This is a genomic window from Paenibacillus baekrokdamisoli (assembly GCF_003945345.1).
Taxonomy (GTDB): domain Bacteria; phylum Bacillota; class Bacilli; order Paenibacillales; family Paenibacillaceae; genus Paenibacillus_Z; species Paenibacillus_Z baekrokdamisoli.
The window spans coordinates 5199292-5314634 of the sequence record NZ_AP019308.1; the positions used below are offsets into that span (position 1 = coordinate 5199292).

The 115343-nt window shown below is 46.5% G+C and carries 107 protein-coding genes, 4 tRNA genes, 3 rRNA genes, 2 pseudogenes and 1 riboswitch (2 of these 117 only partly in view); of the genes and pseudogenes, 15 read left to right on the forward strand and 101 right to left on the reverse strand.

Annotated elements, in window-relative coordinates; genetic code table 11:
* Positions 1-625, reverse strand: partial view of a hypothetical protein gene (locus EKN16_RS22815; protein ID WP_183530817.1) — the 5' portion only. 125 nt of this gene lie to the left of the window's left edge; the window shows 625 of its 750 coding nt (coding positions 1-625); it begins with the start codon at positions 623-625; its stop codon lies off the left edge, out of view.
* A 223-nt stretch (positions 626-848) separates the two neighbouring features.
* Between EKN16_RS22815 and EKN16_RS33815 the strand changes: the two genes are divergently transcribed.
* The 3 genes and pseudogenes from EKN16_RS33815 (at position 849) to EKN16_RS22830 (ending at position 4397) form a co-directional block, all read left to right on the forward strand.
* Positions 849-2348, forward strand: coding sequence for a transposase (locus EKN16_RS33815; protein ID WP_375782107.1), 1500 nt, complete (start codon positions 849-851; stop codon positions 2346-2348).
* Positions 2349-2465: 117 nt separating this feature from the next.
* Positions 2466-2623 (forward strand): annotated as a pseudogene (locus tag EKN16_RS33200) (MFS transporter); the annotation flags it as partial.
* Positions 2624-2933: 310 nt separating this feature from the next.
* Positions 2934-4397, forward strand: a complete 1464-nt coding sequence (locus EKN16_RS22830) for a copper amine oxidase N-terminal domain-containing protein (RefSeq protein WP_125662646.1) — start codon at positions 2934-2936, stop codon at positions 4395-4397.
* A gap of 234 nt (positions 4398-4631) precedes the next feature.
* Here EKN16_RS22830 and EKN16_RS33205 read toward each other — a convergent pair whose 3' ends face one another.
* Positions 4632-4895, reverse strand: coding sequence for a hypothetical protein (locus EKN16_RS33205; protein ID WP_232015951.1), 264 nt, complete (start codon positions 4893-4895; stop codon positions 4632-4634).
* Positions 4896-4921: 26 nt separating this feature from the next.
* Between EKN16_RS33205 and secA2 the strand changes: the two genes are divergently transcribed.
* Positions 4922-7204, forward strand: coding sequence for an accessory Sec system translocase SecA2 (gene secA2 / locus EKN16_RS22840; protein WP_125662652.1), 2283 nt, complete (start codon positions 4922-4924; stop codon positions 7202-7204).
* Positions 7205-7955: 751 nt separating this feature from the next.
* Here the strand turns inward: secA2 and EKN16_RS22845 are convergent.
* The 8 genes from EKN16_RS22845 to EKN16_RS22880 all read right to left on the reverse strand — a co-directional run bounded on the left by EKN16_RS22845 (position 7956) and on the right by EKN16_RS22880 (position 15811).
* The gene (locus EKN16_RS22845) at positions 7956-8531 is read right to left on the reverse strand and encodes a GNAT family N-acetyltransferase (RefSeq protein WP_232015948.1); all 576 of its coding nucleotides are present in this window, start codon (positions 8529-8531) and stop codon (positions 7956-7958) included.
* A 726-nt stretch (positions 8532-9257) separates the two neighbouring features.
* Positions 9258-10109: a sulfurtransferase gene (locus EKN16_RS22850; protein WP_125662655.1), complete on the reverse strand. Its 852-nt coding sequence runs from the start codon at positions 10107-10109 to the stop codon at positions 9258-9260.
* On the reverse strand, positions 10102-10950 hold the full coding sequence (locus EKN16_RS22855) for a MerR family transcriptional regulator (protein ID WP_125662658.1): 849 nt from the start codon (positions 10948-10950) through the stop codon (positions 10102-10104). The genes EKN16_RS22850 and EKN16_RS22855 overlap by 8 nt, the downstream gene beginning before the upstream one ends.
* A gap of 32 nt (positions 10951-10982) precedes the next feature.
* Positions 10983-11738 (reverse strand): ABC transporter ATP-binding protein, encoded by a 756-nt coding sequence (locus EKN16_RS22860; RefSeq protein WP_125662661.1) that lies wholly within the window; start codon positions 11736-11738, stop codon positions 10983-10985.
* A 12-nt stretch (positions 11739-11750) separates the two neighbouring features.
* Positions 11751-12503 carry an ABC transporter permease gene (locus tag EKN16_RS22865; RefSeq protein ID WP_125662664.1) on the reverse strand — a complete coding sequence of 251 codons (753 nt, stop codon included), beginning with the start codon at positions 12501-12503 and terminating at the stop codon, positions 11751-11753.
* Between the two features lie 161 nt (positions 12504-12664).
* Positions 12665-13840 (reverse strand): phosphotransferase enzyme family protein, encoded by a 1176-nt coding sequence (locus EKN16_RS22870; protein ID WP_125662667.1) that lies wholly within the window; start codon positions 13838-13840, stop codon positions 12665-12667.
* 3 nt (positions 13841-13843) lie between these two features.
* Positions 13844-14761, reverse strand: coding sequence for an ABC transporter substrate-binding protein (locus EKN16_RS22875; protein ID WP_125662670.1), 918 nt, complete (start codon positions 14759-14761; stop codon positions 13844-13846).
* A gap of 42 nt (positions 14762-14803) precedes the next feature.
* Positions 14804-15811 carry an ABC transporter substrate-binding protein gene (locus tag EKN16_RS22880; RefSeq protein ID WP_125662673.1) on the reverse strand — a complete coding sequence of 336 codons (1008 nt, stop codon included), beginning with the start codon at positions 15809-15811 and terminating at the stop codon, positions 14804-14806.
* A 200-nt stretch (positions 15812-16011) separates the two neighbouring features.
* Between EKN16_RS22880 and EKN16_RS22885 the strand changes: the two genes are divergently transcribed.
* Entirely contained in the window at positions 16012-16716 is a 705-nt protein-coding gene (locus tag EKN16_RS22885) for an HAD family hydrolase (RefSeq protein WP_125662676.1), read from the forward strand.
* A gap of 271 nt (positions 16717-16987) precedes the next feature.
* On the opposite strand, the gene EKN16_RS32440 is transcribed toward EKN16_RS22885, so the two are convergent.
* The 6 genes from EKN16_RS32440 to EKN16_RS22910 all read right to left on the reverse strand — a co-directional run bounded on the left by EKN16_RS32440 (position 16988) and on the right by EKN16_RS22910 (position 22373).
* Positions 16988-17137 (reverse strand): hypothetical protein, encoded by a 150-nt coding sequence (locus EKN16_RS32440; RefSeq protein ID WP_164522954.1) that lies wholly within the window; start codon positions 17135-17137, stop codon positions 16988-16990.
* A 690-nt stretch (positions 17138-17827) separates the two neighbouring features.
* The gene (locus EKN16_RS22890; RefSeq protein WP_125662679.1) at positions 17828-18559 is read right to left on the reverse strand and encodes a Stf0 family sulfotransferase; all 732 of its coding nucleotides are present in this window, start codon (positions 18557-18559) and stop codon (positions 17828-17830) included.
* A 16-nt stretch (positions 18560-18575) separates the two neighbouring features.
* Positions 18576-19151: an adenylyl-sulfate kinase gene (gene cysC / locus EKN16_RS22895; RefSeq protein ID WP_232015953.1), complete on the reverse strand. Its 576-nt coding sequence runs from the start codon at positions 19149-19151 to the stop codon at positions 18576-18578.
* 152 nt (positions 19152-19303) lie between these two features.
* Positions 19304-19573 (reverse strand): CD3324 family protein, encoded by a 270-nt coding sequence (locus EKN16_RS22900; protein ID WP_125662684.1) that lies wholly within the window; start codon positions 19571-19573, stop codon positions 19304-19306.
* Positions 19574-20514: 941 nt separating this feature from the next.
* Positions 20515-21201 carry a hypothetical protein gene (locus EKN16_RS22905; protein WP_125662687.1) on the reverse strand — a complete coding sequence of 229 codons (687 nt, stop codon included), beginning with the start codon at positions 21199-21201 and terminating at the stop codon, positions 20515-20517.
* A 311-nt stretch (positions 21202-21512) separates the two neighbouring features.
* Entirely contained in the window at positions 21513-22373 is an 861-nt protein-coding gene (locus EKN16_RS22910; protein WP_179955562.1) for a sulfurtransferase, read from the reverse strand.
* 382 nt (positions 22374-22755) lie between these two features.
* On the opposite strand from EKN16_RS22910, the gene EKN16_RS22915 reads away from it, so the two are divergent.
* Positions 22756-23292 carry a GNAT family N-acetyltransferase gene (locus tag EKN16_RS22915; RefSeq protein WP_125662690.1) on the forward strand — a complete coding sequence of 179 codons (537 nt, stop codon included), beginning with the start codon at positions 22756-22758 and terminating at the stop codon, positions 23290-23292.
* Positions 23293-23373: 81 nt separating this feature from the next.
* Here EKN16_RS22915 and EKN16_RS22920 read toward each other — a convergent pair whose 3' ends face one another.
* From EKN16_RS22920 to EKN16_RS22935, 4 genes are all read right to left on the reverse strand, one after another.
* Positions 23374-24231: an aminoglycoside 6-adenylyltransferase gene (locus tag EKN16_RS22920; RefSeq protein WP_125662693.1), complete on the reverse strand. Its 858-nt coding sequence runs from the start codon at positions 24229-24231 to the stop codon at positions 23374-23376.
* A gap of 233 nt (positions 24232-24464) precedes the next feature.
* Positions 24465-25712, reverse strand: a complete 1248-nt coding sequence (locus EKN16_RS22925) for an EAL domain-containing protein (RefSeq protein ID WP_125662696.1) — start codon at positions 25710-25712, stop codon at positions 24465-24467.
* A gap of 101 nt (positions 25713-25813) precedes the next feature.
* Positions 25814-26113, reverse strand: coding sequence for a 4a-hydroxytetrahydrobiopterin dehydratase (locus EKN16_RS22930; RefSeq protein ID WP_125666559.1), 300 nt, complete (start codon positions 26111-26113; stop codon positions 25814-25816).
* A 36-nt stretch (positions 26114-26149) separates the two neighbouring features.
* Complete coding sequence (locus tag EKN16_RS22935; RefSeq protein WP_125662699.1) at positions 26150-26443, reverse strand: hypothetical protein; 294 nt, start codon at positions 26441-26443, stop codon at positions 26150-26152.
* A gap of 271 nt (positions 26444-26714) precedes the next feature.
* Here EKN16_RS22935 and motA point away from each other — a divergent pair, with 271 nt between their 5' ends.
* The gene (motA, locus tag EKN16_RS22940; RefSeq protein WP_125662702.1) at positions 26715-27515 is read left to right on the forward strand and encodes a flagellar motor stator protein MotA; all 801 of its coding nucleotides are present in this window, start codon (positions 26715-26717) and stop codon (positions 27513-27515) included.
* Positions 27499-28311 (forward strand): flagellar motor protein MotB, encoded by an 813-nt coding sequence (gene motB, locus EKN16_RS22945; RefSeq protein ID WP_125662705.1) that lies wholly within the window; start codon positions 27499-27501, stop codon positions 28309-28311. The genes motA and motB overlap by 17 nt, the downstream gene beginning before the upstream one ends.
* Positions 28312-28481: 170 nt before the next feature.
* On the opposite strand, the gene rluF is transcribed toward motB, so the two are convergent.
* The 3 genes from rluF to EKN16_RS22960 are packed head-to-tail and all read right to left on the reverse strand — an operon-like array spanning position 28482 to position 32207.
* A complete protein-coding gene (gene rluF, locus EKN16_RS22950; RefSeq protein ID WP_125662708.1) occupies positions 28482-29177 on the reverse strand; it encodes a 23S rRNA pseudouridine(2604) synthase RluF in 696 nt (231 codons plus the stop codon).
* Between the two features lie 27 nt (positions 29178-29204).
* Positions 29205-29939: an NAD(P)H-binding protein gene (locus EKN16_RS22955; protein ID WP_125662711.1), complete on the reverse strand. Its 735-nt coding sequence runs from the start codon at positions 29937-29939 to the stop codon at positions 29205-29207.
* Positions 29940-29981: 42 nt separating this feature from the next.
* Positions 29982-32207 carry a PAS domain S-box protein gene (locus EKN16_RS22960; RefSeq protein ID WP_125662715.1) on the reverse strand — a complete coding sequence of 742 codons (2226 nt, stop codon included), beginning with the start codon at positions 32205-32207 and terminating at the stop codon, positions 29982-29984.
* A 370-nt stretch (positions 32208-32577) separates the two neighbouring features.
* Here EKN16_RS22960 and tadA point away from each other — a divergent pair, with 370 nt between their 5' ends.
* The gene (gene tadA, locus EKN16_RS22965; RefSeq protein ID WP_164522956.1) at positions 32578-33069 is read left to right on the forward strand and encodes a tRNA adenosine(34) deaminase TadA; all 492 of its coding nucleotides are present in this window, start codon (positions 32578-32580) and stop codon (positions 33067-33069) included.
* Positions 33070-33086: 17 nt separating this feature from the next.
* Here the strand turns inward: tadA and EKN16_RS22970 are convergent, their stop codons facing one another.
* The gene (locus tag EKN16_RS22970) at positions 33087-33260 is read right to left on the reverse strand and encodes an aspartyl-phosphate phosphatase Spo0E family protein (RefSeq protein WP_125662721.1); all 174 of its coding nucleotides are present in this window, start codon (positions 33258-33260) and stop codon (positions 33087-33089) included.
* Between the two features lie 289 nt (positions 33261-33549).
* On the opposite strand from EKN16_RS22970, the gene EKN16_RS22975 reads away from it, so the two are divergent.
* Positions 33550-33626 (forward strand) — tRNA-Arg (locus EKN16_RS22975).
* A gap of 424 nt (positions 33627-34050) precedes the next feature.
* On the opposite strand, the gene EKN16_RS22980 is transcribed toward EKN16_RS22975, so the two are convergent.
* The 38 genes from EKN16_RS22980 to EKN16_RS23160 all read right to left on the reverse strand — a co-directional run bounded on the left by EKN16_RS22980 (position 34051) and on the right by EKN16_RS23160 (position 72654).
* Complete coding sequence (locus EKN16_RS22980) at positions 34051-35115, reverse strand: hypothetical protein (RefSeq protein WP_125662724.1); 1065 nt, start codon at positions 35113-35115, stop codon at positions 34051-34053.
* Between the two features lie 106 nt (positions 35116-35221).
* On the reverse strand, positions 35222-35371 hold the full coding sequence (locus tag EKN16_RS22985) for a small acid-soluble spore protein P (protein WP_125662727.1): 150 nt from the start codon (positions 35369-35371) through the stop codon (positions 35222-35224).
* A 54-nt stretch (positions 35372-35425) separates the two neighbouring features.
* Positions 35426-35602 (reverse strand): hypothetical protein, encoded by a 177-nt coding sequence (locus tag EKN16_RS32450; protein WP_164522957.1) that lies wholly within the window; start codon positions 35600-35602, stop codon positions 35426-35428.
* A gap of 32 nt (positions 35603-35634) precedes the next feature.
* The gene (locus EKN16_RS22990) at positions 35635-35982 is read right to left on the reverse strand and encodes a hypothetical protein (protein WP_125662730.1); all 348 of its coding nucleotides are present in this window, start codon (positions 35980-35982) and stop codon (positions 35635-35637) included.
* A gap of 129 nt (positions 35983-36111) precedes the next feature.
* A tRNA-Ser gene (locus tag EKN16_RS22995) sits at positions 36112-36200 on the reverse strand.
* A gap of 111 nt (positions 36201-36311) precedes the next feature.
* A complete protein-coding gene (gene serS / locus EKN16_RS23000) occupies positions 36312-37589 on the reverse strand; it encodes a serine--tRNA ligase (RefSeq protein ID WP_125662733.1) in 1278 nt (425 codons plus the stop codon).
* A gap of 80 nt (positions 37590-37669) precedes the next feature.
* Positions 37670-38257, reverse strand: coding sequence for a pyridoxal 5'-phosphate synthase glutaminase subunit PdxT (gene pdxT, locus EKN16_RS23005; protein ID WP_125662735.1), 588 nt, complete (start codon positions 38255-38257; stop codon positions 37670-37672).
* 48 nt (positions 38258-38305) lie between these two features.
* Positions 38306-39190: a pyridoxal 5'-phosphate synthase lyase subunit PdxS gene (gene pdxS, locus EKN16_RS23010; protein ID WP_232016580.1), complete on the reverse strand. Its 885-nt coding sequence runs from the start codon at positions 39188-39190 to the stop codon at positions 38306-38308.
* Between the two features lie 216 nt (positions 39191-39406).
* Positions 39407-40711, reverse strand: a complete 1305-nt coding sequence (locus EKN16_RS23015; RefSeq protein WP_232015955.1) for a D-alanyl-D-alanine carboxypeptidase family protein — start codon at positions 40709-40711, stop codon at positions 39407-39409.
* A 289-nt stretch (positions 40712-41000) separates the two neighbouring features.
* A complete protein-coding gene (gene guaB / locus EKN16_RS23020; RefSeq protein ID WP_125662741.1) occupies positions 41001-42458 on the reverse strand; it encodes an IMP dehydrogenase in 1458 nt (485 codons plus the stop codon).
* A 246-nt stretch (positions 42459-42704) separates the two neighbouring features.
* Positions 42705-43961, reverse strand: coding sequence for a putative glycoside hydrolase (locus tag EKN16_RS23025; RefSeq protein ID WP_232015957.1), 1257 nt, complete (start codon positions 43959-43961; stop codon positions 42705-42707).
* A gap of 227 nt (positions 43962-44188) precedes the next feature.
* A 5S ribosomal RNA gene (gene rrf, locus EKN16_RS23030) occupies positions 44189-44305 on the reverse strand.
* Positions 44306-44448: 143 nt separating this feature from the next.
* A 23S ribosomal RNA gene (locus tag EKN16_RS23035) occupies positions 44449-47379 on the reverse strand.
* 303 nt (positions 47380-47682) lie between these two features.
* Positions 47683-47758: transfer RNA gene (locus tag EKN16_RS23040), tRNA-Ala, on the reverse strand.
* Positions 47759-47771: 13 nt separating this feature from the next.
* Positions 47772-47848 (reverse strand) — tRNA-Ile (locus EKN16_RS23045).
* Between the two features lie 145 nt (positions 47849-47993).
* Positions 47994-49548 (reverse strand): 16S ribosomal RNA (locus EKN16_RS23050).
* Together the 16S, 23S and 5S rRNA genes with 2 tRNA genes alongside form the textbook arrangement of a ribosomal RNA operon.
* 671 nt (positions 49549-50219) lie before the next feature.
* Positions 50220-51731 (reverse strand): lysine--tRNA ligase, encoded by a 1512-nt coding sequence (gene lysS, locus EKN16_RS23055; protein ID WP_375782103.1) that lies wholly within the window; start codon positions 51729-51731, stop codon positions 50220-50222.
* A 108-nt stretch (positions 51732-51839) separates the two neighbouring features.
* Positions 51840-52319 (reverse strand): transcription elongation factor GreA, encoded by a 480-nt coding sequence (greA, locus tag EKN16_RS23060; protein WP_125662749.1) that lies wholly within the window; start codon positions 52317-52319, stop codon positions 51840-51842.
* Positions 52320-52577: 258 nt separating this feature from the next.
* Positions 52578-53612: a tRNA dihydrouridine synthase DusB gene (gene dusB / locus EKN16_RS23065; RefSeq protein ID WP_125662752.1), complete on the reverse strand. Its 1035-nt coding sequence runs from the start codon at positions 53610-53612 to the stop codon at positions 52578-52580.
* Between the two features lie 56 nt (positions 53613-53668).
* Complete coding sequence (locus tag EKN16_RS23070; protein WP_125662755.1) at positions 53669-53878, reverse strand: helix-turn-helix domain-containing protein; 210 nt, start codon at positions 53876-53878, stop codon at positions 53669-53671.
* Positions 53830-54411 carry a 2-amino-4-hydroxy-6-hydroxymethyldihydropteridine diphosphokinase gene (gene folK / locus EKN16_RS23075; RefSeq protein WP_125662758.1) on the reverse strand — a complete coding sequence of 194 codons (582 nt, stop codon included), beginning with the start codon at positions 54409-54411 and terminating at the stop codon, positions 53830-53832. Before folK ends, EKN16_RS23070 begins: the two co-directional genes overlap by 49 nt.
* On the reverse strand, positions 54398-54775 hold the full coding sequence (folB, locus tag EKN16_RS23080) for a dihydroneopterin aldolase (protein ID WP_125662761.1): 378 nt from the start codon (positions 54773-54775) through the stop codon (positions 54398-54400). Before folB ends, folK begins: the two co-directional genes overlap by 14 nt.
* A gap of 19 nt (positions 54776-54794) precedes the next feature.
* Positions 54795-55664: a dihydropteroate synthase gene (folP, locus tag EKN16_RS23085; protein ID WP_125666565.1), complete on the reverse strand. Its 870-nt coding sequence runs from the start codon at positions 55662-55664 to the stop codon at positions 54795-54797.
* A 38-nt stretch (positions 55665-55702) separates the two neighbouring features.
* Entirely contained in the window at positions 55703-56587 is an 885-nt protein-coding gene (gene pabC, locus EKN16_RS23090; protein ID WP_125662764.1) for an aminodeoxychorismate lyase, read from the reverse strand.
* Positions 56584-57165 (reverse strand): aminodeoxychorismate/anthranilate synthase component II, encoded by a 582-nt coding sequence (gene pabA, locus EKN16_RS23095; RefSeq protein WP_125662767.1) that lies wholly within the window; start codon positions 57163-57165, stop codon positions 56584-56586. Before pabA ends, pabC begins: the two co-directional genes overlap by 4 nt.
* A 99-nt stretch (positions 57166-57264) precedes the next feature.
* Complete coding sequence (locus tag EKN16_RS23100) at positions 57265-58857, reverse strand: anthranilate synthase component I family protein (protein ID WP_125662770.1); 1593 nt, start codon at positions 58855-58857, stop codon at positions 57265-57267.
* A gap of 167 nt (positions 58858-59024) precedes the next feature.
* A complete protein-coding gene (gene cysK / locus EKN16_RS23105; RefSeq protein ID WP_125662773.1) occupies positions 59025-59963 on the reverse strand; it encodes a cysteine synthase A in 939 nt (312 codons plus the stop codon).
* 86 nt (positions 59964-60049) lie between these two features.
* A complete protein-coding gene (locus tag EKN16_RS23110; RefSeq protein WP_125662776.1) occupies positions 60050-61006 on the reverse strand; it encodes a peptidylprolyl isomerase in 957 nt (318 codons plus the stop codon).
* Between the two features lie 16 nt (positions 61007-61022).
* Complete coding sequence (hslO, locus tag EKN16_RS23115; protein ID WP_125662779.1) at positions 61023-61928, reverse strand: Hsp33 family molecular chaperone HslO; 906 nt, start codon at positions 61926-61928, stop codon at positions 61023-61025.
* 35 nt (positions 61929-61963) lie between these two features.
* A complete protein-coding gene (locus EKN16_RS23120) occupies positions 61964-62731 on the reverse strand; it encodes a type III pantothenate kinase (protein ID WP_125662782.1) in 768 nt (255 codons plus the stop codon).
* Positions 62728-63624: a carboxylating nicotinate-nucleotide diphosphorylase gene (nadC, locus tag EKN16_RS23125; RefSeq protein ID WP_125662785.1), complete on the reverse strand. Its 897-nt coding sequence runs from the start codon at positions 63622-63624 to the stop codon at positions 62728-62730. Before nadC ends, EKN16_RS23120 begins: the two co-directional genes overlap by 4 nt.
* On the reverse strand, positions 63617-65236 hold the full coding sequence (gene nadB, locus EKN16_RS23130) for an L-aspartate oxidase (RefSeq protein ID WP_125662788.1): 1620 nt from the start codon (positions 65234-65236) through the stop codon (positions 63617-63619). Before nadB ends, nadC begins: the two co-directional genes overlap by 8 nt.
* A gap of 37 nt (positions 65237-65273) precedes the next feature.
* On the reverse strand, positions 65274-66212 hold the full coding sequence (gene nadA, locus EKN16_RS23135; protein ID WP_125666567.1) for a quinolinate synthase NadA: 939 nt from the start codon (positions 66210-66212) through the stop codon (positions 65274-65276).
* Between the two features lie 411 nt (positions 66213-66623).
* The gene (gene ftsH / locus EKN16_RS23140; protein WP_125662791.1) at positions 66624-68633 is read right to left on the reverse strand and encodes an ATP-dependent zinc metalloprotease FtsH; all 2010 of its coding nucleotides are present in this window, start codon (positions 68631-68633) and stop codon (positions 66624-66626) included.
* 101 nt (positions 68634-68734) lie between these two features.
* Positions 68735-69274: a hypoxanthine phosphoribosyltransferase gene (gene hpt, locus EKN16_RS23145; RefSeq protein ID WP_125662794.1), complete on the reverse strand. Its 540-nt coding sequence runs from the start codon at positions 69272-69274 to the stop codon at positions 68735-68737.
* 97 nt (positions 69275-69371) lie between these two features.
* Positions 69372-70811, reverse strand: a complete 1440-nt coding sequence (gene tilS, locus EKN16_RS23150; RefSeq protein ID WP_125662797.1) for a tRNA lysidine(34) synthetase TilS — start codon at positions 70809-70811, stop codon at positions 69372-69374.
* Between the two features lie 204 nt (positions 70812-71015).
* On the reverse strand, positions 71016-71945 hold the full coding sequence (locus EKN16_RS23155) for a protein kinase domain-containing protein (RefSeq protein WP_125662798.1): 930 nt from the start codon (positions 71943-71945) through the stop codon (positions 71016-71018).
* On the reverse strand, positions 71929-72654 hold the full coding sequence (locus tag EKN16_RS23160) for a VWA domain-containing protein (RefSeq protein ID WP_125662800.1): 726 nt from the start codon (positions 72652-72654) through the stop codon (positions 71929-71931). Before EKN16_RS23160 ends, EKN16_RS23155 begins: the two co-directional genes overlap by 17 nt.
* Positions 72655-72916: 262 nt before the next feature.
* On the opposite strand from EKN16_RS23160, the gene EKN16_RS23165 reads away from it, so the two are divergent.
* Both EKN16_RS23165 and EKN16_RS23170 read left to right on the forward strand, forming a co-directional pair.
* Positions 72917-74326 (forward strand): MBOAT family O-acyltransferase, encoded by a 1410-nt coding sequence (locus EKN16_RS23165; protein ID WP_125662801.1) that lies wholly within the window; start codon positions 72917-72919, stop codon positions 74324-74326.
* A gap of 14 nt (positions 74327-74340) precedes the next feature.
* Positions 74341-75639, forward strand: coding sequence for a DHHW family protein (locus tag EKN16_RS23170; RefSeq protein ID WP_125662802.1), 1299 nt, complete (start codon positions 74341-74343; stop codon positions 75637-75639).
* Positions 75640-75757: 118 nt separating this feature from the next.
* On the opposite strand, the gene spoIIE is transcribed toward EKN16_RS23170, so the two are convergent.
* The 5 genes from spoIIE to yabP form a co-directional block, all read right to left on the reverse strand.
* Positions 75758-78256 (reverse strand): stage II sporulation protein E, encoded by a 2499-nt coding sequence (gene spoIIE, locus EKN16_RS23175; protein ID WP_125662803.1) that lies wholly within the window; start codon positions 78254-78256, stop codon positions 75758-75760.
* A gap of 498 nt (positions 78257-78754) precedes the next feature.
* On the reverse strand, positions 78755-79336 hold the full coding sequence (locus EKN16_RS23180; RefSeq protein ID WP_125662804.1) for a S1 domain-containing RNA-binding protein: 582 nt from the start codon (positions 79334-79336) through the stop codon (positions 78755-78757).
* A 167-nt stretch (positions 79337-79503) separates the two neighbouring features.
* Positions 79504-79815 (reverse strand): FtsB family cell division protein, encoded by a 312-nt coding sequence (locus EKN16_RS23185; protein WP_164522958.1) that lies wholly within the window; start codon positions 79813-79815, stop codon positions 79504-79506.
* Positions 79816-79843: 28 nt separating this feature from the next.
* Positions 79844-80482, reverse strand: a complete 639-nt coding sequence (gene yabQ, locus EKN16_RS23190) for a spore cortex biosynthesis protein YabQ (protein ID WP_232015962.1) — start codon at positions 80480-80482, stop codon at positions 79844-79846.
* On the reverse strand, positions 80479-80763 hold the full coding sequence (gene yabP / locus EKN16_RS23195; protein WP_125662806.1) for a sporulation protein YabP: 285 nt from the start codon (positions 80761-80763) through the stop codon (positions 80479-80481). Before yabP ends, yabQ begins: the two co-directional genes overlap by 4 nt.
* 157 nt (positions 80764-80920) lie before the next feature.
* On the opposite strand from yabP, the gene EKN16_RS32455 reads away from it, so the two are divergent.
* Positions 80921-81067, forward strand: coding sequence for a hypothetical protein (locus EKN16_RS32455; RefSeq protein ID WP_232015963.1), 147 nt, complete (start codon positions 80921-80923; stop codon positions 81065-81067).
* Between the two features lie 60 nt (positions 81068-81127).
* Here the strand turns inward: EKN16_RS32455 and EKN16_RS23200 are convergent, their stop codons facing one another.
* The 10 genes from EKN16_RS23200 to pth all read right to left on the reverse strand — a co-directional run bounded on the left by EKN16_RS23200 (position 81128) and on the right by pth (position 93290).
* Positions 81128-81412: an RNA-binding S4 domain-containing protein gene (locus EKN16_RS23200; RefSeq protein WP_125662808.1), complete on the reverse strand. Its 285-nt coding sequence runs from the start codon at positions 81410-81412 to the stop codon at positions 81128-81130.
* A 2-nt stretch (positions 81413-81414) separates the two neighbouring features.
* Positions 81415-81687 carry an HU family DNA-binding protein gene (locus tag EKN16_RS23205; RefSeq protein WP_125662809.1) on the reverse strand — a complete coding sequence of 91 codons (273 nt, stop codon included), beginning with the start codon at positions 81685-81687 and terminating at the stop codon, positions 81415-81417.
* Positions 81688-81876: 189 nt separating this feature from the next.
* Entirely contained in the window at positions 81877-83397 is a 1521-nt protein-coding gene (gene yabN / locus EKN16_RS23210) for a bifunctional methyltransferase/pyrophosphohydrolase YabN (protein WP_125666571.1), read from the reverse strand.
* Positions 83398-83568: 171 nt separating this feature from the next.
* Positions 83569-85419 carry a putative polysaccharide biosynthesis protein gene (locus EKN16_RS23215; RefSeq protein ID WP_125662811.1) on the reverse strand — a complete coding sequence of 617 codons (1851 nt, stop codon included), beginning with the start codon at positions 85417-85419 and terminating at the stop codon, positions 83569-83571.
* Positions 85420-85567: 148 nt separating this feature from the next.
* Positions 85568-86110 (reverse strand): stage V sporulation protein T, encoded by a 543-nt coding sequence (gene spoVT, locus EKN16_RS23220; protein ID WP_125662813.1) that lies wholly within the window; start codon positions 86108-86110, stop codon positions 85568-85570.
* A 486-nt stretch (positions 86111-86596) separates the two neighbouring features.
* Positions 86597-87646, reverse strand: a complete 1050-nt coding sequence (locus tag EKN16_RS23225; protein WP_164522962.1) for a lactonase family protein — start codon at positions 87644-87646, stop codon at positions 86597-86599.
* A 99-nt stretch (positions 87647-87745) separates the two neighbouring features.
* The gene (locus EKN16_RS23230; RefSeq protein ID WP_125662817.1) at positions 87746-88807 is read right to left on the reverse strand and encodes a peptidylprolyl isomerase; all 1062 of its coding nucleotides are present in this window, start codon (positions 88805-88807) and stop codon (positions 87746-87748) included.
* The gene (gene mfd, locus EKN16_RS23235) at positions 88794-92321 is read right to left on the reverse strand and encodes a transcription-repair coupling factor (protein ID WP_232015965.1); all 3528 of its coding nucleotides are present in this window, start codon (positions 92319-92321) and stop codon (positions 88794-88796) included. The genes EKN16_RS23230 and mfd overlap by 14 nt, the downstream gene beginning before the upstream one ends.
* A gap of 122 nt (positions 92322-92443) precedes the next feature.
* A complete protein-coding gene (locus EKN16_RS23240) occupies positions 92444-92674 on the reverse strand; it encodes an anti-sigma-F factor Fin (protein WP_125662821.1) in 231 nt (76 codons plus the stop codon).
* Between the two features lie 55 nt (positions 92675-92729).
* Positions 92730-93290, reverse strand: a complete 561-nt coding sequence (gene pth, locus EKN16_RS23245) for an aminoacyl-tRNA hydrolase (RefSeq protein WP_125662823.1) — start codon at positions 93288-93290, stop codon at positions 92730-92732.
* Between the two features lie 189 nt (positions 93291-93479).
* On the opposite strand from pth, the gene EKN16_RS23250 reads away from it, so the two are divergent.
* Positions 93480-93680 carry a hypothetical protein gene (locus tag EKN16_RS23250; RefSeq protein WP_125662825.1) on the forward strand — a complete coding sequence of 67 codons (201 nt, stop codon included), beginning with the start codon at positions 93480-93482 and terminating at the stop codon, positions 93678-93680.
* A gap of 62 nt (positions 93681-93742) precedes the next feature.
* Here the strand turns inward: EKN16_RS23250 and EKN16_RS23255 are convergent, their stop codons facing one another.
* The 14 genes and pseudogenes from EKN16_RS23255 to EKN16_RS23320 form a co-directional block, all read right to left on the reverse strand.
* Positions 93743-94393 carry a 50S ribosomal protein L25 gene (locus tag EKN16_RS23255; protein WP_125662827.1) on the reverse strand — a complete coding sequence of 217 codons (651 nt, stop codon included), beginning with the start codon at positions 94391-94393 and terminating at the stop codon, positions 93743-93745.
* Positions 94394-94511: 118 nt separating this feature from the next.
* A complete protein-coding gene (gene glmU, locus EKN16_RS23260) occupies positions 94512-95912 on the reverse strand; it encodes a bifunctional UDP-N-acetylglucosamine diphosphorylase/glucosamine-1-phosphate N-acetyltransferase GlmU (RefSeq protein WP_125662829.1) in 1401 nt (466 codons plus the stop codon).
* 172 nt (positions 95913-96084) lie between these two features.
* Positions 96085-96369 (reverse strand): septation regulator SpoVG, encoded by a 285-nt coding sequence (gene spoVG / locus EKN16_RS23265; protein WP_018759486.1) that lies wholly within the window; start codon positions 96367-96369, stop codon positions 96085-96087.
* Between the two features lie 138 nt (positions 96370-96507).
* Positions 96508-96891 (reverse strand): RidA family protein, encoded by a 384-nt coding sequence (locus EKN16_RS23270; RefSeq protein ID WP_125662831.1) that lies wholly within the window; start codon positions 96889-96891, stop codon positions 96508-96510.
* A gap of 53 nt (positions 96892-96944) precedes the next feature.
* On the reverse strand, positions 96945-97772 hold the full coding sequence (gene purR / locus EKN16_RS23275) for a pur operon repressor (protein ID WP_125662833.1): 828 nt from the start codon (positions 97770-97772) through the stop codon (positions 96945-96947).
* Positions 97773-97855: 83 nt separating this feature from the next.
* On the reverse strand, positions 97856-98710 hold the full coding sequence (gene ispE / locus EKN16_RS23280) for a 4-(cytidine 5'-diphospho)-2-C-methyl-D-erythritol kinase (RefSeq protein WP_125662835.1): 855 nt from the start codon (positions 98708-98710) through the stop codon (positions 97856-97858).
* 348 nt (positions 98711-99058) lie between these two features.
* Positions 99059-99232, reverse strand: a pseudogene (locus EKN16_RS23285) (small, acid-soluble spore protein, alpha/beta type); the annotation flags it as partial.
* Positions 99233-99403: 171 nt separating this feature from the next.
* Positions 99404-99676, reverse strand: a complete 273-nt coding sequence (veg, locus tag EKN16_RS23290) for a biofilm formation stimulator Veg (RefSeq protein ID WP_125662837.1) — start codon at positions 99674-99676, stop codon at positions 99404-99406.
* 151 nt (positions 99677-99827) lie between these two features.
* Positions 99828-100709, reverse strand: a complete 882-nt coding sequence (gene yabG, locus EKN16_RS23295; protein ID WP_125662839.1) for a sporulation peptidase YabG — start codon at positions 100707-100709, stop codon at positions 99828-99830.
* A gap of 229 nt (positions 100710-100938) precedes the next feature.
* The gene (rsmA, locus tag EKN16_RS23300) at positions 100939-101850 is read right to left on the reverse strand and encodes a 16S rRNA (adenine(1518)-N(6)/adenine(1519)-N(6))-dimethyltransferase RsmA (protein WP_125662841.1); all 912 of its coding nucleotides are present in this window, start codon (positions 101848-101850) and stop codon (positions 100939-100941) included.
* Between the two features lie 11 nt (positions 101851-101861).
* A complete protein-coding gene (gene rnmV / locus EKN16_RS23305) occupies positions 101862-102422 on the reverse strand; it encodes a ribonuclease M5 (protein WP_125666573.1) in 561 nt (186 codons plus the stop codon).
* A gap of 112 nt (positions 102423-102534) precedes the next feature.
* The gene (locus EKN16_RS23310; RefSeq protein WP_232015967.1) at positions 102535-103683 is read right to left on the reverse strand and encodes a resuscitation-promoting factor; all 1149 of its coding nucleotides are present in this window, start codon (positions 103681-103683) and stop codon (positions 102535-102537) included.
* Between the two features lie 232 nt (positions 103684-103915).
* Positions 103916-104123, reverse strand: a riboswitch (cyclic di-AMP (ydaO/yuaA leader).
* 185 nt (positions 104124-104308) lie between these two features.
* Entirely contained in the window at positions 104309-105076 is a 768-nt protein-coding gene (locus tag EKN16_RS23315; RefSeq protein WP_125666577.1) for a TatD family hydrolase, read from the reverse strand.
* Positions 105077-105097: 21 nt separating this feature from the next.
* Positions 105098-106411 (reverse strand): HD domain-containing protein, encoded by a 1314-nt coding sequence (locus EKN16_RS23320; RefSeq protein ID WP_408636315.1) that lies wholly within the window; start codon positions 106409-106411, stop codon positions 105098-105100.
* A gap of 269 nt (positions 106412-106680) precedes the next feature.
* Here EKN16_RS23320 and EKN16_RS23325 point away from each other — a divergent pair, with 269 nt between their 5' ends.
* The gene (locus tag EKN16_RS23325) at positions 106681-106935 is read left to right on the forward strand and encodes an AbrB/MazE/SpoVT family DNA-binding domain-containing protein (protein ID WP_125662843.1); all 255 of its coding nucleotides are present in this window, start codon (positions 106681-106683) and stop codon (positions 106933-106935) included.
* 109 nt (positions 106936-107044) lie between these two features.
* Here EKN16_RS23325 and rsmI read toward each other — a convergent pair whose 3' ends face one another.
* From rsmI to EKN16_RS23375, 10 genes are all read right to left on the reverse strand, one after another.
* The gene (gene rsmI / locus EKN16_RS23330) at positions 107045-107947 is read right to left on the reverse strand and encodes a 16S rRNA (cytidine(1402)-2'-O)-methyltransferase (RefSeq protein WP_125662845.1); all 903 of its coding nucleotides are present in this window, start codon (positions 107945-107947) and stop codon (positions 107045-107047) included.
* The gene (locus tag EKN16_RS23335) at positions 107944-108654 is read right to left on the reverse strand and encodes a tRNA1(Val) (adenine(37)-N6)-methyltransferase (protein WP_125666581.1); all 711 of its coding nucleotides are present in this window, start codon (positions 108652-108654) and stop codon (positions 107944-107946) included. Before EKN16_RS23335 ends, rsmI begins: the two co-directional genes overlap by 4 nt.
* Before the next feature lie 424 nt (positions 108655-109078).
* A protein-coding gene (locus EKN16_RS23340; RefSeq protein ID WP_125662847.1) for an IS1182 family transposase occupies positions 109079-110430 on the reverse strand; the annotation gives its coding sequence in 2 pieces (ribosomal slippage) (positions 109079-109863 and positions 109863-110430; 1353 coding nt in all).
* Between the two features lie 170 nt (positions 110431-110600).
* Entirely contained in the window at positions 110601-110999 is a 399-nt protein-coding gene (locus EKN16_RS23345) for an initiation-control protein YabA (protein ID WP_125662849.1), read from the reverse strand.
* Positions 111000-111041: 42 nt separating this feature from the next.
* Positions 111042-111842, reverse strand: a complete 801-nt coding sequence (locus tag EKN16_RS23350; protein ID WP_125662851.1) for a PSP1 domain-containing protein — start codon at positions 111840-111842, stop codon at positions 111042-111044.
* 5 nt (positions 111843-111847) lie between these two features.
* Positions 111848-112825 carry a DNA polymerase III subunit delta' gene (holB, locus tag EKN16_RS23355; protein WP_125662853.1) on the reverse strand — a complete coding sequence of 326 codons (978 nt, stop codon included), beginning with the start codon at positions 112823-112825 and terminating at the stop codon, positions 111848-111850.
* A gap of 39 nt (positions 112826-112864) precedes the next feature.
* Positions 112865-113308 carry a YaaR family protein gene (locus EKN16_RS23360; RefSeq protein WP_125662855.1) on the reverse strand — a complete coding sequence of 148 codons (444 nt, stop codon included), beginning with the start codon at positions 113306-113308 and terminating at the stop codon, positions 112865-112867.
* A gap of 17 nt (positions 113309-113325) precedes the next feature.
* Positions 113326-113655: a cyclic di-AMP receptor DarA gene (locus EKN16_RS23365; protein ID WP_125662857.1), complete on the reverse strand. Its 330-nt coding sequence runs from the start codon at positions 113653-113655 to the stop codon at positions 113326-113328.
* A 100-nt stretch (positions 113656-113755) separates the two neighbouring features.
* Entirely contained in the window at positions 113756-114415 is a 660-nt protein-coding gene (tmk, locus tag EKN16_RS23370; protein WP_125662859.1) for a dTMP kinase, read from the reverse strand.
* A gap of 63 nt (positions 114416-114478) precedes the next feature.
* Positions 114479-115343, reverse strand: the 3' portion of a protein-coding gene (locus EKN16_RS23375) for an aminotransferase class I/II-fold pyridoxal phosphate-dependent enzyme (protein ID WP_125662861.1). It continues 644 nt past the right edge of the window; the window shows 865 of its 1509 coding nt (coding positions 645-1509); the start codon falls outside the window, past its right edge — the gene reads right to left on this strand; it ends in the stop codon at positions 114479-114481.

Below are 115343 nucleotides of genomic sequence, written 5' to 3' on the forward strand. Positions count from 1 at the left end.
TAAATGTTTCTTGATCCTTAGGCACCAAGAAAATATCGGTCCGCTGGGCTTCTGCCGTCCGCAGCTTGTCGCGAATGGCTCCGACGGAACCGACCGACTTGTCCTCCTCGAGCGTTCCGGTACCCGCAATCGATATTTTCCCACCTCTAGAAAAGTCTTCTCCGCTTTCTTCCTCATACAAGCCGATGCCAAGCATTAACCCGATCGAATCTCCGTAATAGTCCGCGGTTTCTTCAATTAGCGTATTCTGCCTGGCTTCCAGTTGATGCACGGTGCCCCGCTGAACAGAGATCTCCGCCGCCAAATCTACTGCATGCCGGATGGTATCGTTTTTCATATCTTCTTCAATGTCCAGCATATTCTCAAAAGCGTCTTTGGCGGAGGCTTCCGCTCGTGTGAACTCTGCATCGGGGAAGGAGCGGCTAACTGAAAACTTCTCGTATCGATTGCGGGTGACTCCTTCACGCACGTACACGAAGTGAACGCTGCCATTCACGCCGATCTCTTGAACAGGCACGAGCTTGCCAAGGGCCGAGAAACTATAATACTGAGGCAGATAACAATAGAGAGCGGCCGATATAGGGAGTAGTAGAAGCACAATGGCAATGATCCATTGGCCCCCCAATTTAATTCTTCTTATAGAAGAATTAGCTTTTATGTGTTCCAGAATCATCATCCGTTCTTATATGCATGACTTATGCAGTTCATTCCAATCGTTGGAAAACGATCAATAGTCATAGAAATGTAAACTAAAACCCGGAAAATCCCTTGACTTTTTGGAATCACCCCGATAATCACGAAGAATACCTTTTCTACTGGGTATACCTTCGAGATAATAGGTGATTTTCGTGAAACAAACCCTTGAAAATCCACGATTTCGTAAGCTTTCACAAGGCGAATGCGCGGGAGCGCCGGTCTTGCGATCACTTTGGGAAAAGTTCGACTTTTCTTTGCTCTTGATGCAAGCTGGGATATTCAAACGAAGCGGAGCTCCTTCATGGATGCTTTGCTTTATGTACATCATCGGATTGATCTCTGGATGCTCATCGGTTGTACAAATGAGCGAACTGGCTGGGAAAGATGCTCTACTTGAACTCATGTTTAAACCCTACAAACTCGCACAATACACGCTCAGCCGGTTCTTCACAGTTCCCCATGCATGGCTGACGTTTGGGAAAAAACGGGTTGCCAGGCTTCAGGAAGAACGGGAAACCGCGCTTCAAGAAGGCGATATTATTAATCTCGACGATACACATAGCGCCCATCCCTATGCAAAGAAACTGCCATTCCTGTGCTGGCTCAGGGACTCTTCATCCAAATCCTATAGCTGGTGCATGAACCTCGTTGTCCTTCAGGCCGTGCTCCGAAACGGACTCGAATATCCGTTGTTCTACCGCGTTTGGCGCAAAATGTCTGACGAGGAAACCGGCTTGACCAAGTTTGATTTAGCCAGACAAATGCTGCTCATGCTTCGCGAGTCGGTCACTTGCCGCCTCTGGGTAGCGATGGACCGATGGTATTTATGCAAAGACTTTTTCGTTTTCTTGCAAGAGCATTCCTTTGACTGGGTAACTAAAGCTAAGCGCAATACTGCACTGCATCGAAAGATTACAGTCCCCGGACGTCGTGATCGGTATGTACCTGTTACGGCGCGACAGCTTATTCAGGATACATACAAGCGCTTATCTACATCCAGCAAGAAGGGAATCTTCGCCATTTCAGTATCTGATATTTATATGAAAATACCTTATCTTGCTGAAGGGCGGAAAGGGCAACTTGTAACGAAACAACGCTTCGTTCCCCTTGCTGCCGTTGTCGCTATGCGGCTTAAAGAAGACGAGGAAAGCGTTGATGTGAAGGAAGATTCACCAGATGAACCGGCAACCTACAAAGGAGCCTACTTGATCATTAGCAACCGACATGATGCGCCAGATAAGGCGCTTGAAGTGTACGGAAAGCGTTGGCGTATAGAGGTGTTTTTCCGCGCGGCCAAACAAGAACTTGGCTTTGAAAAGTGCCACTCTACATCCGAAGCACATCAGCACGCGCACATGGAGTTACTTTTTGCTGCGGAGACGCTACTTGCCTATGCGTTATGGCAAGTAAACAAAGAAAAAACGAGTGATGAGAGCCACACCCACGGCGAAATGGTTCGCGGTCTCTTCCACACTCGTTGCCAGGTTCGCACAAGAAACCACAAGGGTTTAAAGCGAATCTACATCGATTTTGACATAGAGGCACGCCGTTTTGCAAGCCTTATTTCCGCATATTGGCCCAAAAATCTCTCCATGACCATGTGGCCGGTGCATTCAAGCATAGATTCTCACAATTACCGATTAATCTCATGAACTGCATAAGTCATGTTATATGCTGAAATAAAACAGTTTTTGATAACATTCGATAGAAAAGGTTGAATTTCCTTAAATAGGTATAAATTAATATTATTTTAATATCCATAATTTGGAGTAGCAGGCTTGAACTCGGTTTATACGAGTCTTGGGAATATCGTCGGACCTATCATTGCGGGATTCCTATCGATATTGATATTAATTTCCCTTATATCGCGGCCGCCCTCATTCTATTGCTCTGTTATGGTTTATCTGTAAGGGCTCGAAGAGTTTAGAGAGTACCCGTTTCCTAATGCCTTCATCTTAAAGACGCTCTTTGACGAGCGTCTTTTTTCTGGTACCAGTAATCATGAGCATGATAGCAAAACAACTATACGAAACGGATACGCAATGTTCAGGCCAAAGTCGGGAATGCCTCCCCCTCCAAAGACGGTTTCCCGTTATATCCATTTAATGTAAATTATAAACTTGTCCAGAGCACCCAATAATTTTCTTACCCCTCACCCCTTAACTATCTTGAAAAAAATGGATATATTGTCCATAATATTAATTAGAATTATATCGCATTAACAGTGAGGGGAACTTATGAAAACAATGAAATGGCTTATGTCTATCTGTCTATTCTTTGCACTTACGACGCAAGTATCCGCAAAAGAGATTGTCAAAACCCCTCCACCACTTACTATGCAGATTGACGGCACTACATTAACCGTCACCCCAATTCTAAAGGACGGAACGGTCTTCATCCCCCTTCGAGGGGTTATGGAGCATATGGGTGCCAAGGTGAGTCTGTTCGGTAAAAAGATCCTTGTTGAACGCGCAGGAACTCATATTGTTATGCAGCCGGGCGAAACGAGTGTAAGTATTAATGATCAGCTAGTGTCGGTTACGACACCCCCCATTGTAATGAAGGGAAGCACCTATGTGCCGCTCCGATTTGTCGGTAACGCGCTTGGGTACGAGGTGTTGTATCTGCCTTCGACCAATCAAGTTGTGCTTCGCACTGCTGGGAACCAAGCCGTAATCTACGGTTATGTAGAGAACCTGGATGGTGAAGGTATTCAGCAGGGCGTTGTGCTGCTGGAGGATATTTCTGCTGGCATAACCTATGAAACTCCGGTGCGTAATGGATTTTATCGTATCAACGTAGCACCCAAGGCGTATCGGTTCTCAGGTTATCGCGACTTTTCATCTGATGGTGCTCAAAAGGTCAATCAACAAGAGTCTTTTGAGGTATCTGAAGGTCAAACTGTGTTTTATAAGCTCACTCCTTCTCAATCGGGATTGAAAGTCACACTGAATGATCCGACTGGCAAGCCACTTGCCAAAGCGACTGCGACCTTCTCCACCTCTCACGGGGCGGTCAATGTGAACATTCGCGGTGGCGTTGGTTACCTCGATTTCTATGAGCCAGGCTCTTATATCTTTAATTATCTGACCAATGAAAAGGGGACCGTTGCCGATTACGATATCTATCACCCCTTTACGATTAATGAGGCGGGAACTGCCACGTCTCTTGATATCATTGCGCATCTACCTAACATCAAGGGCCAGGCAGCAGGGGAATCCCCTTCCGTCTACGGTAATGTTGAGATTTGTTCAAAGGACGAGAGCAGGCCTTGCTTCGTACAAGGTGCCCCGGGTGGTGCATTCTCCTTTTATCTGCCGGATGGGGAGTATAAGTGGGACAATTACTATGATTCTTCAACCCGCCAGCACTTCGATGTCAAAATGGAAATCTCCGTAAAGAATGAACAAGTGCAATCGAACCTTCAATGGACGAAACCGATCATTAATATTCATGGTACTGCGAGTTCTAATGAGGGGGGACCTCTGTCTGGTGGTTATATAAACTTTTATGGTGCAGGCAAGGAATACTCCGCTTGGGTAGATAAGGGTAACTTTAATTGTTATGTTCCTGACGGCACCTATAGAGTCAGCTATGATCAATTCTTCGACGCTTACTTTAGCGTGACGCTGAGTCAGTTCGTTACGGTTGTTGATGGTAAGCTAAACATATCACCTGAGCTTCTATTTTTTCTATCTTAGGCTGGAAATCGAATGCACTATCTGTACTTTACCAGACCGGAAATTCCCTCGTTCCGAGAGCTCGTGAGGCAGTTAAAAGAGCCGAAAAATCAGGCGTGGCGTAACTTTATTGGCGTACCCAATATTTCGGTTCATAGTAGCCTGAGCACTTTCCGCACCAAGGTTAGCGTTGAATTGTTTTACGACATCCTTTTCGACCTCATTACCCAAGCTCTGAAACTCAAGGATTTTCTCTTACCAACGCTTACGGGCATCGATTCCAGACCGGTATGGGCCAGCGTCAACGAGTATAAGCACAAACGCTGCGATTGCCCGGATCAAAGCACTTGCACGTGCGAGAAAACCTATTCGGATCCAGATGCCACTTGCGACGTGCAAAGAACGAAAGCGAACCAGAACAAGTTTTTCATTGGTTACCGCAAACATTCCATTGTAGCCCAAGCCCCAAAGGACCCATAGTCTTGTTTTCGATACTTTAACCACTATAGAATCGCGCATTTTTACCGAGGAGGGATCAAATTCCGATGAATTTAGCCGTCAAATTGCTGCGAGAATTCAAAGACCGCGATACCCGGCATAAGCTGAAAGGCTATCGGGACAAGGTCGAGCTCATCAGGGAACGTAATTTGGAAGCATGGGACGATCAGCAGCTGCAAGCGGAATCCCTCCGGCTGAAAGAGGCAGCAAAATCGGGTACGCCTTTGGACGGGCTGCTTGTCGATGCCTATGCGCTAGTCTGCGAGGCAGCGAAGAGAACACTGGGATTGCAGCCCTACGATGTCCAGATCATGGCTGCCATCGCTCTGCACGAGGGATCTTTGATCGAGCAGCATACCGGCGAAGGAAAAACGCTCTCTGCTGTTATGCCTGCTTATCTACATGCGCTAACCGACGAAGGCGTTCATGTGCTGACTTTTAACGATTATTTGGCAAATCGGGATGCGGATTGGATGAGCCTGATCTATCGTTTCCTCGGGTTAACAGTAAGTGCGGTTCAAGTGGGCATGAGCTTGTCCGAGAAACGGGAAGCATACGCCGCCGATATAACCTATGTTACGGCCAAAGAGGCGGGATTCGATTATTTACGCGACACGATCGTTCTAGACGAAGTCGATACCGTGCATCGTCCTTTCCACTACGTCATTGTCGACGAAGCGGATTCACTGCTTCTCGACGAAGCGCGGGTGCCGCTAGTCATCGCCGGCGAGCCAGGCTCCTCCGGCAACGACGGCATTCGTTTCGCAGCAGTGGCCCAGCAGCTCGAGCAAGATGAGGATTACGACTTTGATGAGTTCAAGCGCAACGTTTATCTAAATGAAGCGGGCTCAGCGAAAGCGGAATCGCTACTGGGATGCGGCAATTTGTACGAAAGCCATAATAGTCATTTGTTAATAACGTTAAATTGCGCGCTGCATGCTGAATTGTTATTGAAAAAAGACGTCGATTACATCGTCCGGGACGGTAAAATCGAACTGATCGACGAATATACCGGCCGCGTGGCGGAGAACAGGTATTTGCCGGACGGGCTGCAAGCCGCGCTTTCGGCCAAAGAAGGGCTGCAGTCGAAAGCCGGCGGGAAAATTCTCGGTACGATCACCCTTCAACACTTTCTTAGCCTATATCCAAAGATTTGCGGAATGACGGCTACCGCGCACGCTTCTGCAATGGAATTCGAAGATATTTATACGTTGCAGGTCGTGCAAATTCCACCGAACCGGCCAAACATACGGATCGACCATCCGCACCGGATTTATACCCATAAAGAAGCCAAACGTAAGGCGCTTGTACAAGAAATCTTGTCCGTCCATTCAACGGGACGTCCGATTCTCATTGGTACGTCAAGCGTCGAGGAGTCTGACATGCTGGCGGAGGCGCTAGCGGTTGCCAGCGTACCTTGCCATGTTCTGAATGCGAAAAACGACGCAAAAGAAGCCGAGATCATCGCCAAAGCGGGAGAAATCGGCGCCGTGACGGTGTCAACGAATATGGCGGGACGCGGCGTCGACATTCGGCTCGGCGGCGGCAGCCCCACGCAAGCAGAAGCTGTCACCAAGCTGGGCGGGTTGTACGTGATTGGCACGCATATGCACCAAAGCGTGCGGATCGACAACCAGCTGCGCGGACGATCCGGCCGCCAAGGCGACCCGGGAGCTTCCGTATTTTTCGTAAGCTTGGAAGACGAGTTGATGCTTAGGTTCGGCATCGATAAAGCGATACGCGGTCTTAAGCAGGATGAGGCTCTCGGAGAGTCGGTGCTCCACAGCAAAATTGCGCATATTCAGCGCGTTATGATGGGCCAAAACTTCCATATCCGCCAGGAACTGAACTGTTATTCGGATATGGTGGAGGAACAGAGGCGTATGCTATACGAGGAAAGGCTCGGGATCTTGAAAGGCGAGACGCCGATGAGCCCTTCGGAGCAGCGGGTTCGGCTTTATTATATCGACAAGTTCTGGGCTGACCATCTGACATACGTTTCTTACATTCGCGAAGGCATCCATTTGACGAGCCTTGTTAACCGCAATCCGATCGACGAATTTCATGCGCAAATCATCCAAGCGTACGAGCAAATTCCGGCTAAAATAAATAGAGAGTCGGCGAATATGCTCGTAAAGCTCGGAGGCTCGAATGATCCGGCGATGTGGGAAAAGTTCGGACTGAAGAACCCTACTTCCACTTGGACTTATATCATCAACGATCAATACATGCAATACTTGCAGAATCCCGGTTCATGGACCCCAGGGACGATAATCGCTTATTGGATGCGCAAGATTTTGAGGCCGATATTCGGGTGGTCAAAATTTTGATGCAGCGTAGCTTTATCGAGGATGATCACGTTGTCGCCGATTTGCTGAACTAAATAACGTTTTATGTTGACAGCCACCTTCTTAATCTAAGTTTGTTGATTTTAATATTCATTAGGGCCGAACAACATCGTCACTGTGGTGATGCGTTCGGCCCTCACTCTGTCTGTACAGGGCAATGATGGATATGAACGAACATTCGGTTTGACCCGTTCTGTAAGTACTTTTTATGATCGGTTGTTGACTCCGTTTTGACTTCGACGATTCCGAGCTAAACTCAAAGAAGTACATCGCCACACGAGCGATGTACTCCAAGTCGCTCCAGCTTCTTACTCCCCCACGAATCTCTATGCTTCGAGGGTTCCGAGACAGACAGGTGGGGTTAGGAGCAACACTCCGGGAATGCCTCGGAGGATATGCCAGCGCCCATGTGCAACGACCTCCCTTGGCTACGCTTGGGAGGACTTAGGGAGCAAGAAGCCCGTGGAGGACGGGGCTGACAAAACAATATGGTTTGAGCCAAGGCTAGTCATACCCCTGTGGCTGGGTCAAGCTGAACGGATCGCCGACAAAAGGCCAAGTGAAGCAAGGTAGCACCCGGAGGGTGGATGGGCTGGGTTGTGGACGGAGCTTGTTTGCAAGTTGTTGAATGGTTGTTGGCAAGCCGCTTGCAAGCCGGTCCACATTGAACTATCGCACCCGTTAACAACTAAGGGGCTACCATGTGGCAACCCCGTAGTTTCCTGTTATTCAACTAGTTCTTTCTAAGTTTGTAATAATTGTATTTCCTATTTTCAATCTCAATTTCGTTTTGAAATTCAAAACCACATTTTTGTATCACTTTATTCGATGGAAGGTTACGTAGCTGAGCGATAGCAATGAGTTCCTCGACATTGGTATTATCAAACAAATACTTAATTAATCCTTTTGCGGCTTGAGTCGAGTAACCCTTGTTCCTGTGGTCGGTTGAGATGCCATAAAAAATCTCTCTATTTGGCGGTGATACTTTATCTAATATTCCTGTACCGCAAACACCGATAAACTCACCAGAATCTTTGGATATTATGCCCAATCGCAAACGTAGTTCTCCAATATCTCCATCTTTTAATACAGCATTTAAAAATCGTTTATTATCTGGTATTTCGTAGTTTTTGATCCAGTCTTCCCTTTGTTCTTTGGATACATTCCAATCCATTAAAAATTCATAAAAGTGAGGTTGCCAGGTAATGTTCTGTAGTTCGTCTAGATCCTCAACCTGATACTCCCTCAAAATTATATCTCTACACTCAATTGTAAAGATGTTTTTGCTCATATCTTGTGAATTGCTCATTGATATCCTCCTATTGTATAGAAGGAATACAAAGCAGTTAATGGGAAGGCATATCACAAAAATGCAGGAAACCACAAGGATTCACCACATCATGTGATTAAAGACACACTATGCTTTGTATCCTTGTAATAGTGAAAATTCATATACATATCAACCATTACAAAGTTACTGGCATAGTGTTAATCCCCCTTCCAAATATATCCTAACAAATTGTAGCAAAATCTAAGATTATATTCAATGAAAAACAAAGAATCGTTCAACTAATCTACCCGTTGGCGTAAAGGTGTTTCTTCAAATATGTTGAAAGTTCCTTGTCCGCTTGGATTTCCAGATTTTATAATTACGATATATGAAAGGTTCATTGCCGCCAACCTTTGGTGGCTTTTTTGCACTCAGTGTTTGAGAGGAGCAATTCATATGCCAATTGTAACAGCAACACATGAAAGGTTGACTTCTACCGCGCCTCACATCACCATTGTTGATTCCGTGTTGATTATACACATCAGGTTTCCGACTTGTTGATTAACTCAGTTAAGGCAAAAAATATCTACGTTTGTCACCCGTGTAGAAGATGCTCCTCGACCCTTTGTGTACGTACACAGGAATGTAAAGGCATGTAAGTATTTTCAGCGACCGAGTGTTGACTCCTTGTTGACTTTAAGCATAAAAAATACAGAGCATCGAAGGCCACACCTCCGATGCTCTGTATCATAAATTCACATACTACTATAGGTCTTGCTGTTCCTTCTCTTCCCCCACCGCCACCGGATTCCCCTCATACGAAATCCAATCGCTCCAGCTCCCAATATACAGCTTTACGTTCTTGAAACCCGCTTCCGTCAGCGCCAATATATTGGGGCAAGCAGTGACGCCTGCACCACAATAAACGATGATTTCTTGGTCCGCTGGGATGTCCCGGAAACGCTCCCGCTGATGGCTAGCACCAAGGAACACGCCGCTAGGAGAGCCTTCCTCCCAATAATGATTGATCGCACCGGGGATATGGCCAGCCTTGGCGTATTTGCTTGTATCCTTGCCCGTATAGCGCTCTGGCACCCGCGAGTCGATTAACACCCTGCCGGCTTGACCGATTCCGTTCTTTACCTCGCTCATTGCAGCCAGCAGGCTCTCATTAAATCGATTCACAAACCGTTTAGCAGCACGCTGTGGAAGCTCTGCGTCGACCGGATAACCTGCTGCCTCCCACTCCGAGAAGCCGCCCGATAGCAGCCTTACCCGTTCATGTCCGGCGTACTTCAGCATCCACCAAAGCCGTGAAGCGATGCTGCCTCCCTGATCGTCATAGACAATGACATTCGTGTGTTCATCAATGCCAGCTTGCCCCAGCTTATCAGCGAACAAGTCCGGATGAGGCAGCGGATGGCCTCCTCCATGGATCATCTTCGGACCAGATAAGTCCGTATTCAGATCAAAAAAGACAGCTCCCGGAATATGGCCTAGCAAATAAGCATTGTAGCCCGCCGCTGGCTCGCCTAGAACGAAGCGAACATCTGCAATGACGGTGTTAGGGTCCTTAAGCTGCTGGAACGCCTCGGATGCGGTAATCAAATTAGACATTGTCGTTCCCTCCGATAGGCAGAATAAGCTCGGTAATATAGTTGTCGCTAACTGTGGTACTCCATGGATCAATAATATACCTCTCGTATGAAGCCCCCTGCAGTCGGATTTCTTTACGCTCCGCCCACTCTTGAACCTCGCTGTATGTTTCCCCGATCGTCCGGTAATCCCCTCTGTGCACAACACTGATTGCCTGGAATCCCCCCACTTCGGTCGTAAGCGCGGCATTTGACTCATCTTCGATGACAGCCGTGTAGCAATCCACACCCGTAAATGTATGATCCACACGTTGGCTGAAGTCATCGAAGAACAGCATGAAAGGCCCATAGGCAAACACATTATGCCGGTGGCAGAGCGCGACGAAAATATTACTGTAGAGGACCTCAATGTCGGCCGCTTGATGATTCTGGATTTCGTAGCGGAACTTCATTGTTCGATAGAGGGGAAAGCTAGCAACCTCGATTTTCCTGTCCTCCTGGGACTCTGCGAGAAGCGTTTCGCCTTGTTTCAGGAGCCGCTTCCATTCCTGAATGGCAAAATGCTTCTTCTGAAGCTCTGCCATCTGCTTCTCGACGATCAGCAATTCCTTAGCCATGTAGTCTTCTAGTACATCAAAGTTCGGACGCTCAAGCATACGACTAATGTCTTCCAGCTTAAAGCCGAGCTGCTTATAATATTTAATGAGGGGGATTTTCCGCATGCCTTCTTTAGAATAATAACGATAGTTGGTTTCCGGTGATATCCGGTCCGGTACTAGCAAGGCGATATCATCATAATAACGCAGCGTTCGGATCGGTATATTACACAGCTTCGACACTTCCCCGATGGTATACCATTCCATACGCCGCCCATCCCTCTCCAGACCATCCTTTATTACAAGAGGCCCTTGATGGCCTCCTTCATTCGTAATAGCTCAGGATCGACTAACCTCTCCCGCTTATTCTCACTTCCGAAACCAACAGCTATCTCTTCCTTCACAACACCGGGCCTAGAGGACAGCACGTAAATCCGGTCTGACAGGAAGATTGCCTCTTCTATATCATGCGTGATAAAAAGAATCGTAACGTCAAGCGCCTCCTGAACCTCCAGCAGCCAGGCTTGCATACTGCCCTTGGTAATCGAATCCAGCGCGCCGAAAGGCTCATCCAGCAGCATGATTTCTCCAGATGACAGGAAGGTGCGCAAAAAGCTCGCACGCTGCTTCATACCCCCGGACAGCTGGCTTGGGTAGCAGTGCTCATATCCTCTTAACCCCACACGATCTATTAACGAATCGGCCTTCGCACGCGATGCTTTCTTATCAGAACCCTTCAAGTCCAAAGGCAGCACAATATTGTCGAGCACGGTCTTCCACGGCAGCAGCAAGTCCTTCTGCTGCATATAGCCGATCTCCCCATTTACTTGCAGCGTCCCTTTGTCGGCAGGAACCAGCCCAGTAATAATATTGAAAAGCGTGCTCTTCCCGGAACCGCTCGGCCCCAGTACGGACACGAATTCTCCCTTGCGTATTTCTAAGGAGACATCCTTTAATACCTCAGAGGGGCCGTAAGATTTACTAATATGATCCAGACGGATCAAGGTTTCATCCTCGAGAGTCCCTTGCGCAGCCTTTCCCAACAGTGTGTGCATGGTTAACCTCCGCTACTTCCAGTGGGTCGTTTTTTTGGCGATAAAGTTGATGAGAGAAATAAATACAACGCTAATAATAACGATGACGAGAATAGCTGCGAATACCTTATCGAGCGCATATGCATTTTTGGTACGCACCATATAAACACCGATGCCCTTCGTTCCACCCTGCCATTCACCGATAATCGCCGCCATAATCATATACGTAGCTGCAATCTTAAGGCCCGAGAAGAAATTTACCATCGCATAAGGGAGCTTCAAATGTACGAAGGTCTGCAGCTTCGATGCCTTGTACGAATGAAACAGATTGAGATAATCCTTATCCACCTTCTCGAACCCATCCACCAAGCTAATGCAGATTGGAAAAAAGCACACCATAACGATGATGAGGATTTTCGGCAAAAGACCGAAGCCAAACCAGACGATAAGCAGCGGAGTAATGGCGATGGTTGGAATCGTCTGAGAGACGATAAGAATCGGGTACAGCGACTTTTTGACAATCGTGAAGCTGTCCATGAGAATGCCGAGTATGAACGCTAGCGCGATGGACAGTGTAAAACCGAGCATCGATTCGTACATAGTAATTCCGACGTGGCCAGCTATTGCGCCGAAATCGCCGATAAAAGCATCCACGGTATCCAAAGGCGAAGGCAGAATGTACAAGGGTACATGGCCCAAAGTTACGATCAGCTGCCACAGGACCACAACGAAGAGAAGGGTGAGTATCGGATACAGCCGTTGGTCCATCTTTTTGATTCTGTCCATGGTAGTCACGCCTTTACGGTTGTCTGCTAGATGACCAAAGAGACCATACACACTGGGTATTGAGCAATATGGCCTCATTCGTTAAGCTTCTATTAAATACTTTAATTCCAATAGGTTTAGTTATAAATTAACAATAGCCTGCTATTCTGTCAATGTCAATCCTAGGGAGACACACTCTTGCGCAGATGTCTCTGCTCCAGATAGTCTAGTAAGTCCCGTCCCATTCGTCCTTCAAACCATTTTGCATGACCCACCAAGAAGCTGTCGTAGGCCAAATCAGCGTTGTTAACTGATCTCACAATGCCCGCAAAATAATCAATCTCAGACAGCGCGAATTCAGCATGCACCAGAGGAAGCATAGCCACGAGCGCCGCCGACTCGACATCGCTTAAGGGGCGAACCGATTCATAACCTACCAACAAGGCCTCCAGCTGTTCGTAGTGCACGAGGTCGTCCCGCCCATTGTCATCCATATCGAGCCATTCAATCGTATTGCGCTCGATCGCCGTAGCAAGATCGTAAACCGCATTGGTACGGTCAGCGAGACCAAAATCAAGAATGGATTCGACTCCTGATGCCCCATCCCGGTCGCTCCATAGCAAATTCGACGCATGCCAATCATTATGTGTCCACATTGGACGTAAATCGCCTAACATCGGGGCAAGGCGAGCATGCAAGGGCAGGAAGATCGTCTCAACGTCCCGCTCCCAGGAGCGGTTCTTGAGATAATCCGACAGCGCCCCACGCTTAGCGATATACACTGCAATCTCCTCAAGTGGATTCGCAGATGCAAAGATCGAAAAGCTGGATACCAGTGCTCGAACCGCTCGCGCCGGAGCATCAAAGCTTTTTGCTGCCAGATGAAGCCGCGCAAGAGCTTCACCAGCGGCATAGGCATGTGCTTCTTCAAGGAAGGGGCTCCATGAGATGGCATCCCGGTACAAGTCCGTTCCCTTTGATAGATGGTGAACTTCGTAAGTCCATTCATCCATCTCATAGGCTGTTAGACCGTCCAATCCCACGACGACTTCACTTGTCGGAATACCTTGGCTTCGCAGATGCCCAATGAAGCGATGCTCCTCGATTAGCCCCTCTGCATCCCTTACAGAATGATGATGTCTTTTGATAAACACCCGCTCGGCAGCCGTAATCGCAATTGTGGCACTGGAGAAAGGCCGGGGACTATGCCAAGCAAGTGCCGAAGCTTCACCTAATCCGGGATAGCGGCGTAGAAGCCGGTTGGTCTCTTCTAAGGTAATCGGCGCCCAATCCGGACGAACAAGCGTCGTTCCCATGCCGTGAGCTTGTATATCTGTCACATTTTTTTGTTCGGTCATTGCTCATCCCTCCTGCGACAGAAAGGAATTCGTGTAGGCTGTCTTCCAGCCATTCCGATCATGTACAATTCCGTGATTCGCCAGCCACTCCGCATACGGTTCGAGCAACTCGGTCCGCTGTACACCCCAGGCTCCGTCATGCAGCCATGTGCTAGCGATAAGGGGCAGCGAACGCTCAACAAGTGAAGTTGGAAAATAAGGAATAATTCGCTCATAGATGGGCACAGCCAAGAGCGGATCGACCGCTAACGCCCGGTACCCTTTTTCCGTAGCCGCCAGAAACGCTCGAACAGCTTCAGGATCACGACGAGTCGCCTCCTCCTGTGTCCCTAATAGATAGCTGTGGTAGGGCGGTGCCCCGATCTCATCTACAGGCCATACAATTCGCTCCTCCTCCGGAACCTCGGTGTCCATTAGAATCTCCCAGGCCCAATAGCTCCCGAAGGTGGCGTCCGCCTCGCCCGCAGCAATGGCATCCGGTGTCAGCTCACGTGATCCACTATCGACCACGATGATCGTGTCCGGATCTCCGCCATCGACGCTAACCAGCTGCCGGATCATCGCGAGTCCTCGTGGTGTAGGATTCATGGCCACCCGCTTCCCGCTCAGATCTGCTGGGCGTGTAATTCCAGTTGCACGCACGGTCTGTACGGTTTCCATTCCCCTATGGTTGATCGCGGCAACCCCCACAACGACCGGCTGCTTCTCTCTTTGCACGAGCAGCCTATTACTAGGAAATATACCGAAATCGGCTTCCCCTCTCGCAAGATAGGCAAGTGTGTCTCCCCGTTCGGGGTCGTACAACGTAAACTCCACATCGAGCCCGACCTCTTTGTACCAGCCCTTCTCTCTTGCGTAGTAGAAGCCCGCTGAATTCGTCCACGGATAAAAATATTCTAGCATTACCTTCAAGTGCTTCATCAGTTCAACATCCTTTTCGTTAAGGTCTGTAGGCAGCCGCTGTTATTGGGGAAGAAACTCGTTCGTAAAAGCTTTCTCTACATCTAATTTCTGCGAGATAAGCCCATTATTCTGCAAAAATTGCGCATAGGCGCTCCATACCTCTGGCTTCATCTGCCCCCAACTTGGTGCATCGGCAATATACTGAGCAGCCAGATACTTCTGACTCTCTACAGCCAGCGTTTTATCAATCTCCGGCGCGTACTTCAATAGAATTTGTGCGCTTTCCTCAGGATGAGCGATGGCGTATTGGTAGCCCTCCTCGGTCGCCTTCAGAAACTTGCGGATCTTATCAGGATGCTTCGTAATCGTCTTATTCCCCGTTATTAGAATAGGTGTGTAATAGTCCAGCGCAGGATCGAGCTCCCGTGCCGGGATATAGGTCAAATCGATGCCCCTGGTCTTAGCTTCAATTCCTGTCCAGCCTTCGAAAATCCATGTAAAATCCACGTTTTTCTGCGTAGCAGCAAAGAAGTCATCGCTCCCTAGATTGACGAGCTTAAGCTTGCTGTAGTCCGCTCCGTTCTCCTCCATGACGGCTTTGAGAATCGCTTCCTCTGAAGGAGAACCCCAGCCACCGTACACCTTGCCCTCAAAATCCTTCACGCTTTGAATGTTTTTGCTCTTTGGCGCGGCGAAGCCCGAGGTGTTGTGCTGGATAATGGTCGCGATCGCCTTAATTGGCAGTGGATCCTTACCCGTTAAGGCATACGTCACATCCTCCTGATAGCTGACGCCAAAGTCACCCTTGCCTGCTGCTATCAGAGTTGCGGTTGTTCCCTCAGAGGGCTGCAGGATTTCTACGTCCAAGCCTTCCGTCTTGTAATAGCCTTTTTCCAAGGCTACATATAGACCGGTGTGATTCGTATTGGGAGTCCAATCCAGAATGACGCTGGCTGATTCCAGCTTTGTTCCTTGTCCTTGCTCCTCCGTGCTGCTTCCACACCCGGCCAGCATAGCTACGGACATTGCGCCGAGAATAAGTAAAGTTGAAAGGCTTCTTCTCATCATCAATCGTTCCTTTCTCGTCAAATCTTGCTCCAGTAAATAAATTCTATTCCTATCGAATTACAATGATATAAAAAAATAATAACCCTCCATGTAACTGGAGGGTCAAGCGTTTTATTCTCTTTTATGCAAGTATAGTAGAAGGTTATTCAAGAAACTGATCATTTTCCTATCTGAATTCAGACTACACGGGAGGATTTAACATGCACTATGCTCTAATCGATTGGGATAATACGATACACCGTGGTTATACCATATATGGGCTAGCCGGCCATCTGCTCGCCAAAGGGCTTGTCTCTCCTGGCTTGCTCCATACCTTCAAGGAACTCGAGACTCTCTATCAGACAAAAGCAATCACGTACGCGGTCTATACGGAGCGAACTTGCGAATCGTTTGCGCAGGAGCTGGCCGGTCGCTCGGCTGCCGAATACAGGAGCGCTGTGCAAGCTTTCCTTCCAATCGACGAGCCTGCTATTTTTGAAAGCGCCTATCCCTTATTCGATCTGTTAAAAAAGTATGGTGTAGCTATCTATTTCGTAAGCGGCGCTCCCTTCGATGTGCTGGAGGCCTACGCGGAGCGGTTTGGCATTCGTGGTGTTTTCGCCTTTGAGCTGGAAATTGAGAACCACATCCTAACAGGCAAAGTAGTCTGCAATTACGGTGTAAACAAGGATCGCATCCTGCACCATCCGCTTTTCAAAACTCCCCATGCCACTCACCTTCTAAGTATGGGAGATGCAGTAGCGGACATTCCCTTGCTCAATAACAGTCTCCTATCTATTGTGGTCGGAGAACAGCACTTGGCATTACGAGATGGACTAGAGGTCATGAACTATACCGAAAAGCCCTGGAATCTACAATGGCTGGAAGAGAAAATCATGAGCTGGACGGCCGCCCACCCCCGATGATTACGAGGCCCACAAACAGTCCCATGAAATGGACAGCTACCTAAAGCCAAGTTGACTAAAATATGCGCAGCTTATACGGCGGCGAAAGTAATAAAAAAGCAACCTTGCCATATTCGAGGCCACTGAAGAACTTAAGCTTTTTGGGACAGCGAAAAGAATGAATTGAAAGATGCCCCGCTATTCCATTTTCCAGGAATAACAGGGCATCTTTTCAATGATATAAAGGCCTGTTTACACGCAGTTCTTTATGGCCTTACGCAACAGCGAGAAGTTAGTCAAATACCGTTGCTTCCGAGTAGTGGATGTTGGGATAGGCTTTCAGCAGATCTTCTACAGAATCCCCAACTTTAATTCCTGCAGCGGTTGAATACTTATTCGTTCTTATCTCAAGATCTTCAATCCACAAGTTGGATTTTGTCATTCCCAATAAGGATAGGGTAAGTCCACGTAATCAAGAGAAGTGCTATACATATCTTCAAAGGTATCCGCGCCTTCGCCCAACTGGCTTGCAGGCTTCATGCGCTTTGGTTTCCCTAATAGTTTAATAGCTCTTTTTTCGTTAATCACTTATCTTTTTAATAGGAAGATCATCTTTCTGAAATTTAGATAAATTATTTTTATAACCGCCATGAGGGTGTATAAACGGAGGATGAAATAAACGTAAAAAAAGACCGGCATACGGCTCGCAAACTACCAATTGAGAATTGTCCATTATCTATAGCTTACAGTGATGCTGGAGCCCCGCTTGTTGATTCGCTGTTGATTTAGCAACAACACAAAATACGTTGTTGACTTCTTGTCTGCATATATAGGAGAGATCCGAGCGTTGATTCCGTGTTGACTTCTAGGCATAAAAAATACAGAGCAACGGCGTCATTTCCGCCATGCTCTGTATCCAAAGTGTAAATACTGATATGGTTTTTTCGGTCTTTACTCGTCTCCGGTGGCTATCGGGTTGTCGGGGTACGAAATCCAATCACTCCAGCTGTCGGATTGGCTGCTTGAATGCTACTCAGGAAACATCGAGATATATCTACTACACCATCCCCCCCAAATAACTACCCTGTGCCTCGTTCCCTGGGTGTTATCCCCCATAAGCAACGACTCCGCATTACCATTTTCTTGTTTCCCATCCCTTTTGGCTGTCTTCCCGAAACCTTTGCACCCACAGCTCGGAAACATCGTCAGCAAGTTTATCATACGACGGTGGGGATATTTTAATGCTTTCTAATGGGATATTAAGAAACTCCAAAACTCGCATAACGGTTCCCTCGTAGTCTAGAATAAAGTCCTCGTAGACAATCGTCAGTGGTACGATACCAGACTCGGAGAAGAAATCTTCGATCGCAGCTTCACACATCGTACTCTCGATAATCAGGTGGTTTATAGCGTCATAGTTGTATTTATCCGCTATGTCATGCTCCTGGGGTTTTTCGCCGTAGTTGCGGTGCCATTCGCCGGAGACGATCGCGCGCCACCACGACACGGCCAATCTGACTTTATTTCGACGCGTCATATAGATATGTTTATTGCAATTTGGAAATGCAGTACTCCACACCTCGGCTCTCGAAGTATCTTGCGGGAGTTCGAACATCGCGCGGAATGCATCGATCCATCTTTGTTCGAAATTTATTTTCAACCCAAAAACACCGTTTGGCGTTGTCCCGAGCCGCCACAATTGTTCAAGATCTTCAAGTTTCAAAGTTGCCGGATCTTGATACTGAAAATGTAGCCATTCGCAGGGGTCACCCGCCACCCCTGTTGAAGCAAGTGCTTTATTAAGCAGGGTACTTCCCGTGCGTTGCGAAAACCAGATCGTATAACTTTGTTTAGGTTGATCCAATGCATATCCCTTCTCTCTACCCTGACTTTATAGCGAACTTTTTGATTATGAAATTAACAATTACCTGCATACATTTCTCTATGGATTCATTTTCCGTGTCTATAGTGAGTTCAGGTTGAATCGGTGTTTCATAGGTGGCATCGATTCCTGTGAAATCTCGCAATTCTCCTTGTCTGGCTTTTAGATAAAGTCCTTTAGGATCACGTTGTTCACAAGTTTCTACGGAGCATTTTACATAGACTTCCGCAAATTCCTTTGAATTAAAACGCAGTCTGGTCTTAGATCTAACTTCTCTTGAGGGCGAGATCATCGGGACAAGAACGATAAAACCGACATTTAAAAACATGACTGCGACTTCTGCAGCGCGTCGTAAATTTTCCCTACGATCATCTTCTGAAAATCCAAGGTCCTGGTTTAATCCTGCCCTAAGCTGATCCCCGTCGATGACAACGCATTGGACTCCACGATTGAACAGTTCTTTCTCGACATAATGACTAAGCGTTGTTTTTCCTGAACCAGGCAACCCGGTGAACCAGACGACTCCACCCTTATGTCCGTTCAGATGTTCTATGACCTTTTTTTGGATAAACACCGCCCCCCTTACTTGAATAATTATGTAAACAGTAGTAATGAAGGTAATTTTATAAAATTTAACAGCTTAATTCTATGCAATAAACAGTTTGGAATTATTCTATACATAAAAAAGTCACATCAGATACTGATCTAATGTGACTTCGTAATACTCTAATTCAACTTTGTATAAACAATTTTCTTAACACTATCGCAGGAAAGAAAAAACTGTTGCGAAAGTTGATCAATCGTTGTACCCTCTGAAAATTTCTGGCGAATATTATGGTTTCTTTGATTCATATATTTTCTGCTACCGGAATTTACGCCCCATCCCTTTCGTATTCCTTTAGGTTTAGGAACGTAAATCATGACACCATTAATATATTTCTGTACTTCCTTTAATAATTTCTCTGGTAAGATAATGTCAGCATTAACGTATTTCATGATAACTCTACTCCTTAAAATATTATTTATTTCAAGGTAGCAAAGTCTCAATATAAACCGATTTCACCAATTAAGGTTTTAGGCGGTCTTAACTTATCAGCTCTATACAAACAACCGCCGTTGTTTATAGTGTAGACTTTGCATAGAGCTTATTCTCAACTTCGATATCATACATAGCTTTTGGTTCACCTCCCTAGCAAGATGAAAAACTCAACATTGCTAATATAGCATAGGATTTCCCATTTCGCCTCCCCTTTAACTTAACATCTTTGAGATCTCCAATGAGTCTTAGTTGTAAGTAAATATGCGTAAAAAGTGATCCGAGAGGATGTTGTAAATAAATTCGTTCTCACTCGACTGTTGACTTTATGTTGGATGGTGGCAGCGTACACTTGAATTGTTGACTTCTTTACGGGCAAGAACCAGAGAAAAGCATTAAAGCCGGGATTGTCATTTCATAATAGGTGACTATCCCGGCCCTTCGTATGTTTGTACAGGCACATTCTGATGAATACGAGCGAACGTTTGATTCGACCCGCTTTGCAAGTATTTTCAAGGCCAGCTCGTTGACTCCGTGTTGACTCGGAATCTCTCGAAGACCTGTACAGGTCATCTTGCGCCACAATGCTCTATATTCCAACTTCACAGACTGTTATTTGTTATTCGGTTCTTCTTCTTCCCCCACCGCCACCGGATTCCCCGCATAGCTAATCCAATCGCTCCAGCTATAGAATTTATTTGTGATATGGTTCACCATATCACTCTGACGGCAAATACGTTCCGAGGTGCGAAGCCATTTCTCTCAAGTTAACTGACTCGATCGAGAAAGCTACGGTTCCATTGCCAACCATGGCACAAAGTAAAGACCCAAAGTTTGTCTGATATTATTACAACAGTAAATTTTACAATTATATAAGTTTTAGCTTTAGATTATAGTCATATCATTCTATTCTATTGATATCTAAATACATTTTAAAACTATCGCTATTTAAAAAATCCCCATAGTCCATATTCAATTTACTCATTTCCTTCTTATAGTCATCATAATACATTCCTTCATTGTTTAGCTCTACTAAGAAGTTCATATGGTCCGTTAGAATTTTATTTATATTCTGAGATATATCTTTGTTAAAAAGCAGTTTTGACTCTCTAAGTAGAGATAATATTTCAAAATTCAACTCAGAAAATTCTTCTATTTCTAGTTGTGGTTCTTTCTTTAGTATAGAAGTAGTTTTTTGTATATTTCCCAATTTTCTATAAAACTCAAATCTATACTGATATTGAGATAACTTATTTGCATTTGATGCTATATCAGCTTGCTTATTGTATGTAAGATACTGTGCGATACCCACGACAATCAACGCAATTGAAAATACACTTGTTACTATAATATTGATTATTTCTATAGACATACGTCTATTTCCATTTTTATTATCTTTAATAGTTGATTCCATCTCCGAATCATTTCGAGAAGCAATAGCTGGTGTTGTCATCGTTTCAAGTGCATTAACTTCAACTTCTTTGGTTTCTTTTTCTACTACATTGTGAATATTCATAAAACACCTCAATTCTTGACGTTGACTATCTTTGACTAAATCGAATTTATACCATTTTTTAGTTGAAGTCAAATTTCAACAAATAGACGTTCCTATTTCAAATTTCGCCTTATTAATGATATTTAAATGTTGACTTTTCGTTGATTTGCTCCAAATAATCTTCATTTGTTGATTCAATTATATATCATCGTTCGAGGAACATTGAATATGTTATAAAACAACAAAAGTATGAGAATACATTCAGTTCAGTCACGATGTAAACATTTTCTGAAGCCAATTGTTGACTCCGTGTTGACTTCGATTAATAAAAAATACAGAGCAACGGCATAACACTAGCCCTGCTCTGTATTCGTCTTCGCACACTATTACGCGCATTTCCGCATTTATTCTTCCCCCGTCGCTACCGGATTCCCCCCATATGAAATCCAATCGCTCCAACTCCCCGCATACAGCTTCACATTCTTGAAGCCTGCGGCTTCCAACGCAAACACGTTCGGGCAAGCCGTAACGCCCGATCCGCAGTAGACGATAATCTCATCGTCCTGCGATATCCCATCGAAGCGCGCCCGCTGCTCCTCACCCGACAACCAAGTACCATCCGGCGCCAAGCCGTCCTTCCAGAAGTGATTGATCGCGCCAGGAATATGACCCGCTACAGGGTCGATCGGCTCTACCTCTCCGCGGTAACGAGGCGCTTCCCGTGAATCAATCAAGACTACACCGTTTGTGCCAAGACGGCTGCGAACCTCATCAGCACTCACAACAAGCTCCTCATTCACATGAGGCACAAATTCACTAGATGCCACTTCCGTCTGCAAGTTGCTTACTGGGTAACCAGCAGTCTGCCATGCAGCAAAGCCGCCATCCAGAATCGAGGCACCTCCATCATGACCGAGCCAGCGCAGTAGCCAAACCAGACGCGCCGCCATTGCACCGCCTTGCTCATCATAGGCAACCACATGCGTGCCGTTACTTATCCCCGCATGCCCAAGAGCTGCAGCAAGTGCAGTCGGTTCAGGCAATGGATGCCTTCCTCCCTTGCGATCTTCACGCTTAGGCGCGGACAGCTCCCGCTCCAAGTCCAGATAAACGGCTCCTTCAATATGCCCATCCGCATAAGCTTTCTCACCAGCTAATGCATCACTTAGCAGAAACCGACAATCTACGATACGCACAGAATCGGCCCCATCATTCTGGTACTTAACCAGCCACTCCGGTGTCACATACAAATTATTTATACTCATCCACAATACCCCTCTCAGGCATAGGCTAACGATCTACTGATCATTTTACCATGCCTGCCCAGCCCGCTAAAAGCAAAGCTTCTTCCTTCTACTTCGCAATTATGCCCATCCGCATATTGAAGGATAGACTCAGCCGGACTCACTATGGAATCAGCGATGGCACTGGAAGGAATACTATACACATGAACCACGGTTAGCTGTGCAGCTGAACTGTGCTTACTACCTTGTTTTCACCCGATGACGGCACTGCCTCAAACACATCTTCCCAAATTGGAAAATAGATTGTCTAACTGTACCTATCCGGCAGGTTCTTCTGCTATAATAGGCGTTATCTCAACTTCCTTCCCAGCCTATGATTCCCCCACTAGGAGGCAACACCTGCATGACCATACCGCCCATTGCCAGCACAGAAATATTCACGGTAACTGCACTATCCCCAGAATTAGCTGCAATGCTTTGTACTTGGCGCTATGACCCACCATTTGATTTCTACAATTGGTCGTCTTGGGAAGTGATGCTGCAGCTTGGCATTGAATTTGGCGATGAGTATATTCGGGACAAGCAGTATGCCGCCGTTCTTGATCAAAAGGGTACATTTGTGGGATTTGCCCAGTTCTTCCCCCTGCTTGATGTTACTCGGATTGGGCTTGGCCTGCGACCAGATTTATGCGGCAACGGTCTTGGACTTCCTATGGTGAAGGCAATCGTATCCGAAGCACTCCGCCGTTCCCCAAGCGATGAAATCGACCTTGAGGTCCACGTGTGGAATCTTCGAGCGATCCGAACCTATGAACAAGCGGATTTTATAATCACAGATACCTATCCCAAAAGAACAGCAGATGGACTCGTAGATGTCCACTGCATGACCTATACACCCCAGCCCCCAGCTGAGCAATTAAATGAAAGCTTTAATCCCTAATTTAATGCGAAAAGCCCACCTCCACGCATAATCTGCGCAGAATGGGCTTTATTTGGTGGTATCTCTTCTTTAATGCTTCATTTAGTACGTATCCACATGTTGCTCCTCCAGCCAAGTACGGATATTGGAGATCAAGTTTCCTGGATATGTATAATGATATATGTTTGCTACTTCGGTAGATAACCGACTGAATAACTCAAAAGAAACGAGCAGTGCTTTCCAACTATTGTTCTGATCGTATCCCCCGAATGTGTGCTTCAAATCAGCTGCTATATCTTTGTCAGCCCATTTATTGATAAATTTCCCTGCATGCCAAGTATCGTAGGTATCCCCGTGCAAGGCTTTTGCATGCCACTCAATCATCTGCAGCATTAACTGCTTACAATCCTGATCCCTTTGGTTGACTACCCACATTTCACCGCGCAAAATTTGTTTACCCACATACATACAGGCAAATCCAAACATATTTACGATCTGCAAAAAAGCATCTTGGGTAATAGGATTACTCTGAGGGGCAATTGTCATTCTCGGTACTAATTGTTGTCCCCTCCCCGTCTTGTCGAGAAGAATCTTGGCACCTCGCTGAAAGCCCTGAGGAATCTGATCATGTTCGATTAGGTGTTCAAGATCAGCAATAGGACGGAATAAAAAGTCAACTTGCAATCCTTTTTCAAAAAGAACGAGTTTTTCTGGATCCCCTCCAGCAGTTCGAAACACAAAACTTGTCCAAACCTTTCCGATATCTAGTAACCACTCGTCATTTTGAAAATAGTAATCTGGATTAGTTGAGAAGATAACGACATCTAAATCGGAGAACTCGTCAAACGGCTTATCTTCTCTAGCTCTTGACCCAACGATGTAGATCGCAATGATCTCATTGTTACATAGGCCCCAGTTAGATATACGCTCTTCAAGCATCTTATACATATCTATCATCATTATCCTTCCTCCGCTTACATTGGATTCCGACCCCTAACAAGGTAATCGTATTATATAATATATACCCTTACTTCCGCCTAGGGATGTATTTTATCATCGGTATAGACTCACAACTTTTTGCTTTCTGCATGAATATTTATCGCAATCGAGCGACTAAATGAATGCAAAAAGCCCACCTTTCAACGCATGATCTGCGCAGGGCGGACTTTATTTAGGTATGTATAAGTAACCCTTCATGAATGCTCCCCCTCGGGGTCCGTCATATCTAGGAATAGAATCCCATCCTTGCCGATCGGCACCGAGATTGTTCGAATGCGATCCAATGAATCGAGATCCGTGTATGTCCGTGATACCGCAGCACGTCGTTTCCATTCGAGCTCGACCGAGAGCGGGATGAAATACGGACGCCAGCTCCAGTTATGTCCGCGGAAAGCATTTTCCCGATACCAAACGGCTCCTTCTTCACGGCGGTAATTAGCTGAACACTGAATGCCATCTTCACAGCACATATATACTCTTATATAAGAAGCTTCAAGCCCTGGCAGAATCTGCTCGATAAAATCATTGCCAGCCTCGGCTAGGTTACAGTTACTATAATTCTCCTGCCAAGCCGCATCCACCATGCACCGCAGCTTCTCCGCTTCAGCGCTCCAATACCGTTCTTCCTGAATCATCCGGGAACGTCGTTTGTTCAGGCCCGCTTCAATGAGACCTGCAAAGCAGGAGGATGGCCGGAACTCCGGTTCCGCCTTAGCGAACAAGAATCCCTGCACATATCTCGCACCAATCTCAATTGCACGCTGCAGCTCCAATTCCGTCTCGACCCCCTCCACTAGCAAGGAGGAGCCAATTTGCTCAGCTAAAGTCGAGAATGAGCGTAATACCCCGTAATAACCGCTATGTTGTTCACTCTTCTGGAGCATATGAATATCGATTTTGAGAATATGGGGCTGGATCTGAGCTATGCGGTCCATATTACTGAACCCACTTCCCACATCATCAATCGCAATTAAGCAGCCTTGCTGCCGGTACACATCCACAACGGAGCGAAGCTGCTCCATTGGCTCTAAGAAAGATTCTTCTGTTATTTCAATCACGACATTCCGCGGGTCAATAGCATATTTATCGAGCAGTCGCAGTGTGGGCAGTTCACCCGTCTCCGCGTAGGTTTGATAGATCCAGGAAGGCTTCAGATTAATAAAAAGCTTCCCTTGACCACCCGCAGCGTCTCCTCCAGCGAACTTAGCAAGCGCTTGCTCCCGAAGCAGCCTATCCACACGAATTTGCTCCGACATCGGTACTCGCTTATCTCCGAAAAAGGGCCCCAGACTTTGCACACCTTGGTTTGTCCGAATGCGTCCGAGCGCCTCATATCCCATGATTCGCCTAGTGTCTAACGCAAGAATCGGCTGGAAATAAGGAACAAGCTGACTATCCAGCCCCTCATCTACGGACCATACCATCCGATAGGCTTCTGTCATAGGTGTTCACCCCGCGTCATGGTAATGTGAGATTTAGTAACATTTACTACTATCACTCATTGTAGAATAGTGTCGAATCGTTGTAAAGATGTTATTAGACACTACTTTCCCATGAAAGAACGGTAAACATCATTATACTGATCGGCCGACTTCATATCGAGCTCCGTTAATCCTCCCGCACTCCAAGTGGTTAGTCTGAGCGTAACCTTCTTGAAGTCAATTCCGATGAAAGGATGATGATTGAGCGCCTCAGCAATATCCGCTACTTTACCTACAAAAGCAATCGCATCCGTGAATGCAGCGAATCGATAGCTTCCCTGCATCCATTTGTCATCGTCGCGTATCCAACCCTCGATAGCTGCAATTCGCTCATCAGCAGCTGCAAGCGACATTTTTTCCATTCGGCTCAAGCGTCATTCTCCTTCCTTGGAACAGGCTTAAATTAAGCGGATGATCCGGCTTTCCTTATGATCAACCGACACTTCAATGCAATGATGCTTAGGTCTATACGTAACCGTGCCTGTGCCAACCGCAATGACCGGATCTTCACCCAGCGCGTAGAAGACATCGTCAGCGAGAACCTCCATTAATTCTTTGTGCTGCCCCTCATCGAGTTCTTCCCAATCTGCTGTCTCCATCTCAAAAAATATATACCCATCACCGATGGAACCGATTGCATCCGCTAGCTCCCCAACAATCTCCGTATACTCTCTGCCATGCTTGACACCCATTATTATCTCCGCCTTTCTCGATATAGCTAACTCTTACTTCCATTCTACACCAATTAGTATGAATATTAAGCGTGCCCTCGCACAAAAGATTGAATTTGCTCTAATCTATAGCCTTTTTTTGACGATAATAAATATAGAGGTTTGTCGAAAATCTGTTTATTTTGTCAGTCAGACACATACGTCTGTCCTCGACATTTTACTATTTTGGAACAACTACGCGGACGAACCGCAAAGTTTCTCCAAACCAATCATTATAGACGAGGTGTGTGTCATGGAAAAATCTACTATTATTGGCATCGGACTTGGACTCATTGCCGTGCTGCTCGGTATGACGTTAAAAGGGGCTCCGATCAGCAATCTAGCCAACCCAGCTGCATTCACGATCATCATCGTTGGTACTGCTGCCTCACTCTTCATCGGGTTTCCGTTGTCGGAATTAAAGAAGTTCCCCAAGCTTATCAAAATGATTTTCGTTGCTCAAGTCTTACTGCCTCGTGAAGAACTTATTAAAATGTTTATGGAATGGGCAACCATTACACGTCGTGAAGGCTTACTTGCGCTTGAAGCGAATGTAGATGATATTGAAGACCTTTTCCTTCGCAACGGTATGCGGATGATCATTGATGGCAACGACCACGATCTAGTTCGCGACGTACTGCTTGAGGATATTTCCGCTACGGAAGAACGTCACCGTGGTGGTGCGCTTATTTTCTCACAAGCCGGAATGTACGCCCCAACGCTAGGGGTTCTAGGTGCCGTTATCGGTCTAATTGCAGCACTTGCTGATATGAGTGATATGGCGAAGCTCTCTCATGCGATCGGAGCTGCCTTCATTGCAACCCTCCTTGGTATTTTTACCGGATATGTATTGTGGCATCCCATCGCCAATAAGCTCAAGCGCTTATCCAAACGGGAGATTGAACTGCGTCTAATGATGGTTGAAGGTTTGCTATCCATTCAATCTGGTGTATCCACGATTGCGATTAATCAGAAACTATCCGTCTTCCTAACACCAACGGAGCGATTGAAAATGAACGAGAAGGGAGCGGAGGGCATTGAGCAAAAAGCATAAGAGTGAGCACCACGAAGAACATGCCGACGAATCGTGGCTTATCCCTTACGCCGATTTGCTGACCCTGCTGCTAGCCCTCTTTATCGTGTTGTTTGCGATGAGCACAACCGATTCTAAGAAGTTCGAAGAAATGAGTAAAGCGTTCAATATCGCCTTCAACAGTGGTTCAGGTGTTCTGGATAACACGACTATCGTGACGACTGGTGAGCAGATGAGCAAGGAAAGAGAGAATAACCGCCAGCCTTCTAAAGAAGATCTAACCAAGGAACAGCTTCAAGCGGCTATGAAGCAAGAACAAGAAGATCTAGAGAAGCTGAAGAAGCAGATCGATAATTATATCAAGACAGCCGGCCTGACCACACAGCTTGAAACGAAGCTGAATCAATCCCAGCTTATGATTACAATTAGCGATAACGCACTCTTCCCATCAGGCAGCGCTCAGATTAAACCAGAAGCACGCTCACTTGCCTTGACAATCGCAACGATGTTGAACAAGTATCCCGGCTACGAGATTGTTGTATCCGGCCATACCGACAATGAGCCGATTTCTACGGCTGAATTTGAATCCAACTGGGATTTGAGCTCGTCACGTGCGATTCGTTTCATGGATATTCTACTCTCCAGCAAGAAGCTTGATCCTAAGTTATTCAGTGCCATCGGTTATGGTGAATATCGTCCTGTTGATTCCAATGCAAACGCTCTGGGCCGTTCCAAGAACCGCCGTGTTGAGGTTTCGATCATTCGCAAATTTACCGATCCAGATAAATCGCAGAATATCCCAGCAACACCAAAATGAAATTACTTATTCCAATAAGAAGAAGCTTGCAGCACCGTTATTAGCGGCAGTACAAGCTTCCTCCCTCAAAAAAACCAACGCTGCCGCTGATTTGTCGGCTGCCGTTGGTTTTTTATTTCCTGGGAAACGTATCTCTTCTGACCTAAGGTGCGTTAAATAATACGTAATACTCAGTGGCTATCCAATAGATCGAATAGCTCCTTAAGCTCATTAGTTGTCAAATCACGCCATTTGCCGTTACCTAGACTTCCAAGATGGATATTCATGATCCGCACCCGACGAAGTCGTCTTACATTGTAGCCAAAAGTGGAGCACATTCGACGAATCTGTCTGTTCTTACCTTCGGTCAACGTAATTCGAAATACCCGGTCTCCTTCCTTGATAACCTTACAAGGGAGCGTCATACTGCCAAGAATACGGACTCCTTCACTAAGTGCCTTTAAGAACCGAGGTGTAACAGGGCGATCCACCGTCACGATATATTCCTTCTCATGCTTCCCTTCAGCACGCAAAATCCGGTTCACGATATCACCATCATTGGTGAGCAGAATGAGACCTTCGGAATCCTTATCCAACCGCCCGATCGGGAAGATCCGCTCCGGATGATTAATATAATCGACGATATTCCCTTCGACCTGAGCTTCCGTTGTACTCGTTATCCCGACAGGCTTATGAAGAGCAATATAGACATGCTCCTTCTGCTCACCAATCCGAATATGATCCACCCGCACGTCGTCCCCAAGCTCTGCCTGGCTTCCGAGCTCTGCGAGCTTCCCATTAATCGTAATACGCCCCGACTCCACAAGCTTATCTGCTTCTCGCCTTGAGCAATAGCCCGTTTCACTTATAAACTTGTTAATTCTCAATGCTCCATTCACCCCGCACTATTTCCCTTATGTTTGTACCGCAGCAGCAGCAGCAGCCGCTTCTGCAATCTCACTATTCTCGTAGATTCGCACAGGCCCATCCTTGCCCAGCAGCCTTTTGGTAAAAGCCGCAGCTCTCATACCACTTGCGACTTGCTTATCCTTTATCGGTCGATACACCCGCAAGGGACCTATCGTAACGACCCTCAACAATGGACTTAACCAGATTGCGATTTTCTCGCCCAGACGAAATTCCTTCCGTTTGCCAAGCAGTAAGGACGGACGAAGAATATGCAGCTCCTCAAGCGAGATGGAAGTAAGCTTTTCTTCCATTTCCCCCTTTACTCGACTGTAAAAGATCGATGAGGACGCTTTTGCACCCATAGCGGACACAATAATCATTTTAATGACACCATGCTCCTTAGCCCACTTAGCAAGCCGTACAGGATACTCGTAATCCACTTTGCGGAACGCTTCCTGCGACTTGGCTTTCTTAATCGTTGTACCCAGCGTACAGAATACCAGATCGACGTGAACGTCAGCAAGTGACTGCTCCATCTCATCCAAATCCGCAACGATCACATGCAACTTCTTAGCCCGGGACCCTGTTCCTGCTTGGAAGAGAGGCCTACGCACGAGTACGGTTAGCTCTGTGCAGCACTCATCCGCCAGCAGCTGCTGTGTAAGCGCTTGGCCTACTAATCCAGTGGCACCTACTAACAGAACGCGATATCCCGCTTCATTCACGCTATGCGTACGCATGATCAACCGCCCCTTTTGATCTATTGTACATGATTTGCCTAATTAGCGCTCGTCGTCCGCTCCGTCCCTATTCAGGGGGAGCGTTATGGTTACTATTGTGCCAACGTCAACAATACTTTTAATATCCATCGTCCCTTGATGACTTTGAATAATTCGCTGGCTTACCATAATTCCAAGTCCGGTGCCCGTATCCTTATCCGTGAAGAATGGATCACCGAGCTTTGGAATCATCTCTTCGGGAATGCCGATTCCTTCATCCGTGATGCAGACACAAACGTCCTTCATGCCATACCGAGAAACCTCAACTCGAATTTGTCCACCCTGTGGCATCGCTTCTATAGCATTCTTGAGTACATTAATGAACACTTGCTTCAGTTGATTCTCTTCACATGAAATCCGGCATTCCTCATGACCAAACAGCGGCTCAAATACAATATTGCACAGATGAGCCTGACTATCGAGTAATGAAATGACATCCCCCAAGATGAACCGAATATCCTTCTCCTCGAACCGGGTTGCTTGCGGCTTCGCCAAAATAAGAAACTCACCCACAATTAAATTAATCCGATCCAACTCTGTGAGCATGATATCCACATGTCGTGTATTCAATTTGGTTGTTTCTAATTGCAGCTGAAGGAAGCCTCGCAATGTAGTAAGCGGATTGCGAATTTCATGCGCCACGCCTGCGGCCAATTGGCCGACGGTCGTCAGCTTCTCGGATCGGCGCAGCAGCTCCTCCATCTTGTTGCGGCTCGTCATATCACGTGTAATACTTGCGATTGCTCGTATCGCCCCATTTTTATCTCGTATTGGAGATGTCGTCACACTGACCGATATCAACTCTCCCCGCATTGTCACGCGCTCTGTCTCACGTGCCTTCAGCGGCTTCCCAGATTTTAATTGTTCCATCGTCTGCTGCTCTTCCATATGTAGATGATCTGGCACAAGCGGCAGGACTTGACCGATTGCCTCCTCCGAACTATAGCCGAATAATTGTTCGAACGCATGGTTCACCTGCGTAATCCGACCTTCAAGATCAACAACATGTATCGCATCTGTAGTATGATTAATGAACGACTCCAGGTACTCTTTCATCGAACGATTTTCTTCAAAAGCCAGCTTAAGCTTCGTCATATAGATACCGAGATTTTTGGACATCGCATTTACTCGCTGCGCCAGCTGTCCCAGTTCATCCTTGCGTTTCACTTCAATAGAATTATCGAACCGTCCGAATGAAACCTCGTTTACCTTCCAAAGAATAAACCGCACAGGACGCAGCAAAATATCCGATAGCCAATAGCTGCAGAATACAACGATAATAAGCAGAATAGCGGATATAAAGATCTGATTATTCCGCTGCTTATCGATCAGTGTTATTAGAGGCTGTTTATCACTCACAAGCCCAATTACGTAAGGAACCTTCCCATGAATCGGGACGAAGCTTTTAATAATCGGTCTATTATTTATAGACATGTAGCGGAATATAGCTTTGCCTTCAGCAGCTTCTCTGACGCTTTTGACATCCAGGTTCGGTACACGATAGTTGTAGCTGCCAAAGGGAACAGGATAATCGAGCAGCTGATCAGTTGAAGCTATCTTAGGAATAAAGGTAATCGTCTTCTTACCGAAGGTCTGGGGATTAAATCCGCTTATTTCGAGAAGATTCGGATTATCCATAAGCTTCTGCGATAAGAATGAGGTTACATCAAAATTTGTCCGATCCTTCAAAATTTGTTCATTCTCTAGAAAGCAGCTGATAATGTAGTTTGGATCCAGCCCTTTATAGAAGCTCCATTGTTCATCGATTAGACGATCCGTCAGTTCGTACTGTGCTGGCCCCATCCAGAAGCTTTCCCCTTGGTTATTAACTGGTGTTATTCTCCCCACCTCGGTTGGTTTAGATGAGGAAACTGTGGTATAGTCACTGCCACTTGGTGTTAATAAGGAGATATGAGTAACTCCAATCTCTTTGGCGATTTCCGCCAGTTTCGCCGAAGTCACGGTGTCCGAGCGACCCCCGTTGAGCTTCAAAGAAGCAAGCACGGAAGCTGCCTTGAGTCTCTCACTAATCGCAACTTGAGTAAGCTCTTCTTCTGTGGAATATTGAATAACAGAATTTGCGATCTGCTGACTAATATGAACCATTTCGGCTTCCATATTTACTTTGAGGTTGACCCGTGTCGAATATTCGTTCAAAATCATATTAAGCACAAGTAGAACAAAAACGATGAAAGAAATCATAAAGGATAACTTGGTCTTGACCGACAATATGCGACACACCCTTCACGCAACTTGTGGACATCTTATTGGATCATATCATAATTATATGGAAATGATAGCTTTTCCAACGGCCCTCGCTGCTTCTGTATTTAATAATTTTTATTTCTAGTAGATAACCTCTGTTTATTGTGGATTTCAATTAAAAACAGAATATTATCCACAGTTTTTCCCCATATCCACAACACAAATGTCTAATAAGTGTATAAAGTTGTGAATAAATAGCCACTTATCCACATAGTTGTACACAAGCTGTTAACAACGAATATTTGTTCGTGGCACAATTCGAGCCAAACCGACAGTCGATTCTTGTCGACCGAAGCTTTAATTATATGAGTATAGAATGGAGCCAGTCCCTATTATGAGTGTGGATTTTTTTCAAGAAACAGACTATCGATGGATGCGTGAAGCCATACTAGAAGCGAAGAAAGCCGAACAATTAGGTGAGGTTCCTATAGGCGCAGTCGTAGTGAGAAACGGCGAGGTTATTGGAAGAGGTCATAATCTGAGGGAGACATTACTTGATCCAACAGCGCATGCGGAAATGGTCGCTATTCGAGAGGCAAGCCAATATTTAGGTGCGTGGCGTCTGCTTGACTGCACCCTATATGTCACTCTCGAGCCTTGTCCGATGTGCGCAGGAGCACTTGTCCAGGGCCGCATACAGAAGGTTGTCTTCGGCACAACCGACCCTAAAGCCGGCTGTGCCGGTACGTTGATGAATTTATTACAAGAGCCCCGCTTCAATCATGAAACTGAACTAGTAAGCGGCTTATTACAAGAGGAGTGCGCAGCTTTGCTCACGCAGTTTTTCCGTCGTTTGAGAGGACGTTCTTCAAACAAGGAACTGTAGATTATTCGACAAGTCCATTAACTTAATAATTCCTTCTTTTGGATATGTTGTAGCGTCACAATAAGTTCATCAGCCGCTTCACTAATGGCAAGAACCTCGGGGTCGGTTAAACTCCCTCGCGCTTCAGCTACTTCTAAGAGCTTTAAACGAAGCGCATGTAATTCATCGAGCAGCCTAATTTTGTCCTTCATGACGCTTGGTTATCGCTCCTATCGCATCCTAGGTTACAGTTAGTAACAATTTTATTATACGCTTAACTACTAACGGATTTTGTAAAAACTTGTCGAAGGTTCACCTCCTTTTTGAGGGTAATTTTCGACAAGTTTCTACATTATGGCGATTTTATTAGGACTATGCTCATGAAACCAAATAGGCCCCGGATGTAGGTCCAAGAAATTTATCAAATAAACCCACTCTAACTCTCCAGTACCCTATCTCTTGCACCACTAGCTGCCTTCATGCTATTATTATTCTTGCCGCGCGCCCGTAGCTCAGCAGGATAGAGCGACAGTTTCCTAAACTGCAGGTCGTACGTTCGAATCGTATCGGGCGCGCCATTAATAGACTTCCACAACCGCGTTGAGTTGAAACGCGGTTCTTTTTGCTTTTTGCGGGTTGATGGGCGAGTCAGCGAGGCTTCTATAAGAATGAAGGACCAAAAGAAAGAAGGATGAATGCGGGCACTCCCACATTCATCCTTCTTTCTTTTGACTTTAATAACTATAACTATATGAGTCCATTAGGCTCTAAACCATAATCAGTGCTTGCCAATACGAAGTACCTAGCGAAGCGGACGGAATCGTTCTGAAGAAGCGATAGCGTTCGCCTTTGTCTCCTTATTTCTACCCCTTAGGGATAGAATCAAGAAATAGGGAGACAACAGCGATCGTAAGAATGATCCGTCTGCGCAGCGGGCTTCTACGCACCATGCTTCGAATTATTATAGTGTTGAGCCCCAATCAAGTTACCTCTTCTCAAAAATTAAGAACCACTAACTAAACCCAAAATATCTTGTACTTGTTGAACAGGAACCGCATCCTTAGGTAGCTCGTATTGAAATTTCACATCTTTGTTCAAATCGGCATAAGAGATTTTGAATTGAACAGCGAGTTTTTGAGGGTTTTGAGCATCCTTAGAATCAAGATTCAGCTGTAACTCTTGATAGGTCAGATAGCCATCTTGAATACCACCGGTGAAGGTCAAATCATCGAGACTCTTCTTCAGCTCTTCCACAGCTGGTTGGATCTTCCCGTCTTTCTTATCAGCGAGCTCTTTCTTCGCCGCTTCCAGTTCTTCTTTCTTAAGCTGTAATGCCTTCATATAGGCATCATTCTTTAACAGTAGATCAATAATTGCTGGGGCAGCCTTATCAATAATTGTAGTTACAGCTTGATCCGAATTTTGTTTATTCATGTTAAAGCGGATAAATTGATCGCCTTTGTAGCCTTCTGGCAAACCCTTCACATCTACAGCTTTAGGCTCAGAAAAATAAGTTTTTTCATCAAAAGGATCAGAGAGAGTTTTCAATAAATCTTGTCCTAGCTTTTTTGTCGCAGCTCCATCAAGGATCACTGAATTTTTCTGCTCTGCAGCTATTTTGTTCAAATCGATCTCTACAAATTTACCAACAAGCGTATCCGGCAATTTCGCACCAGGAATCTGCGGCACCTTCAGCCATACCTTGTCTTTTGTAATGATAACGGGTACGGTCAAATGAATGGTCATATCTGCGGTTCCAAATGCAAGATCCATAACGACCTCAGCGCGCATTGGTTCCGTTTGCATAGCCCCGTGAAAATCAACAATAGCGCCCTTCAGCATCTTCATAAAGATATCCGTCATTGCTGCATTTGTGCCCGAGCCTGTTGGGGGAATTACAATATCATCGAGGGAGAAAGTACCTTTAAAAGACATCGATTTCGCCGTTTGCAGCTTAGTCATCGCAGATAGCAATGCCTCTTTCGGCGGTTTGACAGAACTACAGCCTGCCATAACTGCAATAAGCAGCACTAGAATAGCAAGCATACTTGTTTTGAGTAATTTCATATCTAATTCCCCTCCATTGTTCAAACACCTCTCATTCTACCGTAAAAAGCCCCCCTCATCCAGTCTTTACTGGACGAAGAAGGCTCTTAGTGGGTTGCAAAGATCGTTACCCTTGCCGGTTATGATGTGGAGTATGGTTGTGCTGCTTGGTCTTCTTGGAACCGGATAAAGGTTCCTGCTGCCCAGAATGCCCTCTTTGTTTATTACCCGACTGATCCTCTGGATTCGGTACTGGAATACTATCTGTCTTACCCATATTAGGCTGTCCCCCTTAACTTAAGCGTCTGGAGCATTTGATTCTTAAAGCCAATTAATTCTGAAGATGGTTTAAATCCGTCGGTTCATCATGATTTAAAGCATCTTGATGCCGCCGATCATTGGTATCCTGCTGAATTTGCTGAGCTTGATGGCTGTTTACCGGATTTTTATCTAGATCTTCAACCACATTGCTCAAATTTTTATCTGCATAACCTTTATTTTTAGTCAAGGATATTCCCCTTCCTCTCATTCACTTTCTGCTTACGCATGTGTTAATCCATGAAGCGCTTGTGCACACTCATGAATATGTCGGGTGTAATCGTGCACGAGCTGCTGAATGATATCAGTTCTCTCATCAACTGTGCGCCCATCCTTCTCCACATCAATTAAAGTCGATTTAACCTCACGGCTATCCACATATACAACTTTAAAATCAAAGTTATACGCTTGATGCCCTGCTGATTGGATGGTTACTCGAAGCGTCTTAGAATCAGCCTCGTCAGGCAGAACAGTCGCGCGATCCCCTTCATTTATAGTATCTGGCAAAGTCCGCTGCCATGCTTCGGCTAGCTGCTGCTGATCCATTCGAATTTCATCATGTTTACTCATCGCTTACCACCTCCATGCCGATAATATGCGGCATTGGCTGCTTATTTATGCGGACGTTCCTCAATAGAAGAAGGATACAAAAAAAGCGCCTAGGCTACAAGGTAGCTCAGACGCTGTTCATTTAAATAGTGGCGGAGAGGGTGGGATTCGAACCCACGTGGAGTTGCCCCCTAACGGTTTTCAAGACCGCCCCGTTATGACCACTTCGGTACCTCTCCGAATTTAATTCAGTCCATCTAAATAAAAGATGACAAGAAATAGTATACCACAAGCCAAAACAAATAATCAACTCCATTTTTAGCTTGTGGCCACTTTTTTGCTAATTTATTTTATTTACCGATTCGATCAATTCCACCCATATAAGGACGCAGTGCCTCAGGCACAATAATTGATCCATCTGCTTGCTGATAGTTCTCAAGAATTGCTGCCACCGTTCGACCAATTGCAAGTCCGGAGCCATTCAAAGTGTGAACGAATTCTGGCTTACCTTTTGCTTCTGCCCGATAACGGATATTTGCACGGCGTGCTTGGAAATCCTCAAAGTTCGAGCAGGAAGAGATTTCACGATACGTACCACCGCTTGGAAGCCATACTTCAAGGTCGTAGGTCTTAGCCGATGTAAAGCCCATATCGCCCGTACACAACGTCAGCACACGGTATGGGAGATTAAGTAGTTGAAGCACCTTCTCGGCGTTCTGGGTCAACTTCTCCAGCTCGTCATAAGAATCCTCTGGCTTACACAGCTTCACTAGTTCGATCTTGTTGAATTGATGCTGACGTATTAGTCCTCTTGTATCACGGCCAGCAGAGCCGGCCTCCGAGCGGAAGCATGAACTGTAGGCAACAAAGTACTTCGGCAGATCTTCTGCAGAGAGAATCTCCTCGCGATGGATATTCGTGACGGGTACCTCTGCAGTTGGAATCAGATAATAATCTGATCCTTCCAGCTTAAAGAGATCTTCTTCGAATTTAGGCAGCTGTCCAGTTCCAATCAAGCTGTCACGATTCACGATATAGGGAGGAAGAATCTCCTCATAACCGTGCTGATCGCTATGTAAGTCCATCATGAAGTTAAGAAGCGCGCGCTCCAGCCTTGCTCCGAGTCCACGGTAGAATACGAAGCGTGAACCAGTCACCTTGGCCGCTCTCTCGAAATCCAGAATGCCCAGATCCTGTGCCAGCTCCCAATGTGCTTTAGGTTCAAAACCAAGCGTAGGAACTTCACCAATACGGCGAATTTCAACATTATCAGCTTCAGAAGCACCTACAGGAACTGTTTCGTTCGGTATATTAGGAATAGCCAGCGTTAGCTCTCTAATCTCGGCCTCTACGATACGAACCTCATCATCAAGTGCCTTAATGCGATCGCCAACTTCACGCATCTCAACGATAAGAGCATCCGCATCTCCACCGCTCTTCTTCAGCTTAGCGACTTCTTGAGATACCGTATTACGACGGTTCTTGAGCTGCTCGCTCTCCTGCAGCAAATCACGCCATTTACCATCAAGTGCTGGGAATTCCGCAATAAGATCGAGCGACTTTCCCCGGTTGCGAAGTGCTTGCTCAACTTGTTCAAATTCATTTCTCAATATCTTGACATCCAACACGAAAAGGTAGCCCCTCTCTATTCACTCACAATTTGGCTTATTATGAGCAAAAAGACTGCATAATTGCAGTCTTTTTGCTGTTATTCTTTAGCTGCAGCAGCCGCTTCCTTCGCCATATCCAGGAAATAGGCATGCAAACGGAAATCGTCTGTCAGCTCTGGATGATAGGAGGAAGCAAGCAGATGTCCTTGTCTTGCCGTAACGATTTCATCCTTATACGTAGATAACACATCTACTTGCGATGAAACCTCTTTAATAAGAGGCGCTCGGATGAATACAGCTCGAATGGGCTCGTCAATACCTTTTACAGGCAAGTCCGTTTCAAAGCTCTCCTGCTGCCTGCCAAAAGCGTTCCGCGCTACAGTCATATCCATCAGCTCCAGATGAGCTTCTTCCTGACCTTCAATCCGCTCAGCCAGTACGATAAGACCTGCGCAAGTACCGAATATCGGCTTCCCTTGGCCAGAGAAGTCGCGAATGGCTTCAATGAAGCCATATTTACGCATCAGCTTACCAATTGTCGTGCTCTCTCCACCAGGAATAATGAGGCCATCCAGCTCACTAAGCTGCTCCGTCCGCTTGACAGCGACTGGCTCGCCTCCGGCTGCCTCAATACTCCGCATATGCTCTGCAACGGCACCCTGCAGTGCCAGAACGCCTATCTTCATGATGGTTGCCTTCTTTCTACCCAGCCGTACTTTCGTACCGCTATGATCTTACAAACCGCGGTCTTGCATCCGTTCAGAAGCAGCAAGTTTAGAAATCTCAATACCCTTCATCGGGGCACCAAGGTTTTTGGATACTTCTGCGATTAATTTATAATCTTGATAATGCGTTGTCGCTTCAACAATTGCGCGGCCGAATTTCTCTGGGTTATCGGATTTGAAGATACCTGATCCAACAAATACACCATCAGCGCCCAAATGCATCATAAGCGCAGCATCGGAAGGTGTAGCGATACCGCCTGCAGCGAAGTTAACAACAGGCAATTTACCTGACTCATGTACATTCAACAGCAGCTCATAATTAACGCCCAGCGTCTTCGCTTCATGATAAAGCTCGTCCTTCGAAAGGTTCTGTACCTTGCGAATTTGTCCCAAGATTAGACGCATATGACGAACCGCTTCAACGATGTTACCCGTTCCCGGCTCCCCTTTCGTACGCATCATTGCAGCGCCTTCTTGGATACGACGAAGGGCTTCACCAAGATCCTTAGCTCCACAAACGAAAGGAACAGTAAAATCACGTTTGTCGATATGGTAGACTTCATCAGCTGGAGTAAGCACTTCGCTCTCATCGATGTAATCAGCACCCAGCGCTTCCAATACTTTTGCTTCAACGAAGTGACCGATGCGTGCTTTTGCCATAACTGGGATGGATACAACCTTCATAACCTCTTCAAGAATGGTCGGATCAGCCATACGGGCAACGCCGCCAGCAGCACGAATATCAGAAGGCACGCGCTCTAGCGCCATTACAGCTGTAGCACCTGCCGCTTCAGCAATTTTAGCTTGTTCAGCATTCATGACGTCCATAATGACGCCGCCTTTTTGCATTTCTGCCATACCACGTTTAACGCGTGAAGTTCCTGTTTCCATAATTCCTAATCCCCCTAAAAGTTTTTGCGTGAATTGGTTTACCTGTATCCATTCCATGAAGCAGATAAGGAAGTACGCTTCGTAAATAATCTAAGTTAGACGGGGCTTTCATCCTTACAAAAGCATCCCTCTTCCGAACTAGCTCTAACCAAATATTACAGCATCCCGAATAAATCGACAACTATCAATTCATAGTGAAAGGGTTGTAATTGTGTATGATTAGAATAAATTAACAATCCCTTTAAACAAGCTTCCAAAAAAGCTGCCGATCGCGCGGAACAATAGCCGCCACCAGCTGGCTTTTTCCACTTCTTTCGAAGTAATTAGTTTTACGGTTTTATCCACACTTTTGCCTGTTTCGGCGTCCTTGTACGTATAAGTAACCGATCCAACCTCTTGCCCATTAGCGATAGGCGCAACAAGCTCACTTTCGGTTTTAAGCGTTACCTTGGTCTGTGTAATAGCAGGCTCAGAGCCCTTCTTAACAAGGAAGGTTACATCTGAAGCCGTCATAATAGGGACTTCTTTGGAAACACCCTTCTTTATTTTGACCGACTCCGCGTTCTTTACCACAGTCTTTGGTGCAACAACTGTTTTTTGTTCGAAATTATTGAATCCATAGTCAAGCAGCTTCGCGGTCTCTGTGAACCGTTTGTTAATCGTTTTTGCGCCCATGACAACAGAGATTAAACGCATATTGCCACGCTTTGCTGTAGAGGTAAAACAGTACCCAGCAGCACTAATATAGCCTGTTTTCATACCATCCAAGCCATCGTATGCGAATTTCTTTAAGGAAGGGACTGCCTTATTCGAGGCTAGCATCCAGTTCCAGTTGACCATTGGGGCTTTATCACGCTCACGAAATTTATAGGACGGAAGCTTGGAAAAATCAAGAAATTCCGGATGCTTCTTTAGAAGAATACTCGCGAATTTAGCTAAATCAGCTGCTGAAATAACGGTTGTATCTTTTAAACCAGTTGCACTTGTAAAATTAGCTGAATTTAGGCCAAGCGACTTAGCCGTTTCATTCATTTTCTTTACGAAGCCTTCCTCTGTACTTCCAATTCGATCCGCTAATGCAATGGTAGCATCATTGGCAGAACCAACTGCCATCGCAATATAGAGATCCTTCACGGTATGCTTATCGCCAGCTGCCAAATAAATTTGTGAACCATCCGCTGGTGTAGAAGCTGCTTCCTCCGTTACGGTTACAATGTCATCCCACTTTAAACGACCTGCCGCAATTTCTTCTAGAACCATATACTCTGTCATCATCTTCGTCATACTTGCTGGTGGTCGTGCTTCATCTTGATTCATTTGAAATAATACTTGTCCTGTATCTGCATCAATTAATATAGCTGCTTTAACCTCAAGACCTAATGAATTAGCTGGAAAAGATGAGTCCGTACTCTTTGCAGCAGCAAAGGCTGCTGTCTGGCCTACTGTTATCATGATTAGCAATCCGACCAACATTGCAGAAATAGCCGGAAACAGTCGTACCGCTTTCTTGTTACTTTTCAACATATTCTCTCCTTTTCTCCCGTTGTACTCAGATTTGTATAGCATAATTGTAACATACCGCGGATAAAAAAAGAAAAGCAGGAAAAATGGTGAATCTCACCATCTTCCTGCTTAAGTACTGCACTTTAGGCGAGGCCACTTCTCAACCAATCCTATTCACCGTCAGAGTCAAAGCTATCTTCCACCTCAATGCAGTAGACTTGTGGTGCAGCATGACGGCGAGGAGAATACCATTGAAAGCTTATGCTGTTAATTGGAGAGTGCGACTGTAATCCGTTAAACCTTCACACCTCTACAAGGAGTAGTTAGGTGCTTCTTTAGTGATTTGAACATCATGTGGATGGCTCTCACGTAGACCTGCACCTGTAATACGAACAAATTGTGTATCATTCTTTAATTGATCAATGTTCTTAACACCACAATATCCCATACCTGAACGCAATCCACCGATCAGCTGATGAACGGTATCCGCAAGTGGTCCTTTGTAAGCTAAACGCCCTTCAATTCCTTCAGGAACGAGCTTATTCTCATTCTCTTGGAAGTAACGGTCTTTGCTTCCCTCTTTCATCGCACCAAGTGAGCCCATACCCCGATAAACTTTAAAGCGACGACCCTGGTAAATTTCGGACTCCCCTGGGCTTTCTTCTGTCCCTGCAAAAAGACTTCCGATCATGATCGCACTTGCTCCAGCTGCAATAGCTTTCGTAATATCCCCAGAGTACTTGATTCCTCCGTCTGCGATAATAGGAATGTTATATTCACGCGCTACGCTAGCGCAGTCATAAATAGCTGTAATTTGCGGTACACCAATACCAGCAATAATTCGAGTCGTACAAATAGAGCCAGGCCCCATTCCTACTTTGATAACCGATGCGCCTGCTTCGATGAGCTCACGTGTTCCCTCACCTGTAGCAACATTACCTGCTACTATAGTCAGATCCGGATAAGACTCATGCAGTTTACGTACCATCTCTAGTACATTCTTCTGATGTCCATGTGCAGTATCAACAACGAGAACGTCTACACCGGATTGTACAAGCGCTGCAGCACGTTCAGGTGTATCCTTAGCAATCCCAACTGCAGCACCACAAAGTAGACGGCCTTGTGGATCCTTAGCCGCATTAGGGAATTGTATCGCCTTCTCTATATCTTTAATGGTTATAAGTCCTTTAAGTGTATTCGTATCATCAACCAAAGGCAGCTTCTCGATCTTATGCTTTTGCAGCAGCACCTCTGCCTCTTGCAAAGTTGTTCCGACAGGTGCCGTTACTAAGTTCTCATGAGTCATGACTTCGCTAATTTTCATGGAATAATCGTGAATAAAGCGGAGATCACGATTTGTAATGATGCCGACCAGCTTTTGGTTCTCATCAACAACTGGAACACCCGAAATCCGGTATTTCCCCATTAATTCTTCTGCATCATAGACATGATGATCACGAGTCAAAGAAAAGGGATTAGTAATAACACCACTCTCTGAACGTTTAACACGATCTACTTCCTGAGCTTGCTGCGAGATCGACATATTTTTATGAATAATCCCGATACCGCCCTCACGTGCCATTGCAATAGCAAGCGCTGCTTCGGTGACTGTATCCATTCCCGCGCTCATAAGTGGAATATTCAATTTCACACTAGCGCTAAGACTGATGGATACTTCCACTTCCCTCGGCAGCACTTCCGATTTGCGGGGTACGAGTAGAACGTCATCAAAGGTTAGTCCTTCTTTGGCGAATTTATTTTCCCACACCGTTATGTTCCTCCTACATCAATTTTGGTCAAGAAGAGCCAGCCCACATCGCCTTGAACGAAGGAGCAAGTTTATTCCATAAGAACGGTAGAGAAGTAAAACATAACTTCTTTTATCTCTCTACTTTTGAGCATAATTCCCACTTTATCCAGCTCAAAATTTGATTACTCTCGCGTATATTATTGCAATATTAGCAGAGGGGTAGGGGGCTGTCAAGATTTCAGCAGCTGGGGTTATTAGGCGATTTTATGAATGATAATCATATTTACAATTTGAACTCCAGAGCAAATATTGTTTGATCCCTTGCGCTTTTACAGCCTCAACCTGCTTAAGCACTTGTTCAGCATTATATCGTTGATGTGGATGGATCCAAGTCGCTGTAAAACTTTGAAGCCAGGGACGAATTTCGGCTGGGCGCTGCCTTCCTTCCTTCTGAATAACCGCGTTGCGCTGCTGTGCATCCTTCATAGCGTGCTTGATGATAGCAGCTGGATTAAGGTCAGGTTGTCTCACACCGTACATCCCCTCTGAGTAATGAGATGGATAAATCATCGGGGATATGACATCAACAGAGCTTGTAACTGTCCGCCATGTTTGACCGATTCCCATATCATTGTCTGCTGAGGTGACAAGACCGAAGACATCGGCTGAAATCCTAGCACCTGCAGCGTGCACAGACTCTCTAGCATTATGAAGAAAAACACCAATGATCTCTGCTTTTGTCTTATTGTTCCGGGCATAATATTGAACCTCTTTATCCACTTTAGCTCCATTATCCGGGAATCGGACATAATCAAACTGAATTTCATCAAATCCAAATTCAGCCGCTTCCTTAGCTATTGCTTGATTATAAAAATGTACACCAGGCTGATAAGGATCCAGCCATGCGTGGCCTTGAGAATCATGCCATACACCGCCACTCTTTGCTTGTAATGCCATAGCTGGATAATTACGAGCATACAACGGGTCTTTAAAAGTAACAATCCGCCCAATCACGTAAATATTCTTCTCTTTCAACCTGCTTATCAACTGCTGAATGTCTGCAATGACCGGATTACTATCAGCGCCAATCGACTGGATTTGGGCAAGATTCGAACGATAAGTCAATTTCCCGTAATCATTCTTTACATCAATAACCATTGTGTTCAAATCCGTCTTATCCATTAATGCTAGGAGTTGATCTAATCGCTTCTTACTACCTGCTATCCATCCAGATACGTAGATCCCTCTGACTGGCTTACTCGGCTTATGTACGACAGATCGAGTAGGTAAAGAGTTACCTTTGATCATTTTCTTAACCGAATTTATTTGTCGTTCTTTATTGTCTCTAGAAGAAGTGGATGCCTTATGATTAAGGATTAAGTGAGTATCCGGTGATGCCTTTAGTAACTCTGTATTCGATTGATTAGCTCCGTATTGTTTTTCACTCGCTTCACGACAGCCTGTACATCCAAAAAGAACAGAACCAACTAACGTCACCAATAATAATTTATTGTTGACCATTGATGCATCATCCCCTCCCACTATTCCTATTGACTACGCTCTCCATAGTATGAGCCTTGTGAAGCACTCTGTTGTGAAGGAGATGTGACCAATTATGGTGGTACTTGGATAAAGGAGATCTTCAATAAGGAGCATAAAGAAAACAAGATATTTAAGTTAAAAGACAGTATGAAAATGGTTCAAGAAAAAACAAAAAACCGACTGCATGACTGCAGTCGGTTGATCGTGCTTGGCGACGTCCTACTCTCCCAGGACCCTGCGGTCCAAGTACCATCGGCGCTGAAGGGCTTAACGGTCGTGTTCGAGATGGGAACGCGTGGGTCCCCTTCGCCATCGCCACCAAACGTGATCTTGATTACTCAAGAATCGGTGTACAGAGCTTACGCCCTGAAAACTGGATACGAACATTTGCGAAATGTTGTCTTAGCTTATGTTAACCGTTACACGTAAGTCCCGAAGCCTTGCCCTCACCTGTGGTGAGAAGCGGTAGGATAAGCCCTCGACCGATTAGTATTCGTCAGCTGCATGCATTGCTGCACTTCCACCTCGAACCTATCAACCTAGTCGTCTTCTAGGGGTCTTACTAAATTGGGAAATCTCATCTTGAGGGGGGCTTCACGCTTAGATGCTTTCAGCGCTTATCCCGTCCGCACGTAGCTACCCAGCTATGCTCCTGGCGGAACAACTGGTACACCAGCGGTGCGTCCATCCCGGTCCTCTCGTACTAAGGACAGCTCCTCTCAAATTTCCTGCGCCCACGACAGATAGGGACCGAACTGTCTCACGACGTTCTGAACCCAGCTCGCGTACCGCTTTAATGGGCGAACAGCCCAACCCTTGGGACCTACTTCAGCCCCAGGATGCGATGAGCCGACATCGAGGTGCCAAACCTCCCCGTCGATGTGGACTCTTGGGGGAGATAAGCCTGTTATCCCCAGGGTAGCTTTTATCCGTTGAGCGATGGCCCTTCCATGCGGTACCACCGGATCACTAAGCCCGACTTTCGTCCCTGCTCGACTTGTAGGTCTCGCAGTCAAGCTCCCTTATGCCTTTACACGCTACGAATGATTTCCAACCATTCTGAGGGAACCTTTGGGCGCCTCCGTTACTCTTTAGGAGGCGACCGCCCCAGTCAAACTGCCCACCTGACACGGTCCCTGTACCGGATTACGGTACCAGGTTAGAACTCCGATACGATCAGGGTGGTATCCCAACGGTGCCTCCACCGAAGCTGGCGCTCCGGTTTCTTAGGCTCCCACCTATCCTGTACAGATCGTACCAAAGTCCAATATCAAGCTGCAGTAAAGCTCCATGGGGTCTTTCCGTCTTGTCGCGGGTAACCTGCATCTTCACAGGTATTAAAATTTCACCGGATCTCTCGTTGAGACAGCGCCCAAGTCGTTACGCCATTCGTGCGGGTCAGAATTTACCTGACAAGGAATTTCGCTACCTTAGGACCGTTATAGTTACGGCCGCCGTTTACTGGGGCTTCAGTTCATAGCTTCGCCTTGCGGCTAACCACTCCCCTTAACCTTCCAGCACCGGGCAGGCGTCAGCCCGTATACTTCGCCTTACGGCTTCGCACAGACCTGTGTTTTTGCTAAACAGTCGCTTGGGCCTTTTCACTGCGGCCCCCTCGGGCTATTCACCCTACCGAGGCACCTCTTCTCCCGAAGTTACGAGGTCATTTTGCCGAGTTCCTTAACGAGAGTTCTTCCGAGCGCCTTAGCATACTCTGCTCGCCTACCTGTGTCGGTTTGCGGTACGGGCACCTTCACCTGGCTAGAGGCTTTTCTTGGCAGCGGGAACACATGACCTTCGGTACTATAATTTTCCCTCCCCATCACAGCTCAGCCTTATAGTGTGCGGATTTGCCTACACACAAGCCTTACTGCTTGGACGGACTATTCCATCAGTCCGCGTCACTATCCTTCTGCGTCACCCCATTGCTCATAACGGCTTACGGTGGTACAGGAATATCAACCTGTTGTCCTTCGACTACGCCTTTCGGCCTCGCCTTAGGTCCCGACTTACCCTGAGCGGACGAGCCTTCCTCAGGAACCCTTAGGCTTTCGGCGGACAAGATTCTCACTTGTCTTTTCGTTACTCATACCGGCATTCTCACTTGAATGCGCTCCACCAGTCCTTACGGTCTGACTTCAACGTACATTCAACGCTCCCCTACCACTGATACCAAGGGTATCAATCCATAGCTTCGGTGGTGTGTTTAGCCCCGTTACATTTTCGGCGCAGAGTCACTCGACCAGTGAGCTATTACGCACTCTTTAAATGGTGGCTGCTTCTAAGCCAACATCCTGGTTGTCTGTGCAACTCCACATCCTTTCCCACTTAACACACACTTGGGGACCTTAGCTGATGGTCTGGGCTGTTTCCCTCTTGACAATGGATCTTAGCACTCACTGTCTGACTCCCGGATATAAGTACATGGCATTCGGAGTTTGGCTGGACTTGGTAACCCTTGGCGGGCCCCGCACCCAATCAGTGCTCTACCTCCATGACTCTCAATTCCGAGGCTAGCCCTAAAGCTATTTCGGGGAGAACCAGCTATCTCCGAGTTCGATTGGAATTTCTCCGCTACCCCCACCTCATCCCCGCATTTTTCAACATGCGTGGGTTCGGGCCTCCAGTGCGTGTTACCGCACCTTCACCCTGGACAGGGGTAGATCACACGGTTTCGGGTCTACGTCCACATACTATGTCGCCCTATTCAGACTCGCTTTCGCTGCGGCTCCGGCTCTTCACCTTAACCTTGCATGGGAACGTAACTCGCCGGTTCATTCTACAAAAGGCACGCCATCACCCCTATAACGGGCTCTGACTTTTTGTAAGCGCACGGTTTCAGGTTCTTTTTCACTCCGCTTCCGCGGTGCTTTTCACCTTTCCCTCACGGTACTGCTTCACTATCGGTCGCTAGGGAGTATTTAGCCTTGGCAGATGGTCCTGCCGGATTCCCACGAGGTTTCACGTGTCTCGCGGTACTCGGGATCCGTCTCGGAGAGTGTCGACTTTCAACTACAGGGCTTTTACCTTCTTTGGCGGGCCTTTCCAGACCTCTTCGTTTAACCGGCACCTTTGTAACTCCATGTGAGACGTCCCACAACCCCAAGGAGCAAGCTCCTTGGTTTGGGCTAATCCGCGTTCGCTCGCCGCTACTGACGGAATCACTATTGTTTTCTCTTCCTCAGGGTACTTAGATGTTTCAGTTCCCCTGGTATGCCTCTATATCACCTATGTATTCAGTGATAAGTAACTGTGCATTACCACAGCTGGGTTTCCCCATTCGGACATCCCCGGATCAAAGCCTGCTTACGGCTCCCCGAGGCATTTCGTTGTTCGCCACGTCCTTCATCGGCTCCTAGCGCCTAGGCATCCTCCGTGCGCTCTTACTAGCTTAACCAAATGCTCCGGTTTTGGCCTTTGTGCTCCCGTGGTACTGCGTACCAAAGTCGCTCAAACGCTCAAAACCTACGCTGCAATAAAGCGCAAACCTTGTGTAAGTCGCTCAGAACGAAGTCCTAAACCAAAAACAAACAAAGCAGCAAACCTTATTGCTAGTTAACTCAGCTAAGAGTTTATTTCGCAAATTTCATATCCAGTTTTCAAGGTGCAATCACCTGTAAAGATTACAATTGAGAATCCAATTGTTTCTTATCGGCAAATTATACATTTCATTCAACATCGCGTAGTTCTGCTGCGATATTGGTGGAGCCAAGCGGGATCGAACCGCTGACCTCCTGCTTGCAAGGCAGGCGCTCTCCCAGCTGAGCTATGGCCCCATGTGAAGTTAAATGGTTGGCCTTAGTGGACTCGAACCACCGACCTCACCCTTATCAGGGGTGCGCTCTAACCAGCTGAGCTAAAGGCCATCGATCTTTAATTTCGATGAATGTTCCAACCTACAGAACCTTCACCTCAATGGCTTAACTTTGAAAGAGATTTGCTCTTTCAAAACTGAACATGAGCGATACCTGTCAAGTATCTAACCTTCTACGAGGCTAGGTAATTCCTTAGAAAGGAGGTGATCCAGCCGCACCTTCCGATACGGCTACCTTGTTACGACTTCACCCCAATCATCTACCCCACCTTCGGCGGCTGGCTCCCTTGCGGGTTACCCCACCGACTTCGGGTGTTGTAAACTCTCGTGGTGTGACGGGCGGTGTGTACAAGACCCGGGAACGTATTCACCGCGGCATGCTGATCCGCGATTACTAGCAATTCCGACTTCATGCAGGCGAGTTGCAGCCTGCAATCCGAACTGAGACCGGCTTTTAAGGATTCGCTCCACCTCGCGGTATCGCTGCCCGTTGTACCGGCCATTGTAGTACGTGTGTAGCCCAGCTCATAAGGGGCATGATGATTTGACGTCATCCCCACCTTCCTCCGGTTTGTCACCGGCAGTCACCTTAGAGTGCCCAGCTTAACCTGCTGGCAACTAAGATCAAGGGTTGCGCTCGTTGCGGGACTTAACCCAACATCTCACGACACGAGCTGACGACAACCATGCACCACCTGTCTCCGATGCTCCGAAGAGGGGCACTATCTCTAATGCTTACATCGGGATGTCAAGAGCTGGTAAGGTTCTTCGCGTTGCTTCGAATTAAACCACATACTCCACTGCTTGTGCGGGTCCCCGTCAATTCCTTTGAGTTTCACTCTTGCGAGCGTACTCCCCAGGCGGAATGCTTAATGTGTTAACTTCGGCACCAAGGGTATTGAAACCCCTAACACCTAGCATTCATCGTTTACGGCGTGGACTACCAGGGTATCTAATCCTGTTTGCTCCCCACGCTTTCGCGCCTCAGCGTCAGTTACAGCCCAGAAAGTCGCCTTCGCCACTGGTGTTCCTCCACATCTCTACGCATTTCACCGCTACACGTGGAATTCCACTTTCCTCTTCTGTACTCAAGCTTTGCAGTTTCCAGTGCGAATCGGAGTTGAGCTCCGAGATTAAACACTAGACTTACAAGGCCGCCTGCGCGCGCTTTACGCCCAATAATTCCGGACAACGCTTGCCCCCTACGTATTACCGCGGCTGCTGGCACGTAGTTAGCCGGGGCTTTCTTCTCAGGTACCGTCACACGAGGAGCAGTTACTCTCCTCGCTGTTCTTCCCTGGCAACAGAGCTTTACGATCCGAGAACCTTCATCACTCACGCGGCGTTGCTCCGTCAGACTTTCGTCCATTGCGGAAGATTCCCTACTGCTGCCTCCCGTAGGAGTCTGGGCCGTGTCTCAGTCCCAGTGTGGCCGATCACCCTCTCAGGTCGGCTACGCATCGTCGCCTTGGTGAGCCGTTACCTCACCAACTAGCTAATGCGCCGCAGGCCCATCTACAAGCGGCAGATTGCTCCGCCTTTCCCAATTCGGCCATGCAGCCAAATTGTGTATCCGGTATTAGCATTCGTTTCCGAATGTTATCCCGATCTTGTAGGCAGGTTGCCTACGTGTTACTCACCCGTCCGCCGCTAATTTAATCGGAAGCAAGCTTCCTCTTAAATCCGCTCGACTTGCATGTATTAGGCACGCCGCCAGCGTTCGTCCTGAGCCAGGATCAAACTCTCCATAATAGAAGTTCTTCGTCACCGAGGTGACTGAAACTCCAATGCTTCCATCCCGAAGGATTTCGGCGTTACAGAAGCTTAATTGCTCAAGCTTTTGCTAGCTTTTAAAACCTTTATGACAGGTCGCTCATTGTTCAGTTTTCAAAGAACAAATACCGTTTAATTACTGCTTAGTTACTGCTTGTTTATCGCCAATGTCTCAGCGGCGACTTGATTAATATAACATATACGCCTAATCAATTGCAACCCTTTTTTTAAAGTTATTTTAAAAACACAGAAAATCGCTATATATGTGCTGTTCATTGCTTACTGCACTAGGAGCATGTACTGACGAAATTACGAAGCTATTTGGAAAGAGCTCCGTATATTCGGAAACAAACTTATCTCCCTCATCCGGCTTTCCGATGTTCTTCTTTCTTCTGCGTTGCGGTATTCTCCTGACCTACAAGTTACTTTAATCCAGATTGCTGTGCGATGACGCCCACAATTCCGGACTCGCTATGCTTCTTACGACGATTGCGTTTCTTGTTCCAAAACAGCATCAGTCTTTGGCTCTTACCTCGACCGGACTTGCACCGGCTAGTTGTGCCTAGCTTGGCTAGTTGTGCCTAGCTTGGCTAGTTGCGCTATTTTTAAAAAAACCGGTATGGACGATGGCCCATACCGGTTTGGCTTGTTTATTCACCTGCACGCTCTCTCATTAGAGGGAAGAGCAGTACGTCTCGAATCGATGGAGCATCCGTAAGCAGCATAACCAGGCGGTCAATACCAATACCCAAACCACCTGTTGGCGGCATACCGAATTCTAACGCGCGAATGAAATCATCATCCATCTCATGTGCTTCATCATTACCTTGCTCACGCTCAACCAGCTGCGATTCAAAACGCTGCCGTTGGTCAATTGGATCGTTAAGCTCCGTGAACGCATTGGCATGCTCGCGTGCAACGATAAACAATTCAAACCGATCGGTAAAACGCGGGTCAGCTGCACTTTTCTTAGCGAGCGGTGAAATAGCAACCGGATGTCCCGTAACGAAAGTCGGCTGAATCAATGTAGGCTCTCCAAATTCTTCGAAAAAGGCATTGAGGATATGACCAAATGTCATATGCGGCTCAACCTTAACCTTATGCGCTTTCGCATGCTCATGTGCTTCTTCATCTGTCATTTGTACACCGAAGTCAACTCCAGTGACTTCTTTAACTAGATCAACCATGGAGACGCGGCGCCATGCCGGTGTAAGATCCACTTCTTGACCTTGATAAGTGATTTTCGTCGTACCGAGAACCTCTTGAGCAATATGGGCGATAAGCGTCTCTGTCAGCGCCATGATATCTTTGTAATCGGCATACGCCTCGTACAGCTCAATCATCGTAAATTCAGGGTTATGCCGCGTCGACATGCCTTCGTTCCGGTAAACGCGTCCAATCTCATACACTTTCTCCATGCCACCTACAATTAGACGCTTCAAATGCAGCTCAATCGCAATTCGCATGTATAGCTGCATGTCCAATGTATTGTGATGGGTTATAAACGGACGTGCGGATGCTCCGCCTGCAATAGAGTGCAGTGTCGGCGTTTCCACTTCCAGATAACCTAGGGAATCTAAATAGCGGCGCATCGACTGAATGATACGTGAACGAGCGATAAAGGTTTGTTGAACCTCCGGATTCACGATCAAATCAACATAGCGCTGACGATAACGCAGTTCTACGTCTTTCAAGCCATGAAATTTATCAGGCAGCGGAAGCAGTGATTTGGAGAGGACAGTGATTTCTTTGGCCTTGACCGAGATTTCACCTGTATTCGTCTTAAACACTACACCTTGAACACCGATAATATCACCGATATCAAGCAAATCAAAGGCCTGAAATTCCGCTTCAGCAACGGTATCTTTGCGTACGTAAATTTGAATTTTACCACTCAGGTCTTGAATGTGCGCGAAGCCTGCTTTACCCATGCCGCGTTTCTGCATAATTCGGCCTGCTAGACGAACTACAATACCTTTGGTCTCCAATTCCTCTTTACTCTCGCCGTCATAGGCATCAATAATACCTTTTGCCTGATATGTACGCTCAAATTTACCGCCAAAAGGGTCTATACCCAGCTCGCGAAGCTGATCCAGTTTGTCTCTGCGAATTTGTAAAAGCTCGCTCAACTCTTGTTCTTGATCCTGTGTTTGATGATCCACTACCATTCATCTCCTTGTTATTCCGACAAGCGGCTTATCCCAATAATTATTTATGTAAAGAAAGTTGAAAAAAGCTTCCGGAGGAAGCTTTTCTGAGTGCGTACCTGATTACCACTTTTTGATATCAACGATTTTATATTGAATAATGCCGGCTGGAACGTTCACATCTACTACTGTTCCTTTTTTCTTACCCAGAATTGCACGGCCAACCGGACTTTCATTAGAAATCTTGTTATTTAGCGGGTCTGCTTCAGCTGTACCTACGATCGCATACTCCGTTGTATCGCCAAATTCCATGTCTTCAACGGTTACTATAGATCCAATGCTTACGGTATCGATGTCGATATCATCGTTATTAATGATTCGCGCATTACGAAGCATCTTCTCAAGGGTGATAACACGGCCCTCAATAAAAGCTTGTTCGTTCTTCGCATCCTCATACTCTGAGTTTTCACTAATATCACCATAGCCAATTGCAACTTTGATCCGCTCGGCAACTTCACGCCGTTTGACCGACTTAAGATTCTCAAGCTCATCTTCCAGTCTCTTAAGTCCGTCCTGCGTCAGAATGATCTCTTTATCGCTCATGTTACCCATTCTCCTGTCGAGTGGCATTTTTTCATACCGTGTATGAACTCACTGTACCTTCATATATTACGCTCCATACCCTTGATGATACCGCACGGGGGATAGATCTATTCGCAAATAATTCCAGGCGGACGGTTTGTTATTGAAGAATTATATTCAAATTTACCCCATATGTCAACGAGAGCCAATTGTAGGCTAGAATCAATGAAAGCCCTATCATGCAAAATGGACTTCTGGGGAAAGCTTCGGAATCCATCATTAATTATAGACGACCTCATCTGAGGCGGATGAATCGATAGAGGATGTTGGCTTCTCGCCTGCTTCACCAAGTGACTCAATGTATTGCTCTAGGATCTGAGCCATTTTGTCTCTAGTCGTCTCTTCCATAATCACGTCTTTTACTCGGGCCGCTCCCTGAATTCCTTTTAAGTACCATGCCAGATGCTTCCGCATCTCGCGTACCGCAACGGATTCCCCTTTGAGCTTAACGAGACGGTCCATATGAACAATCGCGATTGCTATCTTCTCACGTGGAGTTGGCTCAGCAAGCAGCTCGCCGTTCGTCAGATATTGAATGGTCCGATAAAGCATCCATGGATTTCCTAGCGCACCGCGTCCAATCATGACTCCGTCACAGCCGGTATGATCCAGCAGACGCTTCGCATCTTCCGGAGAGAAAACGTCGCCATTGCCAATGACGGGAATGTTTACCGCTTCTTTGACATCCTTTATAATATCCCAATTCGCTTTACCCGTATACAATTGCTCCCGTGTTCGGCCATGCACACTAACTGCTTTGCCGCCTGCACGTTCGACTGCCTGCGCATTCCGTACAGCGAATACATGCTCACTATCCCAGCCTATACGCATTTTTACGGTAACCGGTTTGTCGACAGCATCTACAACTGCCGATACCATTTCATATATTTTGTCAGGATCGAGCAGCCAACGAGCTCCTGCGTCGCATTTTGTAACCTTTGGTACAGGGCAGCCCATATTAATGTCGATAATATCGGCATTGGTTTGCTTATCGACCACTTTCGCCGCTTCCACAAGCGACTCTCGATCACCGCCAAAAATCTGGAGGCTTAACGGTTTCTCCCGTTCATCCACGTAGAGCATTTCAAGCGTACGTTTATTACCGTGGAGGATGGCTTTATCACTTACCATTTCGGCACAGACAAGGCCAGTTCCGAATTCTTTCGCTATCAGTCGAAAAGCCGGGTTACACACACCTGCCATCGGCGCCAGCACGACTTTATTCTTCATCTCGATGTTTCCGATTTTGAGCATGGACGTCTCCGCTCCCTTCTGATTTTAGAACACTGCTTCTTACGAACTCGTACTTATTAGCTTTTATCAGACGTTAATTCATCATAGCTAATATGAAGCGTCTCTGAGATTTGCTCCAGCAACTTCGGATCCGGCTTGCGTGTTCCCCGCTCTAATGAACCGAGAACAGCCACCGATACGCCCAGCTTGGCTGCGAGCTCTTGCTGTGTAAATCCTTTTAATTTGCGGAATGCGCGGACGCGCCCGGCCAATTGATCGTATTCCATAGAGCGATGCCTTCCTCTCCATCTTTCAAAGCTCGAACTGCAATTTGATTAACCTGTTCCTGAAGTGGGTGTCCACTAGAAAGAACTTCGTGGAGTGGAACGAGCACGAAGGCTCTCTCCATCATTCGCGGATGAGGCAGTGTTAACACCTCTTCATCCATTTGTACATCTGCCATCAATAGTAAATCGAGATCTATCGTACGCGGGCCCCACCGAATATCGCGGGTTCTACCCAACTGCTGCTCAAACTCAAGTAGTACATGTAATAGCTCAATCGGAGCCAGTGTTGTGCTTAGCGCCGCTGTCATGTTAAGAAAAGCAGGCTGATCGGTATAACCGACAGGGTCTGTCTCGTAGATCCCAGAGATGCGAGTGACTTGAATGGCAGGATGCCTGTCAATCAAAAGCAGCGCCTCATGCAACAGCCGCTCACGATCACCTACATTAGAACCGAGTGCGATATAAGCATCGGTTGGTTCTGTATTCGTTTGATCCTCGTTATGGCTATCTGTTGCATTCTTACTGTGGTTCATGTTCATCACGCTTTCTGCAAAGTTCCACTGTCACACCATCAAAATGGATATCAAATGGCGGGTTGGGCTTTGTTACGAACACCGTCACTTCATTTACACTAGTATAAGCTTCGAGCACTCCTGATGCAATGTGACCAGCTAAAGCTTCAATTAATTTATAGGGTGGTCCCTCAACAATTACTTTCACGAGTGCATGAATCTCTGCGTAGTTCACGGTATAACTTAAATCATCCGTTTGCGCAGCTTGTGATAAGTCGATTTTCAGCTCCACACTAACTATATATTGCTGACCCAGCCTGTTTTCCTCAGGAAATACACCGTGATAACCGAAAAAGCGCATGTTTTTTAGCATCATTTTATCCATCTTTGAACCTCCCCCACCATTATGTAAATTTGCGATATATGACTGCGTCAGCCATCATGGCCGTTCGTTTCATATCGCGAACATCATGAACGCGGATAATTTGGCAGCCTTGTGCAATGCCGAGCGTCACTGTTGCTGCTGTTCCGAATACAACCTCATCCGCTGACAGCGTAAGCGTTTGACGGATGAACAGCTTTCGCGAGGTCCCCAATAGTACTGGAAATCCAATCTCCGATAACCGACTAAGACCGCCCATCATTACCAAATTCTCATCATAATCTTTGGCAAATCCAATACCTGGATCAAGCCAAATGGAGTCATCCCGTACACCCGACTGACGAGCTATCTTCATACTTTCCTGTAAATCGGCAATAACATCCGGAACAAGTTCATTGTAATCCCGCCCATGTCGGTTGTGACTAAGGATGACGGGACAGCCATATTCAGCAGCAACTTCTGCCATTCTTGGATCTGCCTTGAAGCCCCATACATCATTGATAATATGTGCACCTGCTTCAAGCGCCTGACGAGCTGTCTCCGCTTTGTAGGTATCGATAGACAGCGGCATATTCGGGAGCGCTTTGCGTACAGCTTCAACGGTGGGCACCACTCGCCTCAGTTCCTCTTCGAGGGTAACGGGATCACTGTCAGGCCTTGTTGATTCGCCACCGATATCAATGATATCAGCACCTGCTTCAGCCATTTCACATGCATGTGCGACTGCCGCTTTAATGTTACTATATCGCCCGCCATCAGAGAATGAATCCGGTGTGGTATTCAATATCCCCATAATAAGTGTACGTGTACCTAGATCCAGCTGTACGCCACCACCCAGATCATAGCTTCTCTTGTATGGCCATTGACGGTGTGTTTCAATTAAAGGCTTCATCATAATCGGTATATCCTTTCTTCCCTGTTTTCTTACGTCTAGTTGTCTAGGCCGCTTCTAGTCTTTTCCCGGTATATCGTTAACAGCTCTCTAAAGGCTACGCCTGCTGTTCCCGCTCCAACCTTACTTATATATCCATTCCTATCTCGCAAAGTTGTCACTGGCACTAGCTCTTGAATGGAGTTGGTTACCCATACCTCGTCTGCAGCAAGAAGCTCGCTCCATGTATAAAGTCCTTCTGCAATAGAATATCCAGACTCTTGAGCCAATTCTATCACACGACTTCTTGTCACTCCCGGTAAAATACCTGTATCAATCGAGGGTGTATAAACCGTTCCATCCTGAACAAAGAATAAATTACTGACGATCCCCTCCGCTAACCAGCCTTCCCGGGTCAGCATGAGTCCCTCCGCTCCATCTGCTGCATCGAGTTGAAGTAATTCCCGTTTCGCAACGATATTATTCATATAATGCAGCGATTTCAGACGAATCTCACCCTCGGGTGTATTGCGCTTGGTGTGAAGTAACGCGAGCTGTCGACCTTCTTCATAGAGCTGGGCATTGGCAGCAGGGAGCGACTTCACGAGGAGAAGTACATTGGGCTGCATATAATCTGTAGATGGTAGCCCTAACACGGATTCACCTGCTGTGACCGTTAGCCGAACGTAAGCCTCCGTTAGCTGATTACTCTCCATTAAAGAAGTCAGCCATTCGCGGAATACCTCTATATCGGGCGTGTAATGGATGCCGATTGATCGACAACCGTCCGAAAGCCGATGCAAATGTCTCTCGAGCAAATAAGGCTGACCGCCATACGTGCGGAAGGTTTCGAACAATCCCATTCCATACAAAAAACCGTGATCGTAAACCGAGATCACGGCTTCCTCCGCTTGCTTGACTGCTCCGTTCCAGCCAATGTTCATCTTGTTGCTCCAGCACGAAAGCTGAGGAAATTGCGCAGCAGCGTAAGTCCGTTCTCTGTAATTATCGACTCGGGGTGAAATTGCACACCCTCAATTGGGTATTCTTTATGCCGCAATCCCATAATTTCACCATCCGCCGTCTCCGCTGTAATCTCGAGACAATCCGGCAAGGTTTCTCTCTTCACGATTAAAGAATGATAACGCGTCGCCGTAAACGGAGATGGAATACCTTCAAAGATCGTACGACCATCATGAATAATGGCTGATGTCTTACCGTGCATCAGCTTCTCTGCGCGAACAACATCGCCGCCGAACGCTTGTCCAATCGATTGATGACCCAGACAGACACCAAAGATCGGAATGATGCCTTTGAAACGATCAATGAGAGCAAGGCTGATGCCCGCTTCATTCGGACTGCAGGGTCCTGGTGAAATCAGAATATGATCAGGAGCTAGCTCAGCGATTCCTTCTAGAGCGATTTCGTCATTTCTTTTTACAACAATTTCTTCGCCCAGCTCTCCCAAATATTGAACGAGATTATACGTAAATGAGTCGTAGTTATCAATGACCAAGATCATATCCATTTCCCCCTAAATCGTTATCAACCTCAAATAGGATGCTTGCTGGCACACTTGTTAGCTTTATTGGGACCTTCTTTTTTGGGACAAGGCTATTAACTAACGCTGAGCTTCCGCCCACTGCTCGCTGTATTGAATGGATTTCCAGAGTGCCTTAGCCTTGCTTAAAGACTCATAATATTCACGCTCTGGATCGGAATCAATTACGATACCCGCTCCAGCTTGAATATGCACCGTATTATCCTTCACCGTCATCGTTCTTATGATTATATTAAATTCCATATCGCCGTTGTAGTCAATCCATCCAAGTGACCCTGTGTAAGGCCCTCTGCGAACTGGCTCGAGCTCCTCGATAATTTCCATCGTGCGGATTTTCGGAGCACCTGTAATCGTTCCTCCAGGAAAAGTCGCCGCTATCACATCATAAGCATCCTTATCTGCTGCGAGTTTCCCCTCTACCTGGGACACCAAATGCATAACATGACTATAGTACTCAATCACCATGAGCTCCTCAACACGAACAGTGCCATAGGCTGAAATCCGCCCAAGGTCATTGCGTTCGAGATCAACCAGCATAATATGCTCGGCCCGTTCCTTCTCGTTACCCAGCAGCTCTTCAGCCATCAATCGATCCTCTTCCTCCGTGAGGCCGCGACGCCTTGTACCTGCAATGGGTCTGGTCGCAAGCTTCCCAGCCTGCAGCTCCACCAGCAGCTCAGGGGACCCCGAGACAAGCTGGAAATCCGGACAGCGTAGAAAGCCCATATAGGGAGAAGGATTAACGAGCCTAAGCCATTCATATAATTCCTCGGGTGAAGAGGTGCTGTTTCGACTTTGTCTCGTCGATAAATTCACTTGGAAGACATCACCTTGTGAAATATAACATTTAATGCGCTCGACAGCCGATTGATAAGCATCTTTTGAGAAAGGAGAGAAAATGCCGTTTACAGCCTCCACATCAATATGAAGGGAACGCTTCTCCATGAAATTCATTCGAGCCTGTCGTAAGGCATCTGCCTCATTACCGACTGTCCCGCTCGTGAGATCCGTCCATAGCTGCGACATGCGCTCAGCTTTGTCAGATGCTTGTTCATATTGTCGGAGCAGCTGCTCCGATGTCCACCCTTGGTCAATCTTGGAATGTACAGCGCAGTAGAGCATTTGTTCCTTATGATCTATTATCCATAGCTCGTCTACCCGGAGGAATAGATAATCCGGCAGACCTAGGTCATCAGAAGCATGTTCCGGAATACGCTCAATCGAACGTATAACATCATAGCCCCAGAATCCAACACATCCGCCAGTCCACTTCGGCGCTTGCTGTAAACGTGGCGCGTTGTAGCTGCTCATCCAGATACGTACAGCTTCAAGCGGTTGTTCCTCATAGGTGGTTATACGTCCATCCGAGCTATCAACGGCTTCCGCAATCGTTCCTTTGCCACGGATGACGGAGGCTGGATGGAGCCCCAGATAAGTATATCTACCATCCTTACCGCTCTCTAGCACGAAGGAATGAGGCGAAGCCACTTTCCATGCGGACTCCCATGAGGATGGACGATCTTCACCGCTCTCAAGCGGGCGTTTATACAATACAGGAAGTGAATGATAGCCATTCTCCTGCCAAGTCAGCCATTCTTTAAAGGCTGTAATATTCAAGTCCAGCCCCCCACTCTTAACCGCACCCAGAAGCATTCCTATATCTGCTCCTTGTTTGCAAGTTAGTATACCGAATTACCGACAAAAAGAAAAGAGTTAGGGGTTCATATTTATGCCTAAAGGATAGGTACTCCTACTTGCGGATTCAGCGTACAAAAAAGGATCCCCTTATGAAGGAGATCCTTGTGTAATTCAGGTGATGATTAGTTCTCGAAGTTAAACAGCGGCGTTGACAGGTAACGTTCGCCATTAGAAGGAATAATAGCAATAACGCGTTTGCCTTTACCCAGTTCTTTGGCTACTTTCAAAGCAGCGAAGATCGCTGCACCAGAGGAAATTCCGCAAAGGATACCCTCTTCTTTAGCTGCACGACGAGCCGTTTCGAATGCTTCATCATTCTCAATTGTAATCACTTGATCATAGATCTCGCGATTAAGAATTTCAGGAATGAAGTTAGCGCCAATACCTTGGATTTTGTGGCCGCCTGGGTTACCGCCAGAGAGCAACGGCGATGCAGCAGGCTCAACCGCAACAATTCGGATACCTGGGAAGTTCTGCTTCAGAACTTCACCTGCTCCGGAGATTGTGCCGCCTGTGCCAATACCTGCAACAAATGCATCCAGTTTGCCATCAAGCGAGTTAATCGCTTCGACGATTTCTGGACCTGTTGTTTCACGGTGAACTTTAACGTTCGCTTGGTTCTTAAATTGTTGTGGAATAAAGTAGGAAGGGTTCTCAACTTGAAGCTCCTCAGCCCGGCGGACAGCACCGTTCATTCCCTCGGACCCTGGTGTTAATACCAGTTCCGCTCCATAAGCACGAAGCAAGTTACGACGCTCAATACTCATTGTTTCTGGCATAACAAGAATGGCTTTGTAACCTTTAGCTGCAGCTACCATTGCCAGACCAATACCTGTATTTCCGCTAGTAGGCTCAACAATTGTATCACCTGGCTTCAAAATACCTTGCTGCTCAGCTACTTCGATCATACTGATTGCAATACGATCTTTAACACTTGCACCAGGGTTCTGGTACTCGAGCTTAACGTAGATTTCTGCACTATCTTCCGGCACGAGACGGTTCAGACGGACAAGCGGTGTATCACCAATAAGATCAATTACGCTCTGTACAATTCTAGCCATGAAAAGTAGTCCTCCCTATTCCGACTAATTCAGTTGGTTTTACTTACATCTTAACAATCGCACCTAACAGTTGTCAATAGTTAGTTTTACCGGGGGATGATTGTCGCTTTATATTTTGCGAGTAATTCTTCCTCAATATCATGAAGTGAATTGGCACGCATTAAAGCCAGTTGTTTATGCGCTGTTTCATAAATGCTCTGTTCATCCAGCTCTTGTGTTGTACGCTCCTCCAATAACCGAATGACAGCCTGGCCATTCTCTACGGTAATTGGGCCGGCAGACTCACCAATCTTTAACTTCTTAGCTGCCTGAAGAACTTTTGGATCGATGTAGTCATCTTCTAGATCAAGAAGACCTAGGTCGCCCCCGCTATCTGCCGTATCTGAATCAATCGAATACGTCTTGGCCATTAAGCTAAAATCTTCTCCTGCTTCTAGCTTGTGGAGCAGATCTTCTGCATCACTCTTGGTGTTCACCACAATCCAGGCTAGTCGGATTTGCGTATGCGATGAAAACTGATCCTTATTATCGGCGATATAAGCATTAACTTCCGCTTCCGTTAAGACTATAGGTGAAATAGCGATTTTCTCTAATAGCAATCGATATTCCGTATCTGTACGAATCGCTTCTTTCGTTAAACCTAGCTGCTCTTTCATAGAGCTGTAATAATGGCTCTTGCCTTCATATCCCGCCATCATCACATCCAGCTCTTTGTCGATTTCCTCAGCCGTTACATGCAGATCTAAGGCTTGGGTTTCTTGTCGAATAGCGGCACGCACCATTAATGTTCGCAGTACCGAACTCCCATATTGGCCGATGAGCTGATCTTCCAGCTCTTCGTTCGTGATTTGTTCCGTTCCAACCTTAGCTGCAATTTTCTCTTCCACCTGGGATGGGTCATTACCGTCCTCAGGATCCTCGCCCCGCTTCGGTATCGTGGCACTTGGCGGAGAAAGCACGCGGGTAACCACTACCACAGCGAGAACAATCATACATAAGGCTTGAAGCAGCACAACGCTCTTCAATGCCCGGTCTTTCTTCATTATGCTTGGCCTCCGATTATTGAATCGGCTCCGGCTTTGCCTGATCGAGCAGCATCTCTAGCTGCGGGCGGTCAAATGCATACTTCTCGTTGCAGAAATGGCACACGACTTCAGCTTGTCCGTCTTCTTCAATTAATTGTTTTAGTTCATGCTCGCCCATGCTGATGAGCGTTCTCTCCACTCGTTCTGTGGAACAATTGCAAGAAAAGACGATGTCCAACGTTTCGAGCAGCTGCAGCTCGTCCCCAACGACCCAGCGAAGCAAGCCTTCAGGTGTTTCGCCTTGATCCAGAAGCGATGAAATTGGAGGTAATGCCGTAACCGCCTGCTCCAGCTTCGTAATCTCTTCTTCCGTAATACCAGGCATTAATTGAACGATGAACCCTCCGGCATTAAGCACTTTACCATATTCATCAACAAGCACACTTAGACCTACAACCGAAGGTGTTTGTTCTGATTTTGCAAAATAATAGGTGAAATCCTCAGCCAGTTCTCCGGAAACGATCGGAATACTGCCGCGGTAGGGCTCCTTAAGACCAAGATCTTTAATAATGTGAATATAGCCGGTACGACCAACTGCGCCTGCAACGTCCAGCTTACCTAAAGCATTGCTGGCAAGTTGAGTTTGCGGATAATCGGCATAACCACGGACATGTCCATGTGCATTCGCATCTACCACAATTTGACCGACTGGACCGTCACCTTTTACTTGAATGGTCAGCTTCTCTTCACCCTTCATCATCGCTCCCATCATTGCCCCAGCTGTAGCTGTACGACCAAGTGCCGCCGTCGTTGTTGGCATTGTGTTATGACGAGTCCGAAGTTCATTAACAAGGGCTGTTGTCGTTACTGCAAAAACCCGAAGCATGCCATTCCATGCCGTTCCTCTTACTAAATAATCTTTGGGTTGATCCTTCTGCATTTGGAATGCCTCCTTACATTTGCGTCTTCGCGCTGCTACTCTTGGTTCCGTTCATAAATAATTCGAAGACCATCCAGCGTTAACAGCGGGTCTACTTCCTCTACGGTCTCTGACTCTGCCGAAATCAGCTCGGCCAATCCGCCTGTTGCAATAACTCGCGGCATTACATTAAATTCCTTGCGAATACGCTGAACAATGCCGTCAACCTGACCTGCATAGCCGAAAATGATGCCTGCTTGCATGGAAGTGACCGGATTGCGACCAATGACACTCTTCGGTCTGACGAGTTCAATACGAGGCAGCTTGGCCGCTCTTTGATAAAGAGCTTCTGTTGATATGCCGATACCCGGCACAATGGCACCACCTAAGTAATTCCCATCTCCATCAATATAATCGAATGTAGTTGCCGTTCCAAAATCAACGACGATAAGTGGAGTTCCATATTTCTCAATACCCGCAACGGAGTTAACGATTCGATCTGCCCCAACCTCACGAGGATTCTCATAGCGAATGTTCAGCCCCGTCTTCGTGCCTGGTCCTACAATTAACGGCACCCTGCGCAAATACTTATGACATAGCTGCTCAAGTGTCCGCATCAGTGGGGGAACGACAGAGGATATAATGACGCCATCCATCTGATCGAGCTTCACACCCGCGAATTGAAACAAATTATGAATCATAATCCCATATTCATCAGCTGTGGCAGACCGGTTCGTGCTTAGTCTCCAATGATGAAGCAGAGTCTTGTCTTCAAAAACACCTAGGACAATATTCGTATTCCCAACATCGACAACTAAAATCACGCAGCCGGCCCCCCCTTCTTCTCGTTCAGATCAAGGCTTATATCCAGCGATTGAAAAGAATAGGTTAACCCGCCGACTGAGATCACATCAACGCCACATTCCGCAATCGCTCTAACGGTATCCAAGCGGACATTGCCGGAAGCCTCTATGATGACATGCGGAGCACGAGATTTAATTCGTTGTACCGCTTCTCTCATTAATTCATACGGCATATTATCGAGCATAATAATATCTGCTTGGCAGCCCAGCGCTTCTTCTACTTGTTCTAGCGACTCCGTCTCTACTTCGATTTTCATCGTATGAGGAATGACCTTCCGTGCCGCTTCAACCGCAAGTCTAATACCACCTGAGCCTTTAATATGATTATCCTTGATCATAACGGCATCGTATAAGCCAAAACGGTGATTCGAGCCCCCACCGACTCTTACGGCATATTTCTCAAGCAGACGATGGCCTGGTGTTGTCTTACGCGTATCTGCAAGTCTAACCTCTATGCCTGCAAGCGCATCTACATAAGCCTTCGTCTTCGTTGCAATTCCTGAGAGTCTCTGGAGTAAATTCAATGCCAAGCGCTCACCTGTGAGCAGGCTATGCGTACTGCCTTCTACTTCTGCAATAATTGTTCCCTTAACGACGGCATCACCGTCAGCCACTCGTGCATGGAAGGAAAGCGAGGCATCCACAACCTCAAAAACAAGCTGAGCAACTGGCATGCCCGCAATAATGCCATCCTCTTTTGCATGAATGACAGCCTTCGAACGGCTCTGGGCTGGAATAGTGGCCCAGCTGGTTACATCCCCTGTGCCGACATCCTCAGCAAGCCATGCACGAATTTGTCCGCTAAGCGTGTCTGCACTACCTCCACTAATTGCGGCAAGTGTTGCCTTATACATCGTTAATTCGCTCCTCTGTTACGCCGTCCTGTAGATGAAGAACAGAATGCTTGCGCCAGACCAGATCATCCCGATCCGGGAAGTCCTCCCGATAATGCGCACCGCGGCTTTCTTCCCTTAGCAAGGCAGCCTGACTAGTTAGCAATGCACAGGTTAGCAAGTTGGCAAATTCGAATTCCTCGCGCTTGGTAAGTTCCGAATAAAAGATCGGCAGCTGGCGCTTCAGTTCCTCAAGCCCTTTGTTCAATCCATGAGCATCACGCTTAAGTCCCGCATATCGAACCATAATCTTTTGAAGCTTTAATCGCTTCTCTACCACCGCTTGCATAGGTGTGCCCGTACGCTCCAAGGAACTTATTCGCGGCATACTTGCTGTTGGTGATACAGGCTCCAGCGTATTAATGCGCTCAACGATCCGCCGGCCAAATACAATGGCCTCCGAAAGGGAGTTGCTGGCCAACCGATTAGCACCATGGACCCCAGTAGATGAGCATTCACCACAAGCAAATAGGCGAGTTAAGTTTGTTTCGCCTTGTAGATCCGTCTTTACTCCACCCATCATATAATGTGCAGCTGGCGCTACTGGAATCCAATCGCTTGTCAAATCTAACCCATATGTTAAACAGAACTCATAAATATTTGGGAAACGATGCTTGACCATATCGGCCGACTCATGTGTGACATCGATATAAACAAACGTCGATTTGGTTGCTTCCATCTCGCTGACGATTGCCCGTGCTACGATATCCCTTGGTGCCAGTTCAAGCTGTTCATGGTACTTCTCCATGAATCGCTCGCCTCTTATGTTGCGTAATATTGCCCCTTCTCCACGCACCGCTTCAGAAATCAGAAAGCGCGGAGCACCTGGATAGCACAAGGATGTAGGGTGGAATTGAATAAATTCCACGTCCTGTATATATGCACCTGCCCGATATGCCATCGCTATTCCGTCGCCGGTTGCTACCTCAGGATTGGTCGTATACCGATACAACTGCCCAGCTCCACCTGAACATAGAATGGTCGCCTTCCCTCGAACGAACAGTCGTTGACCATCCGGCTTTTGCACAAGGGCACCCACACATTCTCCATTATCGGTAATTAAATCGATAACAAAGTGATCATCCCAGACCTCAATGCGTGGATTCTCCATCGCCTTCTCCGACAATGCACGAACAATCTCAAATCCCGTAGCATCACCGTTGGCATGCAAAATCCGCCGCTGGCTATGTGCGCCTTCCTTCGTTAGCGCAAACTCACCATTCTCCTGATCAAACTTGGTGCCCATACGCACGAGATCTTGAACACCCTTCGTTCCTTCATGGACAAGTACATCAACAGCTTCACTCGAACAAAGACCTGCACCTGCAATAAGGGTATCTTGGCGATGATAGTCAGGGGAATCATCTTCCGAAATAACAGCTGCAATGCCGCCTTGGGCATATCTCGTATTACTATCAAGGAGAGATTTTTTTGTAATCATTAGAACATCATTGGTAGCGCTCGCTTTTATAGCGGTAAAAAGACCGGCGATGCCGGCCCCGATAACAATAACATCTTTGTCAATGACAGGTAGATCTTCTAAAGGGATATCCACTAAATATCGAGGTATCATTATTATCGACTTTCCTTTCTACGGAAAGTAGCGCATGCTACTTCACCTGTAACATGCGCTCCAAGGATAAACGAGCTTGATCAGCAACCTGCTCCGGCACATAAATTTGCGGCTGCATCGTCTCTAAACACTTCACAAGCTTCTTTAAGTTGTTCACTTTCATGTTCGGGCAGACCAAGTATTTGGTAGCAAAATGGAAGCTCTTGTCTGGGCTGTCCATACGCAGCTGATAGCCTGTTCCATCCTCTGTACCGACGATAAATTCTTTGCAATCCGATTCCTTACAATATTTAATAATGGCCGTTGTACTGCCAACAAAATCACCTAGTTCTACGACTTCCGGTCGACATTCCGGATGAACGACAAATTGAGCATTCGGATATTTTGCTTTCATCTCTTCAACATCTTTTACGGTCAACATATCATGCGTGTTGCAGTAACCTTCCCAGATAATCATCTTTTTATCTGTGTTTTGCTGCACATAATGACCAAGGTTTTTATCCGGCACCCAAATAACCTCATCAGAATCAACAGAATTAACGACTCGGACTGCATTTGCAGAAGTGCAGCATATATCGGTTTCCGCCTTAATTTCTGCTGAGGAGTTAATATACGTAACTACTTTGGCATTCGGATGCTGTGCTTTCAGCTTCCGCAGGCCATCAACATTAACCATATCGGCCATTGGACAGCCAGCCCGTTCATCAGGAATGATTACCGTCTTGTTCGGAGCCAATATCTTCGCGCTCTCACCCATGAAATGAACCCCGCAGAACACGATCACATCAGCATCAGTTTGCGCTGCTTTTTGTGCAAGTAAGAAGGAGTCCCCACGAAAATCTGCGACTTCCTGTACTTCATCACGCTGATAATAATGAGCCAATATAATAGCGTTACGTTCTTTCTTCAGCTGCATCAATCGTTCCCGCAGCTCACGGTTTTGCTCTGCCTTCCGCTCGAGAGCCAATGCTTCCATGGCATATTCTCCTCTTTTTACTGACTTTGTGAACAGAAGCACAAACTTAGTCATGGAAGTAGGTACTTCCTGCTTCTTCACCTTAAACTTCACTTATTCGTTCATTCAGGGTTTATAAGTAGAATACCCTGTTCACTAAAGCATCCATTCACTCGCAAAATCAGCTTGTTAGGCTTCAAAAAACAGGGACACTAATTACAAGTGTTTAACACTTAATTTACACAAGGCGCCGAATACTGTCAACCAACAAAAAGAGCTGTTTTAGCCGTTCTAAGGAAGGAATCCGCTTGAATGAATGATACCATGCAGGAAAGCTTACTAACCCATTAAATAAAGCCGATTCTATCCCGTTTAATCAAAGAAAGGCTGCCCCAGCAGTTTCCTGCTCAAGGACAGCCTTTGAAATCCTTATTACGTGTTATTTGATCCGTTATCGTTACCCTCATTATTATCGATCGGAGGAAGAACAATGTCTCCTGAATCCTTGGATGAAATGCGTACTTTCACGCCGCCAATGGTATCGATAATAGGTTCACCCGAAGGCTCCGTGCCTTCAACAGTTGTACTTGCTCCAGCACCATCAAGCGTGCCTGTTTCGATCAACCGTTTGATTTGCTCAAGCTCCAGTGTCTCTTCAGTTAGCAGCGTTTGTGCAATGAGATGAACTTCCTTGCTTTTCTCACTAAGCAAGTTCTTCGCACGAGCGTAGCTATCTTGAATGAAGCTTTGCATTTCTTGGTCAATCTCATAAGCGATGGAATCAGAGTAGTTCTGCTCATGTCCGATATCACGACCAAGGAAAACTTGACCTTGTGAGCTGCTTCCGAATTGCATCGGTCCGAGCTTATCGCTCATTCCGTATTCCATAATCATGCTGCGAACGATACCTGTTGCTTGCTTGAAGTCACTGTAAGCACCTGTACCAATTTCGCCTATAAATAATTCTTCCGCTACGCGTCCGCCAAGCAAGCCTGTTACTTTATCAAGCAGCTGCTGTTTGGTTGTCAACATGCTATCTCCATCTTTTGGAAGCATGATTACGAACCCGCCAGCGCGACCACGTGGGATAATTGTAACTTTATGAACCATATCAGCATGCTCGAGGAAATAGCCAACGATTGTATGTCCCGCTTCATGATAAGCAACAACACGCTTCTCACGATCGCTGATCACACGGCTGCGTTTCTGCGTACCTACCATAACGCGGTCAATCGCTTCATCAACCTCATTCATGGCGATATCCTTCTTATTCCGACGTGCAGCAAGGAGTGCCGCTTCATTAAGAAGGTTCTCCAGATCAGCACCAGTAAAGCCTGTTGTCCGTTTCGAGATGATATCCAGCTTAACATCCTTCGCCAGCGGCTTGTTGCGCGCATGTACTCTAAGTACAGCTTCGCGACCTTTTACGTCTGGACGGTCAACCGTAATTTGACGGTCAAAACGACCCGGACGAAGAAGTGCAGGATCTAAGATATCCGGACGGTTAGTTGCAGCAACGATAATAATACCCTCGTTTGCACCAAATCCATCCATCTCAACGAGCAATTGATTGAGCGTTTGCTCACGCTCGTCATGACCGCCGCCAAGACCGGCACCACGTTGGCGTCCGACTGCGTCAATCTCATCAATAAAGATTATACAAGGTGCGTTCTTCTTCGCATTCTCGAACAAGTCACGAACACGGGATGCACCGACACCGACGAACATTTCGACGAAGTCAGAGCCAGAGATACTGAAGAACGGCACGCCCGCTTCACCAGCAACTGCACGCGCTAGCAAAGTTTTACCCGTACCTGGAGGTCCAACGAGCAGCACCCCTTTAGGAATACGAGCTCCAACAGCCGCGAATTTACGTGGATCCTTCAAGAACTCGACAACCTCGACAAGCTCTTGCTTCTCTTCATCGGCACCGGCAACGTCCTCAAACGTAACTCGCTTCTTCTCTTCGTTATACAAGCGAGCCTTGCTTTTGCCAAAGTTCATCACTTTGCCGCCGCCGCCCTGTGCTTGATTAATAAGGAAGAAGAAAAGGATGAAGATAATAACGAAAGGAATAATCGATGTTAAGAATGTCAGCCAGATGCTCTGGCCTTCCATAGGTTTAACATCCATTTGAAATTTGTTTTTGGCCTGCGCATCATAAATTTCTTTGATGGCAAATTCCTCAACATTGGAATGAGCGTAGAACTTGTCAGTATCCGCTTTAGCCGGTTTCTTTATATATTTACCACTGACCAGATAGGAGTAGCCGTCGAACTGAAGCGTGAGCTCTTTAACGTTATTGTCATTCAGCTCTTGTCTCAACTGATCGTATCGAATTTCAACGGTGGTATCGTTTTGGCTGCTGATAAATTGAAAGATCCCGACAGTCACCAAAAATATAATTAAATAAAATCCAGTATTCCGGATGATCCGATTCATCCCCTACCTCCTCTCAAGCGCTTAAAATATTTTACCATAGCATGACTTACCACTACAAACGAGGTCTGCAGGGGAGCCATGTAGGGTGAATCGCATTCTAATTACTTCTCATAAACTTCCGGCTTCAAAATACCGATAAAGGGTAAATTGCGGTATTTCTCTGCAAAATCCAGTCCATAGCCAACAACAAAGGCATCTGGCAAAACGAATCCTTTATGATCGGCCTCAAGTTCAACCTTACGACCTGCCGGCTTATCAAACAGGGTGACGAGTGTGACTGACTTGGCATTTCTTCGCTCTAATACATCAATGAGATAACTGAGCGTAAGTCCGCTGTCAATTATGTCTTCCACAATCAAAATCTCCCGGCCCTGAACAGGTGCATCCAGATCCTTCATAATTTTGACTACGCCGGACGTCTTGGTGGACTGTCCATAGCTAGATACCGCCATGAAATCAATCTCGAGCGGAATCGTAATATTTTTGATCAAATCAGCCATGAAAATAAATGCGCCTTTCAAAACGCAGATGACGAGCGGGTTGCGCCCCTCAAATTCCTGGCTAATCGTATCGCCAAGCTCTTTCACTTTCTGCTGAATCTGGTTTGCGTCATAAAGCACTTCTTGAATGTCATTCAGCAATTCCTTGCCCTCCTAAATGTTGAAGAAACTTATGCTTACCTTTGCAGGCATTAGCAACTTCTTCTGCCTATACTATGAATGGATCAGTGCATCTTATTCAGTCAAAATCATTCGTTGATGTAAAAACTGCCCTCACGCGCAATATATGCTTGGTTGAAGCATTAATTTGCGCAATTCCTGAACGTCTCACTCCAGGGATCCAAAGGATATTACCGGAAGAATCGACAAGCAGCGGCATTTTCTCACGCCTTGATGGAGCAATTCGGTCGTCAACGAACATATCTTGTACTTTTTTGGTGCCATTTAAACCAAGCACCTGCATTCGGTCACCATGATGACGGTTTCGAACGCTTAACGGAAATGCAAGCTTATCGGTGTCGAACAGGGCTTCCTGTTTACTTGTCGGTTTATACGCAACCGTTGGCTGCAAAACTTCGAATAATAACTCAGCTTCTGCTTCAAGCACCTCAAGACGCGTTACACCATCCGTTACAACATAGTTGTATCCCTCTTCAGAAATTGTCGAAGAATTCGACTTCTCTGGTCTCAGAAAGTATAACATGTCGTATTCACGAACGAACCTGATCCCGCTTCCCACATCTAAGCTCCACGTCGACGCTGCGCTATCGTAAGCCGCGAGTCGAATCGTCTCAACGCTATCGAAAGAGATGGTTTCCGTTTCCATTCCAACATAATTTAATATTAGTTTAATCAATCTCCTTTGTAAAGCGACATGCAGGTCAAGCATCGCTTTGCGGGTCATTTGGCATCCTTGGGAGACGAGCATGATATGACGTCCAAACGACGCCTTCGTCTCTTGCTCTATCCAATCATCCTCAGCAGCAGCTAGATCAGCGAGTCTGACAAGCGACTGGGATAGCTGCGGGTTGAATGTCGACAGATAAGGTAGAACGTCCAACCGGATCTTGTTACGTAAATAGGTCCGCTTGGCATTACTGCTATCTTCGATGAACGAGATCCCGAAGTGTTCACAATAACTTAGGATGTCTGCCTTGTTTCTACGTAAAAGAGGACGAATAAGTTCCACGTTTTTTTCCTTGCGCTTCATTGCGATTCCTGAGAGACCTGAAGGACTCGTCCCTCGGAGTATACGCATGAGCACGGTCTCTGCTTGATCATCCGCATGATGGGCGAGCGCAACCCGGTTAGCGCCATGCTTCTGAGCCACTTCATGCAGAAAAGCAAATCGCTTCTCACGTGCCGCGGCCTGTGCGTTCATTCCTGTTTCTTCTATATAAGCGGGCATATCAAGAATGATGGATTCATATACGATGCCAAGCTCGTCTGCTAACTGCCGGACGGCTTCAGCTTCTCTTGCCGATTCTTCAGGACGAAAGCCATGATTCACATGCGCCGCAACCAGCCTAATCTGCTCGGACGGAGCCAACCGATGAAGCATATGAAGCAGCGCTGTGGAATCAGGTCCACCCGAGATGGCCACGACGATCGTATCACCCGCCGACCAAAGTCCCTCTTGCTCAGCTATATGAGCCAAGTCGCTGAGCCATTCATCCAAATTTATCTCCTCCTAAAAGTTTTAACGTGGCTTTGCCTGTTTAGCCGAGCTATCGGCTAAATCCAGTTAAAACTACATCGTAAGCATCATCTTAAGTTTTAACGCGGCTTTGCCTGATTGACCGAATTATCGGTCAAATCCAGTTAAAACTACTTCGTAAGCATCATCGTAAGTTTTATAGCGGCTTTGCCTGACTTGTGCACCTCATAGCCCGGTGCGAAGCAGCCAATATACAGTGGTCGCAAGCAAGAGTGCCGAGGCGACGAACAGTCCCTTCATCCAGCGTGGTGCTGGCGCGGAGGTCCTGAGGCTCCCCGTACGGTGCATCCATTGCTGCCAGCTTGCGGTTGCTTCGCGAGTATTCTTGAATTCGCCAAGCAGTGCTTTGCGCAGCCAGCTATGCAGCGGTTTCAGCGCCTTGTTGGCATAGGCTAGCTTTAACAGCTCATCCGTCATTCGATTTTGTGGAAGAAGCGTATTGGTCAGCTGGGCAAGCCGTCGACTTTCATGCAGCTGTACGCAAAGAACGGCGAAAGAAAACAGGTCATAGCCTGCATCCGCCGTGCGGGTTCCCGCATTCCAATAACCGCGGTCATAGATCTCGGTAAACTGCCTTACTCCTTTCCCAAAAGCCGTTACGCCGCCATAATCCACTAGATCCACTCTACCATAATCGGCAACAAGTACATTTTCCACTTTCAAATCACCAAAGGACCAGCCGGCATCATGAAGCTCTGCTAATCTTCCTAATAAGCTGTATCCCACAGTTGGAAACCATTCTGCACCTTGTTTGGCCAGATAATCCGCGAGTGTCATACCACGAATATACTGCATGACATAGAACGGATAGTCTTTCCCATCCGATGCATGCAAATCATCAACATCCACAAGGAAGGGTCTCGCTCCCGAACCACGCTTTTGCTTTGCTATGGACTGCAGCACATTCACTTCTGACTGCAGATCAACTGCATCTGCGCCAATTTTCAACGCATACCAATTCTTTTGCCGTTCCACCAAGAATACTTTGCCGTTGGCACCTTCACCCAGAAGCCGTTCTACCCGATAGCTTCCCTGCTTCCATTTGCCCCTAACGACCGTACCGCGGGGAAGGCTCCATTCAAACGACGTAGTCACTCATCATCCCGTCCATTTCATCATTCTTCCTATTACCATAATCGGCTTTTCGGTAAAAATCAATGACATGCATGAGCGCAGGGCCCGTTGGTGTCGTCCCTCGCATCTTCAATCGGGGGATAAAGGAGGTCACTCCACTAATATTCGTCGTCCAATCCAAATCAAGTTTACAATCCTCTCCATAAGCCGAACCTGGGAAGTGAAACACCGCAATTTCGCTGCCTCCTTGTCTGGACTGTAAGCTTAAAGCAAGATCCCGAATCGCTTCGTCTACCGCCTGCAGCTTAGGCTTCATGCTCGCACTGGCATCGATTAACAGTGCAACACGCAGTTTGGTGGACTCACTAAGATCATCGATGACTCGTACAACTTCACCGCGTTTCTCCGGCGGCAGCTCCTCTATAGAAGATGATCCAAACACTTGCTTAAGCTCTCGCTGAACAGCATGCTGAATGGTTTGAACAACCGTCTTGCGCGTAAGCATCTGCACCGTTTGTGACAGCTGTCGCGTATGAGAGAGTCGACTCAGTCCTCCGCCAGACCTTGCAATCTCTTCAATTTCGGATGTGCCGAACTCGCCTAAATCACCATGGTCAATGACCCCGACAACGTTAACCGTTATCCCTTCTGCATAGGCTTGTGCCGCTGCAACAACAGGACTTACACCAACATTCGAGCATCCATCCGTAATTAATAGAATTTGCTTCACTTTTCATTCCCCCAATTCATGGAATCTACCGCTAGTAGTTTATCTACCAGCGTTCCCATTATTGAGAGGGTTTAACCATCCATGTACGTGCAACATAAGATATTTGGTGGGTTTATTGGCTTCACTCATCATTAACCTTATCTTCATAGAGCCGAATCTAGGGCTTTCATTCTTGTGATTTTATTGCCATCAACTATGATTCAACATGTTCGTATGTTATATTTTTGACAGCTAATAAATGAGAAAGAGAGGATTGGAATAGATGGTATTTTCGAGTTTGTTTTTTCTTTATCTGTTCTTGCCCATACTTTTAATTGCGTATTTTGCCTTTCGAAACACGAGTTATCGAAACTGGATACTCATCCTGTTCTCCTTCGCCTTCTATGCTTGGGGGGAGCCCGTTTGGATTATTTTATTGATTCTCGCTTCGATCATCGGTTATTTATTTGCACTTGGTATTGAGAAATATCGAGGGACCTGGCTGGCTAAAGCACAGTTCATTGTCGCCATTGCGATTAATATTGGAATCTTGGGGTTCTTCAAATACTCCGGGTTTCTTGTCGATACGATTCACTCCCTTCTGCCAATCCAGCTTCCACATCCTGAGGTAACGCTGCCGATTGGGATATCTTTTTTTACATTTGAAATCATTTGCTACTTAACAGACGTCTATAAAGGTAGAATCGCAGCTCCCAGGTCGCCCAAAAAGCTGCTGCTCTACGTATCCTTCTTCCCCCATCTCGTTGCGGGACCTATTATTCGGTATACCGATATTGAGCATCAAATCGAGAACCCAACCGTTACCATGTCCGGCTTCAGCGAAGGGATTACAAGGTTCATGATCGGTCTTGGAAAAAAGGTTATCATCGCTAATTTATTGGGCGAGAGTGTAGGTAACCTACTAGGACCAAGCGCTGGAACGCCCTCTATGATGGGCACATGGTTTGGTGTCGTACTCTTTGCTCTGCAAATCTATTTTGACTTCTCCGGTTACTCGGATATGGCCATCGGTCTTGGCAAAATGTTCGGTTTCAACCTGCGGGAAAACTTCAACTATCCGTATATATCGAAATCTGCGGGAGAATTCTGGCGTCGCTGGAATATGTCGCTAGGTGGATTCTTCCGCGATTACGTCTATATTCCGCTAGGCGGGAATCAACGATTCTATCTTCGAAACTTATTTGTCGTTTGGTTTCTGACCGGCTTCTGGCATGGCGCCAGCTGGAACTTTATTATTTGGGGTCTTTATTTCGGCCTGTTAATCTACTTAGAGCGGTTATTTCTCGGAAAATGGCTGGACAAGCTTCCTACTTTCGTCGCTTATCTCTATTCGACGCTAGCCATGCTAATTGGCTGGGTGTGGTTCTACTTCACCGATCTGTCGGCTGCGATCAGCGCCTTCAAATCGATGTTTCATCTAAGCGGCGGAGCCTTCATCACGACGGAGGTTGAGCTTTATTTTAAAGAGAACTTACTGCTGTTCATCATTGCAATCATTGCTTCAACACCGCTGTTCAAATGGTCATTCAATCGTATATTCGCATCGAATGAAAAGCTTAAACAAAACATTGCAACATTTGCTGTTCCCATCATTAATCTGATCATACTCATTGTTGCTACTATTCTACTGATCGGCAGTACGTATAATCCGTTTCTTTATTACCGGTTCTAACGAGGAGGTCCCACATGAAACTACAGGCAAAGCTAAATCTCGCTCTTTTCTTACTCTTTATATTCGGAGTTGCTGCAGTCAATCTGTTGCGGCCGCAATCGCAAAGTGTCTCCGAGCTCGAGCAGCGAAGCATCCAACAGGCACCAGCCTTCACAACGGAGCGGCTGTTTGCCGGAGATTATACACGAGAATACGATAACTATTTCTCCGATACCTTCACGAATCGGACGTCATTAGTTAAGGTTGGAGCCGATCTAAAAGCGCTCAAAGGTTTTACCGATGAGGAAGGTGCATCGATCTTCGTACAAAATGGCGGCGATAACATGGCTGTCAGCTTAAATGGAAAGATAGATACAAGTGATGACAAGAAGGATCATACAAGCACAAGCGGTACCAAGAAAGATGATAAAACGGATCTTAGCAATGTAAATGCAACTAAATATCTCATCTTGAAAGATCAGGCAATGACCCTGTTCGCCTATTCCGCTCAAGCAGCTGATGAATATGCCAAAGTGCTCAATCAATTCAAAAATTCGATTGATCCTAAGATTCACGTTTACTCCCTGCTCGCGCCAACTTCTGTCGAATACATCAAGAATGAGAAGTATAAGGCCATGTCCGACTCACAAAAAGAGGCTTTTGCTCAAATTAATAAACAGCTTGAGCCATCGATTGGCCAAATCGACGCTTATGGTGCACTTGATAAGCATAGCGATGAATATATTTACTTCCGAACCGATCATCACTGGACGGCACTGGGCGCCTACTATGCCTATACCAACTTCATGAACGCGATCGGCGAGAAAGCTATTCCGCTCAGTCAATATAAGACGGGAACCATTGAAGACTATCTTGGGACAGCCTACAAAGCCACACTAAGCGTTAATCTGAAGGATCATCCAGATACCATTACTTATTACTCGCCGTTCACTAAGTATCAGTATTCCGCTTATTCCTCAACTAATAAAGCCTTGAAACGCAACGTAGTTGATCCTGCTTATGCGAAAAAGGGCAATGGACTCTATGCGGTATTCCTCGATGGGGATTATCCATGGGGAGAAATTACGACAGCAAAGAAGAATGGGAAAAGAATCGCAGTTATAAAAGACTCTTACGCCAACTCCTTCATCCCATTCCTGCTGCCGCATTTCGAGAAGATATACATCGTCGATCCAAGGTATTACAAAGGATCGCTGACTGATTTCATGAAGAAACAGCAAATTACCGACGTTCTGTTCTTGAATAACTCCACCGTTGCACGCAATACGGGGATTTCCAAGCTAATAGGCGGATTGCTTCCTGTAAGCAACTAAAAAATTGCTAGGACCTACAACATAAAAAGTCTGCCGTTATATTCGGCAGACTTTTTATTGTACTCCCGCTCCTACTTCGATAACTCAGACTCTCTCTGCCGCTGCCGAATTCGCATCGCTAGCTCACCGTCCTTGGACGTTCGACTTTGGTCATGCCAGGCCAGCGGAATGTGGCCCACTCCGGCTGATGCTTGTCCACTCTTGCGACGACAACCGTCATATCATCGACGATGTCTCCATTATGATAACGTACCACTGTATCGAGCAGGCAATCGGCAATTTCCTGCGGGTTATCGGTACGGATTTCTTGGATGACCCGTTTCATCCACATCTCCTTATTGACTGCATGGCCGGGTGCATCATAAATGCCATCCGTCATCATAATGAGTGTATCTCCTGGCAGCAGCTGTACACGAATAAGATCTACGTCGATATCCTGCAGAATACCGACAGGCAAATTGTTGGCTGATATCGAAATAACTTCACTCCCTCGCTTAATAAAGCTTGGCGTAGACCCTATCTTCATAAAGGTGGTCTTCGCCGTGTACATATCGATTAATGCGACATCAACGGTCGCGAATACTTCGTCAGAGGATCGCAGCAGCAGCACGGAATTGACTGATTTAATAGCCAGCTTCTCATCCATACCCGACTGCAGCAGCTGCTGCAAGATGGATAGCGCCGTACTGCTTTCCTGCTTCGCCCTCTCACCATTGCCCATCCCATCACTAATGGCAACGGCGAATTTACCATTACCGAGCTCGACTGTGCTGAAGCTGTCTCCCGACAGCAGATCGCCTCCCTTGGCAACCCCAGCAACGCCGGTCTCTACCTCATAAGCTTTAGCTGAACCAAAGACAACAAGCGTAGGCTCTCCAGATTTATCCGAATATCGCTCTGACATGACAGCAATGGGCTCTCCCAAAATATCAGTCAGCAGCGGCGCAATGATTTTGCGACACTCATCATACCCTCTAGCAAAGGTATGGTAGACCTCAAGCTCAACATTTCCCTCCTCCAGGTTAACAACATCAATACCATGTATGGATAAACCGAGCCCTTCGAGCGCTTCTCGGATCTGTTCTTCCTGCAAATGCAGCTGTTGGCCTTCCCGTTGTATTTCCCGAGCTAAATCCTCCATTACTTGTGAGACGCCTGATAACTGCTCGGCAACTAATTGACGAGAATCGTTCAGCTGCTTTCTCCAGTGCTGATCATGCTTGAACATCTCATACTGCTGCTGCATCACATCAAGCACTTGATGGGATCGAAGACAATGAACGCTCCACTCTTTGGGCACCTCCTTAGGCCCTAAGCGTCTACCATCCTCAACGGCGGTCATCATATTCGTCATCATTTTGTACGTATCATAAAATTTCCCCTCCCAACAAAGCTCCTTTCGATGGCATGAGTTACAGGTTTTCTCCGCAGCCGCGTTCATAAAATGGCCAACCGTCTCCTCGCGCTTGTCACTCTCGTTGCTAGCAACGTTAATCTGACCGAAGCTGCGAGAGAGCTGGCGAAAGACTTCCGAGAACTGTGATACGCGTTGTGCGGTTACATCTCTTACACGCCTTGCATATTCATGCTGAGATTTGACATGCTCTTGCGTGCCTGGCACATATTTAGATAAGGTACGAATAATCGAACGTGGCGTGAGCAGTAAAAGAATGGCCGCAGCGACTGACTCCCAAGTGGATGCCATCACATCTGTCTGATTTCCCAAATAGATAGAGAGAATAGAGGAACCAAGCAGCATCCCGAAAGCTACCGCCATTTTACCCCCTTCACGAAGCAACCCCGCAAGCAGACCGGCAAATGCTAACAGGCTCATCTGCACGATTGCATTCATATCTGCTAAGCTGAGAATTAATCCGGCAACCACACCCACTGAGGCCCCAAGCGGTGCACCCCCGACGAGTGCGAACAGCAGGAGCATGAAACGAGACATGATATGCTCCACAGACATTCCATAGATCGTCCAGCCAACTGCCCCAGTCATGACCGAAGCAAGTAGAATCATCAAGCATATGATTTCTTCATTTTTCAGCGCCGCAGATTTCCTGGTCATCGTAAGCACTGGAATAGCTTGTACGAACACAAGTGTCAGAACAAAGCTTAGAGCAGCTTCAACGGTCACCATCATTAGCTCATACCAGCTGAGCGTATCGGCAATGACAACACCAAACAGCCTAACAAGCAGCGTAGATAGAAAGACCAGCATCGGTGCATATGAGAGCTCAGCCCGTTCATAAGCTTCCAAACCCTTCAAGAGCAGGAATACAACGGCCAGCTCCATAGCTATCCACATGGGCTCAGGTGTGACAGCCAAGAAGCTTCCTGCAACGATTGACAGTGCGACCGGACGATAAGCATCACGTCTCAAGAAGTAGATGACGGCAAAATAGGCAATGGCGAACGGGGTAAGCGATTCCAGAATAACAGCCCGACCTAGAAGAAACCCCACCGTCATTAAGACAAAGGTCCACTTCCGGGTGGAGAAGAGCTGAACGAGCTGCCGTATCGCTGACCAGCTCATTCCCTTTTGAACTGCCGCTTGTACCAGGCTTGTCCGTTGTACACCTGGGAACATCACTACGTTATGTTTGTCTGTCATCGATCAAGGCACCACCATTTCCGAATTAGTGTTCTCTCAGTATAGGAGCATGTTTGTAGGAAGTTTGTCAGAAAGCGTTGGGAGGCTAAAAGTTTTTTCCGACAAAATTGCCATGCGCCGCGTATCTCTGTCGCTATTGCGGCAACGTAGAGACAGACTGGGGTTGACTAATAATGGAGGCCATTCTTCCGCCAACGGTTCAACAAAATAGGTGAACGGCCATGACGCTATCTGAGGCGAAACGCCGTCCGAACCTGTCGGGATTGGTGGAGAACAAGGGAAAAGTTTTTTCTTACGCGGGTATATTTTGGGGTATAGCTGCATAGATGAGGCTCAAAATAGGTTTTCGGTCAAGAAGAAACGGCTAACGACGCCCTTGGCGGCGAAGCAAGTTTCTTCCCCCAAAAAAAAGGATATCCCAGCCGTCAGTCGTTCTGACGAATGAAATATCCTTCTTCATGTAACCCTTCATGTAGATCGGTTACCATTCATATGCTATTAAACGCGCTTCGCTCCACGTCCACCGCGTTTGGATTCCGTATTCTTCTTAATCGAAGAAGCACGTTCTTCGCTATCCTTCAAGAAACGAGACACCTTGTCTTCGAAGGTTGGCTTACCATAAGCTGGTTTACCACCGCCTGCTTTATTAAAAGGGCGTCCGCCGCCTCCACCGCCACCTGCACGATTGAAGCCACCACCACCGCCACCAGATCCACCGCCAGCACGATTAAAACCACCACCGCCGCCGCTTGGTCCGCCACCGGTACGGTTGAATCCGCCACCGCCGCCGCCTGGTCCACGATCTCCACCACGCTCACGCTGAGGAGGTGCAGAACCTTCTGGCCGATCAATTGCTTGTTTAATTGAAAGTCCGATTTTCCCGTCTTTGTCCACATTAATGACCTTCACTGTTACAACATCTTCCAGCTTAAGATGGTCTTTAACATCCTTGACGTAATTATCGGCAATTTCTGAGATGTGAACAAGCCCTGTGACACCTCCCGACAAATCGACGAATGCTCCGAAATGCGTAATACCTGTCACTTTGCCCTCTAACTTAGCGCCCACTTCAATTGCCATAGGTAAAAATGTTCCTCCCTAACCGTTATGCGAAGCTGTTAGCCTCGAAATAAAGCTGCATATCAAAAAAAAATATAACATTGAGTCGCTAAAAATGCTGTTGCTAACGTGATTATAACCGAACGAGAGAAGCAAGGCAACAGGGTGCGTACCCGATTTCAAGCCTATTACTCGGCTTGAATTTGTGTCTCGCCCTTCTTAACCATACCTTGCTCTTTCGTTGCTAGTTGTCCGATATATTCTTTGTCACTCAGACGAGCGACCTGCATCTTAAGATCATCCATCTGCTTCGTTGCCTCTGCAATTTTGTGCTGTGCATCAGCGAGCTTGAGTTCAGCTTGACCTTGACGGTCCATCTGCGAAAATAACGTATATAACGCCCAGCCCATGAATAAAGCGATGACAAAGAACCAGATCTTAAGCCGACGTTTCGTCCCTGCATATGCAGTTGTTTGATTCGACTCTGTTGTTGTCACCATTTCCATAGACCTCCTGACGTATAGATGATTAGTCCACTTTGTCCTTCTTGCGGTCCTTAAAGCGCTGCCAAAGTTGTATACTCCGTCGTTGAATCGCCTGGTATCTCTCGCGTACGCGCCATTTGCTAAGAAGCGGATGACCCCATCCTATTATCCATTTCCCTAAAGGGCGGTAAATAGGGGCCAATATCCACTTAACCAAAAGCCAAAGAGGACGAAACAATTGTATCATAACTTTTATCAGGAACATAGTAAATGCTAGCACAAACGCAAAAATCAGTCTAGTACACCTATAAAGTAGTTGCAATGGCCTAATGATAACGATCACAAATGTACGGATGGCGAACTGAATAATGGCACGAATAGCGCGGATGATTCCATGCACAAGAAGGACTACTATTTTGCTAAACAGCAAGTAATAACAGACAATACCGATGAGCAAGCCTAGGAAAACGTATGTCCGCACTTCGCCCTCATTGCTTGCAGACAATACTTGGAATACAGCAATCGTGGCGGCGATCCAATATAGCAAATCGAAAACCGGTATCCACCATCGGCTGATACGCAGCTCGTCCGACACGACGCGGTATCCATCAAAAACGATGCCCATGCCGATGCCGGATAGCAGCATCGTCAACATCGTTAACCATTGCACGCTTAACGTCACTTAAATAACTTCCCGAATAAGCCCTTCGACTTCGTGGCTGTTGTCCCGTCCAAGTAGGCGAGTGAATGGACGAGTCCTTCAATGGCAACTAAACCCTGCTCTAAGCTCAGATGCTTCATGTGTAGATTTTGCCCGCGAATCGCCAAGAAGCCGAGCTCGGTCTCAAGCAGAAACTCTTCGTTATCAAAGCTTTCCACATTCATCACACCTGTAATTTCAAGCATCTTGCGATTAAGCATTTTGACTTCTTGGCGCTTCTGTCCTTTCCCTTGATCGACCATTACCCGTCCTCCTAAAAGTTTTCTGCTTCAGCAGAAAACTGACTTCGAAAGCATAAGCTTAGTTATCTGCTTCAGAAAACTGACTTCGAAAGCATACGTACGTTTTCTGCTCGGCAGAAACTGACTTCGAAAGCATAACTAAGACTAGCCTATGGGAGTGGGACAGGTTTTAGAACAGAATTGTCGTGTCCTATATGGATCAGCGATGAAGGGTGAAGAGAAACATCCGGACGATAGAGAAGCTGGAGGGAAAATGACTGGCTGGGCATATAAACAACAAAAGGGACCATCCTTAGCAGCATAGGCTGCTGGGATAGTCCCTTTCTCATGGATAGACATCGATTGTTGTCTATCAGTGATAGACTTACTGCTGCCAGTCGAATTTGTTCTCCGCTTGGCGTGATTCTTCTTTCAACAAGGTATACATGCCGCTCGCTTCGTCCTTCTTGGTTGTCTCCGCAATTCGCTCAATGCGCACGGTGACAATCTTCTGGCCGTATTGAATCATGAGCTCGTCGCCGGCTTTGACGGTGCTGCTCGCTTTCGCTTCGCGGCTATTGATCCAGACGCGTCCTTGATCGGACACATCCTTAGCGACGGTACGTCGTTTGATCAATCGGGATACCTTGAGGAATTTATCCAGACGCATTATTACTTGATCGCGTCTTTCAATTTATTGCCGGCTTTAAATGCAGGAACTTTGGATTCCGCGATAATAATAGGATTGCCTGTTTGCGGGTTACGGCCTGTGCGACCAGAGCGTTTACGAGTTTCGAATGTACCAAAGCCGATCAGTTGGACTTTGTCGCCACCTGCAAGAGCTTCTGTTACTTCACCCAAAAATCCGTTAAGCACAGATTCCACGTCACGCTTAGTCAACCCGCTTTTTGTTGCAATGTTATTAATCAAGTCCGTTTTGTTCATGTAAATTGCCTCCTAAATATTCGTTGTAGGCTGCTTGCAGCTGCCTCTTTAAGCTTACATACCTCGAAGATACTATTCAACTTTGTTGCAAATAAATCCTGCTTACTGGAAACTTTTTTTGCGAATGGTGAGAGAATTAGACGAATTTTGCCGATTTAAAGGTGTATCTATGAGATTCAGGATAGATTCTCAGGAGAACTTCTTCGCTTCCTCCCAAAATTTATCCATCTCTATTAAATCAGTTTGGTCAAAGGTTCGCCCACTTATACGGAGCTGCTGCTCAATATATTCAAAACGTTTCTTAAATTTTTGATTCGTACGTGCAAGCGCCTCTTCTGGATCCGCATGAATGAACCGTGAAGCATTAACAGCAGCAAATAGGAGATCTCCAAGCTCTGAGGCTTGCTCTTCCGCATCCTTGCTTTCAATCGCTTCTCGCAATTCGACAAGCTCCTCATCGATCTTGTCCAGTACCGGCTTAATATCATCCCAATCGAAGCCAACCTTAGCTGCCTTCTTCTGAATTTTGTAAGCTTTCATCAGCGCTGGCAGATCGGGCGGGATACCATCTAGTTGGGATGCTTTTGTAGGATCAATGCCTTTACGCCGCTTCTCTTCTGCTTTCATCTGCTCCCAGTTCTGAAGAGCCTCTGCCGAATTATTCGCACCAAGGTCGCCAAATACATGCGGATGACGGAAGATTAGCTTCTCATTCAGTGCCTGCAGCACGTCATAAACGGAGAAAGAGCCGACCTCCTCTTCAATTTGGCTATGCAGCATAACCTGCAGAATCACATCACCAAACTCCTCACACATGTTGTCTGGATCATCGTTATCGATCGCTTCAATCGCCTCGTAGGTCTCTTCAATGAAATTCTTACGAAGGGTGAGATGCGTCTGTTCACGATCCCACGGACATCCCTCCGGACTACGTAAAATAGCAACGATCTCATGAAGCCTTTCAAAAGAGCGGTTACGAAGCGTTTCGTCGGTTGAACGCGGAAGCCAGATGAGGGATAGGTTGCCGTATCCAGGCGTCCGATCCAGCTCGTAAAGCGGTACCGCTAGAATCTGTTCCTCGCCAGCTATGCCAAGCGAATGGCCGACAATAACGGTATAATCATCCGGCAAGCGTTCCATTAGCGTTAGCTTCACGTCAGATGCTGTATATTCATCATATACTTGTCCGATTACAGTGTGCAGCTCTGGACGCAGCAGCGATGCTTTTAGATCGCTTGCATCGAGAAGCTGAAAGCCCTCAATCGGGTCGAAGCCAAGACGTGTGAAAGCTTGGTCGAGGAAGCTCTCCCCACCTAAAATCGTGAGATCAATGCCTTCTTCCGGGCAGCGCTCACGCAAGAGCTGAACAGTCCGTTCGGCCACCATCGGGTGCCCAGGAACAGCATAAATGATTTCATGCGCATGCGCCGATCCGCTATCATCGGCGGCATCGCTAGCCGCAAGCAACAGCGCCTCTTGAATCAATGCCTCCGTTATCGCAGCGTATACGTCAGGGAAGGAGTCCAGTTGTTCATATAAGCTGTCGAATGACTTATAAAGCATATCATGTTCTTTAAAAAGACTCATCATCGGGTGCTCCGCCGTTCTTACATAACGGTGTGGGACGGCTTGCAGCCTGCGCCAGATCCCTAGTGTTAATTGGTCAGGATCCCCGGATCCGAGACCAACGACTGTAATGGTTGGTTTCATCATCTATGTAACCTCCTATGGGTGGATGTAATCTGTTTGGTACGATTCGCAGTTTACGATTAATGATTAGTGATTAGTGATTAACGATTAAGGATTAATGATTAGCGATTAGGGTTACTCCGCGATGCGCCTACGCGCCGTATGGCTTTTGAAAGGCAATGCTGCTAGCGGCTAGTCTCCGCCGCTTGGCAGCAGCCGCCATTTGCGCAAGCGGGCGGCTATGGCTTCGCCGCCAGGCAGAGCGCGCAATTCGCGCGCCGAGATGCCGCCGAAGCGCAGCGCGGCGGCGGCGAATACCGCGCCGCCGAGGGCGACGCCGCCAAGCGCAAGCGCGGCGGCTTCCGCCCTTGGCGGCAGCACAGGGCCGAGCAGCGCAGCAGCGCCGCGCTCGGCCAGCGCGAGCGCGGCGGCCATGGCCGCGAGCGCGAGCGCTATGCCCGCGGCGCCCCGCGCGGGCATAGCCGCGCCGGCGGCGCGGCGGACGGCCGCCGCGCTAAGCAGGGCGGCCGCCGCGAGCGCAGCGATGCCGGCGCAGGCCGCGCCGGCCGTGCCGAACGCCGGCACAAGCGCGGCGTTCAAAGCGGCCTTGAGCACCGCGGCTGCGAGCATGAACAGCGCGGGCGCACGAACCTTGCCCAGCCCTTGCAGCATTGCTGCGGCAATCGCGTTAACAGTTCCCGCGAGCCCCGTCCAACCAACTAGTGCGAACGTCCGCGAGCCTTCATTGTCCGCATACAGCATAACATTAATAGGCTCGGCTAGTAACACCAGCCCAATCGAGGCCGCTGCGCCAATCGCCCAAGCAGCTCGCATACCAATGGTCGCCTGCTGCCGCATTGCGGCCACATCGCCACGCGTACGTGCTGTGGCAAGTGCAGGAACAAGCGCACCACCAATCGCGCCTGCAACCATCACTACCAATTGCACGAGCGTCAACCCTCGGCCATAAATACCGAACAAGGACATCGCTTCGATTTCGTTCATACCCGCTCCTCGCAGCAACCGCGGTACGGTGAACGCATCAACAACACTAAGCGCCGGTACAGCCAGCGCCCCTAGTGTGATAGGTATAGCCAGCGCAGCAAGACGTCGCACCTGTTTCAAGATGCTTTTCGTTCCACGCCCGCTCCATTGCTTCTCCCTTCGCTGAACGCCCTTATGATTCAGCCAGTTCGCTCGCTCCAGTCCTTCCTCCTCTTTATCCTTGACCAACATCCCTGTAAGCTCGCGCTTACTAGCTGATTCAGTCTCTCCTCCATTATCGCCTGCTCTACGCTCCCGCAATCCATGCACCAGCATAACAGCAAGTCCAGCTGCACCGCCGAATGCTGAGCCAGAGGTTGCACCGGCAGCAAGAGAGGCGTCCGACCAGCCATATTGCCACCCAATCCAAAGCAGGGTCAGCATGGCCGTAACCCGAACGAGCTGTTCCGTTAACTGCGATACAGCGGAGGGCAGCATTTGTCCTCGGCCTTGATAATACCCGCGCAATGCAGCCATAACGGGCATAAACCATAAAGCCAGCGCAGCAGCTTGAATGGCTCGTCCCGTGCTCGGGTCGCCAATCCATAACGCCACGCGGCCTGCTCCAAACCACAATAGCGCAAACCCAGCTATACCACTCCCCGCCAGCAGAAGAATGCTTGCTCTAAGCACATGCCTCGCTTCCGATCGTTCTCCAACAGCTTCATGCTCCGCAACTACTAACGAGACTGCCACAGGAAAGCCCGCTGTCACCATGACCAAGAGCAGCTGATACAGCGGATAAACGGCATTATAAATACCAAAAACACGATCACCCGCTACATTTTGCAAGGGAATTTTTTGCAGCGTTCCAATCGTCTTGCTCATAAGCATGGCCACTCCCATAAGGACAGCGCCTCTCCATGCAAACTTGCTATGTACCCCGCTATTTAAGCCAGTAGACTGGCTTTGTTGTCGATAGTCGCTAATCCTGTTTTCAACTCCGGTCTGCTCTATGCCATCTGTCGATGAAGCAGGATGATTCCCTTCTCGCTTCAAGCTGTACACCTACCTGCCCTACGTCATCTCTCCTTCTTGTATTATACCTGAAAGCGGCAAGCTGTGAATGTCCGCTATCAGGCGAGTCAGGCGTTCACGCAAGAAAAAAGCTTCCGTGAAGATCGCCCTCTTCAAGGAAGCCCAAGATTTATTGTTCCATTTGCTTAGCTAGAAAACCAGCTGCTGTTTCAGCCATTTTGACTTCCATTTGCGCCATTTTCACACTATCGTCTTTACTAAGTAAGACTACCGTTCCGATTGGATCTCCACCTGCTACAATTGGGGCCGCCACGAAGGAACTGAAATTCTCGCCAACATCCTTCACAACCTCAAAGGATCCACCGGTGGTTTCGATAACTGCCTTGCGATTCTCCATACAGTTCTCGAGCAGCATACCAATCTGCTTTTCTAAATAATCTTTCTTCGGTGCCCCTGCGACAGCAATGATGTTATCCCGGTCCGTTATTAACGTAATGTGGTTGGTGCTCTCAGATAAAGATTCGGCATACTCCTTGGCAAAATCGCCAAGCTCCCCAATCGGGGAATATTTCTTAAGAATAACTTCGCCGTCACGATCGACGAATATTTCTAGCGGGTCGCCCTCGCGTATACGCAGCGTTCGGCGGATTTCCTTTGGTATGACGACCCGACCGAGATCATCGATGCGACGAACAATTCCAGTTGCTTTCATGTTCTAGTTGCCCCACTTTCCTTGAAGGTTTTGAATTGGACTGGATGCAGGCTGCTTCTCTATTACTGAAGAGGAGAGGATCCTTGAAAAATGGTGATTGCGAATCTGACCATAGTATTCATCCACTCCCAATTTCTTATGCAAGGAGTAAAGGGCTTCAAGTCTTGATTCTCCGCTGATGGCGTTAATTTCCATAGTTGGTCGCCCTTGCGTACCCTGCTGCCCCTCGGATGAGAATACAAAAGCATCATTCCGCTTATAAAGAAGAGGTAGGATGCTCGCATTTCCATTCTTATTCCCTACTATGATTTACCGTCTCTGGGCGTTTTACTCACGCATTAGCAACTGGCTACGCTCCCGCTTCAAGGCGAGAAATTCCGGATTCACCCGAACCTCTGTACGTAGAAGCCCGCTGCGCAGACGGATCACCTGCAAGAAAAACAAAAAGGCCCTTTTCAGGCCTCCTCATCTCTGTTCGTATCGTAATTAGAAGAATATGATGCACACAGGAGCCTTCACATCCAATTGATGTCCAGTAGGCATCAATTTTCCGGATTCCTGATCAATGCTGTAACTCACTATAGTATCAGAGCTCTGATTAGCAACTACTACGTATCGATCATCTGCCGTGATCGCAAAGTTTCGCGGCGTACTCCCACCACATGGTGCATATTCAACAAGCTCAAGCTTTCCACCTTCTACAACTCGGTATACAGCAAGGCTATCATGCCCGCGATTAGAAGCATATAAATATCGCCCATCCGAGGTGATATGAATATCAGCACAGGTGCTTTCTCCTTCAAACGACTCCGGCAGCGTGCGGATAACCTGCAGCACCTGAAGCATTGAATCCACAGCATCATAACGATATACGACAACCGTGCTATCAAGCTCGTTGACCACATAGAGCAGCTCGCCAGTAGGGTGAAAGACAAGATGGCGCGGACCCGCTCCTGGAGCAGTGTTCGTTTCACGGTGAGGAATAAGGCGTCCCGTCTCCCCTTCAAGCCGATAATGAACGATCTTGTCGGTTCCCAGGTCAGCTACAAGGACAAAACGGTTCAGCGGGTCAACGATAGCCGAATGTGGATGAGACGCTTCCTGACGGTCATCTCTCGGGCCTCTACCCGTATGTATCTCATTATCTACTAGCTCAACAAGCGTTCCATCCTCACCAAGTCCAAAAGAACACACATTGCCGCCCGAATAATTCGTCACGATGATATGATTCTCTTGTTTATCCATAACGAGGTGGCAAGGCACTCCCCCTAAAGTCGATAATTCTGTAACCGCTTTCAGATGTCCCCTAGCGGAATCCATAGTAAAGCTAACGATACTTCCATGCTCGCCACCATGCTTCTCACTCACTGCATACAGCATCGTACGATCACGATTGACCGTTAGAAAGGAAGCATTCTCGATGCCTTTCGTCCCTTTCATTAACCGCATTTGACCAGTAGCACCATTGAATTTCACGGAATGAATAACACTTTCATCCTGATGCCCATAAGAACCCACATAAAATTGCTGTTCCACTCTAAGCCCTCCAGTCATGTCATCTAACCCTCACCACTTCAATTTTTATGAAAAGCAAGCTCAACCATCAGTGGTTGAGCTTGTCCTTCAAACCAGCGCTTATTTTGTTTTTGTTTCTGTTTTTGTTTCCGTTTTTGTTGTATCGTTTGTTTTCCCTGTACCCGTTTTAGCAGCTTCAGGCAATGTGATCTTAGTAATGAGTTTCGGCAGATCCTTAGTCATAAAATTATTCATGTTCGTTGAGGCTACTGCTTGCTTCAACGCAGCAAGGTCAGCTGCAGTCAGCTTCTCAAACGCAGTTGGTTCGCGCTTCTCAACCTTCATAACATGATAACCAAATGAGGATTTGACCGGATCGCCAACTTTACCAATTGCTTGTTTGTTAGCGGCATCTTTAAATTCAGCAACCCAACCTTTAGCCTGTTGATTCTCATACAAACCGCCATTTTCCTTGGAGCCCGCATCATCGGAATACTGTTTAGCTAATGCTTTCCAGTCGCCGCCTGCATCAAGCTTCGCTTTGACTTCTTTTGCAATTTTGAGTGCATCAGCATCTTTACGCTTCTCTGCGCCTGTTTGTGGATCTACTGTGCCTATTAGAATATGACGAACACTGATGACATTATAATCGTCTTTCGTTGTTTCATATTGCTTCTTAACTTCAGCATCTGTTACTTTGCTTTCTTCATTAGCCATGATTCGAGTAATCATCGAGTAGAAATATCTAATATCGCTCTCGGTTAATTTCGCTGCTTCTACTTTTGTTTTTGTTGCTGGTGTTCCATCAATTGCTTTTTTGATTTGTGCGTAAAAAGCGTCTACATCGGTTTTGCTTTTAGCTGCTTCATCCTTCGTTTGTACAGGAAGCTTTTTGAACAATACTTTGTAACCGACATATTCACGAAGGAATTGCTCCTGAAGCTGGGGAATGCTTAAGTACATTTCCGTCTGCGGCTGTACAATGCCGAAGAAAGTGGAATATTTCTTGAATTCTGTCTCCGTCACCGTACCGTCTGTATAGGTTGCAACAACCTTGCCTTCTCCTGCACCAGGAGCAGCTGCCTCCTGATTCTTCTTGCCGCATCCTGCTGCTAATACGATAACAAGTACAGCTGTAATCGAGAGTAGAATCCCTTTTTTCCAATAGTTAGTGCGTAACATCCTGTAGTTCCCCTTTCGATTGAATGGTTTCTTTATAATGCTTCAAAAAGCGTTCCAATAACTCGAGCTTCTGTTCGATCGCAAGTCCCTTGCCTCTTAATTGCACAAGAGGATAGGATTCCTGACCTGTTGACCGCTTAAATCGGTTCTCCAATTGCAAACACAGCTGGTCAACCTTCTTCGTGTCAAACCGCTGCTTCTCACGTTCCGCAAACCGTAAGGTGATATCGTCACCTTTTCCACTGATTTGCTCAATTCCGCAGGCTGCTCCAAAGATTTTGAGACGAGCTACAGAAAGCAGATTGTCAACAGATTGCGGCAAATCACCGAATCGGTCGACCAGTTCCTCACGTAAATCATCCGCTTCCTCAAAGGTGCGCAGATTTGCCACTTTTTTGTAGATCTCTATCTTCTGTATGCTATCGTAAATATACGCTGAGGGCAAGTACGCATCAATACTCATATCGATATTGGTACTCACTTCTTTCACTACTTCAACCGTTGTCCCATCCATCTCGGCTTTCCGCTTGGCTATCTCATCAGCAAGCATCTGGGAGTATAGATCAAACCCGACAGAAGCAATGAAGCCATGCTGCTCCGCTCCTAGCAGATTACCCGCACCCCGTATAGACAGATCACGCATGGCAATCTTAAAGCCAGAGCCCAGCTCCGTGAACTCTTTAATAGACTGCAGGCGCTTCTCAGCTACCTCCGTCAATACTTTATCTCGCTGGTAGGTGAAATAGGCATAGGCGATTCGGTTGGACCTTCCCACACGACCGCGCAGCTGGTAAAGCTGAGATAGGCCCATTTTATCCGCATCATGGACGATTAATGTGTTCACATTCGGGATATCGACACCCGTCTCAATAATGCTCGTACTGACAAGAACATCTGACTCGCCATCCAGGAAGTCCAGAATCGTCTTCTCGAGCTCCTGCTCGGACATTTGTCCATGGCCCACGGCAACCTTCGCCTCAGGAACGAGTGCATGGATCTGCTCTGCCATTTGATGAATGCCTTGTACACGGTTATAGAGGTAATACACTTGACCGCCCCGTGCCAGCTCTCGCTCAATCGACTCGCGGACGAGCGAAGGACTGTATTCCACTACATACGTTTGGACTGGGAAGCGGTTCTCAGGCGGTGTCTCAATAACGGACAAGTCACGAACACCCAGCATGGACATATGTAGCGTGCGCGGGATCGGGGTAGCCGTCAGTGTCAGTACATCCACATTCATCTTGAGCCGCTTCAGCTTCTCTTTATGCGAAACACCGAAACGCTGCTCCTCATCTACAATGAGCAGACCCAAGTCTTTAAATATAATATCCTGTGACAGCAGTCTATGGGTGCCAATCACGACATCCACAGTTCCCGCCTTGAGCCCCTTCATCGTATCGGTCTGTTCCTTCTTGGAACGGAAGCGACTTAATACTTGAACCTTAAATGGAAATCCGGAGAATCGCTCGCGGAATGTCTCATAATGCTGCTGGGCTAGAATGGTTGTCGGCACAAGAATCGCAACTTGCTTACCCTCAATAGCTGATTTGAACGCGGCCCGAACCGCCACTTCTGTCTTGCCATAGCCAACATCACCGCACAGTAAGCGATCCATCGGACGCTCCGTCTGCATATCCTTCTTAATTTCCTCAATAGCCCTCAACTGATCGCGAGTTTCATCGTAAGGGAACATAGCCTCAAAGTCCTGCTGATACGTCGTATCCGGACCAAAGGCAAATCCGCTGGTCGCTTGACGTTCCGCATATAGCTTAATAAGATCATCAGCAATATCTTTGACCGAGGTCTGAGCCTTGCTCTTCGCCCTGGTCCATTCACTGCCTCCGAGCTTATAGACCTTAGGCTCTTTCTCCTCTTGACCCACATATTTCTGAATCAGATCAATCTGCTCGATCGGAACAGACAGCTTATCGCCGCCTGCATACACAATATGAATATAGTCCTTATGGATGCCAGCGATCTCAAGCGTGCCAATGCCAATATATTGGCCGATTCCATGATTCTGATGAACCACATAGTCGCCGACCTTCAGCTCCGTGTAGCTCTTGATCCGCTCTGCATTGTCTATTTTTTTATCCAATCGACGAGCTTTCCGCTGCTTCTGGGAGAACATCTCCCCTTCAGTAATTACGATCAGATGGATGGAAGGCAGCTCAAAGCCAGATTGCAGGTTGCCCTCGATCAACGTTGGCGGCTCTATTCCGTAGTCATCCAGTACGCGGCGCATCCGATCCATGCGATCCGCACTGCCCGCCATCATCATGACGCTAGCACCAGCCTTACGCCATCGCTCCATCTCTGCCTTCAAGACGTTCATTTGGCCATGAAAATTCTGCATCGAGCGGCAGACAACATTCAGGATGTTCTGCGGCTGTGTATGCGGAATCTGCCTTAAGAATAGGGAAAGGAACAACGTCTGGAACGGACGTTGGTAGAGCACCTCATCCGAAGACCTGGCAATAGGCAGACTTGGCAAAGCCTTTCCATTGGCAAGCAAATGCGTTGCCCATTCCGCTTCGTCACGCTCTAACTGACGTGCTGTCTCAATAAGGCGGGTTGGCTCATCATAAATAAGCAGCGTATCCTTCGGCAGATAATCAAAGAGTGTCTGACGCTCCGGGTAGAGCAAGGAAATATATTTATAAATTTCAGGGAAATACTGATGATCCCGCAGCTTCTCAATCTCCAAGCCAATTTCGGAACGCAGCTTGTCTTTGGCCATGCGATCCGTCATCTTCAGCAGCTGCTCCTCCAGCCGATCAGAGGCTTGCTGCGCCGCATTCTCAAACCTACGCTTATCCGCCGTCAGCTCCTGGCAAGGGGGAATGGTATACTCGCTCAGCTTATCTAGCGAACGCTGATCAATAGGATCAAACGTACGAATAGAATCAATCTCATCATCAAACCATTCAATCCGATAAGGCTGAGGCGATGTCAGCGGGAATAGATCGACGATACCGCCGCGAACGCTCATCTCCCCTTTTCCTTCCACCTTATCAACGCGTACATAGCCAAGCTCAACCATTTGTCGTAAAAACGCTTCCAAAGGGATGGACTGGCCCACCTTCAGCTCAATACGAGCAGATGCCACCACCTCGCTAAGCGGCAGATAGCGTCTCACGCCAGAGAAAGGCACGACAACAATCCCGCGATAGCCTTGCGACAATCGGATAAGCACATCCATCCGTTGGGCCAGGGTTTCCGGGCTTGATATGGCCGCTTCCGCAGCTACTAATTCATTGGCTGGATAAAGTAATACTTCATCCGGGGACAAGCACTCCACTAGATCCTCAGCAATCTTCTGTGCTGCGAACATATTATGAGTAACAACAAGCAGCGGTTGCTCGAATTCCCGCTTCAGCGCCGCAATCATCACTTGTCGTGATGATCCAGCTAAGCCGGATATCAGCTGCTCCCGCATTCCTTTTCTTATTCCAGATACAATCGACTGATAGTCCGTATCCGCGGCGTAAGCCTCTAGTAATGCTTTCAATGCACAGGCACCTCGTTTCATCCACAGGCACGGAATATCTTTAGACGGCTTTTTTACATGCCGTCACAAAAGGAGCCTCGGCCGTGCGCCTAGGCTCTCTTGCTATTTGGCAATCATCCTCTTTACTGTAGAGGACTGGACACAAGCAACAGCTCTGGATTACTTTCAATCGCCTCACGGCAGTAGTCACAGACGACTTTGACCGTAACATCTCCGTTTGGATTATACGCTATTATATCGCTGCGCTCTTCAAGGGTCAAGAAATGGAAGCCTAGCTGCGATTCCGATATTTGCGTGCTATCAATCGAGCCCATCGCCGACTTACAATGCCGACAAATGTAATTTACAGCCATATGTATGCCTCCTAAGAGTTTGTTATACCCTTAGTATGCCCGCAATGACTGAACTTTAACGATTAAACTTGGCCATTGTCTGTTCCCACGGATACTTAAGCGCAAATTCTATCGCATCACAGGTTTCTTCCACCATCGAGGAAACGAAGTCCATTTCAGCTTTAGGGAAGCTAGATAGCACATAATCCGCGATATTCATGCCTGGCTTGGGTCTGGTAATCCCCATACGTACCCGATTGAATTGCTGCGTGCCAGTATGCTGAATAATGGACTTTATCCCATTATGACCGCCCGAGCTTCCTTGGTAGCGAAGACGGATCTTGCCGACTTCCGTATCCAGATCATCATAAACGACAATGATATCCTCCAGATCCGCTTTAAAATAATCCATAAACCCTCTTACCGTCTCACCGGACAGGTTCATATAGGTCATCGGTTTGAGAAGGACTACCTTAGTACCTCCAACGTTACCCTCACCGAGCAGCGCTTTGCATTTACTTTGTGTAACACTTATCCCCCATCGCTTCGCAAGCGCATCAACAGCCATGAACCCTACATTGTGACGCGTCCCTTGGTAAGCAGTGCCGGGGTTGCCTAATCCGACAATCCATTTCATGCTGAGTCGTCAACTCCTATATGATATTGCTGGCTTTTGGTTTGGGCCCAGGCTATATTCCCCTAAATTTGAGCTTTCAATAGATAAGAAAAAATAAAAAAATGTCACTATGCAACGAATCTTCCTCCCAGATTGTCATATGTATAGAGGCAGCTGTTTGCCGAACTTCGTACATAAAGGAGAATTCCCATGTATGTAAACGGTCAATTGATCATCGATGATTATCAATTCAAGGATCATCACCAACATCAAGTTCCCATCCAAATTTATTGGGGTAGCCAGCATAGTGGCATCGGCTTCGTCGAACAATACAGCTCTGAGTTTATCAAGATTAATAATATTTTCTACAGCCGCAGGCAATTTACCTTTGTTTCTAGACCTGGTTATTGAAAAAAAAGTAAAAGGGCTGCTCATGGCAGCCCTCCCTTGTCGTACCTATTCCGTATCCTTCTCTAAATATCCGTATGCACCTCTAAGCGCCCTTCCTCCGCCCGCTCAGCAGCTTCCGCAGCTTTAACCGCTTGATCAGCGGCCTCATCCTCTGTAAGCTCTTTCTGTGGCGCTAGGATGGTTACGACAACTTGCTCAGGTTCGAGTCTCGTCGTCACTCCCTCTGGAAGAGCAAGATCGCCTACTAAGACATTCTCTCCGATTTGAAGTTTGGTGACATCGACTTCAATTACATCGGGAATTTTCCCTGGCAAGCAAAGCACTTCAATCTCATGAAGCATCGCTTGCAGGATACCGCCTTCCCTAACCCCCTGTGAGTCTCCCGTCATTTCTATGCGTACCGACGTTTTAACCGCTTCATTCATGTTAATTTGGTGAAAATCAATGTGGAGTACGCTTCGGGATAACGAATCACGCTGTACTTCCGTCATCATAACCGGCTGTTTGCCGACTCCAGGGACATCCATATCAAGCAGTGCATGTGGATGAGAACGTAAAAGCGCCATAAGCTCTTTCTCGTTTACTGAAATGTTAACCGGATTGTTAAGCTTCGTACCATATACGACACCAGGAATGATTCCACGCTGCCGCATCTTCTTCAGCTCTCCCCGTGTACCTGCTGTCCGTTTTTCTGCTTTGAAAAGTATCGCCATAATAGAATGTAATCCTCCTTGTACAATCGATTTCCATATATTCTTACCCATTACGACCCGTTATTAAACAAAAGACGGATGCAGGGTCCATAAAAGGGACCTCACACCCGCCGTTTAACTATTCTTTCTTTTGTCTTTCTTTCTTTGCCTTAGCCCTCGAACGCAGCTTTTCAGCGTAACCGGGTTTATTGACTTGCCGCTCGCGAGCAATCGCAAGCTCGTTAGCCGCAACATCATGCGTAATCGTGGAGCCCGCCACGACATAAGCGCCTTCACCAATTTTGATAGGTGCAATCAGGTTTACATTGCTGCCAACAAAAGCATGGTCACCAATTTCGGTCAATGACTTGTTGTAGCCGTCATAGTTTACTGTAATCGCGCCACAGCCTATATTGACATCTTTTCCAACCTTCGCGTCGCCAACATAGCTGAGATGGGAGACTTTGCTGCCATCACCAAGCTCTGCATTCTTCAGTTCCACGAAATCGCCAACCTTACAACCAACCCCAAGCTTGGAGCCAGGACGCAGATTCGCATAAGGACCTACAGCACTCTCGTCACCAATAATAGACTCTGCAGTAACAGATTGCTTCACCGTTACTCCGTTACCAATGATCGTATCCGCAATATCCGCCTGAGGGCCTATTATACAATCTTCTCCAATAACTGTATGCCCACGAAGTACTGTCCCTGGATAAAGAATAGTGTCCGATCCGATTACGACATCTGCCTCGATATAAGTAGCAGCAGGATCGATAACCGTTACACCATTTATCTGATGTTTCCGCACGATACGAGCACGCATGAGCTGCTCCGCTTCAGCCAACCCCACACGATCATTAACCCCGATACCCTCAGCAAAATCAGAAGCACAATAGGCACCGATCGATTCGCCTGATTGTTTCAAGATTTCCATAACATCTGTTAAATAGTACTCACCCTGCGCATTATGGTTCGTCACTTTCTTCAGCGCTTGGAACAGCTTCTGGTTATCAAAGCAGTACATGCCTGTATTAATCTCCGAGATTGCCGCTTCTGTAGCCGTACAATCCTTCTGCTCAACGATCCGCAGCACCTGACCCGCTTCATCACGGATAATGCGGCCTAAGCCCTGAGGATTCGGTACGACAGCTGTTAGCACCGTAGCAGCTAACTTCTCCGCTCTGTGCAGATTCAGCAGCGCTCCAATCGTATCCGCGGTCACTAGCGGCGTGTCCCCGTACAAAATGACCGTGGTTCCCGTCTCATCACCAAGCAATGGCTCAACCTGCTGTACAGCGTGCCCTGTACCAAGCTGCTGCTCCTGCAGAATGAATTCCGCACCGTTTCCAATATAAGACTGAACGGCTTCCGCACCATGCCCAACGACAACTACAGTTCTTTCACAAGATGCCTCTTTAACTGTTTGCAAGACATGACCCACCATGGGCTTGCCGCATACCGAATGGAGTACTTTATATAATTTGGATTTCATTCGCTTTCCTTGTCCAGCTGCCAGTACGATTGCCATAACCTTCAATGTGAGTTCCTCCTAGCTTGAACGAGTATTCTTGTAAATGCTCTACTGAATATATCGTATTCAATGACAAAAGAAAAGAGAGCCAAAAGGCTCCCCTTCTTCCACGAATCAAAGATTATGACAGGTTTACGTTCCATTTAATCCCGATTCATGAACTCCCCAATATCGTCAATTAAGCCCCTTCTTCAATGACTTCTTCCTCCGTGGCTGCGCGCTCATATTCAGCGAGTACGGCAGCTTGGATTTTCTCACGGGTAGTCGAAGAAATCGGATGAGCGATATCGCGGAATTCTCCATCCGGAGTCCGCTTACTTGGCATTGCCACAAACATTCCATTGTTTCCGTCTATCACTCGAATATCGTGAACGACAAACTCATTGTCAATGGTAATGGAAGCGATAGCCTTCATACGCCCTTCGGAATTTACACGGCGGAGTCTAACATCGGTAATTTGCATCTGTGTTCACCACCTTTGCCTATCGAAGACTTGGTGTATAATTCCACATTGTAATGCAAATTCCTTCATGAATTTGTAAAATAAGTCGCGAATAAGTAAATATTTTTTTCCAGTAAAAACTATTCGATTATATTCGACTTATATCGCTACAATAAGCTCAATTTCGACAAAAACATCCTTAGGAAGCCGCGCTACTTCTACGGTTGAACGGGCTGGCTTATGATCTCCAAAATAAGAAGCATAGATCGCATTGAGTGCTGCGAATTGGTTCATATCTTTGATGAACACGGTTGCCTTCACCACATCAGTCAAAGTTGCTCCAGCCTCCTCAAGTACCGCTATCAGGTTTTTAAAAACCTGATGCGTTTGCTCCTCGATACCGCCTTCAACAAGCTCACCGCTTGCCGTCAATGGAATTTGACCGGAAGTAAACAACAAATTACCTATCTTCATGGCTTGTGAATAAGGTCCGATCGCTGCTGGTGCTTTATCCGTTACTACGATTTGTGGTTGTTGTTTCATATGATTCACTCCTAAAAGTTTTTGCGAGGCTCTGCCTTCACATAAAGCTTCATCTACCGATCAAAATAATTTCCAGGGACGATCGTAGTATGCTTCGTTTTCAAATCAACTGCAGTCAGCTTAGCTAGGGAAACATAGTCCTCGAGCAATCGCTCTTCTGTTCCAAGCTCACCGGATTCAACGAATACGCCGACTCCTGCGACCTTGGCATTAAATTCAAAGAGCAGGTCCATCATCCCTTGAATCGTCCCACCGGCTTTCATAAAGTCATCTATGATCAGCACTCGTGCATGCTCCTTGAGCGCACGCCTTGCAAGAGACATTGTCTGAATCCGTTTGTTAGAGCCTGATACGTAGTTAATACTTACCGCTGAGCCTTCCGTTACCTTATTATCACGACGGACGATAACTACAGGCAGATTCATGCAAGCTGCCGTCGCGTATGCAAGCGGAATCCCCTTCGTCTCGACCGTCATAATGACATCGATCTCGGCTGTCGCAAATGCAGTAGCGAACATCCGCCCAACGTCCGCTAGCATACCCGGTAGTCCAAGCATATCCGTCATATACAAATAACCGCCCGGTAGAACGCGCTCAGGCTGTTCTAGTTGACGGCAAATATGGTTCATATTTTGGAGAGCATCGGCCCTACTCATCTTAGGTGTATATTTTACCCCGCCTGCTGCACCCGCTACGGTGTTCAGTTCACCGAGTCCTTCTTCCTCAAACACTTCTTTGATAATCGCCAAATCCTCGCTTATCGAGGACTTCGCAGACTGATAACGATCAGCAAATGCTGTTAGAGAAATTAACGTATGGGGGCGTGTAAGTAGGTACTGTGTCATTTCTACTAACCTTGCGCTTCGCTTCAACTTCTTCACGTCGTATTCCCCCCAGCTAAATCCGAATAATATAATGACAATATATCATTTTTATACGGATTTAATCAAGGAAAAGGTCAGTTTCATGTGAGCATTCTTACCACATATACTTCTTTGCAAAAACCACGTAGTCCGTTATAAATTCGGGAAACCTTTGCTTCCTTATTAACGAGACCAAAAACAGTAGGCCCGCTGCCTGACATCAGTACCCCATCGGCACCTAAACGCTGCATAATCTCTTTTAACTGCAGCACTTCAGGATAGAGTTGAAGCGTAACCGATTCAAGTACATTCCCTAGATTATCGCAGATGTCCGTGAAGGAACCACGTTCAATCGCAGATACCATGGCTGAAGTAGAAGGATGAGTCTTCAGCTCTGCGGCCCGAAGCTTTCCGTATACATCTGCTGTAGATACATTGATCGGAGGCTTGGCCAAAACAACCCAGCACTGTGGCGGGTTGCTGATACGCTCCAGCTTCTCTCCACGTCCTCGCGCTACAGCTGTCCCTCCCGTAACGCAGAACGGCACATCAGACCCAAGTTCAGCCCCTAGCGTGCAGAGCTCTTCCTCTGAGATGCCAAGACCCCATAGTCGATTTAATCCGCGTAAGGCCGCCGCCGCATCGCTGCTGCCGCCTGCTAGCCCCGCAGCTACAGGTACCTTTTTATCCAGATGGATATAGACCCCCTTGCGTACGTCATAACGGTCTTTAATCAACCTCGCTGCTTGAAAAGCCAAGTTCTTCTCATCAAGTGGGATATACCCCGCCTGGCTCGATATAATAATGGTGTCCCGAGGAACCTCTTCCATCTCAAGACGATCAGCTAGATCAACCATAGTCATAATCATTTCCACTTCATGGAAGCCATCTTCGCGTTTGCGAATGACATCAAGCATTAGATTAATTTTTGCTGGCGCTTTTTCATAGACTTTCATATCCTGTTCACCCGCTCGTTATCATTAAACTTCACATATTATAACAAAAGGTCATAAGAAAAGCTAAGATGACCTTTGAGCAGTAAGGAAATACCGGCTCAGTCATCTTAGCTTATCATGTGAGGCTTGGCATACGTCGGTTTATTTTACTTATTGTCGATATTGAGGCTGCTGAGATGGCGTAGGCGGCTGCATGTAAGGGGGTACCGAGGAAGCCCTATAGGCAGGAACAGGCTGTGTCTGTTGATTAATAGGTTGTTGCACGTATGAATGGGCTTGTGTCTGTGTGGACTGTGTTTGTCGTGACCCATTGTTATCTGTTGGACCAGACTTCTGCGCTTGCTCCATCTGCTTGGCTGCAGCCTGCTCCGCGATCTGAATGGCTCGTTTGACCATATTACCTGCATCCTTTGCTTTTATGCCACCCCAGCCTTCACGCTGGACCGTTTCGTAGATGCCCAAATCCTTGGCTAGCTCATTCTTCAGCTCTTCACTCATGAAGCCTCCGCGTCTGCGACTCATCCGATGAATCCTCCTTAGCAAGGTAAGTTAATCGTAGTATGCTGCCGCAGCTCTTCGTTCATTCATAATTAGGCGCGCCGAAGTATCTGGAAACCCGTTTACATAAACAAACAAGAAAAAAGAGCACGGGTCTTGTGACCGTGCTCCGAACATGTAAGTTAATTGTTGCAGTTACTGCATATACGTAATGCGCACTTGACCATCATCGCTATCCACCATGACTTCAACCGATTCGGTTAAAATATCCGCATAGCTGTAGGAGACCCGCTTAAACGCGTGTTGTTCTTGGTCAAGCTTGACAATAAAAACAGAAGGGTAGATTTCTTCTAATACTCCGGTCCGTTCGATGGTCTTTCGTCGGCCACCATTCGCCCGAAGACGTATTGTGGCACCCACATGGGCTTCCAGACTACGTTTGATCTCCAATAGCGCATTTTTTGCCATTGTCCACTACCACCTCTTTCCTTGTCCATTATAACCAATAGGAGGTGGTTTGTCAAAAAATTATAATTATAACAGCGAAGTAAATGGATTGTCAATAATCAAAATCCTATTTTTTCAGGCAGCATGCATAAATTGTAAGAGATGAGGAATATTATACGGTTGACTTCACGTCGGTTAACGTTTTTGGCTTCGGTAAACCCACTCTATACATGCCTAAAGTCTCAATTCCACCGACCCCATCGATCCCACTAATGGTACCATGTATGACATCCGCTAAGTTAATGGTCTCACGGATAGACGTGTAGCTGGCCTTGATAGCGACATAAACGGGATCCAGTGCATGAATCAGTACACGACCTGGTGAGCTGGCAAAATTAGCCCCGGACTGTAATAATGCCTCGTAGTGTGATTGACATGCACCCGCAACAATAATAAGTCCATCTTTATCCTTCTCGTATTCCCTAGCAACATGCACGGCATTCACAAAGTTTTGCGAATTCTTGTAGCTTGATAAACTTTGCAGATCATTCCGATTTCTTGCTTTCAGTACGCCATCATGGCCGGTAATGACGATAATATCCGGTTTAATTTGCGGCAGCAGACGATATACGGCATCTGTCATTTGCGATTCATGTACATGCAGTCCGTGCGCAGGCACCCGCATCTGCGTATATAGCTGCATGCTTTTCTTCATATAGCTGCCATCTCCATCCAAATGGAGCACTTTACCCGGTACCTCAAAATACGGTTGGGATTCGTTCATCGCCCTCCGTATTGGACTCTCGTTATGAAGTACCTGCTTATCACGCTGCTCCTGAACACGCTGCAAGGACTCATTCACTTTAATTCGAACTTGCTTCGCTGCACCTGTTATTTCGGGATCACGAACGACGGACAAGTCGGGTATCGGCGCATCTGCAAGCAGCCTGTAGTCCGTGCCCTTTAATACAGCTGATTCTTGATTTATTGTGGCAACACGAAAAAGGACGTCCCCGCCATACGATTTGCGGACGACCAGGTCCCCTTGCTTCATGGGCAAATCACCTCTTCGTGTATCCTATGGGCGGACAGGACAGTTGGTGCATTTTCTTTTCCATTCCATTTATTCAGCATGCCAATAACTGGGTATTAATTAAATATGGGGAGGGAAGGGGTTCTACGTTCTACGCTTTCTAAAATCGCAGAAAAAGCCGTCCTACTCCCTCTACACGGTTCGATGATCCGCAGGGATTAAGACAGCTTGAAGGGCAAGGAGGAGCGTTCTACACTGCTTCAGACTGATTAGGTAAGTTAATAGCAAGCAGCGCACGACTAAGAGCCGCGAATTCATCCAGTGAGAGTGTCTCGCCACGTCTGGATGGATCAATGCCGCAGCCTTCTAGCAAAGGCCCTAGGAGCTCACGATGCGTTTTACCGACATAAGCCGTCAGGTTGTTCGCAATCGTCTTACGACGCTGTGCGAAGCAGGCCTGTACCGTACGGAAGAAATGATCCTCATCCGGCACGTCAACAGGAGGCTTGTCCCGTAGAGACAGTTTGATGACGGCTGAGTCCACATTAGGCTGAGGAATAAACACCGTATGAGGCACAATACAGACCAGCTGCGGAACGCAGTAGTATTGCACAGCTACGCTAAGGCTGCCGTACTCCTTGCCTCCTGGTTTAGCTGCCATCCGCTGTGCAACTTCCTTCTGGATCATGACCACGATATGCTCAAGTGGAAGCTTTTCCTCAAGGAGCTTCATCAGAATTGGTGTCGTGACGTAATAAGGCAGATTCGCCACCACGCTAATGCCAGTCATTCCCTTGAACTGAGTATCCAGCAGTTCTCTAAGATCTAGCTTAAGAACATCTCCGTGCTCGATATGCACATTGGGAACACCGGAGAGGACGTCACGAAGAATCGGAATCAATCGATTATCGATTTCTACAGCAGTGACCTTCCCTGCTGATTGTGCTAATTCCTGCGTAAGCGCGCCAATGCCGGGTCCAATCTCTAGTGCACCTTTAGTTTCATCAAGCTCAGCCGCATGAACGATATTCTTCAATATATTTTGATCGATCAGAAAGTTCTGACCGAGACTTTTCTTGAACTTGAATCCATACTTCTTAACAATGTCATTTGTTTGTTTGGGTGTTGCTACATTAGCATGCACCTTAAGTCCGTCACTCATTGCCTGCCTCCTTAGGTCTGCTGCTCGAGCTGCTCAAGTTGTTCAAGCGCTCGTTCAAATTCATCTCGTGTAATTCGAAACATCGAGCATCGCTTAAAAAACTGTTTGCCATTTGCATAGCCAATACCTAGTAAATTGCCCATACGCAGGCGCCTGTCCGCAGCATTCGGATGAATGAGCAATCCAGCTCGCATAAGATCATCTGTTGTAATCGGATCCGTATTTACTGCGCCCTCAATTGCTTCTGTGCGTACATTAGCGAGTGCTCGCCTAATCGCCTCTGGGGAAGCATTCTCAACGCCAATATCTCCTTTATAAAGGGCCTCTTCCTGTGGGAGAAAAGCATGCTTGCAGCCTGGAACACGCTTCGCGACAATTTTACGAATTCGTTCGCCCGCATGATCAGGATCAGTGAAAATAATTATACCCCGCCGCTGCTGGGCCAATTCCACCCGCCGTAGAACAGCTTCACCTATGGCTGAACCGCCTGTCTCAATCGTCTCTGCTTCAACCGCGCGCTTAATCGCGACCGTATCATCCTTACCCTCTACTACAATGATTTCTTTGATCATGGTAGTCCAATCATTCCTTTCAGACAAACATACAAAAAGAAGAGGCATCGCCTCTTCTTATGATGGCATATTTACGTTTAAAATACGATATGAATAAATCACAGCAAATCGGCTATAGTGATTCAGGTTTCTTAGGACCTAACACGTATACGGTATATCCCCGCTTCAATCCGAATTGATCAACGTATGATTCACTATCGAAATAAACATCAATTTTATTACCCTTAATCGCACCGCCCGTATCTTCTGCACGACGGAAACCGATTCCTTCGATATACACCCACCATCCAATGGGTATAACTCTCGGATCAACGGCAATCGTTCGTCCCTCTTGAACACGTGCACCCGATGCCGTTATACCATACTGAGGATGCTTCTTACCCTTCCCAGTTGATTCAACGCCAGCTGAATAGGCTGTTAAGGTAAAGTTCTTAATAATTTTCTTTGCCTTGAACGAGATACCACGCTTCGTTAGCGTCGTTATACTCGGCGTTTTCGCCGAAAGAACAGTTAGCTTAAGCTCTTCTTTCTTTGTGCCGACTGCAACAACCTGATCTACCGAAGAGGACTGTGTTAACTTAGTCACAAGTGTTTGAGAAACCAGAACACCATCTGCAAAGACACTTTCAAACCTTTTAATGACGGTACCCTCTTTGCCGGTTTGAACGAGCTTTTGCTTACCCTTTGCGAGCTCGGGGTCTTCCTTCTTCACAATAGAGAAGGGCACTTTGAACGAATTTTCTGAATACTTCTTATCGATTCGGGTAACAGAAATTTTCATATCCGGCTCAACAGCAGTACTTAGAGAAGGCGTTACTTTATCTTGACTGCGTATCGATATGTTAGCTTGATCGATCGCCGCCTGTACGGTTCTTTCTGTCGTGTACAACGTTCTTTCCTTGCCGTCTGCCTTCACAATAAGAGGTACCGCTTTATCAATAGTGATTCGGTCACCGTCTTTGACACCAGCGTTAAGTGGCATCGAAACTTTATCGTAAGTTCCAATCGTGATGGCTTGTTCATCCAGTAGGCGTTGAAGGACCCATTGCTTAGTTGAAACAATGGTTTCTTGTCCGTTCACTACTACGGAGACGTGCTTGTCAGCCGTTCCGTACAACAACACCAGAAACATGAAAGTCATAGCGATCGAGATCATAGCGCTTAGTACAATTAAACGCACGTTCTCATGTTTCCATCGCAATGCGAAAGACATGCTGGATGATCGTTTACCATGGGTGTCCTTAATCTGGAATGCTCCCACTTCTTCGGTCCTCCCTACATAGCCCCGCCGCCATAGTATTACAGAAGATTCTAGACGCGACTATAGAATTTAGCGTGCAAGCACGCAGTTCTAGTTCCTCCTAATGTCCTCCTCCATGATACACCCTATGTCGTCAGTTTACGCATTATTCAAACAAAAAGAAGCCGACGACAGAGGATCTGTTTCGTGGCTTCCCATAAAATCAGGTAGCATGGATTAAATACACGAGGAAGATCTCTCTTATTTACGCTTACGAGGTTAGCTGTCGGATTCGGGCAAAGAGAGTCGCCCTATTCATTAGGATGCTAAACATGCGCAGCATCGTCACAAAATTCACCCCAAGAAGAATTCAACGTCTACTCTGTTTTGTAATGATACAAACAGTTTCAACACTTGGTTCCCCCGCTCTCCGAATAACGGAGATTAAGCGTTTATTTGGTAAAGGTTCACTAGTATTTAAAGCTCTGAGATGAATGATACCGTCTTTTGCTCTACATTGTAAAGATACGATTAATGACGATTTTAACTAATTTTAAGGAAAATCAAGTAAAAAACGAGCATTTTATTGAAGGAAAACTAGTTTTTTCAACGGAATAGTCCCAAATCCTCGTTATAACAGCCTTTTTTATCGTATACCAAAACATTTCATCGCATTATCAGTCGTAATTTTCGATATTTCGTCCAAAGATTTGCCTGAAATTTCAGCTGCCATTTCTGCTACAAGACGGACGAAAGCCGATTCATTTCTTTTTCCACGATGTGGATGAGGAGCTAAATAAGGTGCGTCTGTTTCTATTAAAAGACGGTCAAGCGGTACGCGTGAAAGAACTTCTTTGGGCACTCGAGCATTCTGAAACGTTACGGGTCCACCGAAGGAAATATAGAAATTCATGTCCAAGCATTGCTTAGCTGTTTCCCAACTTCCTGAATAACAATGCATGACACCGCCGACATCTTTCGCATTCTCTTCTAATAAGATACGGACTACATCCTCATGGGCATCTCGATTATGAATAACAATTGGTTTTCGCTTCAATTTGGCTAATTGAATCTGTTCTCGGAATACACGCTGCTGTACATCCTTAGGTGAAGTATCCCAGTGGTAATCCAGTCCAATCTCGCCTATTGCCACGACCTTCGGATGATCGCATAACGAAGCAATCCAATCTAGATCACCAGGCTGCATATCTATACTATCAACGGGATGCCAGCCAACTACGGCATAAATGAAATCATACTGCTCAGCAAGAGCCATAGTTGTAGGAATGGTCTCTCGGTTGAAACCAACATTAATAAGTTTATGTACACCGGCAGCTACCGCTCTTTCGATGACTTCCGCGCGGTCGTCGTCGAATTTATGCGAGTCCAGGTGAGTATGCGTGTCGATTAACATCATAGAAGTTCATACTCCTTTCTACATGAAACCAAATAATTCGCGGATATGCGGCTGCAGTTTATGAAGAGATTCAAGCAATGGCTCTTCTGGGTAATATAAATGGTATTTCCCTTGATGAAGGCCGGTGATTGATCGAATAATATCAGAACGCTCTGATATTTCCGATAACTGCTGATCCTGATCCAGCAGCAAAATGGGTGGCTTATCTTCTTTATCCAAATCATTGTGAAGCGTGCCTGGTCGATATACATCATAAGGCATGTCATACGGAAAGTCGATTTCTAGATGGTAATCCGGATGCAGTCCAATGGCAAGAAACTGATCTCGAATATCTGCCCAAAGCTCTTCATCTGCATGATCCATCGTTACATATTTATACAACCTGCGATTCAAAAATCTTTCACACAAGTCAGCCAGCAGTTCGTCTGATTCCTTCACCCATTGTGAGAAAGCAGTTTGTATGAGCGCCTCATCCAAGGATAAATAAGCTTCCAGATCTATGGAATCGTTCAGTAATTGCTCAATCGGATTAATTATCCATGAAAATGTATAATTACCCCCATAAAGCTCCTTCGCTCTACGAAATATTTGTCTTAGTATTATTTCTGAGCTTCTGGTAACGGGGTGGAAATAAACCTGCCAATACATCTGGTAGCGTGACATTAAATAATCTTCAACAGCATGCATACCGCTTTCTTTAACGACAATCCGACCTTGATGTGGCCTTAATACACGCAGAATACGTTCCAGATCAAACGTACCGTAATTAACACCTGTATAGTATGCGTCCCTTAATAAGTAATCCATACGGTCAGCATCCATTTGACTGGAAACCAGACTGACAACGATTGGCTTGTCATACGTTTTACGAATGACCGCAGCGATTCGCTCTGGCAGTAAAGGATCATATTCCAGTAACACGCGATTGATTTCTGTCGATTCAAGCAGTATTCGACAGGTCCATTCTTCATGATTCATATCAAATACTTCTTCAATGGAATGGGAAAAGGGGCCATGTCCAATATCGTGAAGCAAGGCTGCACAAAGCGTGACCAGCTTCTCTTCCTTTGGCCAATCCTGATAGCCTCCACGTTCAAATTGAGAAATGACTTTACGGGTTATTTCATAAACTCCCAGGGAATGTGAGAATCGGCTATGCTCTGCACCGTGAAAGGTTAAGTATGATGTGCCCAACTGACGAATTCGCCGAAGCCGCTGAAATTCTTTTGTATTAATGAGATTCCAGATCAGTTGATCTTGCACATAGATATATTTATGAACGGGATCTTTAAAAACTTTCTCTTCTTCTAGTGAATGTCGATTCTCCATCATTTTCTCCTCTCAAGTTCATTGTTTCGACAAAACTTTCGATTATTTTGTCGAATTATGTCGCTATTTTATTCCCAATACCTATGGAGTTGATGTACCATATATAACAGGCACTATACCCTATCCTTATTGCTATAACAAGCTTTACCAAGGTTTTTGGCAGCAAATCAAGGTTGACTATTATGGGAAACGTTGGTACTATAGAAACTAGAAATGATAGAACTTTGTCGAATTTTGACGAATTCATAATATGAGAGGGGAAATGATAGATCATGATGAAATCAACAGGAATAGTACGGAAAGTAGACGAGCTCGGACGTGTGGTAATTCCGATTGAATTGCGTCGTACGTTAGGAATTGGAGAAAAGGATGCGCTAGAGATTTATGTGGACGGAGAGCGCATTATGTTGAAGAAATACGAGCCAGCTTGTATCTTCTGTGGTAATGCTGAGAACGTTGTTTACTTCAAAGGTAAAATCGTTTGTAACGTTTGTTTGTCCGAAATGCCAACTCCTGTTGCAAAATAAGAGACAAATACGAAAACTTAGGTTACAATATATTTATTAAATACGGTAATTCTAACCTTTATATACTCCTCTTTGCCTTCCTGACTATATTGTCAGGAAGGCCCTTTTTTTATTTTCTCATAATTTCATTATATACATCCCGCTTCTGTAACCCTCTATCGATTGCAGCACGCTTGATAGCCTCTTTACGATCTCCTGTTTGCAACTCATACCGTTCTACATGTGCTTGAAGGTCAAGATCTTCCCACCATAGCTTATCATCACCTAGAAGCTCTTGCTGCTCTGCCTCACCAATACCTGCAATTACCAAGCAATACTCCCCAAGAGGCGGATGTTCCTTCAACCATTCTAGACATTCCGATATAGGCCCTCTAGCTACTTCCTCATGTCGCTTCGTAATCTCTCTAACCATCGCTACCTGTCGATCCCCCCACTGCTCAAGCATAGCGGTCAACGTCTTAGCCACCCGATGTGGGGATTCATAACAAAGGAGAGTCCCTTCTTGCGAGCGGATACGTTCCAACCAACTATTCAGCGGCTTACGATCACGCGGTGGAAATCCGACAAACAAGAACCGATCCGTAGGCAGTCCAGACACAATAAGTGCGGATAAAGCTGCATTTGCACCTGGAATAGGAACAACCGCTATACCTTGTGCCGCTGCTGCTGCGACCAGATCAGCACCAGGATCAGATATAGCGGGCAAGCCAGCATCACTTACAAGCGCTATAGATTGTCCATCCTCAAGCAAACGAAGTAACTCTATACCGCTTGCTTCCTTATTATGCTCATGATAGCTAACAAGACGTGTTGGTATTTCAAAATGAGTCAGCAGCTTACGTGTTTGTCTCGTATCCTCCGCTGCGATAAGGTCGACCTCTTTTAATGTACGAATCGCCCGAAATGTCATATCCTCTAAATTGCCTATCGGTGTGCCAACTAAGTACAGGGTACCTGTACTCGTCGTTAATTCACCACCAGAAGCAGTCTTAAAACTTCGTTGAACCTTCATGATGACGTTTCCCTCGCTCCCGGACGTTTATCCCCATAATACATCTTCATTAACTCTTCATTATATTGTCTTTGTTCATTATAAACGATCAATGGCGGCAGCAGCTTTACATCAGGCTTGCCATCTCTTGCTGCTTCAATTAGCACCATATTCGCTTCCGCTTCCGCATGGGGATGCACGAATCTAATTCGCTTCGGCTCCAGCTTCCACTTTCGCAGCGTTTCTACAATTTCAACAAACCTTGAGGGACGATGAACCATAGAAACGCGTCCGCCTGTACGGACAAGTCTTGCACATGCTGCGACGATGTCATCCAAGCTGCCATTACGCTCATGACGTGCATTCGCATAATGCTCATTCTCATTCTGATCTCCTGCGCCCTCAGGCATATACGGAGGATTTACTGTTACTGCATCGTATATTCCATATCCTACTTCCTCGTGGAAGCTGCGGAGATCACCTTCATATATATGTACTTGTTCCTCCAGCTCATTAGCTTCAACACTGCGTCTTGCCATATCGGCTAATCGCGGCTGGATTTCAACACCATCAATAACGGCTTTTGTACGAGTTGTCATCAGAATCGGAATTACCCCGTTACCTGTACATAGATCAAGAACCCTGCCCTTTGGCGGAATGCCTGCGAACCTCGCCAGTAATACAGCGTCCATCGAGAAGCTGAAGACTTCTCTGCTTTGTATAATCATTAATTCATACGTTAATAAATCATCTAGCCGTTCATTCGGCAGCAGCGTTACCTTTTTAACCACGTTATTGAACCTCGCATCCTCTAAGCTTGCACCCAGTATGGTTTATTCTCTCCAGCATAAACGAAAAACCCGCATAGATTCAAGGTTAACCAGCCTTTGCACACATACTAACAACAAATCCTTCCTTTCAAGAAGATCGGCTAACGCCTCCTTGTCGAGGAACCCAAGTTTCTTCCCTCTGAAATATCATAAAAGGATAGTCGAGTTTTATACTTTCTGATATTTTCAAAAATAAAAAGACCCCTAAAGGGTCTTTTCAGATTGTCGAGAAAGCCTATGTTTTTGAGGCTTTCTTTTTTTATGCTGAATTTGGGCAGTATTCATACACCAATATATGTAAGTTCTGAGCAGGGATATCGCTCTACACCGTCTTACTGAGGTGCATGGCGATCTTCTTCATGTTCTGAACGGCTGCTGTCATCAGCGCCTGTTCCGTCACATTTTTAATCCCCCGTAACCTACAATAGCGAAGCCCGTGGAGCTCTTTAGCATCCGCGAAGCTTCGCTCAATGGTTTCTTTCCTTCTCTTGTACAGCTTTTTACCTGCTGGGGTCAATCGGTTTTCACGCACCCATTCCTTGCTTTCTTCCCACACATGTCGTGTAATCACTTTTCGGTGGTTTTTAGAACGGGTGCACTGTGCAAGCATCGGACAGCTTTTGCAAACCTCCGCATCTGAAGCATAGTGGCGGTAACCGTGACGGTCTGTTGTACGGTAGGTAAGAATTTGGGCATTGGGACAGCTATACACATCATTTTGAGCATCATATTTAAATTTCCACTTTGCAAATAATCCTTGCGTGGGATGAAAGCGACGGTGGGCAATAACCGCAAAGATCTTCTTTTCTTTAAGTTTCTTGCAAATCGGTGTGGTTAAATAGCCCGCATCCAGCGCGACAGCTTCTACCTTAAATTCGAATCGCTTTACTTGTCGTTCAAGTCGCTCCAAATACGGCAAAGAATCATGAACATTTCCAGGTGTAACATACACGTCTGTAATCACATTGTACTTGAGGTCTACCGTCCGATGATCGAGATAAAAGAAGCCCTCTGGTTTACCATCTCGAACCATATAACCACTATCCGAGTCCGTCGTACTGCGTTTTATTTCTTTCTTTTCTTCAACCTCCTCTTTGGGTTTTAGTTCTTTTTTCCTCTTTCTTTCCGCTCCTGTTCAACCGCTGTATTGAGTTCTTCTAAGTAGCTTTTCGTGTTTTGCAAGACTTCTTCACGCGTAAATTTATGTTTATTGGCATTGGCTTTTAAGTGGGTAGAATCCGAAATCAGTACACGCCCGCCAACCATTCGATGCGCAATGGCTTGAAGGACGATTTCATCAAAGATATCTTGAAATATCGTGGTGTCTTTGAAACGTTTGCGACGGTTCCAACTAATCGTGGAATGATCAGGAACACGATCTGTTAAACCTAAACCAAGAAACCAACGGTAAGCGACATTCGTTTGAATCTCTTGCTCCAACCGGCGTTCGGAGCGAATACCATAAAAATAGCCGAGGAAAACCATCTTGAACAAAACGAGAGGATCTATTGCAGGACGCCCATTATCTTCGCAGTATAACGGACGAACCTTTTCTAGAATAAAGGAGAAATCGACATATTGATCAACCTTTCGAAGCATGTGATCTTGTGGCACAAGGCTTTCGAGGGATACTAATTCAAAAGCGGTTTGTTTATCTTTGTTGGTACGTAGCATACGATCACCATCCGTTATTATTATAGCTAAATTATATCACGTTAACGCGGTAATTGATTAAACAAAATGAGCAAAAAAATGACTGTCGAGGTTTCTCGACAGCCTGAAAAGACCCCTAAAGGGTCTTTTAGAAATATCTGAAGCATAAATGGTACGTGATAGCCATGCTTCTAATCGTCTTTATTCAGAAAGGAAAGACAGAATAGGCAATCGCCTTCCGTTCTTAAATGTCCATAATACAAGTTACATATATGAAACCCTTCATGATACAAGCGCGCTAGATTATCATAGCCTTCGCCGACTGCCGCCTGATGATCAACCGATATATTCGACATGACTGTCGGCTGTTCGGTCACCGAATCCTCAGCATCCAAGATCTCCGCATTCAGCTCTAGGACAGCAGTCTCCCGTTTCAAAATTTTGCGCAGCTGCTGATTTTCTATACTTAATCTTTTGTTTTCCTCAAGCAACGCTTTGATTCTTTGCTTGAATGCTCCAAGCTCACTATACAAACTACCTGCATTTGATTCTATTTCGCTTATTTTACTGAAAATGTCTTTTTTATTCAAATTTTCACCCCAAAGACGATTCGGCTTCGGACTAGCTGACAATTACTTAATAACGACGTCATCAAGCGGTAATTCCTTTGGCTTCCCGCCGTCAAACAACTGTACATATACGGATTTGCTACCTGCATTGATACCAGTTACTTTGCCTTCCCCATAGGAGGTAATAACAATTTTACCGATTGCCGGTAATTCTTCTCGTACGCTTTCATAATTATCATGCTCATATTTGAGGCAGCACATTAATCGACCGCATAAGCCTGAGATTTTCGTTGGATTAAGCGATAAATTCTGATCTTTAGCCATTTTTATCGAAACCGGCTCAAAATCACCTAACCATGAAGAGCAGCAGAGCACCCGTCCACACGGGCCAATACCGCCTAGCATTTTCGCCTCATCACGAACCCCTATTTGTCGAAGCTCAATACGAGTTCTGAAAACACTAGCTAAATCTTTTACCAATTCACGGAAGTCAACGCGACCTTCAGCTGTAAAATAAAAAATTATTTTGTTACGGTCAAATGTAAACTCGACATCAACCAGCTTCATTTTCAGCTGATGATCTTTAATCTTATCCAGGCAGGTCGTGAACGCATTACGCGCTGCTGCCTTATTTTCTTCGACGATTTTGGCATCGTTATCAACGGCTATGCGAATCACTTTCTTGAGCGGAAGGACAACATCCGATTCACCGACTTGTTTTTGTCCCACCACAACTTTACCGTATTCAATGCCTCTTGCTGTCTCTACAATAACATGCTGCTCTTTGTCGATCGGAAATTCGACCGGATCAAAATAATATATTTTGCCCGCTTTCTTAAAGCGAACACCAACCACGTTGTACAATCAAATCACACCTCCTGTATGCGGATTAGCATCTGCTCAACCGCTAACTGTGGAGATACATGGGCGCGTATTCGTTTTCCCGCTTCGAGGGCAAGCTCCATGCACTTCACATAGCTATCCGCCGAGCGTCCATATGAATGTTTGCTGATCCATTCAACCTGATCTATAAAAACGATTGCTTCTTGTCTTCCGGATTGAAAATGAATCATGTCTTTATACCATAAAACGAGCAAGGATAACATCAGCTCAGACTGATCGCCTAGCTCCGTCTTGAAAATTTGCTGCTGTGCAGATATCATTCCCGCGGTGAATCGGGTCAGACTATCCTTCCCTAATTGTATCACTACGTTTCTCATTTCTGCAAACCCATTCTGCTGGGTGATTGCACGGCAAGCATCCAGCCCAGAAGCTAGGTAAACGGCAGCACGGGCAATCAGCTGCGGTACACCTTCCTGAGCAAGCAGCTGGAGCATATCATGAGGTGCAAGCGGCATGAAGGGTACCCACTGCGTCCTTGAACGAATAGTCGGCAGCACAGCTTGTCCATTCTCCGTTAATAGAATAGCTACAACCTGAGACTGCGGCTCTTCTAGAAATTTAAGCAAGCTATTTGCTGCTTGCAGTGTCATTGCTTCTGACCGTTTTATGATGTAAATTTTACGTTCTGTTTGTATATTCTTATAAGAAAGTTCCCTCTGAAGATCACGAATTTGATCGATCTTAATAGAAGCACCTTCTGGTTCTATCACATGGAGAGCCGGCTGATTCCCATGATCAAACTTGCGGCATTCCAGACATTCTCCGCATGCGTCTTCCCCACCGGCAGTGCAAAATAATGCTTTGGCAAAAGCGTTGGCCATAGCCATTCTTCCGCTGCCTGGTGGTCCAGTAAACAGATAGGCATGTGAAACCTTGCCGCTTCTTAACGCATGCTGCAATATTCGTTTGGCCTTTTGTTGACCGGCAAGTTGTGCAATGCTCATGACTGTCTATCCTTTCTGCTTCCGTGCCCTAACCTCTTGTTAAAAAAATAAATTTATAAGAATTCCGCGAATATCGCCGATTTTTTGCAATAATTCAAGACGCCCTTCTTCACTATCCAGCAGTTCTTCACCCATGGCAATAAGCGCTGAATCAATTTCATCCAGCAGCTTGTAGCGTTTCGTCCGGCCACGGCGATCAAAGCCCCGTGTTTCCTTTAAACCTACACCGCGTTTAATTGTATCTTCAAGAAACTTCTTAACCATTTGTCGGTACATCTTTAATTCACGCACCGTCATTGAACGGGTAAGCCGTTCTCCCTGCGCATGAATATCCTGCAGCTTCTGCTGCAATTCTTCCATTGATCGCTGTTCGTCTTGGTGGTGCATAACATCAGCGAAATTCCGCTGCTGCACTTGCTTTGAGCCTATATCTGTCCGAGTCCGGTCCTGACCCAATGGGCGCCAACCAGGATTAATTTTCATCGTTTATTCACGCCCATTCAAAAATGTTCAAAGCGTTCGACTGGAACAACGAATACGGCAGCTCCACCAACCTGAACTTCTACTGGGAACGGAATATAGGCATCCGTTGTACTGCCCATAGGAGACACAGGTGAAACTAGCTGATCGCGTACTTTACAGTTGGAACGAATGACTTGCATTACTTCATGTACACGTTCATCCTCAATACCAATCATAAACGTTGTATTACCTGCACGCAAAAATCCTCCGGTACTAGCTAGCTTCGTAGCTCTGAACCCCTCACGAACTAGAGCATTTGATAATCGATTGCTGTCTTTGTCCTGTACGATTGCGATTACTAATTTCATCGATATCCCTCCCAAAAGTTTCGAAAGCCTGATTTTTAACGTCAAAGGAAATTCTTTCGTAAGTGTGCAGGGAATCCAATCAAGATTAGATTTACTTTATCTATATCATTTTGACATCGCTTGCATATAATCCTCTAAATCGTTCATTTATTATCGAAATTGCTTCATTTAATACGACGTTTGGCTCATTTTCGGCATCTATTCTAATGATTCGATCTGGATCGCGTTTCATCAGTTCTATATAGCCATCACGAACGAGTCTGTGAAAAGATAATCCCTCGAGATCAAGTCGATTAATCTCTCTTCCTGCTGCCTCTTGAATTCTAGCCAATCCAGCTTCTGGAGAAATATCTAACCAAAGCGTGAGCTCAGGCATTCTTCCATCTATGGCAAAATCGTTAATCGACCGCACAGCTTCTATACCGAGCTCTCGTGCATATCCTTGATAAGCAAGACTGCTATCAACAAAACGATCACAAATAACGAACATTCCCTCGTCAAGAGCTGGGATTACTTTCTCTATAAGATGCTGCCGCCTTGCTGCCGCATATAAGAGCGCTTCAGTTCTTGCATCCATCTTCGTATTCAACTTATCCAGTATTACACTGCGTATTTGTTCAGCTATGGGAATGCCGCCTGGTTCACGAGTCGTTAGCACTCGGTACCCTTGCTCAATTAATAAACGCGCAAGCTCTTCAATGAGTGTCGTTTTACCGGCTCCTTCGCCGCCTTCTATTGTTATAAACCTACCTTTTTTCAACACAAATGCTCCTTCTATCTTCTTATACACTTACTATAACAAAGCCCATCCATCGCGTAAACGCTAGCTGCCCTTCATAACAGCGATTGTATGCATCGCTGGATCGACTGCACCTTGAAATTTTGCACCTTCGATTGCTAGTCTTTTCACGTATTGAACCGTTTCTGCCGAAATATATTCTCCCATATAAACAATTGGAATGCCTGGTGGGTAAGGAATGATTGATTCTGCAGCCCGTCTTCCAACCGCATCTGACAAGCCAATCCTATCTACTTCAGATTCAGAAGGTAACTTTCTGGGAATCGTGACTGGCTCCGATATCTTATTGCTTTTGGTCGTCCATAATAGTGGATGTGATTCCTTTCTGCAGATTGCAGCAGAACCGTGATTAGCTATGCCAGTCATTGCATCTTTTAAACGCTCTATATCTGCTTCTAAGGCAGCTAACCCAACCAATAGGACAACATGCTTAGAATCCGCCATCTCCGCCCAGCACCCGTAGTATTGCAAATGCTCTAATAATTCAAAACCTGTATAACGCCCTGTGAGATCCTCAATGACAATCCGAAGTGGATCCAATCTTACTTCAACATCATGATGGCTCCAATTCTCTACGATGCCAAATGATGAACCGTTTTCCTTTATCCACTTTCTAAATGCTGCTGCTGCTCTCAACCCAGAATCGAACAAGCTTGCTTTCATCGTATCGACTAATGCACGGGCTATATCAAGTGAAGCTAGTATGGGATAAGAAGGACTTGAGCTCTGCACCATTCGAAGGACATGTCGAAGCGATTCACGATCCATTCTCTCGCCTTGCACATGCAGCATCGCCCCCATCGTTAGAGCTGGTAATGTTTTATGCGTCGATTGAACAACGGCATCTGCTCCTGCTTGCAGCGCTGAATTCGGAAAATCAGGATGCAGC

What these genes read in the sequence shown, in the direction of transcription:
- secA2 (WP_125662652.1), top strand. Translation starts at nt 4,922, where the DNA reads ATGAATTTAGCCGTCAAATTGCTGCGAGAATTCAAAGACCGCGATACC.
- nadA (WP_125666567.1), bottom strand. Translation starts at nt 66,212, where the DNA reads ATGGAAGCATTGGCTCTCGAGCGGAAGGCAGAGCAAAACCGTGAGCTG.
- EKN16_RS22915 (WP_125662690.1), top strand. Translation starts at nt 22,756, where the DNA reads ATGACCATACCGCCCATTGCCAGCACAGAAATATTCACGGTAACTGCA.
- pdxT (WP_125662735.1), bottom strand. Translation starts at nt 38,257, where the DNA reads ATGAAGATAGGCGTTCTGGCACTGCAGGGTGCCGTTGCAGAGCATATG.
- veg (WP_125662837.1), bottom strand. Translation starts at nt 99,676, where the DNA reads ATGGCAAAAAATGCGCTATTGGAGATCAAACGTAGTCTGGAAGCCCAT.
- yabN (WP_125666571.1), bottom strand. Translation starts at nt 83,397, where the DNA reads ATGAAACCAACCATTACAGTCGTTGGTCTCGGATCCGGGGATCCTGAC.
- EKN16_RS22985 (WP_125662727.1), bottom strand. Translation starts at nt 35,371, where the DNA reads ATGGGTAAGACAGATAGTATTCCAGTACCGAATCCAGAGGATCAGTCG.
- EKN16_RS23025 (WP_232015957.1), bottom strand. Translation starts at nt 43,961, where the DNA reads ATGGTCAACAATAAATTATTATTGGTGACGTTAGTTGGTTCTGTTCTT.
- EKN16_RS22970 (WP_125662721.1), bottom strand. Translation starts at nt 33,260, where the DNA reads ATGAAGGACAAAATTAGGCTGCTCGATGAATTACATGCGCTTCGTTTA.
- EKN16_RS23015 (WP_232015955.1), bottom strand. Translation starts at nt 40,711, where the DNA reads ATGTTGAAAAGTAACAAGAAAGCGGTACGACTGTTTCCGGCTATTTCT.
- EKN16_RS23165 (WP_125662801.1), top strand. Translation starts at nt 72,917, where the DNA reads ATGGTATTTTCGAGTTTGTTTTTTCTTTATCTGTTCTTGCCCATACTT.
- EKN16_RS23185 (WP_164522958.1), bottom strand. Translation starts at nt 79,815, where the DNA reads ATGGTGACAACAACAGAGTCGAATCAAACAACTGCATATGCAGGGACG.
- ispE (WP_125662835.1), bottom strand. Translation starts at nt 98,710, where the DNA reads ATGAAAGTCTATGAAAAAGCGCCAGCAAAAATTAATCTAATGCTTGAT.
- pabC (WP_125662764.1), bottom strand. Translation starts at nt 56,587, where the DNA reads ATGAACATTGGCTGGAACGGAGCAGTCAAGCAAGCGGAGGAAGCCGTG.
- EKN16_RS33205 (WP_232015951.1), bottom strand. Translation starts at nt 4,895, where the DNA reads ATGCGCGATTCTATAGTGGTTAAAGTATCGAAAACAAGACTATGGGTC.
- yabG (WP_125662839.1), bottom strand. Translation starts at nt 100,709, where the DNA reads ATGAAGCAAGGGGACCTGGTCGTCCGCAAATCGTATGGCGGGGACGTC.
- EKN16_RS23180 (WP_125662804.1), bottom strand. Translation starts at nt 79,336, where the DNA reads ATGGCAATTGAAGTGGGCGCTAAGTTAGAGGGCAAAGTGACAGGTATT.
- EKN16_RS23110 (WP_125662776.1), bottom strand. Translation starts at nt 61,006, where the DNA reads ATGAAGAAAGACCGGGCATTGAAGAGCGTTGTGCTGCTTCAAGCCTTA.
- spoVG (WP_018759486.1), bottom strand. Translation starts at nt 96,369, where the DNA reads ATGCAAATTACCGATGTTAGACTCCGCCGTGTAAATTCCGAAGGGCGT.
- EKN16_RS22955 (WP_125662711.1), bottom strand. Translation starts at nt 29,939, where the DNA reads ATGCGTACGCATAGCGTGAATGAAGCGGGATATCGCGTTCTGTTAGTA.
- EKN16_RS22980 (WP_125662724.1), bottom strand. Translation starts at nt 35,115, where the DNA reads ATGAAATTACTCAAAACAAGTATGCTTGCTATTCTAGTGCTGCTTATT.
- EKN16_RS22830 (WP_125662646.1), top strand. Translation starts at nt 2,934, where the DNA reads ATGAAAACAATGAAATGGCTTATGTCTATCTGTCTATTCTTTGCACTT.
- EKN16_RS23230 (WP_125662817.1), bottom strand. Translation starts at nt 88,807, where the DNA reads ATGTTACGCACTAACTATTGGAAAAAAGGGATTCTACTCTCGATTACA.
- tadA (WP_164522956.1), top strand. Translation starts at nt 32,578, where the DNA reads ATGAGTGTGGATTTTTTTCAAGAAACAGACTATCGATGGATGCGTGAA.
- folK (WP_125662758.1), bottom strand. Translation starts at nt 54,411, where the DNA reads ATGAACCACAGTAAGAATGCAACAGATAGCCATAACGAGGATCAAACG.
- EKN16_RS22990 (WP_125662730.1), bottom strand. Translation starts at nt 35,982, where the DNA reads ATGAGTAAACATGATGAAATTCGAATGGATCAGCAGCAGCTAGCCGAA.
- EKN16_RS22925 (WP_125662696.1), bottom strand. Translation starts at nt 25,712, where the DNA reads ATGACAGAAGCCTATCGGATGGTATGGTCCGTAGATGAGGGGCTGGAT.
- EKN16_RS22845 (WP_232015948.1), bottom strand. Translation starts at nt 8,531, where the DNA reads ATGAGCAATTCACAAGATATGAGCAAAAACATCTTTACAATTGAGTGT.
- EKN16_RS23070 (WP_125662755.1), bottom strand. Translation starts at nt 53,878, where the DNA reads ATGGAATACGATCAATTGGCCGGGCGCGTCCGCGCATTCCGCAAATTA.
- yabP (WP_125662806.1), bottom strand. Translation starts at nt 80,763, where the DNA reads ATGGTCGATCAAGGGAAAGGACAGAAGCGCCAAGAAGTCAAAATGCTT.
- rsmI (WP_125662845.1), bottom strand. Translation starts at nt 107,947, where the DNA reads ATGAAGGTTCAACGAAGTTTTAAGACTGCTTCTGGTGGTGAATTAACG.
- EKN16_RS23315 (WP_125666577.1), bottom strand. Translation starts at nt 105,076, where the DNA reads ATGTTAATCGACACGCATACTCACCTGGACTCGCATAAATTCGACGAC.
- spoIIE (WP_125662803.1), bottom strand. Translation starts at nt 78,256, where the DNA reads ATGACAGACAAACATAACGTAGTGATGTTCCCAGGTGTACAACGGACA.
- EKN16_RS32440 (WP_164522954.1), bottom strand. Translation starts at nt 17,137, where the DNA reads ATGACAAAATCCAACTTGTGGATTGAAGATCTTGAGATAAGAACGAAT.
- EKN16_RS23365 (WP_125662857.1), bottom strand. Translation starts at nt 113,655, where the DNA reads ATGAAATTAGTAATCGCAATCGTACAGGACAAAGACAGCAATCGATTA.
- EKN16_RS22930 (WP_125666559.1), bottom strand. Translation starts at nt 26,113, where the DNA reads ATGGAAAAAATGTCGCTTGCAGCTGCTGATGAGCGAATTGCAGCTATC.
- EKN16_RS22885 (WP_125662676.1), top strand. Translation starts at nt 16,012, where the DNA reads ATGCACTATGCTCTAATCGATTGGGATAATACGATACACCGTGGTTAT.
- EKN16_RS23320 (WP_408636315.1), bottom strand. Translation starts at nt 106,411, where the DNA reads ATGATGGAGAATCGACATTCACTAGAAGAAGAGAAAGTTTTTAAAGAT.
- EKN16_RS23360 (WP_125662855.1), bottom strand. Translation starts at nt 113,308, where the DNA reads ATGAAAATTAATCCTGGTTGGCGCCCATTGGGTCAGGACCGGACTCGG.
- folB (WP_125662761.1), bottom strand. Translation starts at nt 54,775, where the DNA reads ATGGATAAAATGATGCTAAAAAACATGCGCTTTTTCGGTTATCACGGT.
- EKN16_RS23255 (WP_125662827.1), bottom strand. Translation starts at nt 94,393, where the DNA reads ATGGCGATACTTTTCAAAGCAGAAAAACGGACAGCAGGTACACGGGGA.
- dusB (WP_125662752.1), bottom strand. Translation starts at nt 53,612, where the DNA reads ATGCTCAAAATCGGAAACATCGAGATGAAGAATAAAGTCGTGCTGGCG.
- EKN16_RS22910 (WP_179955562.1), bottom strand. Translation starts at nt 22,373, where the DNA reads ATGAGTATAAATAATTTGTATGTGACACCGGAGTGGCTGGTTAAGTAC.
- motA (WP_125662702.1), top strand. Translation starts at nt 26,715, where the DNA reads ATGGAAAAATCTACTATTATTGGCATCGGACTTGGACTCATTGCCGTG.
- folP (WP_125666565.1), bottom strand. Translation starts at nt 55,664, where the DNA reads ATGAAGCCTTTAATTGAAACACACCGTCAATGGCCATACAAGAGAAGC.
- EKN16_RS23200 (WP_125662808.1), bottom strand. Translation starts at nt 81,412, where the DNA reads ATGCGTCTGGATAAATTCCTCAAGGTATCCCGATTGATCAAACGACGT.
- rnmV (WP_125666573.1), bottom strand. Translation starts at nt 102,422, where the DNA reads ATGATCAAAGAAATCATTGTAGTAGAGGGTAAGGATGATACGGTCGCG.
- pabA (WP_125662767.1), bottom strand. Translation starts at nt 57,165, where the DNA reads ATGATCTTGGTCATTGATAACTACGACTCATTTACGTATAATCTCGTT.
- cysK (WP_125662773.1), bottom strand. Translation starts at nt 59,963, where the DNA reads ATGGCTAGAATTGTACAGAGCGTAATTGATCTTATTGGTGATACACCG.
- EKN16_RS23205 (WP_125662809.1), bottom strand. Translation starts at nt 81,687, where the DNA reads ATGAACAAAACGGACTTGATTAATAACATTGCAACAAAAAGCGGGTTG.
- EKN16_RS22855 (WP_125662658.1), bottom strand. Translation starts at nt 10,950, where the DNA reads ATGGAATGGTATACCATCGGGGAAGTGTCGAAGCTGTGTAATATACCG.
- pth (WP_125662823.1), bottom strand. Translation starts at nt 93,290, where the DNA reads ATGAAATGGATTGTCGGATTAGGCAACCCCGGCACTGCTTACCAAGGG.
- EKN16_RS22870 (WP_125662667.1), bottom strand. Translation starts at nt 13,840, where the DNA reads ATGACCGAACAAAAAAATGTGACAGATATACAAGCTCACGGCATGGGA.
- greA (WP_125662749.1), bottom strand. Translation starts at nt 52,319, where the DNA reads ATGAGCGATAAAGAGATCATTCTGACGCAGGACGGACTTAAGAGACTG.
- rsmA (WP_125662841.1), bottom strand. Translation starts at nt 101,850, where the DNA reads ATGAGTGACGGACTTAAGGTGCATGCTAATGTAGCAACACCCAAACAA.
- nadC (WP_125662785.1), bottom strand. Translation starts at nt 63,624, where the DNA reads ATGTATAAGGCAACACTTGCCGCAATTAGTGGAGGTAGTGCAGACACG.
- EKN16_RS22880 (WP_125662673.1), bottom strand. Translation starts at nt 15,811, where the DNA reads ATGATGAGAAGAAGCCTTTCAACTTTACTTATTCTCGGCGCAATGTCC.
- hslO (WP_125662779.1), bottom strand. Translation starts at nt 61,928, where the DNA reads ATGCAGAAGGATCAACCCAAAGATTATTTAGTAAGAGGAACGGCATGG.
- EKN16_RS22850 (WP_125662655.1), bottom strand. Translation starts at nt 10,109, where the DNA reads ATGTCTAATTTGATTACCGCATCCGAGGCGTTCCAGCAGCTTAAGGAC.
- EKN16_RS23250 (WP_125662825.1), top strand. Translation starts at nt 93,480, where the DNA reads ATGTATGTAAACGGTCAATTGATCATCGATGATTATCAATTCAAGGAT.
- EKN16_RS22860 (WP_125662661.1), bottom strand. Translation starts at nt 11,738, where the DNA reads ATGCACACACTGTTGGGAAAGGCTGCGCAAGGGACTCTCGAGGATGAA.
- EKN16_RS22920 (WP_125662693.1), bottom strand. Translation starts at nt 24,231, where the DNA reads ATGATGATAGATATGTATAAGATGCTTGAAGAGCGTATATCTAACTGG.
- EKN16_RS22865 (WP_125662664.1), bottom strand. Translation starts at nt 12,503, where the DNA reads ATGGACAGAATCAAAAAGATGGACCAACGGCTGTATCCGATACTCACC.
- EKN16_RS23100 (WP_125662770.1), bottom strand. Translation starts at nt 58,857, where the DNA reads ATGCTTCTGGGTGCGGTTAAGAGTGGGGGGCTGGACTTGAATATTACA.
- spoVT (WP_125662813.1), bottom strand. Translation starts at nt 86,110, where the DNA reads ATGAAAGCAACTGGAATTGTTCGTCGCATCGATGATCTCGGTCGGGTC.
- EKN16_RS22900 (WP_125662684.1), bottom strand. Translation starts at nt 19,573, where the DNA reads ATGAAATACGTTAATGCTGACATTATCTTACCAGAGAAATTATTAAAG.
- EKN16_RS23325 (WP_125662843.1), top strand. Translation starts at nt 106,681, where the DNA reads ATGATGAAATCAACAGGAATAGTACGGAAAGTAGACGAGCTCGGACGT.
- holB (WP_125662853.1), bottom strand. Translation starts at nt 112,825, where the DNA reads ATGAGCATTGCACAACTTGCCGGTCAACAAAAGGCCAAACGAATATTG.
- EKN16_RS22935 (WP_125662699.1), bottom strand. Translation starts at nt 26,443, where the DNA reads ATGGGTGTCAAGCATGGCAGAGAGTATACGGAGATTGTTGGGGAGCTA.
- ftsH (WP_125662791.1), bottom strand. Translation starts at nt 68,633, where the DNA reads ATGAATCGGATCATCCGGAATACTGGATTTTATTTAATTATATTTTTG.
- EKN16_RS23270 (WP_125662831.1), bottom strand. Translation starts at nt 96,891, where the DNA reads ATGAAACAACAACCACAAATCGTAGTAACGGATAAAGCACCAGCAGCG.
- EKN16_RS23335 (WP_125666581.1), bottom strand. Translation starts at nt 108,654, where the DNA reads ATGATTATACAAAGCAGAGAAGTCTTCAGCTTCTCGATGGACGCTGTA.
- EKN16_RS22875 (WP_125662670.1), bottom strand. Translation starts at nt 14,761, where the DNA reads ATGAAGCACTTGAAGGTAATGCTAGAATATTTTTATCCGTGGACGAAT.
- EKN16_RS23170 (WP_125662802.1), top strand. Translation starts at nt 74,341, where the DNA reads ATGAAACTACAGGCAAAGCTAAATCTCGCTCTTTTCTTACTCTTTATA.
- EKN16_RS23240 (WP_125662821.1), bottom strand. Translation starts at nt 92,674, where the DNA reads ATGGCTGTAAATTACATTTGTCGGCATTGTAAGTCGGCGATGGGCTCG.
- nadB (WP_125662788.1), bottom strand. Translation starts at nt 65,236, where the DNA reads ATGATACCTCGATATTTAGTGGATATCCCTTTAGAAGATCTACCTGTC.